At 64.4% G+C, this 115,343-nt stretch carries 93 protein-coding genes, 3 tRNA genes and 2 pseudogenes (1 of these 98 cut by a window edge); 59 read left to right on the forward strand and 39 right to left on the reverse strand.

What is annotated here, in order from left to right:
- From HV796_RS06275 to ompR, 3 genes are all read right to left on the reverse strand, one after another.
- Positions 1 to 400, reverse strand: the 5' portion of a protein-coding gene (locus HV796_RS06275) for a peroxiredoxin (protein WP_175225609.1). 149 nt of this gene lie to the left of the window's left edge; the window shows 400 of its 549 coding nt (coding positions 1-400); it begins with the start codon at positions 398 to 400; its stop codon lies beyond the left edge, outside the window.
- Positions 401 to 708: 308 nt separating this feature from the next.
- A complete protein-coding gene (locus HV796_RS06280) occupies positions 709 to 2,058 on the reverse strand; it encodes an ATP-binding protein (protein WP_175225610.1) in 1,350 nt (449 codons plus the stop codon).
- A 43-nt stretch (positions 2,059 to 2,101) separates the two neighbouring features.
- Complete coding sequence (gene ompR, locus HV796_RS06285) at positions 2,102 to 2,836, reverse strand: osmolarity response regulator transcription factor OmpR (RefSeq protein WP_007585880.1); 735 nt, start codon at positions 2,834 to 2,836, stop codon at positions 2,102 to 2,104.
- Positions 2,837 to 3,064: 228 nt separating this feature from the next.
- On the opposite strand from ompR, the gene HV796_RS06290 reads away from it, so the two are divergent.
- A complete protein-coding gene (locus tag HV796_RS06290) occupies positions 3,065 to 3,400 on the forward strand; it encodes a hypothetical protein (RefSeq protein WP_175225611.1) in 336 nt (111 codons plus the stop codon).
- 56 nt (positions 3,401 to 3,456) lie between these two features.
- Positions 3,457 to 4,683 (forward strand): DUF1501 domain-containing protein, encoded by a 1,227-nt coding sequence (locus HV796_RS06295; RefSeq protein ID WP_175225612.1) that lies wholly within the window; start codon positions 3,457 to 3,459, stop codon positions 4,681 to 4,683.
- A gap of 82 nt (positions 4,684 to 4,765) precedes the next feature.
- Here HV796_RS06295 and hpnD read toward each other — a convergent pair whose 3' ends face one another.
- Positions 4,766 to 5,599, reverse strand: coding sequence for a presqualene diphosphate synthase HpnD (hpnD, locus tag HV796_RS06300; protein WP_175225613.1), 834 nt, complete (start codon positions 5,597 to 5,599; stop codon positions 4,766 to 4,768).
- A 298-nt stretch (positions 5,600 to 5,897) separates the two neighbouring features.
- Here hpnD and HV796_RS06305 point away from each other — a divergent pair.
- From HV796_RS06305 to HV796_RS06320, 4 genes are all read left to right on the forward strand, one after another.
- Positions 5,898 to 5,984: transfer RNA gene (locus HV796_RS06305), tRNA-Leu, on the forward strand.
- 8 nt (positions 5,985 to 5,992) lie between these two features.
- On the forward strand, positions 5,993 to 6,307 hold the full coding sequence (locus HV796_RS06310) for a hypothetical protein (RefSeq protein ID WP_175225614.1): 315 nt from the start codon (positions 5,993 to 5,995) through the stop codon (positions 6,305 to 6,307).
- Between the two features lie 238 nt (positions 6,308 to 6,545).
- Positions 6,546 to 7,343 (forward strand): class II aldolase/adducin family protein, encoded by a 798-nt coding sequence (locus tag HV796_RS06315; RefSeq protein ID WP_175225615.1) that lies wholly within the window; start codon positions 6,546 to 6,548, stop codon positions 7,341 to 7,343.
- Between the two features lie 6 nt (positions 7,344 to 7,349).
- On the forward strand, positions 7,350 to 8,342 hold the full coding sequence (locus HV796_RS06320; RefSeq protein WP_175225616.1) for a 2-dehydropantoate 2-reductase: 993 nt from the start codon (positions 7,350 to 7,352) through the stop codon (positions 8,340 to 8,342).
- Positions 8,343 to 8,495: 153 nt separating this feature from the next.
- On the opposite strand, the gene HV796_RS06325 is transcribed toward HV796_RS06320, so the two are convergent.
- Together HV796_RS06325 and HV796_RS06330 are read right to left on the reverse strand one after the other, a co-directional pair.
- Positions 8,496 to 8,951 carry a MarR family winged helix-turn-helix transcriptional regulator gene (locus HV796_RS06325; RefSeq protein WP_175225617.1) on the reverse strand — a complete coding sequence of 152 codons (456 nt, stop codon included), beginning with the start codon at positions 8,949 to 8,951 and terminating at the stop codon, positions 8,496 to 8,498.
- A 64-nt stretch (positions 8,952 to 9,015) separates the two neighbouring features.
- Positions 9,016 to 10,170: a glycerate kinase gene (locus HV796_RS06330; protein ID WP_175225618.1), complete on the reverse strand. Its 1,155-nt coding sequence runs from the start codon at positions 10,168 to 10,170 to the stop codon at positions 9,016 to 9,018.
- A gap of 512 nt (positions 10,171 to 10,682) precedes the next feature.
- Between HV796_RS06330 and tig the strand changes: the two genes are divergently transcribed.
- From tig to HV796_RS06370, 8 genes are all read left to right on the forward strand, one after another.
- Positions 10,683 to 12,032: a trigger factor gene (tig, locus tag HV796_RS06335; RefSeq protein ID WP_175225619.1), complete on the forward strand. Its 1,350-nt coding sequence runs from the start codon at positions 10,683 to 10,685 to the stop codon at positions 12,030 to 12,032.
- A gap of 152 nt (positions 12,033 to 12,184) precedes the next feature.
- Complete coding sequence (gene clpP / locus HV796_RS06340) at positions 12,185 to 12,856, forward strand: ATP-dependent Clp endopeptidase proteolytic subunit ClpP (protein WP_175225620.1); 672 nt, start codon at positions 12,185 to 12,187, stop codon at positions 12,854 to 12,856.
- A 202-nt stretch (positions 12,857 to 13,058) separates the two neighbouring features.
- Entirely contained in the window at positions 13,059 to 14,330 is a 1,272-nt protein-coding gene (gene clpX, locus HV796_RS06345) for an ATP-dependent Clp protease ATP-binding subunit ClpX (protein WP_175225621.1), read from the forward strand.
- A 185-nt stretch (positions 14,331 to 14,515) separates the two neighbouring features.
- The gene (gene lon, locus HV796_RS06350) at positions 14,516 to 16,939 is read left to right on the forward strand and encodes an endopeptidase La (RefSeq protein ID WP_175225622.1); all 2,424 of its coding nucleotides are present in this window, start codon (positions 14,516 to 14,518) and stop codon (positions 16,937 to 16,939) included.
- 346 nt (positions 16,940 to 17,285) lie between these two features.
- Positions 17,286 to 17,558 (forward strand): HU family DNA-binding protein, encoded by a 273-nt coding sequence (locus tag HV796_RS06355; RefSeq protein ID WP_175225623.1) that lies wholly within the window; start codon positions 17,286 to 17,288, stop codon positions 17,556 to 17,558.
- Between the two features lie 122 nt (positions 17,559 to 17,680).
- Positions 17,681 to 17,756: transfer RNA gene (locus tag HV796_RS06360), tRNA-Val, on the forward strand.
- A gap of 26 nt (positions 17,757 to 17,782) precedes the next feature.
- A tRNA-Asp gene (locus tag HV796_RS06365) sits at positions 17,783 to 17,859 on the forward strand.
- A 234-nt stretch (positions 17,860 to 18,093) separates the two neighbouring features.
- Positions 18,094 to 20,031, forward strand: coding sequence for a SurA N-terminal domain-containing protein (locus tag HV796_RS06370; RefSeq protein WP_175225624.1), 1,938 nt, complete (start codon positions 18,094 to 18,096; stop codon positions 20,029 to 20,031).
- 148 nt (positions 20,032 to 20,179) lie between these two features.
- On the opposite strand, the gene HV796_RS06375 is transcribed toward HV796_RS06370, so the two are convergent.
- Both HV796_RS06375 and HV796_RS06380 read right to left on the reverse strand, forming a co-directional pair.
- Positions 20,180 to 20,524: a hypothetical protein gene (locus HV796_RS06375; RefSeq protein ID WP_175225625.1), complete on the reverse strand. Its 345-nt coding sequence runs from the start codon at positions 20,522 to 20,524 to the stop codon at positions 20,180 to 20,182.
- A gap of 118 nt (positions 20,525 to 20,642) precedes the next feature.
- Positions 20,643 to 21,356, reverse strand: a complete 714-nt coding sequence (locus tag HV796_RS06380; protein WP_175225626.1) for an arylesterase — start codon at positions 21,354 to 21,356, stop codon at positions 20,643 to 20,645.
- On the opposite strand from HV796_RS06380, the gene HV796_RS06385 reads away from it, so the two are divergent.
- Positions 21,355 to 22,041, forward strand: coding sequence for an ABC transporter ATP-binding protein (locus HV796_RS06385; protein WP_175225627.1), 687 nt, complete (start codon positions 21,355 to 21,357; stop codon positions 22,039 to 22,041). The two genes, HV796_RS06380 and HV796_RS06385, sit on opposite strands and share 2 nt — an antisense overlap.
- A gap of 151 nt (positions 22,042 to 22,192) precedes the next feature.
- Here the strand turns inward: HV796_RS06385 and pgi are convergent, their stop codons facing one another.
- On the reverse strand, positions 22,193 to 23,815 hold the full coding sequence (gene pgi, locus HV796_RS06390) for a glucose-6-phosphate isomerase (protein WP_175225628.1): 1,623 nt from the start codon (positions 23,813 to 23,815) through the stop codon (positions 22,193 to 22,195).
- A 248-nt stretch (positions 23,816 to 24,063) separates the two neighbouring features.
- On the opposite strand from pgi, the gene HV796_RS06395 reads away from it, so the two are divergent.
- Entirely contained in the window at positions 24,064 to 24,924 is an 861-nt protein-coding gene (locus HV796_RS06395; RefSeq protein ID WP_175225629.1) for a CPBP family intramembrane glutamic endopeptidase, read from the forward strand.
- Positions 24,925 to 24,942: 18 nt separating this feature from the next.
- On the opposite strand, the gene HV796_RS06400 is transcribed toward HV796_RS06395, so the two are convergent.
- The gene (locus HV796_RS06400) at positions 24,943 to 26,613 is read right to left on the reverse strand and encodes an NAD(P)H-hydrate dehydratase (protein ID WP_175225630.1); all 1,671 of its coding nucleotides are present in this window, start codon (positions 26,611 to 26,613) and stop codon (positions 24,943 to 24,945) included.
- Positions 26,614 to 26,932: 319 nt separating this feature from the next.
- Complete coding sequence (locus HV796_RS06405; protein ID WP_175225631.1) at positions 26,933 to 28,234, reverse strand: FAD-dependent oxidoreductase; 1,302 nt, start codon at positions 28,232 to 28,234, stop codon at positions 26,933 to 26,935.
- A 371-nt stretch (positions 28,235 to 28,605) separates the two neighbouring features.
- Between HV796_RS06405 and purL the strand changes: the two genes are divergently transcribed.
- Complete coding sequence (gene purL, locus HV796_RS06410) at positions 28,606 to 32,703, forward strand: phosphoribosylformylglycinamidine synthase (protein ID WP_175225632.1); 4,098 nt, start codon at positions 28,606 to 28,608, stop codon at positions 32,701 to 32,703.
- A gap of 183 nt (positions 32,704 to 32,886) precedes the next feature.
- Here purL and HV796_RS06415 read toward each other — a convergent pair whose 3' ends face one another.
- From HV796_RS06415 to HV796_RS06445, 7 genes are all read right to left on the reverse strand, one after another.
- Positions 32,887 to 34,251, reverse strand: a complete 1,365-nt coding sequence (locus HV796_RS06415; RefSeq protein WP_175225790.1) for a virulence factor family protein — start codon at positions 34,249 to 34,251, stop codon at positions 32,887 to 32,889.
- A gap of 83 nt (positions 34,252 to 34,334) precedes the next feature.
- Complete coding sequence (gene mprF / locus HV796_RS06420) at positions 34,335 to 36,950, reverse strand: bifunctional lysylphosphatidylglycerol flippase/synthetase MprF (RefSeq protein WP_175225633.1); 2,616 nt, start codon at positions 36,948 to 36,950, stop codon at positions 34,335 to 34,337.
- 424 nt (positions 36,951 to 37,374) lie between these two features.
- Positions 37,375 to 38,157 (reverse strand): peptidylprolyl isomerase, encoded by a 783-nt coding sequence (locus tag HV796_RS06425; protein ID WP_175225634.1) that lies wholly within the window; start codon positions 38,155 to 38,157, stop codon positions 37,375 to 37,377.
- Positions 38,158 to 38,345: 188 nt separating this feature from the next.
- Entirely contained in the window at positions 38,346 to 38,660 is a 315-nt protein-coding gene (locus HV796_RS06430) for a BolA family protein (protein WP_175225635.1), read from the reverse strand.
- Between the two features lies 1 nt (position 38,661).
- Positions 38,662 to 39,192 (reverse strand): septation protein A, encoded by a 531-nt coding sequence (locus tag HV796_RS06435; protein WP_175225636.1) that lies wholly within the window; start codon positions 39,190 to 39,192, stop codon positions 38,662 to 38,664.
- 177 nt (positions 39,193 to 39,369) lie between these two features.
- Positions 39,370 to 39,789 (reverse strand): peptide-methionine (R)-S-oxide reductase MsrB, encoded by a 420-nt coding sequence (msrB, locus tag HV796_RS06440; protein ID WP_175225637.1) that lies wholly within the window; start codon positions 39,787 to 39,789, stop codon positions 39,370 to 39,372.
- A gap of 172 nt (positions 39,790 to 39,961) precedes the next feature.
- Positions 39,962 to 41,533, reverse strand: coding sequence for a protein adenylyltransferase SelO (locus HV796_RS06445; RefSeq protein ID WP_175225638.1), 1,572 nt, complete (start codon positions 41,531 to 41,533; stop codon positions 39,962 to 39,964).
- 160 nt (positions 41,534 to 41,693) lie between these two features.
- Here HV796_RS06445 and HV796_RS06450 point away from each other — a divergent pair, with 160 nt between their 5' ends.
- The 4 genes from HV796_RS06450 to HV796_RS06465 all read left to right on the forward strand — a co-directional run bounded on the left by HV796_RS06450 (position 41,694) and on the right by HV796_RS06465 (position 47,504).
- The gene (locus HV796_RS06450; protein ID WP_175225639.1) at positions 41,694 to 43,427 is read left to right on the forward strand and encodes a 3-(methylthio)propionyl-CoA ligase; all 1,734 of its coding nucleotides are present in this window, start codon (positions 41,694 to 41,696) and stop codon (positions 43,425 to 43,427) included.
- A 222-nt stretch (positions 43,428 to 43,649) separates the two neighbouring features.
- Positions 43,650 to 45,734 (forward strand): 3-hydroxyacyl-CoA dehydrogenase NAD-binding domain-containing protein, encoded by a 2,085-nt coding sequence (locus tag HV796_RS06455; RefSeq protein WP_175225640.1) that lies wholly within the window; start codon positions 43,650 to 43,652, stop codon positions 45,732 to 45,734.
- Between the two features lie 38 nt (positions 45,735 to 45,772).
- Positions 45,773 to 46,423 carry a bifunctional nicotinamidase/pyrazinamidase gene (gene pncA / locus HV796_RS06460; RefSeq protein WP_377693488.1) on the forward strand — a complete coding sequence of 217 codons (651 nt, stop codon included), beginning with the start codon at positions 45,773 to 45,775 and terminating at the stop codon, positions 46,421 to 46,423.
- 187 nt (positions 46,424 to 46,610) lie between these two features.
- Positions 46,611 to 47,504: a DMT family transporter gene (locus HV796_RS06465; protein WP_175225641.1), complete on the forward strand. Its 894-nt coding sequence runs from the start codon at positions 46,611 to 46,613 to the stop codon at positions 47,502 to 47,504.
- Between the two features lies 1 nt (position 47,505).
- Here HV796_RS06465 and HV796_RS06470 read toward each other — a convergent pair whose 3' ends face one another.
- On the reverse strand, positions 47,506 to 48,018 hold the full coding sequence (locus HV796_RS06470) for an LEA/WHy family protein (protein WP_175225642.1): 513 nt from the start codon (positions 48,016 to 48,018) through the stop codon (positions 47,506 to 47,508).
- Positions 48,019 to 48,235: 217 nt separating this feature from the next.
- Complete coding sequence (locus HV796_RS06475) at positions 48,236 to 48,529, reverse strand: GYD domain-containing protein (protein WP_175225643.1); 294 nt, start codon at positions 48,527 to 48,529, stop codon at positions 48,236 to 48,238.
- A 459-nt stretch (positions 48,530 to 48,988) separates the two neighbouring features.
- On the opposite strand from HV796_RS06475, the gene HV796_RS06480 reads away from it, so the two are divergent.
- The 5 genes from HV796_RS06480 (at position 48,989) to HV796_RS06500 (ending at position 52,968) form a co-directional block, all read left to right on the forward strand.
- On the forward strand, positions 48,989 to 49,291 hold the full coding sequence (locus HV796_RS06480) for a Dabb family protein (RefSeq protein WP_175225644.1): 303 nt from the start codon (positions 48,989 to 48,991) through the stop codon (positions 49,289 to 49,291).
- Positions 49,292 to 49,300: 9 nt separating this feature from the next.
- The gene (locus HV796_RS06485) at positions 49,301 to 49,798 is read left to right on the forward strand and encodes a PaaI family thioesterase (RefSeq protein WP_175225645.1); all 498 of its coding nucleotides are present in this window, start codon (positions 49,301 to 49,303) and stop codon (positions 49,796 to 49,798) included.
- Between the two features lie 101 nt (positions 49,799 to 49,899).
- The gene (locus HV796_RS06490) at positions 49,900 to 50,898 is read left to right on the forward strand and encodes an NADP-dependent oxidoreductase (RefSeq protein ID WP_175225646.1); all 999 of its coding nucleotides are present in this window, start codon (positions 49,900 to 49,902) and stop codon (positions 50,896 to 50,898) included.
- Positions 50,899 to 50,960: 62 nt separating this feature from the next.
- Positions 50,961 to 51,818 (forward strand): SDR family oxidoreductase, encoded by an 858-nt coding sequence (locus HV796_RS06495; protein ID WP_175225647.1) that lies wholly within the window; start codon positions 50,961 to 50,963, stop codon positions 51,816 to 51,818.
- 190 nt (positions 51,819 to 52,008) lie between these two features.
- Positions 52,009 to 52,968 carry an alpha/beta hydrolase gene (locus HV796_RS06500; RefSeq protein ID WP_175225648.1) on the forward strand — a complete coding sequence of 320 codons (960 nt, stop codon included), beginning with the start codon at positions 52,009 to 52,011 and terminating at the stop codon, positions 52,966 to 52,968.
- A gap of 34 nt (positions 52,969 to 53,002) precedes the next feature.
- Here the strand turns inward: HV796_RS06500 and HV796_RS06505 are convergent, their stop codons facing one another.
- Both HV796_RS06505 and ygfZ read right to left on the reverse strand, forming a co-directional pair.
- On the reverse strand, positions 53,003 to 53,818 hold the full coding sequence (locus HV796_RS06505) for an NRDE family protein (RefSeq protein ID WP_175225649.1): 816 nt from the start codon (positions 53,816 to 53,818) through the stop codon (positions 53,003 to 53,005).
- A gap of 328 nt (positions 53,819 to 54,146) precedes the next feature.
- A complete protein-coding gene (gene ygfZ / locus HV796_RS06510) occupies positions 54,147 to 55,202 on the reverse strand; it encodes a CAF17-like 4Fe-4S cluster assembly/insertion protein YgfZ (RefSeq protein ID WP_175225650.1) in 1,056 nt (351 codons plus the stop codon).
- A 228-nt stretch (positions 55,203 to 55,430) separates the two neighbouring features.
- Here ygfZ and mltG point away from each other — a divergent pair, with 228 nt between their 5' ends.
- From mltG to HV796_RS06565, 11 genes are all read left to right on the forward strand, one after another.
- Positions 55,431 to 56,441, forward strand: coding sequence for an endolytic transglycosylase MltG (gene mltG / locus HV796_RS06515; RefSeq protein ID WP_175225651.1), 1,011 nt, complete (start codon positions 55,431 to 55,433; stop codon positions 56,439 to 56,441).
- Positions 56,441 to 57,061: a dTMP kinase gene (gene tmk, locus HV796_RS06520; protein ID WP_175225652.1), complete on the forward strand. Its 621-nt coding sequence runs from the start codon at positions 56,441 to 56,443 to the stop codon at positions 57,059 to 57,061. Before mltG ends, tmk begins: the two co-directional genes overlap by 1 nt.
- Positions 57,062 to 57,072: 11 nt before the next feature.
- Positions 57,073 to 58,122 (forward strand): DNA polymerase III subunit delta', encoded by a 1,050-nt coding sequence (locus HV796_RS06525; protein WP_175225653.1) that lies wholly within the window; start codon positions 57,073 to 57,075, stop codon positions 58,120 to 58,122.
- Between the two features lie 132 nt (positions 58,123 to 58,254).
- Positions 58,255 to 58,755: a GNAT family N-acetyltransferase gene (locus HV796_RS06530; protein ID WP_175225654.1), complete on the forward strand. Its 501-nt coding sequence runs from the start codon at positions 58,255 to 58,257 to the stop codon at positions 58,753 to 58,755.
- Positions 58,756 to 58,821: 66 nt separating this feature from the next.
- Complete coding sequence (locus HV796_RS06535) at positions 58,822 to 59,613, forward strand: TatD family hydrolase (protein WP_175225655.1); 792 nt, start codon at positions 58,822 to 58,824, stop codon at positions 59,611 to 59,613.
- A 61-nt stretch (positions 59,614 to 59,674) separates the two neighbouring features.
- Complete coding sequence (locus tag HV796_RS06540; protein WP_175225656.1) at positions 59,675 to 60,442, forward strand: ankyrin repeat domain-containing protein; 768 nt, start codon at positions 59,675 to 59,677, stop codon at positions 60,440 to 60,442.
- A gap of 66 nt (positions 60,443 to 60,508) precedes the next feature.
- A complete protein-coding gene (locus HV796_RS06545; RefSeq protein WP_175225657.1) occupies positions 60,509 to 60,865 on the forward strand; it encodes a Rap1a/Tai family immunity protein in 357 nt (118 codons plus the stop codon).
- A gap of 479 nt (positions 60,866 to 61,344) precedes the next feature.
- Positions 61,345 to 62,565 carry a mechanosensitive ion channel family protein gene (locus HV796_RS06550; RefSeq protein WP_175225658.1) on the forward strand — a complete coding sequence of 407 codons (1,221 nt, stop codon included), beginning with the start codon at positions 61,345 to 61,347 and terminating at the stop codon, positions 62,563 to 62,565.
- Positions 62,566 to 62,587: 22 nt separating this feature from the next.
- Positions 62,588 to 64,003: an alpha,alpha-trehalose-phosphate synthase (UDP-forming) gene (gene otsA, locus HV796_RS06555; protein ID WP_175225659.1), complete on the forward strand. Its 1,416-nt coding sequence runs from the start codon at positions 62,588 to 62,590 to the stop codon at positions 64,001 to 64,003.
- A gap of 16 nt (positions 64,004 to 64,019) precedes the next feature.
- Positions 64,020 to 65,183 (forward strand): AAA family ATPase, encoded by a 1,164-nt coding sequence (locus tag HV796_RS06560; protein WP_175225660.1) that lies wholly within the window; start codon positions 64,020 to 64,022, stop codon positions 65,181 to 65,183.
- 333 nt (positions 65,184 to 65,516) lie between these two features.
- Positions 65,517 to 66,587, forward strand: coding sequence for a glycosyltransferase family 4 protein (locus tag HV796_RS06565; RefSeq protein WP_175225661.1), 1,071 nt, complete (start codon positions 65,517 to 65,519; stop codon positions 66,585 to 66,587).
- Positions 66,588 to 66,735: 148 nt separating this feature from the next.
- Here HV796_RS06565 and HV796_RS06570 read toward each other — a convergent pair whose 3' ends face one another.
- The 5 genes and pseudogenes from HV796_RS06570 to HV796_RS06590 form a co-directional block, all read right to left on the reverse strand.
- Complete coding sequence (locus tag HV796_RS06570; RefSeq protein ID WP_175225662.1) at positions 66,736 to 67,320, reverse strand: hypothetical protein; 585 nt, start codon at positions 67,318 to 67,320, stop codon at positions 66,736 to 66,738.
- A 107-nt stretch (positions 67,321 to 67,427) separates the two neighbouring features.
- Positions 67,428 to 67,613: pseudogene (locus tag HV796_RS06575) on the reverse strand (transposase); the annotation flags it as partial.
- 254 nt (positions 67,614 to 67,867) lie between these two features.
- Positions 67,868 to 68,455: a BPSL1445 family SYLF domain-containing lipoprotein gene (locus tag HV796_RS06580; RefSeq protein WP_175225663.1), complete on the reverse strand. Its 588-nt coding sequence runs from the start codon at positions 68,453 to 68,455 to the stop codon at positions 67,868 to 67,870.
- Between the two features lie 389 nt (positions 68,456 to 68,844).
- Positions 68,845 to 69,324 (reverse strand): hypothetical protein, encoded by a 480-nt coding sequence (locus tag HV796_RS06585; RefSeq protein WP_175225664.1) that lies wholly within the window; start codon positions 69,322 to 69,324, stop codon positions 68,845 to 68,847.
- 418 nt (positions 69,325 to 69,742) lie between these two features.
- On the reverse strand, positions 69,743 to 70,039 hold the full coding sequence (locus HV796_RS06590) for a PsiF family protein (RefSeq protein WP_175225665.1): 297 nt from the start codon (positions 70,037 to 70,039) through the stop codon (positions 69,743 to 69,745).
- A 182-nt stretch (positions 70,040 to 70,221) separates the two neighbouring features.
- Here HV796_RS06590 and HV796_RS06595 point away from each other — a divergent pair.
- Positions 70,222 to 70,470 (forward strand): annotated as a pseudogene (locus HV796_RS06595) (YciI-like protein); the annotation flags it as partial.
- Positions 70,471 to 70,995: 525 nt separating this feature from the next.
- Complete coding sequence (locus tag HV796_RS06600; protein ID WP_175225666.1) at positions 70,996 to 72,348, forward strand: transposase; 1,353 nt, start codon at positions 70,996 to 70,998, stop codon at positions 72,346 to 72,348.
- Between the two features lie 236 nt (positions 72,349 to 72,584).
- On the opposite strand, the gene HV796_RS06605 is transcribed toward HV796_RS06600, so the two are convergent.
- Positions 72,585 to 74,117: a mannose-1-phosphate guanylyltransferase/mannose-6-phosphate isomerase gene (locus HV796_RS06605; RefSeq protein WP_175225667.1), complete on the reverse strand. Its 1,533-nt coding sequence runs from the start codon at positions 74,115 to 74,117 to the stop codon at positions 72,585 to 72,587.
- 547 nt (positions 74,118 to 74,664) lie between these two features.
- Between HV796_RS06605 and HV796_RS06610 the strand changes: the two genes are divergently transcribed.
- The 10 genes from HV796_RS06610 to HV796_RS06655 all read left to right on the forward strand — a co-directional run bounded on the left by HV796_RS06610 (position 74,665) and on the right by HV796_RS06655 (position 88,119).
- Positions 74,665 to 76,089: an undecaprenyl-phosphate glucose phosphotransferase gene (locus tag HV796_RS06610; RefSeq protein WP_175225668.1), complete on the forward strand. Its 1,425-nt coding sequence runs from the start codon at positions 74,665 to 74,667 to the stop codon at positions 76,087 to 76,089.
- A gap of 142 nt (positions 76,090 to 76,231) precedes the next feature.
- The gene (locus HV796_RS06615) at positions 76,232 to 77,650 is read left to right on the forward strand and encodes a UDP-glucose dehydrogenase family protein (RefSeq protein WP_175225669.1); all 1,419 of its coding nucleotides are present in this window, start codon (positions 76,232 to 76,234) and stop codon (positions 77,648 to 77,650) included.
- Between the two features lie 125 nt (positions 77,651 to 77,775).
- Positions 77,776 to 78,219 (forward strand): low molecular weight protein-tyrosine-phosphatase, encoded by a 444-nt coding sequence (locus HV796_RS06620; protein WP_175225670.1) that lies wholly within the window; start codon positions 77,776 to 77,778, stop codon positions 78,217 to 78,219.
- Complete coding sequence (locus tag HV796_RS06625) at positions 78,213 to 79,391, forward strand: polysaccharide biosynthesis/export family protein (RefSeq protein WP_175225671.1); 1,179 nt, start codon at positions 78,213 to 78,215, stop codon at positions 79,389 to 79,391. Before HV796_RS06620 ends, HV796_RS06625 begins: the two co-directional genes overlap by 7 nt.
- 289 nt (positions 79,392 to 79,680) lie before the next feature.
- Positions 79,681 to 81,912 (forward strand): polysaccharide biosynthesis tyrosine autokinase, encoded by a 2,232-nt coding sequence (locus tag HV796_RS06630; RefSeq protein WP_377693477.1) that lies wholly within the window; start codon positions 79,681 to 79,683, stop codon positions 81,910 to 81,912.
- Positions 81,913 to 81,954: 42 nt separating this feature from the next.
- Positions 81,955 to 82,875 (forward strand): glycosyltransferase family 2 protein, encoded by a 921-nt coding sequence (locus HV796_RS06635; RefSeq protein ID WP_175225672.1) that lies wholly within the window; start codon positions 81,955 to 81,957, stop codon positions 82,873 to 82,875.
- Between the two features lie 126 nt (positions 82,876 to 83,001).
- Positions 83,002 to 84,141, forward strand: a complete 1,140-nt coding sequence (locus HV796_RS06640) for a glycosyltransferase (protein ID WP_175225673.1) — start codon at positions 83,002 to 83,004, stop codon at positions 84,139 to 84,141.
- A 3-nt stretch (positions 84,142 to 84,144) separates the two neighbouring features.
- Positions 84,145 to 85,611 carry a glucose-6-phosphate isomerase gene (locus tag HV796_RS06645; RefSeq protein ID WP_175225674.1) on the forward strand — a complete coding sequence of 489 codons (1,467 nt, stop codon included), beginning with the start codon at positions 84,145 to 84,147 and terminating at the stop codon, positions 85,609 to 85,611.
- The gene (locus HV796_RS06650) at positions 85,608 to 86,831 is read left to right on the forward strand and encodes a glycosyltransferase family 4 protein (RefSeq protein WP_175225675.1); all 1,224 of its coding nucleotides are present in this window, start codon (positions 85,608 to 85,610) and stop codon (positions 86,829 to 86,831) included. The genes HV796_RS06645 and HV796_RS06650 overlap by 4 nt, the downstream gene beginning before the upstream one ends.
- A gap of 115 nt (positions 86,832 to 86,946) precedes the next feature.
- Positions 86,947 to 88,119, forward strand: a complete 1,173-nt coding sequence (locus HV796_RS06655) for a glycosyltransferase family 4 protein (protein ID WP_175225676.1) — start codon at positions 86,947 to 86,949, stop codon at positions 88,117 to 88,119.
- Positions 88,120 to 88,182: 63 nt separating this feature from the next.
- Here the strand turns inward: HV796_RS06655 and gmd are convergent, their stop codons facing one another.
- The gene (gene gmd, locus HV796_RS06660; RefSeq protein ID WP_175225677.1) at positions 88,183 to 89,226 is read right to left on the reverse strand and encodes a GDP-mannose 4,6-dehydratase; all 1,044 of its coding nucleotides are present in this window, start codon (positions 89,224 to 89,226) and stop codon (positions 88,183 to 88,185) included.
- A 55-nt stretch (positions 89,227 to 89,281) separates the two neighbouring features.
- Positions 89,282 to 90,013, reverse strand: coding sequence for an SGNH/GDSL hydrolase family protein (locus HV796_RS06665; protein WP_175225678.1), 732 nt, complete (start codon positions 90,011 to 90,013; stop codon positions 89,282 to 89,284).
- A gap of 303 nt (positions 90,014 to 90,316) precedes the next feature.
- Between HV796_RS06665 and HV796_RS06670 the strand changes: the two genes are divergently transcribed.
- The 4 genes from HV796_RS06670 (at position 90,317) to HV796_RS06685 (ending at position 97,136) form a co-directional block, all read left to right on the forward strand.
- Entirely contained in the window at positions 90,317 to 90,475 is a 159-nt protein-coding gene (locus HV796_RS06670) for a hypothetical protein (RefSeq protein ID WP_175225679.1), read from the forward strand.
- Between the two features lie 211 nt (positions 90,476 to 90,686).
- The gene (locus tag HV796_RS06675; protein WP_377693473.1) at positions 90,687 to 92,912 is read left to right on the forward strand and encodes an NHL repeat-containing protein; all 2,226 of its coding nucleotides are present in this window, start codon (positions 90,687 to 90,689) and stop codon (positions 92,910 to 92,912) included.
- Positions 92,913 to 93,123: 211 nt separating this feature from the next.
- On the forward strand, positions 93,124 to 94,602 hold the full coding sequence (locus HV796_RS06680; protein ID WP_175225681.1) for an oligosaccharide flippase family protein: 1,479 nt from the start codon (positions 93,124 to 93,126) through the stop codon (positions 94,600 to 94,602).
- On the forward strand, positions 94,599 to 97,136 hold the full coding sequence (locus tag HV796_RS06685; protein ID WP_175225682.1) for a glycosyltransferase family 4 protein: 2,538 nt from the start codon (positions 94,599 to 94,601) through the stop codon (positions 97,134 to 97,136). Before HV796_RS06680 ends, HV796_RS06685 begins: the two co-directional genes overlap by 4 nt.
- Positions 97,137 to 97,288: 152 nt before the next feature.
- Here the strand turns inward: HV796_RS06685 and HV796_RS06690 are convergent, their stop codons facing one another.
- Entirely contained in the window at positions 97,289 to 98,500 is a 1,212-nt protein-coding gene (locus tag HV796_RS06690) for an acyltransferase family protein (RefSeq protein WP_175225683.1), read from the reverse strand.
- Positions 98,501 to 98,853: 353 nt separating this feature from the next.
- Positions 98,854 to 99,102 carry a hypothetical protein gene (locus HV796_RS06695; RefSeq protein ID WP_175225684.1) on the reverse strand — a complete coding sequence of 83 codons (249 nt, stop codon included), beginning with the start codon at positions 99,100 to 99,102 and terminating at the stop codon, positions 98,854 to 98,856.
- A 127-nt stretch (positions 99,103 to 99,229) separates the two neighbouring features.
- Here HV796_RS06695 and galU point away from each other — a divergent pair, with 127 nt between their 5' ends.
- On the forward strand, positions 99,230 to 100,123 hold the full coding sequence (gene galU, locus HV796_RS06700; RefSeq protein ID WP_175225685.1) for a UTP--glucose-1-phosphate uridylyltransferase GalU: 894 nt from the start codon (positions 99,230 to 99,232) through the stop codon (positions 100,121 to 100,123).
- A gap of 286 nt (positions 100,124 to 100,409) precedes the next feature.
- Here galU and HV796_RS06705 read toward each other — a convergent pair whose 3' ends face one another.
- Positions 100,410 to 101,555, reverse strand: coding sequence for a glycosyltransferase family 4 protein (locus tag HV796_RS06705; protein WP_175225686.1), 1,146 nt, complete (start codon positions 101,553 to 101,555; stop codon positions 100,410 to 100,412).
- Positions 101,556 to 101,857: 302 nt separating this feature from the next.
- Between HV796_RS06705 and HV796_RS06710 the strand changes: the two genes are divergently transcribed.
- Positions 101,858 to 102,811, forward strand: a complete 954-nt coding sequence (locus HV796_RS06710) for a glycosyltransferase family 2 protein (protein ID WP_175225687.1) — start codon at positions 101,858 to 101,860, stop codon at positions 102,809 to 102,811.
- Positions 102,812 to 102,916: 105 nt separating this feature from the next.
- Here HV796_RS06710 and HV796_RS06715 read toward each other — a convergent pair whose 3' ends face one another.
- Positions 102,917 to 103,576 carry a phosphoribosyltransferase gene (locus tag HV796_RS06715; RefSeq protein ID WP_175225688.1) on the reverse strand — a complete coding sequence of 220 codons (660 nt, stop codon included), beginning with the start codon at positions 103,574 to 103,576 and terminating at the stop codon, positions 102,917 to 102,919.
- A 546-nt stretch (positions 103,577 to 104,122) separates the two neighbouring features.
- On the opposite strand from HV796_RS06715, the gene HV796_RS06720 reads away from it, so the two are divergent.
- Complete coding sequence (locus HV796_RS06720; RefSeq protein ID WP_246355721.1) at positions 104,123 to 104,389, forward strand: DUF6723 family protein; 267 nt, start codon at positions 104,123 to 104,125, stop codon at positions 104,387 to 104,389.
- A 19-nt stretch (positions 104,390 to 104,408) separates the two neighbouring features.
- On the opposite strand, the gene HV796_RS06725 is transcribed toward HV796_RS06720, so the two are convergent.
- Entirely contained in the window at positions 104,409 to 105,785 is a 1,377-nt protein-coding gene (locus HV796_RS06725) for a cation:proton antiporter (RefSeq protein WP_175225690.1), read from the reverse strand.
- Positions 105,786 to 106,119: 334 nt separating this feature from the next.
- On the opposite strand from HV796_RS06725, the gene HV796_RS06730 reads away from it, so the two are divergent.
- Positions 106,120 to 108,144: a hybrid sensor histidine kinase/response regulator gene (locus tag HV796_RS06730; protein ID WP_175225794.1), complete on the forward strand. Its 2,025-nt coding sequence runs from the start codon at positions 106,120 to 106,122 to the stop codon at positions 108,142 to 108,144.
- A 67-nt stretch (positions 108,145 to 108,211) separates the two neighbouring features.
- Here HV796_RS06730 and HV796_RS06735 read toward each other — a convergent pair whose 3' ends face one another.
- The gene (locus tag HV796_RS06735) at positions 108,212 to 109,111 is read right to left on the reverse strand and encodes a heme-binding protein (RefSeq protein WP_175225691.1); all 900 of its coding nucleotides are present in this window, start codon (positions 109,109 to 109,111) and stop codon (positions 108,212 to 108,214) included.
- Positions 109,112 to 109,470: 359 nt separating this feature from the next.
- Between HV796_RS06735 and HV796_RS06740 the strand changes: the two genes are divergently transcribed.
- Entirely contained in the window at positions 109,471 to 109,929 is a 459-nt protein-coding gene (locus HV796_RS06740; RefSeq protein ID WP_175225692.1) for an MEKHLA domain-containing protein, read from the forward strand.
- 26 nt (positions 109,930 to 109,955) lie between these two features.
- On the opposite strand, the gene HV796_RS06745 is transcribed toward HV796_RS06740, so the two are convergent.
- Positions 109,956 to 110,486 carry an Lrp/AsnC family transcriptional regulator gene (locus HV796_RS06745; RefSeq protein ID WP_175225693.1) on the reverse strand — a complete coding sequence of 177 codons (531 nt, stop codon included), beginning with the start codon at positions 110,484 to 110,486 and terminating at the stop codon, positions 109,956 to 109,958.
- A 149-nt stretch (positions 110,487 to 110,635) separates the two neighbouring features.
- Here HV796_RS06745 and mdeB point away from each other — a divergent pair, with 149 nt between their 5' ends.
- Positions 110,636 to 113,485, forward strand: a complete 2,850-nt coding sequence (mdeB, locus tag HV796_RS06750) for an alpha-ketoglutarate dehydrogenase (RefSeq protein WP_246355722.1) — start codon at positions 110,636 to 110,638, stop codon at positions 113,483 to 113,485.
- A gap of 161 nt (positions 113,486 to 113,646) precedes the next feature.
- Here mdeB and HV796_RS06755 read toward each other — a convergent pair whose 3' ends face one another.
- Together HV796_RS06755 and HV796_RS06760 are read right to left on the reverse strand one after the other, a co-directional pair.
- Entirely contained in the window at positions 113,647 to 114,366 is a 720-nt protein-coding gene (locus HV796_RS06755) for a J domain-containing protein (protein ID WP_175225694.1), read from the reverse strand.
- A 239-nt stretch (positions 114,367 to 114,605) separates the two neighbouring features.
- The gene (locus HV796_RS06760) at positions 114,606 to 115,193 is read right to left on the reverse strand and encodes a hypothetical protein (RefSeq protein ID WP_175225695.1); all 588 of its coding nucleotides are present in this window, start codon (positions 115,191 to 115,193) and stop codon (positions 114,606 to 114,608) included.
- Between the last annotated feature and the right edge of the window lie 150 nt (positions 115,194 to 115,343).

The raw sequence follows: 115,343 nt of genomic DNA on the forward strand, positions 1-115,343 counted from the left end.
CGAACGTCGCACGCAGGGCCACGCCCGCTTCCTTGTCGCGCACGCCGAGCTGGTCGATCAGCTCGCCCTTGACGTCGCCGAACGCATAGTGGTTCAGCTTGTCGAGGTCCTTGTGCTCACGGCGCCATGCGAGCTTGACGAACTCGTTGTCGACGCTGCCGCCGAGCAGAACGGCGTCACGCTCTGCGAAATCTTTCGCGAGCTTGCCGAATTCGACGATTTCCGTCGGGCAAACGAACGTGAAGTCCTTCGGATAGAAGTAAATGATTTTCCACTTGCCCGGGAACGACTGTTCGGTGATTTCTTCGAACGCCGACACGCCGTTTTCTTCGTGGTTGTTAAAGCCAGGCTTCGCAGCGGTGACGGTGAAAGCTTCGAGTTTATCGCCGACGGTTTTCATGCAGACACTCCTATGTAAAAAGTGGCAAACAGGGTTTTTCAAAACGGGGTTGCTGAGCACGCGGCAACCGCCAGAACAATCTGATCAAGCACCTTGCTCACGGGAGGAGCGGTTCGATGCGGTGCACAAACACTATAACTCTATTGCTATTAATGGGCAATAGTTTTTCACTAATAAGACGGATAGATTTTCTTCAAGGCGGCGATAGCGAACGACCGAGCGATTGTTTCGGTTTCGTCCGAAGTAATCTTGCCCTTAAAGGGGACAAAGCAGGTTGTTGTGCGATCCGAGCGGGCTGTTGGGCTCGTTCAACCGCTCTTGGCGAGCGGAAACTCGATCGTCACCTCGAGGCCCGGACCCGGTGTCCGGTTGCGCAGCCGCAGTGCGCCGCGATAACGGCCGACCAGCCGCTGCACGATCGCCATCCCGAGGCCGGTGCCGTTCGCTTGCGTCCGTGCTGTATTGACACGGTAAAACGGTCGTGTGACAAGCGCGAGTTGGTCCTCGGGAATGCCCGGGCCTTCATCGACCACGGACAGCTCGACGCGCGAATGCGACACGCGTGTCTCGAGAATCACGTGTGGAATGCCGTCGGTTTCGCTCAAACCGTATTTGCGCGCGTTCTCGATCAGGTTGCCGACCACGCGCCGGATATCGGTTTCGTCGGCTTCGATCACCGCGGACGGCGCGAGGCGCGTAATCAGCCGGATGCCGTCTTCGGTCGACATCCGCGCAGCCAGTTCGCCGGCGATCACCGACAGGTCGACCGGCTCGGGCATGCGCTGCACCGGCCGCGCGTAGTCGAGGAAGCGTCCGATGATCATGTCCATCTGCTCGATGTCGTCGATCATCGCGTCCTTGGTGGTCTGGTCGGACGGACTCATCTCGGTCTCGAGTCTCAAGCGGGCAAGCGGTGTGCGCAGGTCGTGCGAGATGCCGGCGAGCATCAGCGCGCGGTCCGCTTCGAGCTGTTCGAGGTCGCGCACCATCTGATTGAAGCTTCGATTGGTTTCGGCCGCGACGCCGAGACCCCGCTCGGGCAGTTGCTCCGGCGATTGTCCGGAGCCGACCTTGCGCGCGGCCATCGCGAGGCGCGCGAACGGCCGGTTCACCAGGCTCGTGATGAACGCGGCGCCGAATAGCGATAGCGCGAGTGCGAACACGCCCCAGCCGGCCCATTGCAGGCCGGTGACGTTATCGAGCTGATCGCGGTCGAGCGCGACCCAGTAATCGTCGTCGTCAATCTTGAAGCTGATCCAGACGCCCGGAATGTCGTTGACCGACTGCGCGATGATCGTGTCATCGCCAAGGCGCCCGCGGATGTCGTGTTCGATCAGCCGGTTCAGCGATTCGTCCGGCTGCAGCTTGTATTTATCGGTGGTTTCGCGCGGGTACACGCGCACGCCTTCGTTGCTCTCGAGATCCTGCAGCAGCGCGCGCCGCAGGTCGGGATCGGAGTAAAGCAGGGCGGTGCGCGTGAGCTTCACGATCGCGACCAGCTGAAGCGCGACGCGTTGCGCGCGCGGTTCGCGCTCGATCACGCGGAAGCTCTGGAACCATGCGGCGAGACTGACCGCGATCAACAGCGCGATCAGCAGAAACGTCCGCCAGAAGAGGCCGCCGAACGCGAGCGTCAGGAGGCGCCGGTCGATCCGCATGCGGCCTTCTTATCGAAGAAGTGACACCACGCAGTGAACCAATTCAGGCTGCGCCGTCAGGAATGAACACGTATCCGAGACCCCAGACGGTCTGGATGAAGCGGGGACTGCCGGGATCGGGTTCAATCAGCTTGCGCAGGCGCGAGATCTGCACATCGAGGCTGCGATCGAAAACTTCGTATTCGCGGCCGCGCGCCAGTTCCATCAGCTTTTCGCGCGACAGCGGTTGGCGGGGATGGCGCGCGAAGACCTTCAACACCGAAAACTCGCCGGTGGTGAGCGGGATTTCCTGACCGGCCTTCGTCAGCGTGCGCGTGGCCAGATTCAACGCGAATTCGCCGAATTCGAACACTTCGGATGTTTCGGACGGCGCGCCCGGCAACTCCGATGGCGACTGGCGGCGCAGCACCGCATGAATGCGCGCGACCAGCTCGCGTGGGTTGAACGGCTTCGGCAGGTAGTCGTCGGCGCCCATTTCAAGGCCGACGATGCGGTCGACGTCTTCGCCCTTCGCGGTCAACATGATGATGGGCGTGCGGTCATTGCTGCCGCGCAGCCGCCGGCAAATGGAGAGTCCGTCCTCTCCCGGCAACATCAGGTCAAGCACCAGTAGATCGAAACGCTCGCGAACCCAAAGCTTGTTCATCGACGGGGCGTTTTCGGCGACGTAGACGTTAAAGCCTTGTTCGCCGAGATAGCGGCGCAACAGGTCGCGCAGGCGCGGATCGTCGTCGACGACGAGGATTTTCGAAGGGTTTTTGGTTTCCATGGTCGGCATCTTAGCGCGATTAGAAAGGGGAACGCGTTTGCGGCATTTCTCGCGTAACAGTCAGTTACAAAATTTACCCGGGCTGTGGCACGGCGTAAAGCGGGCGCGCTTACACTCCTTTACTGTTTGCGCCAGTTCGGTAGATACTTCACTAGACCAAAACTCTCGCGCCCGGTTTTTGCCGGAATCACCATACGCTTTTGAGGTAGCCGGTTGCAGCGTCACGAAGGGAACAAGATGAAGGGAGGGGTGTGGCCGAACGTGCGCCTGAGCGTGATTGCGCTGGCAGCAGCGAGCACGTTTGCGGCCGCGTTGAGCCCGCCCGCGCTGGCCGACCCTCCCCCCCCTGCCGACCGCGCCGTTCCTCCTCATCCCTCTTCTCATCCTCATATCCGGGCGCCTCGCACGCCACGCAAACCGCCTGTCGACACACCGGCTTCCGATGCGATCGTGCGCACGGCGGTGCCGCCGGATCTCGATCAGCGCCGCCGTGACGGACATATGACGCCCGAGGAGCGGCGGTTGTTAAGGCAGCATATCGAAGACGCGGTACGTGAGTTGTACAAGCGCTAGACACGCACGTGAAGCGGGGCATACGACCCTGCGCCGACAACGGAGCGAGACACAGCATGAAGCGACGCGTGTTTCTGTCGACCGCGGCCGCCGCCGGTGCGGCGCTTTCGGCGCTGCCGCTTGCGTCATTCGCCTCCGCACGGGCAGGTGCGGCAGGCTTCGCGCAAAGCGACTGCCGCTTTGAGGATCGCGTTGCTGTGCCGGCTGTCCTCGGCCGAACCTTCGGTCGCAAACAGCTGATCCTTGTCGAGCTCAAAGGCGGCAATGACGGCTTGAACACCGTCGTGCCGTTTGCCGATCCGCTTTACTACCGGTTGCGTCCACGTCTTGCCATCGGCCGCGATGCGGTGCTGCCGCTCGACGAGCGCATCGCGTTGCATCCGGCGCTGCGTCCGCTGATGCCGCTTTGGCAAAGCGGCCAACTGGCGATCGTGCAAGGGCTCGGCTATCCGCAATTCAATCTGTCGCATTTCCGCGCAATGGAAATATGGGACACCGGGTCCGACGCGCACCGGTATCTGCGCGACGGGTGGGTTACACGGGCGCTCGCACGCGCGCATGCGTCTTCGCCCGCGCCCGCTCGCGCGCTGGCCGACGCGCTGCGCGTCGACGGTCCCGTCGACGGTCTCGTGATCGACAGCGCGGAGCCGGGGCCGCTGACCGGCGTCGCATGCCGTGTCGCGACTTTGATGCGGTCGTCGGCTGGCGCCGGCGCGAACGGGTTCGCCGTCGCGCAACCGCTGAGTGCGCGGTTTCCGGTGGACGCATTCGGCACATCGCTGCGCACGGCGACGTACGCCATCGCGGCGGGGCTGCGGCAAGGCGACCCGGGCGTCACCCGGTCCGAACCCGGTACAGCGGTCATCCGTGTCACGCTGAACGGTTTCGACACGCATGCAAACCAGCGCGAGCGCCACACGATGCTGCTGGCGCAACTCGCGCAGGGCCTCGAGGCGTTGCATGCCGCACTGCGGGAACTCGGGCGATGGGATGACACGTTAATTGTCACGTATTCGGAATTCGGCCGGCGGGCGCGTGAAAACGATAGCGGCGGCACCGATCACGGCAGCAGCGCACCGCACTTCGTCATCGGCGGCAGGGTGCGCGGCGGTCTCTACGGCGCGCCGCCGACATTCTCGCAACTCGATGGCAACGGCAATCTGCCGATGGCGGTCGATTTCAGGCGTCTGTATGCGACCGTGCTGGCCGCGTGGTGGGGATGCGATGCGGTAGCGGTGGTGCTCGAGCGGCACTTTGACCCGCTACCGTTGCTGCGTGCGTGACCGAAAGAACCGGGCATCGCGTTTCGCGTGCAAACGTATCGAGATGAGCCTGCGCAACGGGCTGTCGTTTTACGGCGTCGGCTTAGCGGCGTCGCGCGGCGCGCCACGCGACCCATAGCTTGCGAATCGGTGTGAGGGCGATGCGCTGGTGCAGCACGTGGTAACCGTCGCGTTCGATTTCGTCGAGTAGCGCAAGCGCAAGCGCGGCCAACGCGCGCAGCGTGCGTTGCGTGCGGCGCTCCGCGCCCGGCAACGCGGCCAGTGCGGCATCGATCGCATCGCGCGCGCGCGTTGTCTGAAAGCGCATCAGGTCGGTGAACGCGCTGGTGTAGCGGCGGTTGATCAGATCCGCGGCGGTCACGTTGAAACGTTGCATCTCATCGATCGGGATGTAGATGCGGCCATGACGCGCATCGTTGCCGAGCTCGACGACGAACTGCGCGAGCATCAGCGCCTGGCCAAGCGGTGCCGCCCAGCTTGCTGCCGCTTGAGGGTCTTTCGCGGTGGCGCGCGCGACCACCGACGCGAACGTGCCCCCGACGCTATCGACATAGCGGCGCAGATTCGGATAGTCGAGGTAGCGTGCCTGATCGAGGTCCATCTCGAAGCCGGCCAGCAGCGTCTGCAGGGCCGGATACTCGATGCGCGCGTCCGGCCAGTGCGCGGCGAGCGCCTTCGAGACCGGGTGCGATGGCTCGCCCGCCGCGAGCGCGGCGGCTTCCTTCTGCCACCATGCAAGTTTGGTACGGCCGATGGTCGGATCGCTGGTCTCCTTGACCGTTTCTTCGAATTCGCGCCGCAGCGCGAACAGCGCGGTGAGCAGCGGTTGTCGCGCCACGGGCGCTTGCCGAAGCGCATAGTAGATGCTCGACCCGGCGGGCGCCGCTTTTTGCTGGCAATAGTCGTCGAAATTCACGGCGTGCGGGAGTGGCGTATCGGGTGACCGGCGTGTTGATCGGGAGGCGCATGCGAGGCGCTGCGTCGCTTCTTGCGGCGAGTCAAAAATTGTAGCATTGCATTCGTCACCCAGTTGCAGACAAGCGCATGCCGATCGGGTAGAATCTCGCGCTCACGCTTTCGACCACGCTGTGTCGGTAACACGGTGGATCGGTCGGCACGCGGCGCCGCACGCGCTGACACGCTCACGCAAAGTAACGAATCAACGCGCAGCATGGTGGGTGCGGCGGCAGACATCGGGCGCCACGCGCCCGGCGGCGAGGATGGCGAAATTGGTAGACGCACCAGGTTTAGGTCCTGACGCCCGCAAGGGTGTGCGGGTTCGAGTCCCGCTCCTCGCACCATCGAAGTGATGTCCGAAGTGATGTCATCTGCAGCCCTGCTGGCGTACGCGTCGAGCAGGGCTTTTTATTGCGTTGAGCGCATTGTTCAGCCGTGCTTTTTGCGTGTTGCACCGGTTGCATACACCCATCGCGTACAACAGAAATCGCGCAAACAAAAAACCCCGCATGACGCGGGGTTGCATCGCGAGCCACGTGGCCAATCAATGGCAGCGACGTTCCCAATGATGATGCACGTGCACTTTGTGGCACACATGGTGATGGTCATCGGCGAACGCGGACGACATGCTGCCCAATCCAGCCGCGACTGCAACCAGCGCCAGTAAAACCTTCTTCATTCTGAATCCTCGAAAAATCAATTAAGCGGAAGGGACCGGCATGCTAACAAGGCCATATTACGATTTGCTGAAAATGGGCATGGTGTGCCACGCGAGTCAACGCCCAACTCCGCTTTTTCGTTGCGCGCGCAACCAGCTTGTCCTATGCTGCGCTGACCATCACTGAGCCTGCGCCGCAGCCTGCCGGGCTGCGACGGCGCGCGCCGCAACGAAGGAGACCACCGCGATGTCCACCGCCGATGTTCGGCCATACGCAACGCCCACTACCCAGACGATGACCCAAGGCGACACCGGGAACGATGCGGAACGTGCATTGCGCATCGAACTCGCGGGCGTCTATCGTGTCTTCGCGATGCTAGGCTGGACCGAACTCATCTATAACCACATCACCACGCGGATACCCGGAGCGCACACGCACTTTCTGATCAATCCATTCGGACTGCACTACACGGAAGTCACCGCGTCGAATCTCGTGAAGGTCGACGTCGAAGGGAACGTGGTGGGAGCGTCTTCCTACCCGGTGAATCCGGCGGGCCTCGTCGTGCATGCCGCCATTCATCGCGCGTTGCCGGACGCGCACTGTGTGATGCATACGCATACCACGGCGGGTCTCGCGGTCGCGTGTTCGCAGGTGGGGCTCGAGACGACGAACTTCTATTCGGCGCAACTCCAAGGCATGGTCGCGTACCACGAATTTGAAGGCGTTACCGTTCATGCCGACGAAGGCCCGCGCGTCGTTGCCGATCTCGGCGACAAGCGGTTGATGATTTTGCGCAATCACGGGCTGCTGTCGATCGGTTCGACGATCGCCGTAGCGTTCGTGAGACTATGGACACTCAACCGCGCATGTGAAGTGCAACTCGCGACAGCGGCGCTTGGCGCGCCGCGCCGGATTCCCGACGATGTCGCCGCGCGCAGCACGCGTGATGCGCTGCAGTTCGATCCGCGCCACGGCGCAGGCGCTGATGTCCTGCGCGCGTTGCTGCGACAGGTCGACCGGATCGATCCGTCATACAAGGAGTGACGCGCGATGAACCCAGCTTCGCGGCCCGTGCGCATGGTCGTCGTCGGCGCTGGCGCGATTGGCGGCCTGATCGCGGCGGCGGCGGTGCGCGCCGGTCATACGGTGAGCGTACTGGCGCGCGGCAAGACGCTCGATGCGTTGCGCACGGACGGGCTGAAGGTGATCGACGATGCGCACGAGTCGGTGGTGCGCGTGAACGCGTCCGATGAGCCGGGCGCGTTGGGTGTGCAGGACTGCGTGGTGATCGCGCTGAAGGCACAGACATTGCCTGCGATAGCTGCAAGCCTGCAGCCGATGATCGGTCCTGACACGGTGATCGTCGCCGCGATGAACGGTTTGCCGTGGTGGTTCCCGCACGGGTTTGCCGGCCCGCTCGCGGGTCAGCACATCGAGGCGATCGATCCCGGCGGCCGTGTGTCGGCGGCGTTGCCGCCGGCGCGCTCGATCGGCTGCGTCGTGCACTTGTCGTCTTCGACCGATCGGCCCGGCGTCGTGCGGCGCGGGCGCGGCAATCAACTGATCGTCGGCGCGCCGGGCGCCGAGCTGGCCGCGCAGGCCGAAGCGTTCGCGGGGGCGATGCGTGCGGGCGGCTTCGACGTCGTGTTATCCGATGCGATTCGCACCGAAATCTGGGCGAAGCTGTGGGGCAACATGAACATGAACCCACTGAGCGCGCTGACCGGTTCGAGCGCGGACCGCCTGCTCGATGATCCACTGACTCACGCGCTCGTGCTGCGGATGATGGAGGAGGCCGCGGCGATCGGCGCGCGGCTCGGATTGTCGACCGGCAAGAGCCCGTCCGAACGGGTCGCGGTCACGCGCAAACTCGGCGCGTTCAAGACGTCGATGCTGCAGGACTTCGAAGCGGGGCGGCCGCTCGAGGTCGAGCCCATTCTCGGGGTATTTCCGGAGTTGGGTCGCAAGCTGAATGTGCCGACGCCGTTCTGTGATGCGGTGCTCGGGTTACTACGGCAGCGGGCGGCTAACAGTGGGCTTTGAATGATGTGATGGCGCGGACGCTGCGTAGCCGCGGGTGACCCGCACCCCGCGGCGGATGAGATGGAGTTCGTTGTAACGGCAACGATTTCTTCAGATCACGAGCCTGACCTGACGCCGGGCACCGGGCACCGCCCACCGAACGTTGTGCAGGTTCTACTGTGCGTCGCGCTCGATTGCCGCGTCGATCACCTTGTCGAGCGCCGCGCCCAATGCCGCCTTCTCACGCTCGTCGAGACAATCGAACAGATCGCTATTCCACTTGCGCGCAATCGGCATGACCTTGCGATACAACACGCGTCCTTCGGTGGTCAGCGAAACGAGCACGACCCGTCCGTCGTCGTCGCTGGCTTCGCGCTGCACGAGCCCTTGCTTGATTAACGCTTCGGCCGCGCGGCTTGCCTGACTTTTGTCGAGGTTTGCATGGCGCGCGAGGTCCATGATCGAAAATGGTCCGAATGACCCAACCGATGCAATCACGCGTGCTTCAGGCAACGTCACACCAAGCTTCTCCAGATATCGTTCACTGATACCGCGCTCGGAGAGTTTGTTGAGTATGTGCAGACGATACGTCAGAAACTGTTCGAGTCCGGCTTTATCGGAGGCCTTCATGGTCTTCCTGTTGTGAGTGAATGCGGTCGTGGCGCTGTGATTGTTGCCGCATCCGCTTCGCGGGTCAACGCATGTGTTGAATGGCGTATCGCAGACGCGTCAACTGTTCGGCTTCGTTTGCGAGCAGGCGGGCTGCGTCACGAATCGCGGTTTCAAGCGTGATGGGTCCGGGCGCAGGCGAAAAGCAGCCACTGAAGTGCTCCGTGAGGCGAGGCAGTGCCGCCGGGTCGACCGCGCCCGACAGCAGCGTGGCAGGCACACCTGCGGCACGCGCATGCCGGCACGCGATGAAGGGCGCCTTGCCGTGCAGCGTTTGCACGTCCGAACGGCCTTCGCCGGTGATGAGCCAGTCCGCGCCCTGCAGTGCTTCGTCGAGACCGATTTGCCGCGCGACCACTTCGGCGCCCGGTTCGAACTGCGCGCCGAGCATATGCAGCGCGAAGCCGAGCCCGCCTGCCGCGCCCGCGCCTGGCAAGTCGCGCGCGGTGCGCGCGAGCGCCGGCTCGAGCAGATCGGCGAAGCGGGCGAGTGCCGCGTCGATTGCAATGATCTGGTCCGGCTTCACGCCTTTCTGCGGACCGAACACCGCGGTTGCGCCATGCTCGCCGGCGAGCGGATTGTCGACGTCCGACATCCCGATGAACGATGCGTCGACAACGCGCTTATCGAGTTGCGACACATCGACGCGCGCGGCGCGCGCGAGCTGCTCCGGCGTCGGTTCGAGTTCGCGTCCCTGCGCGTCGAAAATCTTCAGGCCGAGGCCGACCAACAGGCCGGCGCCGCCATCGTTCGTGCTGCTGCCGCCAAGTGCGACGTAGAAGCGCCGCACGCCTTCGTCGAGCAGCGCGCGAATCGCCTCGCCCATCCCGCGCGTGCTGCGCTCTTCGACCGCGACACCCATGCCGACCGGGTCCGTGATACCGACCACTTCGGCGGTCTCGAGGATCGCGCCGCCATCGCCGATCAGGCCCGTGGCCGCTTCGCGCGAAGGGCCCGCCGCGCCGCGCACGGTCAGCGTGCGGCGCTCGCCGCCGCGCGAGAGCATCGCATCGAGCGTGCCTTCGCCGCCATCGGCCATCGGACAGATGCGAACGATCGCGTCGGCGCGTGCGCGTCGAATGCCGGCGGCGATTGCCTGCGCAACTTCTTCGGCGCCAAGCGAGCCTTTGAATGAATCGGGAGCGATGACGACGACAGGCGCGGACGACGGATTGGGCATGATGTCTCTTGATGATTGGTGTGGTGTGGCCAGAGTGCGTGCGGGCATGGCTTTGACGACCGCCTGACCGACCGCGTTCGCTAGCTTATCAGCATGGCGCACGCGACTGAATATGCCGGATGGCATAGCACGCATCGATGCGCGAATACATACAGCGCGTAGCGATGGCGGACATTTCGCGAAGCTTGCGCAAGCTGTTCGCGGGATTGCATACCGGCTGCGCAAAGCGCCCGGTGTCGATGTGAAACCGGCGCAAAAGCCGCGCGAAACCGGCGCCGGGTGCGATGATGTCGGCTTGAACGCCGATTCGCGGTGGACCGCGTGAATAGTTTGCTAAAATATTGGGCTCTCTGACCCAAACTGCGCCTGCGGCACGAGACATGCGATCGGCGAGACCGAGGAGCGACGCCGAAGCGGCACGCGATCGTTGAGACTGTCAGCAATTGAGACGTCGGCAGAAGGCGCAGAAAAGATAACTGATTCGCTCGAATAATTTTAGGACGATTGAAGCCATGGCTAACGTTGTTGAGAACCTCGGCAAGCTCGAACGCCGCGTGACGATTTCCCTGCCGAAGGATGCCGTGCAGAAAGAAGTGGATTCGCGCATCCGTCAACTGGCGAAGAACGTGCGCATGCCCGGCTTCCGTCCGGGCAAGGTGCCGCTCAAGATGGTCACTCAGCAGTATGCAGGCCAGGTGGAAGCCGAAGTGCTGAGCGACAAGGTCGGCAAGGAGTTCTTCGACATCAGCCGCACGGAAAACCTGCGGGTCGCCGGCCAGCCGAGCTTCAGCCCGAAGATCGATGCGCAGGAAGGCGCCTACGCGTTCGACGCGACCTTCGAGGTCTACCCGGAGGTGAAGCTGGGCGACGTCGCGACCGCCGAAATCGAGCGAACCACGACCACGATCAGCGACGCTGAAATCGACCGCACGCTGGACATCCTGCGCAAGCAGCGCGTGCACTACCACGCTCGCGGCGAAGCCGGCGCGCATGGCGACGGCGGCGTCGACACGGCGGCCAAGGACGGCGATCGCGTGACGGTCGACTTCGTCGGCAAGATCGACGGTGAAGTGTTCCAGGGCGGCAGCGCGGAAGATTTCGCTTTTGTGCTCGGCGAAGGCCGGATGCTGCCGGAGTTCGAAAAGGCGTCGCTCGGCCTGAAGGTCGGCGACGCGCGCGAATTCGATCTCAAGTTCCCGGACGACTATCACGGCAAGGACGTCGCCGGCAAGACCGCGCAGTTCACGGTCACGATGAAGAAGATCGAATGGCCGCATCTGCCCGAGATCGACGGTGAATTCGCGAAGTCGCTCGGCATCGAAGACGGCGATCTGGCAAAGATGCGCAACGAGATCAAGGACAACCTCGAGCGCGAAGCGAAGCGCCGCACGCAGGCCGTGGTGAAGAACCAGGTGATGGACGCGCTGTTGAAAATCTCGGAACTGGATGTGCCGAAGGCGCTCGTCGAGCAGGACCAGCAGCGTCTCGTCGAAATGGCGCGCCAGGACCTCGTGCAGCGTGGTGTGCCGAATGCGCAGAATGCGCCGATTCCCGGCGAAATGTTCAAGGATCAGGCAGAGCGTCGCGTGAAGCTCGGCCTCGTGCTCGCCGAGCTCGTGAAGGCGAACGAGCTGCAGGCGAAGCCTGAGCAGATTCGCGCCGAAGTCGACGAATTTGCCAAGAGCTACGAAGACCCGAAGGAAGTCGTCCGCTGGTATTATTCGAACCAGCAGCGCCTCGCGGAGATGGAAGCGTTCGTTGTCGAATCGAACGTTGTCGATTTCGTGCTCAGCAAGGCGAAGGTGACGGACAAGGAAGTGAGCTTCGAAGAGCTGGCAAGCGCAACAGCGCAACAGGCTTAAGCGTTGCTGCTACGGCGTGCCGGTCGTCGGAGCGACGGCCGCACGCCGTTTTTGCATGTGCTGCGCGGAAGACTCATCGGCGCGGTACTTGAATACGCGTTGTCCCGCACTCAACTGTCCAGTATGACTATTTCCAGACAAGGATCCATTGCATGACCTTCCGCGCTCAAATGCTGGACACGCTGACCTCCCAGACGCTGACCACCCAGTCGAGGGATCGGGATCTCGAAGCGCAGGCGCTTGGCCTTGTGCCGATCGTCGTGGAGACGAGCGGTCGCGGTGAGCGGTCGTACGACATTTACTCGCGCCTGCTGAAAGAGCGCGTGGTGTTCCTGGTCGGCGAAGTGAACGATCAGACTGCGAACCTCGTGATTGCGCAGTTGTTGTTCCTCGAGAGTGAAAACCCGGATAAGGACATCAGCTTTTACATCAACAGCCCGGGCGGTTCGGTGTCGGCCGGGATGGCCATCTACGACACGATGCAATTCATCAAGCCGGACGTCTCGACGCTCTGCATGGGTCTTGCCGCCAGCATGGGCGCATTCCTGCTGGCCGCCGGCGCGAAGGGCAAGCGCTTCGCATTGCCCAATGCGCGCGTAATGATCCACCAGCCGCTTGGCGGCGCGCGCGGCCAGGCGTCGGACATCGAAATCCAGGCCCGTGAAATCCTGTATTTGAAGGAACGGCTGAATCAACTACTGTCCCATCACACGGGTCAGCCGGTCGATCGCATCCAGCGCGACACGGACCGCGACAATTTCATGTCCGGTGACGACGCGCAAGCGTACGGCCTCGTTGACCAGGTGCTGCACAAGCGTCCTTGAGTGGTACGCGGGCGTCGCTGATCCGGCGCGTTTTTCCTGTAAATGGGGAAAGAGCGCCGGGTAAAAACGTTGTGAAATAATAAGACCCGTCTGATCGCCTGCGGCAAACGCCGTCAGCTTCTGCACAATCGTCCGCGTCGAGGTTGGGGGCGCGGCAAACGGCGTATCATGTTACTCGGAGTGTCCGGAGGCTCACATATCTATGGCGGACAAAAAAGGTTCAAACAGCGAAAAGCTGTTGTATTGCTCGTTTTGCGGCAAAAGTCAGCACGAGGTCAAAAAGCTGATCGCCGGGCCGTCGGTATTCATCTGCGATGAATGTATCGACCTGTGCAACGAGATCATCCGCGATGAGGCGGCGGGTGCGGGGCTTGAAACCGGCATGTCGAAGTCCGATTTGCCGAGCCCGCAAGAAATCCGCGAAATTCTCGATCAGTACGTTATCGGCCAGGAACGCGCGAAGAAAATTCTCGCGGTGGCCGTCTACAACCACTACAAGCGTCTGAAGCATCTCGACAAGAAGGACGAGATCGAGCTTTCAAAAAGCAACATCCTGCTGATTGGCCCGACCGGTTCGGGCAAGACGCTGCTCGCCCAGACGCTTGCGCGCCTGCTCAATGTGCCGTTCGTGATTGCGGACGCAACCACGCTGACCGAAGCCGGCTACGTGGGCGAAGACGTCGAGAACATCATCCAGAAGCTGCTGCAAAACTGCAACTACGAGGTCGACAAGGCGCAGCGCGGCATCGTTTATATCGACGAGATCGACAAAATCAGCCGCAAGTCGGACAACCCGTCGATTACCCGCGACGTGTCGGGCGAGGGCGTCCAGCAGGCGCTGCTGAAGCTCGTCGAGGGCACGATGGCGTCGGTGCCTCCGCAAGGGGGGCGTAAGCACCCGAACCAGGATTTCATCCAGGTTGATACGACGAACATCCTTTTTATCTGCGGCGGTGCGTTCGATGGCCTGGAAAAGGTGATCGTCGACCGCACCGAAAAGACCGGTATCGGCTTTGGCGCCAGCGTGAAGAGCAAGCAGGACCGGGACGCCGGCGAGGTGTTGCGCGATGTCGAGCCGGAAGACCTGATTAAATTCGGGTTGATTCCCGAATTGATCGGTCGTTTGCCGGTCGTCGCCACACTCGGCAAGCTCGACGAAGCGGCATTGATGAAAATTCTGGTCGAACCGAAGAATGCGCTCGTCAAGCAATACCATAAGCTGTTCAGCATGGAGCGCGTCGAACTGGAAATCCGGCCACCGGCGCTGCAAGCCGTCGCCCGCAAGGCGATCCGCCGCAAGACGGGCGCCCGCGGACTGCGTTCGATTCTGGAACAGGCGCTGCTCGACGTGATGTATGAATTGCCGACGATGAAAGGCGTTAGCAAGGTCATCATCGACGACAACGTGATCGAGGGCGACGGTAAGCCGCTGTTGATCTACGAAGACGCACCGAAGGTAGCGGGTTCGAATTGATCGGCGCTTCCCGATTTTTGAGAAAAGGCCGTTCATGGCGACGTGAACGGCTTTTTTCGTTTATCTTGTGATCAGGATGGACTGTTTCTTGGTGTCACTGAACTTTTCTCCACACGCGTAGGCTTGCAATCCTTTCTCGCGGCCTTAATTACCGAACGAACTGATTCCACTCATGGGGAAATGAAATGTCAGGAACCCAACTCCTCCCGCCGGAACGCGTCACGCTCCCGCTGCTCCCGCTGCGAGACGTGGTCGTTTTCCCGCACATGGTGATTCCGCTCTTCGTGGGGCGTCCAAAGTCGATCAAAGCGCTGGAAGCGGCGATGGAAGGCGGCAAGCACATCATGCTTGTCGCACAGAAGACAGCGGCCAAGGACGAGCCGACCGAAAAAGATATGTACGAGGTCGGTTGCGTCGCCAACATCCTGCAAATGCTCAAGCTGCCCGACGGCACGGTGAAGGTGCTGGTCGAAGGGCTGCAGCGCGCGAAGACCTTGTCGATCGAAGAACAGGAAACACAGTTCTCGTGCGAAGTCATGCCGCTCGAACCCGATCATGCGGATAGCGCGGAAACTGAAGCGCTGCGCCGCGCGATCGTGTCGCAGTTCGATCAATATGTGAAGCTGAACAAGAAGATCCCGCCGGAAATTTTGACATCGCTGTCGGGCATCGACGAAGCGGGCCGGCTCGCGGACACGATCGCCGCGCATCTGCCGCTCAAGCTTGACCAGAAGCAGCACATTCTCGAGATGTTCCCTGTCATCGAGCGTCTCGAACATCTGCTCGCGCAGCTCGAGGCGGAAATCGACATCCTGCAGGTCGAAAAGCGCATCCGCGGACGCGTGAAGCGTCAGATGGAGAAGAGCCAGCGCGAGTACTACCTGAACGAGCAGGTCAAGGCAATCCAGAAGGAACTGGGCGAAGGCGAAGAGGGCGCGGATCTCGAAGAACTCGAGAAGCGCATCACGGCCGCACGCATGCCCAAGGAAGCCAAGAAGAAGGCGGATGCCGAGCTCAAGAAGCTCAAGCTGATGTCGCCGATGTCGGCGGAAGCGACCGTCGTGCGCAACTACATCGACACGCTGATCGGCTTGCCGTGGCGCAAGAAGAGCAAGGTCAACAACGACCTGACGAACGCGGAGCGCGTGCTCGACGAAGACCACTTCGGCCTTGAGAAGGTCAAGGAACGGATTCTCGAGTACCTCGCGGTCCAGCAACGCGTGGACAAGGTGAAAGCGCCGATTCTGTGCCTCGTCGGGCCTCCGGGTGTCGGCAAGACGTCGCTCGGGCAGTCGATTGCGCGCGCAACGAATCGCAAGTTCGTGCGTATGGCGCTGGGCGGCGTGCGCGACGAGGCCGAGATTCGCGGCCACCGTCGCACGTATATCGGTTCGATGCCGGGCAAGATCCTGCAGAGCCTGACCAAGGTTGGCGTGCGCAATCCGCTGTTCCTGCTCGACGAAGTCGACAAGATGGGCATGGATTTCCGCGGTGATCCGTCGTCGGCGTTGCTCGAAGTGCTCGATCCGGAGCAGAACCATACGTTCGCCGATCACTACGTCGAAGTCGATTTCGACCTGTCGGACGTGATGTTCGTCGCGACGTCGAACTCGCTGAACATCCCGCCGCCGCTGCTGGACCGGATGGAAGTGATCCGTCTGTCCGGCTACACGGAAGACGAGAAAGTCAGCATCGCGCAGCGTTACCTGCTGCCCAAGCAGAAGAAGAACAACGGTCTGCGTACGGGCGAGATCGACGTTGCGGAGCAGGCGATTCGCGACATCATTCGCTACTACACGCGTGAAGCGGGCGTGCGCTCGCTTGAGCGTGAAGTGTCGAAGATCTGCCGCAAGGTCGTGAAGATGCTGCTGCTGAAGAAGGCGGAAGGCGCGGTGACCGTGGATGGCAGCAACCTCGATATGTTCCTCGGCGTGCGCAAGTACGACTTCGGTCTGGCTGCGAAGGACAACCAGATCGGCCAGGTCACGGGCCTCGCGTGGACGGAAGTCGGCGGCGATCTGTTGACGATCGAAGCGGCGGTGATGCCAGGCAAGGGCAATGTGATTCGCACCGGTTCGCTCGGCGACGTGATGAAGGAATCGGTCGAAGCGGCCCGTTCGGTGGTGCGCTCGCGTTCGCGGCGTCTGGGCATCAAGGACGAAGCGTTCGACAAGCAGGACATCCACATCCACGTGCCGGAAGGCGCGACGCCGAAGGACGGTCCGTCCGCCGGTATCGCGATGACGACCGCGCTCGTGTCGGTGCTCACGGGTATTCCGGTGCGCGCGGATGTCGCGATGACGGGTGAAATCACGTTGCGCGGCGAAGTGCTCCCGATCGGCGGCCTGAAGGAGAAGCTGCTGGCGGCGCACCGCGGCGGCATCAAGCTGGTGCTGATTCCTGAAGAGAACGTCAAGGATCTGACCGAGATCCCGGACAACGTGAAGAACGCAATCGAAATCGTGCCGGTCCGCTGGATCGACAAGGTGCTCGAACTTGCGCTCGAGCGTGCGCCGTCACCGCTGCCTGAGGAAGAACCGAAGCCGGCGACGCCGGTGGGCGAAGCGGCGAAGGAGTCGGGCACGGCGACCGAAGTGGTGAAGCACTAAATCGTCGGTCGGCTCCCAGGCAGGTAACTGCCAAACCGGCAAAACCCGCAGCGAAGGCTGCGGGTTTTTTATTTCCGCTTACAGGCAGCGCACTGGCGCGGCCATCGTTCGACACGCTGCGCTGTCGCGGCGCTCGGCCAGTTTAGTTGTGCGCGCATCGACCCATTTCGCAAAATTTTGTCATGAAAACCGTGTAAAAAACCGCCTGGAATTGGGCGCAACCCCTGTTGACATGGCGGTTTCGGCTCATTCTAATTGCATGGCGCGGCATTTTTGCCGGGCCGCTTTATAACCGAGCGCTTGCAAGCGCTCTCACGATTGCCCAACAACATTCTCGGGGGCTGGAATGAATAAAACGGAATTGATCGACCACATCGCAGAACAAGCCGATATTTCCAAAGCTGCGGCAGGACGCGCGCTCGACGCGGTGATTGCTGGCGTCAAAGGTACGTTGAAGAAGGGTGGGTCGGTCACGCTGGTCGGTTTCGGCACGTTTGCGGTCGGCAAGCGCACCGCGCGCACGGGCCGCAACCCGCGCACAGGCGCCGCGATCAAGATCAAGGCAGCCAAGGTGCCGAAATTCAGGCCTGGCAAAGCTCTGAAGGATGCGTTAAACTAACGGGCTCGCCGGTTGGGGTGAAGGCTTTTGAAGGAAGCGAAGACGAATCTGCGCTTCTTCGAGAAGAACGAGAAGGGTTTCATCGAGGTCTCACTCAGCCGGTAGCGGATGCATCACGGAACGGGTGCTTAGCTCAGTTGGTAGAGCGGCGCCCTTACAAGGCGTAGGTCGGGAGTTCGAGCCTCTCAGCACCCACCAGTTTCGGGCTCCGCGAGTATGAACAAGGAGTGGTAGTTCAGTCGGTTAGAATACCGGCCTGTCACGCCGGGGGTCGCGGGTTCGAGTCCCGTCCACTCCGCCAGCATCCTAGTAAGGCGAACTGCGAGGCGAACTCCGGTTCGCCTTTTTTGTTGCCCACTGTTGTACTATCGGGCGTTCTGAATTTTCGGCACCTGCGCATGGGTGTCTGCGTATCGGCGTCTTTGTATCGGCGCCTGCGTATTGGTACCTGCGTGTGGGCACCAGCGTCTGCTAGCCGGTTTGGCGCCCCCGTTCCTGCAACCTTGTCCTCTGGACCGTTTTTGCGCTTGAAAGCATGCTCGATTTTTTCCGCAATCACCAACGTCTGATGATGTTCATGCTCGTCCTGGTCATCCTGCCGGGCTTGGGCTTCGTGGGCATTCAGGGCTTCCGCGGGTTCTTTGACGAAAGCGCGAACGTCGCGAGCGTCAATGGGCACAAGATAACCCGCGCCGAATACGACAACTCGATGCGCATGCAACTGGATCGCGCGCGCCAGATGCTCGGCAACCAGTTCGACATGAAGTTGTTCGACACGCCGGAGCGCCGCAAGGACATGCTCGACGGCCTGATCCAGCAGCGCGTGCTCGCTGACGAAACGCAGCGTCTGCATTTGACCGTGTCCGACGATGCGCTGCGCCGCGCGCTGATGGCCGACCCGGTGATCGCGTCGCTGAGAAAGCCCGATGGTTCGATCGATCTGGACCGCTACAAGCAGTTGCTCGCGATGCAAGGCCTCACGCCCGACCAGTATCAGGAGCAGGTGCGCTACGGGATGGCGTTGCAAGAGCTGCCTGCGGCAATCCAGAGCACCGCGTTCGTGCCGAAGGCACTTGCACAGCATCTGACCGAACTCGCCGAGCAGCAGCGTGAAGTGCAGGGCCTCGCATTCCGTGCGCAGGACTACGCATCGAAAGTGCAGCCGACCGATGCGCAACTGCAGGCGTACTACGACGTGCATAAGAACGGCTTCGCGACGCCTGCGACGGCGACGATTCAATACGTCGTGCTGTCGCCGGCCACGCTCGCCGCATCAGTGACCCCGACGGACGCCGAACTCCAGAAGTACTACCAGGACAATATCGCGCACTACCGCACCGAAGGCGAAGTGCGCGCCAGCCACATCCTGATTTCGGCGCCGAAGGATGCCAGTGCGGCCGACAAGGAGAAAGCGAAGCAGAAGGCGGAGGAGATCCTTGCGCAAGTGAAGGCGCATCCGGATCAGTTCGCCGCGATTGCGCAAAAGGAATCGCAGGATCCGGGCTCGGCATCGAAAGGCGGCGACCTCGGGTACTTCACACGCGGGATGATCGCCGGCGGCCAGGCATTCGACGATGCGGTGTTCAGCCTGAAGAAGGATGAGATCAGCAACATCGTGCAGACCGATTTCGGCTATCACATCATCAAGGTAACCGACGTCAAGCCGGCGGTGACGAAGCCGTTCGACGAGGTCAAACAGGCGATCGAAAAGGACGTGCAGGCCCAGCAGGCCGCGAAGGCGTTTAGCGACGATTCGGATGGCTTCACGTCGATCGTTTATGAACAGGCAAAGGGTCTGCAGCCGGCCGCGGACAAGTACAAGCTGCAGGTTCAGACGGCCACCGTCACTGAGCACCCGAATCCCGCGCTGCCAGCGGATAGCCCATTGAACAATCCGAAGTTCCTTGCCGCGGTGTTCGCCAGCGATTCAGTGAAGGACCGCAACAACACGCAGGCGATCGACGTCGGCAACAACACGCTGATTTCCGCGCACGTGACCGATTACAAGCCGGCCGCCGTGCCTGCGCTCGACACAATCAAGGACGCGGTGCGGCAAAAGGTGATCGCGCAACAATCGGCGGAACTTGCGCGCAAGGATGGCGCGGCGAAGCTTGAGGAGTTGCAGAAGTCGAAATCGACCGCGGGTTTTTCGTCGGCCCTGAAGGTGTCGCGCAACGATGCGCAAGGCCTGCCATCCGCCGCATTGAGTGCAATTTACAAGGTCGATGCGCAGAAATTGCCGGCCTACGTGGGCGTCGATCTGGGTAACGATGGGTACGCAATTTATCGCGTGAACGCGATCGTACCGTCCGCGCCGGTCGATGCGCGGCGTCTTGCGGCCGCTCAGCAGCAGATCGCGCAGGTCGATGCGCAGGCGCAGATGCAGGCGTATCTGGATGCGTTGCGTTCGCGTTCGAAGGTGAAGCTATACGGCAACCTCGATAGCACGCAAACGTCCAGCGACGGTGAATAACGCATAAGGTTAGACATCCTCGCCAACGAAAACCAATAAGAACCAACGAAAAGCCCCGCATCTGCGGGGCTTTTCGTTTGACGCGCGAGCGTCACAGACGGTTGAAAAGAAACAGTTGAAAAGAAATGCGCGTGACAGGCGTGACAGGCTACAGGCAGCCGCTGATATCGGCCGTCGCGTCCGCGCCTGTGCCGCCGGTCCCTGGGCGGAAACCGACCCACGTTCCCGAGCCCTGATACGACGGACGCACGACCGCAGCTGCGCCGCCAGGCGGTTGCTGACCCGGCACATACACGTCCATCGATCGATCCCAGGCCAGCGTGTTCTGCGACACGACCTGTTGTTGCGACTTGTCGGCCCATTTCTGCGCGATGCATTTGCCGACGGTTGCGGGAGGTTGCTGGCTCGTTCCAACCGACTGCACGCCAGCAGGCGGTTGAGCGGCACAAGCGGAGATCGCCACAGTCAAAGCGATAAGAGGTAAGTGTTTCACGTCATCTCCTTCATAGTCGCTTACAGAGAGAGCCGGTTTGCGGGGCCGGCGATAGTGTCAGATAGACCTCATCCGGGCACGTTCCCCCATCTTAGGAAACAAGATGTTAGCGTGCTGTTCACCGCGTCGAAGTTGTGTGTAAGAGCGGCTTGAGCACGGGCCACACGTTGTCGAGTAGCACGGGCTGTGCCTGCTGGGTCGGATGGTTCTGATCGGACTGAAACATCTCGGGTTTGTCCGCGATGCCGGCGAGCAGAAACGGTACGAGCGGCACGTGCAGTTCTTTGGACAACGTCTCATACATGCCGTGGAACTTTTGTGTGTAGTCCGGGCCGTAATTAGGCGGAACGTACATTCCGATCAGCATGACCTTCGCATGCGCCTGCTGCGCCTGTTCGACGATCGTGCGCAGGTTGTCCTCGGTGGTCGACAGCGGTACGCCGCGCAGCGCGTCGTTGGCGCCCAGTTCGACGATCACAATCGATGGCTTCAGCCGTTCGAGCAGCACCGGCAGGCGCGCGCGGCCGCCGCTCGTGGTGTCGCCGCTAATGCTTGCGTTCGCAACGCTATAATCGAGCCGCTGATCGGACAGGCGCTGGCGCATCAGCTGGACCCAGCCGGTATCGCGAGGCAGGCCGTACTCGGCGGACAGGCTATCGCCGAGCACAACGATCACAGGTTTGGCCGCAGCAGCGGGCGCGGCGTTCACCGGTACAGTGGCCGCCGCGTCGGCGCGCGTGGCGAAGGCCGCCGCCAACGCGACGGGCGTCAAGGTGGCGGCGATCAACGCGGCCCGCAACAATGTGCGCACTTTCAACCTACGCGTCACCATGCAAAAGAAAACCGATCCAGTCATCGAAGTGCGGGGATTGTCGAAGAAGGTTAAGGACGCGACAGGCGAGCTGACGATACTCGACAACATCGACCTGTCGATCGAAGCAAGCAGCCGAGTCGCGATTGTCGGCGCTTCGGGGTCGGGCAAGTCTACGCTGCTTGGCTTGCTCGCGGGATTGGACAGTGCGACTTCGGGCTCGGTTCGACTGCTCGGCCGCGAGTTGTCGGAACTCGATGAAGACGGGCGTGCCGCGTTGCGCAGCGGTTCGGTAGGCTTCGTGTTCCAGTCGTTCCAGTTGATGCCGCATCTGACTGCGCTCGAGAATGTCACGCTGCCGCTCGAGTTGCGCGGCGGCATGGCGGCGCGCGATATCGTCGCGCGGGGGCGCACGCTACTGACGCAGGTCGGGCTCGGCGAGCGGATGCGTCACTATCCGAAGCTGCTGTCGGGCGGCGAGCAGCAGCGCGTCGCGCTGGCGCGCGCATTTGTCACCCATCCGGCGATCCTGTTCGCCGACGAGCCGACGGGCAGTCTCGATGCGGCCACGGGCCACGCGGTGATCGACCTGATGTTCGAGATGAACCGCGCGAACGGCGCGACACTCGTGCTGGTCACACACGATATCGAGCTAGCGCGCCGCTGTGACACGACCGTCACGATCGAAGCGGGGCGTCTAGTCTGACCACCACGCGTTCGCGAAAAGCGTCACGAGCAAAACGCACGCAAAACGGGCACAAAAAAAGCGCACAAAAAAATAGCGCATAAAAAAGCGGGCCGTTGAAGTTCCAGGCCCGCTGTGTTCCAAAGCGGTTGCAATCGACAACCGCCACGCGTCACTTCTTCAATGCTGCTCGCGCCCGCGCGATCAACGCGGACGTCGACGAATCATGCTTGCCTGCGTCGGCGCTTGCCGCCGTCAGGTCGGCCTCGACGACCTTGCCGAGAATCTTGCCCAGCTCGACGCCCCACTGATCGAACGAATTGATGTCCCATACGGTGCCCTGCGTGAGCACCTTATGCTCGTAAAGCGCGATCAGCGCGCCCAGCGAGCGGGCCGTCAGCGCATCGACGAGCAGGGTCGTGGTCGGACGGTTGCCGGGGAACACGATGTGCGGCACGAGCTCCGGCTTGTTGGGACCGGCGACCTTCTTGGCTTCTTCGACGGTGCGGCCGAGCATCAGCGCCTCGCTTTGCGCAAAGCAGTTCGCGAGCAGTTTCGGATGATGGTTCGCGAGCGGATGCTCGGGCGTGAGCACCGCGACGAAGTCGATCGGTACGATCGTCGGGCCCTGATGCAGCATCTGGAAGAATGCGTGCTGGCCGTTCGTGCCCGGTTCGCCCCATGTCACCGCGGAGGTCGCGTATTCGACCATCGTGCCGTCCAGACGCGCCTGCTTCCCGTTACTTTCCATCTCGAGCTGTTGCAGGTACGACGGCAGGAAATGCAGCGCTTCCGAGTACGGCGCGACGAGGTAGCTCTGCGAGCCGAAGAAGTTGCGATACCAGATGCCGATCATGCCGAGCAGCACCGGCAGGTTGCGCTCGAGCGGCGCGGTACGGAAGTGCTGGTCCATTTCATTCGCGCCGGCGAGCAGCTCGTCGAAATGCGCGGGTCCGATCGAGATCATGATCGACAGGCCGACCGCGGACCACAGCGAGTAGCGGCCGCCGACCCAGTCCCACATTTCGAAGACGTTCTCCTTCGCGATGCCGAACTTGACGACCTCGGCCGGGTTCGCGGACACACCGACAAAATGCTTCGCCAGCGCGTTTTCCGGGCAGCCGTTCTGCAGGAACCAATCGCGCATCGAATGCGCATTGGTCATCGTCTCAAGCGTTGTAAACGTTTTCGATACGACGATCGTCAACGTCTCTTCCGGGTCGATCTGTTCGAGCACGCGATACAGATCCGCACCGTCGACGTTCGACACGAAATGCGCGGAGATATCGGGCGACGCGATGTGCTTTAACGCATGCACGACCATCTTCGGCCCGAGGTCCGAGCCGCCGATGCCGATATTGACGATATGCCGGATCCGCTTGCCGGTGTAACCGGTCCACTTGCCGTCGCGCACCTGCATCGCAAACGCGGCCATCTTCTTGCGCTCGGCTTGCACCTGCGCGTGGAACGGCGCCTTCGGATCGGTCGCGCGCAGTGCGGTATGCAGCACCGCGCGGCCTTCCGTCGGATTGACGATCTCGCCGGCGAACATCGCGTCGCGGCGCTTTTCGACGCCCGCTTCGCGCGCGAGCTGAACGAGCAGCTTCAGCGTTTCGTCGGTAATGCGATTCTTCGAAAAATCGGCCGCGAGGCCGCCACCCGAGTAAGTGAAGCGTTCGGCGCGAGTGGGGGCGGGGTCGTTCTCGGGGGCGAACCAGTCGCGCAGGCGCGCATCGCGAATCTGATCGTAATGTGCTTGCAGCGAGGTCCAGGCGGGGAAAGTGATCTTGGTCATAACCGTCCGTCAAACGAAGAGGCACGAAAGGAGGGCGGCGCAACCGCAGCGCCGTCGGGCAACGCAGTCATTCAGTATAGCGGCCGCCGCTGCCGGCAGTCAGGGAGGCCGCCGCAACCCCAGATACCGGGACGCTTCGCCGGATGCCGGGTTCAGCACGCGATACGCAACGATACGGTATTGTCCCGCTTGACCGATTTGTTCAGATCAAATGCCCGATGCCGGGGCGCTCTCTTCGCGGGGATTCGATGTTCGTCTTGTGCTGGGCCGCCATTTTTCTTGCCGTACCTGTGACGTGGCTGACCGAGCGGCGCGCAATCGCCGTGGCGCTACTGGTGATCGGCTACGGCGCGGCGCTCGTTGACGGGAGGCTCGGCGCGGCGGCGCTCGCCGCGATCGTCGTGCTGCTGGCGCTGGCGTACGCGGTGTTGCCGCCACGCCCGCCTGCCGTGCGACGCGCCGCGCACGCCGTGTTTATCGTGCTCGGCGTAGCGCTGATCCTGCACGGGGTGCCGGGCTTTCATAACCCGCGCGTGATTCATGCGGAGCGCTTCACCCCCGATGCGCTGCCGTTCTCGATGTACCTGAACCTCGACAAGCCGCTCGTCGCGTTCTGGCTGCTGCTGATCTTCCGCTGGGTGCGCGGGCCGCAGAATGTGACCATGACGCTGGTCGCCGGGATCGGCGGGTGGCTGCTGACCGCGGTGGTGTGCCTGGGCGCCGCGGTGGCGCTGCGGCTAGTCGTCTGGGAGCCGAAGTGGCCAACGGATGCATGGCTTTTTCTGCTCAACAATCTGCTGCTGGTTTCCTTTGTCGAGGAAGCGTTCTTTCGCGGCTATTTGCAGGGCGGCATGACGCGCCTGCTTGATGGCCACCGATTCGGCAAGACGATCGCGATCGTCGTGGCCGCCGTGCTGTTCGGCCTGATGCATCTGCCGGGCGGCGGCGGGTTGTGGGTCGTGTTCGGCGCGGTCGCTGGGCTGGGCTACGGGCTCGCATACCGCTTTGGTGGCCTCACGGCTTCGGTGCTGGCGCATTTCGCGCTGAACGTGACGCACTTTCTGCTGTTTACGTATCCCATGCTGCAGCCGGGTACGCACGCCGTGTGATGCGCGTGCCCCTTCCCGTTACCCCTGGGCAGCGTAGAACAGCCGGTTCATCAGTTTGCGCACCATCGGCGCGAGTTCACCCGCGGTGCAGCCGGCCGGACCATCGCCGCGCGCGGTCAGCGCGTCCGCGGCGAGCCCGTGCAGATACACCCCCGCAAGCGCTGCCTCGTAGCGCGGCAGACCCTGTGCGAGCAGCGCACCGATGATGCCGCCGAGCACGTCGCCCGTGCCGCCGGTCGCGAGTGCCGCGTTGCCGGTCGGATTGACGGCGACACGGCCGTCCGGTGCGGCGATTACTGTTCCAGCGCCTTTCAGCACGACGATGCTTGCCAGGCGGCGCGTAAGCGCGCGCGCGGCAGCGAGCCGGTCGCGCTGCACTGCCGGCGCGTCGATGCCGAGCAGGCGCGCGGCTTCGAGCGGATGCGGCGTGACGATCGCGGGGTCTTGCGCCTGAGCGCCACGCGCCGCGAGCGCCGCCGCCAGCGCCGGGTCGCGCGCAAGCAGGTTCAGCGCGTCCGCGTCGAACAGTTTCGGTACATCGAGTGACAGCACGTCGTGCAGTACGCGCGTCGCGCGCTCACGGTGCCCCATCCCGCAGCCGATCGACAGCGCATCCATGCTGTCGAGCGGCAGATCGTCGAGCGCATGCAGCATCAGTTCGGGGTGAGGCGGATCGTAGGCGGGCCCGCCTTCGCCGAGCAACGCGACATGCACCTTGCCTGCGCCGGTATGGAGCGCCGCGCGTGCCGCGAGTATCGGCGCACCGCACATGCCGGTATCGCCGCCGACGACCGCAAGGCTGCCGAACGTGCCCTTATGCGTCGCGAAATCGCGCGCCGGAAAATGCGCGGCGAACAGAGCCGGCGCGTTCAGCACGGCGCCAGCGACGTGGCCGCTCGCATCGAGGCCGAGCGGTGCGACCGTCAGCGCGCCCGCGAGATCGCGGCCCGCGCCCATGAAGAGACCCGGCTTCGCACCGATGAACGTGACCGTGCAGGTCGCGCGAACCGCGACGCCACCGTCGACCACATTGCCGGTATCGCTATCGAGGCCACTCGGCACATCGAGCGCGAGCACACGCCCGCGCGCGGCGGGCGCGCCGGGTAGCGCATAGGGCGCCGCGGCCCGCAGCACCTCCGCGTGGCCGCGCGTGCCGATGGCGCGCGCCGTGAGCCGCTCGGCGAGTTCGGCGAACACGCCTTCGAGCGGTCGGGCGAGGCCGATGCCGAACATCCCGTCGACCAGCCAGCCATAGCCGTCGAACGACGCAGGCGGCGTCTGCGAAATCGCGACGCCGGCCGCGCGTGCTTCGGCGAGCGCCCAGCGCGCATCGTCAGGCTTCACTTCGACCGGCATGCACACTTCGACCGCAACGCCTGCCCGCTGCAACTCAGCGGCGACGACGAGCGCATCGCCGCCGTTGTTGCCGGGACCGGCAATCAGCAGCACCGGGTGAGCGGCATCGACCGAACCGTCGTGTGCAATCTGTTCGATCAGCAGGCGGGCGGCCGCGGCGCCCGCGCGCGCCATCAGCGTGTGCGGCGACAGCGCGGCGGCGGCCTGTGTTTCGAGCGCGCGCAGTTCGGCGGCGCTGAAAAGCGGCAGCGGCCGGTCATGCGGATTGACGAGCATCGGCGCGGCGGCGGGCGAAGAACCCGACGAGGACGCGGAAAACGGAGTGGCGGTCATGGCGGGTTCGAAGACGGGAAGAAGGTAAAGGGTAACGGGTAGCGCGGTAGCGCGTCGCTGAGGCGACACGTTGCAAGGAACCCGTCGCGGGCGCGACGACCTTCATGGTAGGCGGCAACGCGGATGCCTGCACCAGCGGCATGCAGGCGATGCCTGGCGCATAGCGACGGTATGGCGGTGGCACGGTGATGGCATCGCGACTGCACAGCGAAGTTATCGCGGTGGCATCGCGCCGAAAGCCCGGTGGCACAGCCGCTCGAACGAGCGCGCGCAAAGCCGTTCGAATGACGCCCGCAACGCCGCCCGCGCGCCGTCCCCGTCAGCGCCGGAACCGCTCCGGCCCAAGCGCGGCGACCGTCTCCGGCGGTACATCGGGGGCGCGGCCGGACATCATGTCGGCGATCAGCTTGCCCGATCCGCATGCGAGTCCCCAGCCGACCGGCCCATGCCCGAGATTGACGAAAAGCCGCGGATGCAGTGCATTGCCGGTCGCCGGCATGCCGTCCGGCGACAGCAGCTTGATGCCTTCCCATGGCAATGCCTGTGAGATGCGCGCCGCGCCCGGCACCCAGTCGTGCGTGGCCTGCCCGAGCAGCGCGAGCGCTTCTTTCGTCAATGGCTCGCCCAGCGGCTTGTCGGTTTCGCGCGCGCTTTGCAGGACCGCGCCGCCGGCAATCCGCAGCCGATGGTTGCTGCGCGTGATCGTGATGCGTTTGATCGCGTCGATCACCGCCGTATGCGGTGCGAATTCTTCACGCGCGATCGGCGCGACGAGGTTGTGCAGCCGCAACGGATGCAGCGGCAACTGCAGGCCGACGCGCTCGAGCAACGGCAGACTGCCGATACCCGCCGCGACCACAATCGCATCCGCGCCGATCACGTCCACTTCGCGCGAACGGACCGGGTCGCCGGGCCGCGGCGCGAGCTCGACCGCCGCGCGCTGGCTGTCGAGGCGAATCGCGGTGACTTCGCGGCCGAAATGGAATTGCACGCCGCCTTGCGCATCGAGTGTCTGCTTGATGAGCTTCGCGAAGAGCGGGCAGTTCGCCGTGCGTTCATCGCGAAACAGCACGCCGCCCGCGAACGGCGGGTCGGCCGGTATGGAATGCTCGAACGCGACGCACTCGTTTGGCGTCAGCACGTGGTGCGGCACCTCGAACTGGCGCAGCAGCTCGAACGCCGGCTTGATCTGCTCCCATTCCTGCGGGGTGCGCACCAGATACAGTTGCCCATTCGACTGCTCGAAATCGAGACCGAAGCGCGCCTCGATATCGGCGAGCGCATCGCGGGCCGATTCGATCAGCGGCCGCAGCCGCGCATATTGCTGCGCGAACGCGTCGGGCGCCTGCCATGCGGACAGGCGTTTGACGAACTCGCGCGCCGCGCCGTTGAAGCCGGTCTTGCGGATGATCCCGCTTTTCGCGGCCTGCCGGTGCTGCATGAAGGTGGGGCCGAACCAGACGTCGAGCGGCGTGGGCAGCACGGTGCCGCCGTGGCCGTAGGTCGCGCCTTGCGCGACGGTCGCGTGCCGCTCGACCACGCACACCCGGTGGCCGGCCGCGCGCAGCTGGTAGGCGGTGGCGACGCCGACTATCCCGCCGCCGATGACAATGACATCCATATTGTGTTTCGTGTTACCGGCAGGACGCGAGCCGTCCGCGGTCCCCGTATGCGTGGCGTGTACGGCGCGGCTGGCAGGTGACACCGCACCGGTCTGATGAAAGGCCGAATGATAGCAGTCAAACGGGGGACGCCGCACCTGCCGAACGGGCGGCAACAGGCTCACCGAACCGGAGCCGCCGTTCGTGCGGCAGCCTGCATCAGCCCTGAACGGCCGCCCGAACCCACCAGCATGGCGTCGGTTCGACAAGCCTTCCGGGTTATAATCTCGGACTTCGCTTCGCCCCAACGTCGCCTGTGATGCGCGATCCACGAACCACCGGGATCGACACCCGCGGGCGCTCCGACGTACCGTCACGCAACGTCAAGTCCATGGCCCACTTCTCGTGTTTTCCCGGCGCTTCGGCCCTCTCTGATTTCCGTCAAACCCGCCTGCTGGATACGCTCACGCGCATCGACGCCACCATTGTCGGCGTGCGCGGTCAGTATCTGCACTTCGTCAATGCGCAGAGGCCGCTCACCGGCGAAGACAGCGCAAAGATCGACGCGCTGATGCATTACGGCGATCCGTTTGACGCGGGCAGCGAGCGGGGCGCCACCGAGACGTTTCTGGTCGTGCCGCGTTTCGGCACCGTATCGCCATGGGCGAGCAAGGCCACCGATATCGCGCATCACTGCGGCCTCACGCAGGTGCGCCGGATCGAGCGCGGCATCGAATACACAGTGGTGATGAAAAGCGGTTTGCTGGGCGGCAAGAAGGCGTTGTCCGATACCGCGCGCGCAGCCGTGGCCGCCGCGCTGCATGACCGGATGACGGAAAGCGTCGCGCCGTCGCGCGACCACGCGATGCATCTGTTCGACGAGCTGCCGGCGCGGCCGCTGCTGACCGTCGACACACTCGGTCATGGCCGGCAAGCGCTGCAGCAGGCCAACACCGAACTGGGTCTCGCGCTCGCGGACGATGAAATCGACTATCTGGTCGACGCGTTCACGAAGCTCGGCCGCAATCCGACCGACGTCGAACTGATGATGTTCGCGCAGGCGAACAGCGAGCACTGCCGCCACAAGATCTTCAACGCGCAATGGACGATCGACGGCGACGCGCAGGACATGTCGCTGTTCGCGATGATCCGCAATACCGAGAAGCTCAATCCGCAGGGAACGATCGTCGCGTACTCGGACAACTCGGCGATCATGCGGGGCGCGCCGGCGGAACGCTGGTTCCCGCGCTCAGCGCAGCGCGATGGCGAGCTCGCTGAGCACTACGGGCGTCATGTCGAGCTCACGCATACGCTGATGAAGGTCGAGACGCATAACCACCCGACCGCGATCTCGCCATTCCCGGGCGCGGCGACCGGTGCGGGCGGCGAAATCCGCGACGAGGGCGCAACCGGCCGCGGCGCGCGGCCGAAAGCCGGTCTGACGGGCTTCACGGTGTCGAACCTGGAACTGCCGGACGCGCGCGAAGCATGGGAAAACGCGCGTGACGCCGCGCAGCCGGTCGCCCACCGCAACAGCGCGGACCTACACGGTACAGAGAGCGGATACGGCCGTCCGGACCGCATCGCGTCGCCGTTGCAGATCATGATCGACGGTCCGCTCGGCGGTGCGGCGTTCAACAACGAATTCGGCCGCCCGAACCTCGGCGGTTACTTCCGCGCGTACGAGCAGAACGTCACCGGGCGTGTGCGCGGCTACCACAAGCCGATCATGATCGCGGGCGGCATCGGCAATATCTCGGATACGCATACGCACAAACACGATCTGCCGGAAGGGTCGCTGCTGATTCAACTGGGCGGCCCCGGCATGCGCATTGGCATGGGCGGCGGCGCGGCCAGTTCGATGGCGACCGGCACGAACACCGCGGAGCTCGACTTCGATTCCGTTCAGCGCGGCAACCCGGAAATCGAGCGGCGCGCGCAGGAAGTGATCAATGCATGCTGGCAGCTGGGCGAGCGCAATCCGATCCTGAGCATTCACGATGTCGGCGCCGGCGGGCTGTCGAATGCGTTTCCGGAACTCGTGGACGGCGCGGACAAGGGCGCGCATTTCGAATTGCGCAAGGTGCCGCTCGAAGAGAGCGGGCTGTCGCCGCGAGAGATCTGGTCGAACGAAGCGCAGGAGCGTTACGTGCTCGCGATCGCGCCAGCCGATCTTCCGAAGTTCGAAGCGATTTGCGAACGCGAGCGCTGCCCGTTCGCGGTGGTCGGTACCGCCACCGTCGCACGCCAGCTGAAGCTGATCGATGCCGAAGAGCGCGACGCCAACGCGCATCAGCCGGTCGATATGCCGATGGACGTGCTGCTCGGCAAGGCGCCGCGCATGCATCGCGATGTGAAGCGCGAGTCGGTCGCGTTGCCGCCGGTGGAACTGACGCATGTGTCGCTGACGGAAGTCGCGACCAGCGTGCTGCGTCATCCGACCGTCGCGAGCAAGTCGTTTCTGATCACGATCGGCGACCGTTCGGTCGGCGGCACGACGGTGCGCGACCAGATGGTCGGCCCGTGGCAGGTGCCCGTCGCCGATTGCGCGATCACGACGATGGACTACGCGGGCTTTCACGGCGAAGCGATGACGATGGCCGAGCGCACGCCGCTTGCCGTGATTGACGCACCCGCGTCGGGCCGCATGGCGGTCGGCGAAGCGGTGACGAACATCGCCGCCGCGCCGATTGCGTCACTCGACAAGCTGAAGCTGTCGGCGAACTGGATGGCGGCTTGCGGCAGCCCCGGTGAAGATGCGGCGCTGTACGACACGGTCAAGGCGATCGGCATGGCCCTGTGTCCGGCGCTTGGCATCGGCATTCCGGTCGGCAAGGATTCGCTGTCGATGCGCACAAAATGGCAGGACAACGGCGTCGCGAAGGAAGTGGTCGCGCCGGTGTCGCTGATCATCTCGGCGTTCGCGCCGGTCGACGATGTGCGCAAGCATCTGACGCCGCAACTGCGCGTGATCGACGATGCCGGCCACGCGCTCGACACGGTGCTGATCGCAATCGATCTCGGCCGCGGCAAGCACCGGATGGGCGGCAGCATACTCGCGCAGGTCACGCAGCAGGTCGGCGATTGCGTGCCGGACGTCGACGATCCACAAGACCTGAAGCATTTCTTCGAGGCGATCCAGACATTGAACGGCGCGGGCAAGCTGCTCGCGTATCACGATCGCTCGGACGGCGGCCTGTGGGCGACGGTGTGCGAAATGGCGTTCGCCGGGCACGTCGGCGTGTCGCTGAACGTCGACATGCTGACGCTCGATCCGAACCACGAGTTCGACTACGGCGATGCGAAAGACTGGGCGAAGCAGACCAGCGGCCGGCGCGAAGACCGCACGCTGCGCGCGCTCTTTAGCGAAGAACTGGGCGCGGTCGTGCAGGTGCTGGCGAGCGAGCGCGACGCGGTGCTCGCGACGCTGCGGGAATATGGCCTGTCCGCGTGCTCGCATGTGATCGGCAAGCCGAACGAGCGCGATACGCTCGAAATCTATCGCGACGCGAAGAAGATTTACGACGCGCCGCGCATCGAGTTGCAGCGCGCGTGGAGCGAGGTGAGCTGGCGCATCGCGCGCCTGCGCGACAATCCGGCGTGCGCGGACGCCGAATACGATGCACTGCTTGACGCGGCCGATCCGGGTATCGCGCCGCAATTGAGCTTCGACCTGTCGGAAGACGTCGCTGCGCCGTTCATCGGCAAGGGCGCGCGGCCGCGCGTGGCGATTCTGCGCGAGCAGGGCGTCAATTCGCACCTTGAAACCGCGTATGCATTCGACCGCGCGGGCTTCGACGCACACGACGTGCATATGAGCGATCTGCTCGCGGGCCGCGCGTCGCTCGCCGACTTCGCGGGCGCGGTGGCCTGCGGCGGCTTCTCGTACGGCGATGTGCTCGGCGCCGGCGAGGGCTGGGCGAAGACGATCCGCTTCAACGCGCAACTGGCCGACATGTTCGCCGCGTTCTTCGATCGCAAGGACACGTTTGCGCTGGGCATCTGCAACGGCTGCCAGATGATGAGCAGCCTCGCGTCGATGATTCCGGGCGCCGATGCATGGCCGAAGTTCACGCGCAACAAGTCGGAGAAATTCGAAGCGCGGTTCTCGCTGGTCGAAGTGCAGGCGTCGCCGTCGATCTTCTTTGCCGGTATGGAAGGCTCGCGCATTCCGGTTGCGGTGGCGCACGGCGAAGGCTTTGCGGACTTCTCGCAGCAAGGCGACGCGTCGCGCGTCGCGGTGGCGATGCGTTTCGTCGATCATCGCGGCCAGCCGACCGCGCAGTATCCGTTCAACCCGAACGGATCGCCGCACGGCATCACGTCGGTGACGACACCGGATGGCCGCTTTACGGTGTTGATGCCACATACCGAGCGCGTGCATCGCACCGTGCAGATGAGCTGGGCGCCAGCGCAATGGTCGTCGGCGAACGGCGACGGCAGTCCGTGGATGCGTGTGTTTCAGAACGCGCGTCGCTGGCTGGGCTAAGCGCGGCGGGTGGGACGTGCCCGGACGGCCGGGCGCGTCGCGCGGGCGGCGTGTAACCACAAGCAGACGGTGCGTTTCGCGCGGTGCCGCCGCCGCTACGCGAACCGCGTCACGCGACGTGGTGCACTAGCCGCGCAAGCGCGCCCGCGCGCCGTCGATCCACTCGCGGTTTATGTCACGACGCTAGCCGCGCACCGCAATCTGCTTGTTCCAGCTCTCCACGATGTGCCTGGCCAGCTCATCGTAGTGTCCGCCGAAATGATGGTCTCCCGGCGTACGCACCAGCTCGATGCCTGTCTTCGTTAGCGACGGGCACAGCGTATCCGTCTCTCCCTCGCCATACACGCACTGGACGATAGCCGGTGGTAGTTTCGCCAGCTCGGGTTTCACCGGCAGCGCGTGATGGCTTGCCGGCATGCCGAGCCAACCGGTCACGCGAATCTGAAAATCGGCATCAGGCGCAAAGCCGAGCAGCGACACGAACGAGACTTTCGCGCGCAATGCGTCCGGTAGCCGGTTGTACGCGAACGGCATCACGTCCGCGCCGAACGAGTACCCGACGAGTGCAATGTCACGCGCATGCCAGCGCGAGCCATAGGTCTCGAGCACGCGCGCGAGATCGTGGCTCGTCTGCGCGGGCGTCTTCTCGCTCCAGAAGTAGCGCAGCGCATCCCACCCGACCACCGAAACCCCTTGTCTTTGCAACGATTCGGCAATCGTCTTGTCGAGATCGCGCCAGCCCCCGTCGCCCGAGATCACGATCGCGAGCTTGTCCGTCGGCTGCGCCGCGGGCAATTCGATCAGCGGCAGATCGGACACGTCTTCCTCGTGTGATGGGTCGGCACGCAGATACGGCGCGGTGAGCGCGGCGAGACGCGCCGCCTGGGTCATCCCGGCAGCAAACGTGCGGCGGGTGACGTTCGCGTGCGATTGCGCAGCTGCGGTCGATGACGCACCGCCGCCGTGCTCCGCGCTCGTTACGCCCTGCGCGAGAAAACCCGGCAGACCGGTGCCGCGGCTCAGAGCCGGATCGGCCGGGCACGGCGCAAAGCGCGCGTCGAGTGTCCCGCTCGCATCGAGCGAGACCGCGCCGGCAATCGTATTCGCCGGCGCCTGCGCGAGCGTGCGCTCGGCGAGCAGCGCGCCCGTGCCGGTACCGGCCATGATCGGCGAGAAATAGCGGCCTGATTGCACCTGGCGCTCCAGCTGGTGCCCGATTGCCTCGGCATCGCTGTACAGGTTGTGGCAGCTTTCGTGTGGCGCGGTCGCGAGCTTCGTCGCGTACCGCGTCGTATCCACGCCGACGACGAGCGCACCGTCGTGGGCGAGCGCATCGGCTGCCTGCTGGTCGGACGGCGTCCAGGCGCTTGCATCGGAGAACAGCACGATAAACCCGCGCATATCGCCGGCGGGCTTCGTTACAGTGACGTTGCCATAACGGCCGCCCGCCACCGACGTGATGGTTTCCGCGTGCGCAGGCGTGACCAGCGGTCCGAATGGCGCGACCGCAAACAACACGGAAAGTGTGACAAGTGCGGCGGCGTACATACCGCGCGTGACGCAGCCCGCGCTCGCGCCGCGCATCATCTTCATGGGGCGGCCACGCACCGAGTGGATCAGGACGGCAAGCTTCATGAGCGCGCGCCTCCCGCGAGCCGCGAAAGATCCGCGAGTGTGAGGAACACGCTCATCGATCCCGATGCCGCCAGATAGCGCGGCTCCCAGCGCGGCTGGAACTTGTCCTTGAAGCCGCGCAGCCCGCGGAAGTTGTAGAACCAGCCGCCGAAGCGCCACGCGAGTGCTGCGCCGCGATGCCACGGCGACGCGAGCGGTGTGGGGCGCATTCCCGACAGCGGCGCAACGCCAAGACTCAGCGAGCGGAAGCCCGCGCTTTTCAGATGCAGCGCAAGCTGCGTGAACAGATATTCCATTGCATAGGGCGAAGCGCCCGGCAGATGACGCATGACGCCAACCGTCGCTTCGGTATTGAGGTCCGTGGTCATGAAGGTGACAAACGCAAGCGGCTTGCCGTGCTGGCTCAACAGCATCACCGATTGCGCGGCGAGATAACTGGCCGTGAAGGCCGCCACCGAAAAGCTCTTCTCGCGCGTGACGCGGCTCGCCAGCCACGCGTCGGAGATCTCGCGCAACACGGCCAGCGTGTCCGGAATGCGCGCGGGTTCGATCACTTCGATCGAGAAGCCGTCGCGTTCGCCGCGCTTGAGCGCGTAGCGAAGATGCGCGCGATGCGAGCCTTTCAGCTCGAACGCGGGCAGCGCGATATGCGCTTCCTCGCCGAGCTTCATCAGCGTGAGCCCGGCGTCCAGATAAAGCGGCAGCGCGTCCGCGCGCACCTGATAGAACGCGGCGCGGCCGCCATGCGCGTGCGCCAGCGCGACGAAACGCTGGATGAGCGCAGGCCATTCGCTGCGCGGACCGACGGGGTCGTGCAGCGCCGCCCAAGTGCGTCCCCGCTTCGCGTACATCAGGAACGCGTTGCGCGACTCGGAGAACAGGAAGCTCTTGTCGCCCATCATCGCGAGCACCGCGTCGCTGCGTTCCTGCGCGCGCACGACGCCGGCGGCTTCGATCAGGTCCGCTTCGGCGGGTTTTTCGAAGCGGCCGGCGGCCGGGCGCAGCAACTGCCAGCACGCCAGCGCCGCGGCAAACAGGCTCGCACCGAGCGTCGCGCGCAGCGCGCGCGGCGCGCGTTCGTCGAACGCGAATTGCCACCACAGATGATGCGAGTACTCGACGTCGCGGAACGCGAATAGAAATATCCATACCGCGAGCGCGATCACCATGCCGACCGATGTGAGCCAGCCGGGCGTGAAGCGCTCCGCGAACAGCGACGAATGGCGGTTAAAGCGCTCGCGCGTCGCGACCAGCAGCACGATCAGTACGCACAGCACGCCCGTTTCGACGAACGCGAGTCCCTTCGCCAGCGACAAACCCAGGTTGAGCGCGGCGATGATCAGCGCGAGCCACCACGCGGCGTCCAGACGCCTGAGCAGTCCGCGCGCGACGAATAACAGCAGCACACCGAACAGGCTCGCCAGCATCTGCGAGCTTTCCATCACCCAAAGCGGCAACACCGTTTGCAGGATCGCGATGCGCTTCGCAAACGCGGGCGTCGCCCCCGAAATCACGAGCATGCTGCCCACCACGAAGGTACAGATCGCGAGAAACAGCGGCGCAAGCTGCGACACGCTCTGTGCGCCGCGCTGCGCCAGCGCGGACGCGCGTGCCGCTTGCTGCGCGCGTCCCTCGAATACGGCAAGCACGCCCGCGGACAGCACGAGCGGCACGCCGAAATAGATCGCGCGATAGGCGAGCAGCGCGGCGAGCATCTGCGGCGTCGGCACGCTGCCGCCGAGCACGTAGACCATCGCCGCCTCGAACACGCCGACGCCGCCCGGCGTGTGCCCGATCAAGCCGAGCAGCATCGCGGCCGCGTACACCGTCACGAACTGGCCGAAGCCGACATGCGCGCTGGCGTGCGGCAGCAGCGTCCACAATGCGATGCCCGCGGCCACGACGTCCGCGACCGCCAGTGCGAGCTGGGCGACAAGATCGCGACGCGCGGGCACGGTGAACGCGAATGCGTGGCGTGGGGTCAACTGCACGCGTCGGGAGGTCGAAGGGCAAGCCGCGATCAGTAGTGCAAAACCGGCCAGCACGGTGGCGCCGATCGTGCGTAGCGTTTCCGGCGCGAGCCCGATCATCCCGGCCAGCGTTCCGGCGTGGGTCAGCGTGCCGGCCGCTGTCATCAGCGCGAGTGCGAGCGCGAGCGTGACGCTGGTGAACACCGTCATCTGGCCGACCTGCACCGGCGTGACGCCGGCGGCGCCATAGACCCGGCAGCGGACCGCGCCGCCGGTCAGCGCGCCGAAACCGGTCGCGTTGCCGAGCGCCGAGCCGACCGTCGCGCCCACCCAAAGCGGCGTGCGCGGCACGCTTGCGCCGACGTAGCGCAGTCCGACCGCATCGCGCCCGACGAGCGCGACGTAGCTTGCCGCAGTGGCGCCGAGCGCGCCGGCCCATTCGGCGGCGGACAGATGGCACAACTGGACGACGACCGACCGGTAGTCGACGGTTCGCGACAGGTGCTGGAAAACGATCAGCAGAAGCGCGCAGACCCCGAGCGCGCAGGCGGGAACGACGCACCGGCGCCCGTGCTGCGCGCCGGGCAGGCGCCTCACGCGCGCGAGAACGCGGTCGAGGCCGGATGAAACTGTGTCAGCCATGGATCGAGAAAATGGGGATCCGTGCCGTGTCGGTGCAGCCTCAACCTCGAGGCGGTGTCGCCGCAACGACACGGTGAATCATTTACAGCATTTTTATAGTCATGGGCGCGGGCCGATCGCATCGTTTGCCGTTAGACGTTACGCAGCGGGCGCGTCACCGGTCCATGTGTGCAAATATTGAGTAAAGAGGCAAACGGCTATAACGGCCGACTGGTTGACCAGCTTTAGAAAATTGTTTGGTTTTGTTTGAAATATGTAAGATTTACCGTCAGGTCGCGGCGCGAAGCGTTTTGGACGAGGGCGGCAACCACGCACCAAATAAAAAACCCACGCACCGAGGTGCGTGGGTTTTTCGTTTCTCCGGCCTGAGCGACGTGAACAGCCCGACTCAGCCGACATACCGCCGCGGCAAAACCTGCGCGCGTTATTGAATCTTCGCGTTTTTGCGCAGATTTTCCTCGAACGCCTGCAGCTTCTCCTGCTGCATCTGCTGAACGATCTGCGCCTTGACCTGGTCCAGCGGCGGCGGCGGCGTTTCGCGCACGTCGTCGACACGGATGATGTGCCAGCCGAACTGCGTGTGCACCGGTGTATCGGTCATCTGGCCTTTCTGCAGCTTCTCGGCCGCATCCGCGAATTCCGGTACATAGGCCTTCGGATCCGACCAGTCGAGGTCGCCGCCGTTCTTGGCCGAGCCCGGGTCTTTCGAATATTGCTTCGCGAGGTCTTCGAAGCTCGCGCCGCCCTTGATCTTCGCGATCAGATCCTTGGCCTGCTGTTCGTTGTCGACGAGGATATGGTGCAGGTGATATTCCTTGCCGCCGCCCGCTTCCTTGACCAGTTCGTCATACTTCGCCTTCACTTCCGCGTCGGTCGGCTGGTTGTTCTTCACGAAATCTTCGATCAGCGCGCGCAGCACGACCGTCTGCTGCGCGACCGCGACTTGCGCCTTGACGTCCGGCCGCGCCGGCAGGCCGCGGCGAATCGCTTCCTGCATCAGGATCTCGCGATTGATCAGCTCTTCGCGCACCGCCTGCTCGAGATGCGGCGAATCCTGTTGACCTTGTGCCACCAGTTGCTGAACCAGCGCATCGGCGCGTGCTTTCGGAATCGGCGTGCCGTTCACGACGGCGATGTTCTGCGCAAACGCGGGCGCCGCGGCGCACGCGGCCAGCAAGACCCAGTAGCGGGTGTTTTTCAAGGTCATTGGAGGTTCCTAACGTGTAACGGGGGCTGACGTAACTGAGGCTAAGGTAATGGGGCGATTGTCATGGGCCGTAACCGCGGCCAATTGGATCAAACTGGATCGACTCGGAGATTTATCTGCGTGACTGATTGGTGCGTGACTGATTTGCGTGATTTCTGCGAGCCAACCCGCGACGCTCAGGCAGCGGCCTAAGTGGGCATCTGCCTGAATTCTTCCGGCGTGTAAGCTGTGATTGCGAGTGCGTGGATGCCGCGCTGCATGGCGTCGGCCAGCGCATCATACACCATGCGATGTCGCGCGACCCGCGGCTTGCCCGCGAACGCGGCGGCGACGATCGTCACGCTGTAATGGCCGCCCGCGGCCGCGCCGGCGTGCCCCGCATGCTGCGCGCTATCGTCGCGTACCGAGATCGATTCGACCGGCGCAAGCGCGGCGCGAACGCGCGCTTCGATTAACGCAATGCGCTCGGCGGGCGTGGCATGGAGGAAAGCGTCGGCGCTCATGTCATTCTTCTTTCATATACTTCGCAAGCCACAGGCTCTGTCCGACGATAAAGACGAGCAGGCATCCGGTCGCGCCGAACAGCTTGAAGTTCACCCATGCGTCGGTCGAGAAGTGGTATGCGACGATCAGGTTGAGAATACCGAGCAGCACAAAGAACACCGCCCAGACGATATTGAGGTGCCCCCAGATCCGATGCGGCAGCGTGATCTGCTTGCCCATCATCGCTTCGATCAGGTTCTTGCTGAACGCGAATTGCGACACGATCAGCACGACCGAAAATGCCCAGTAGAGCACGGTGGGCTTCCATTTGATGAAGGTGTCGTTGTGCAGGACGAGCGTCGCGCCGCCGAACACGGTGACCACCCCGAGACTGACCCACAGCATCGGGTCGACTTTGCGATGACGGAACGCGACCCACGCAATCTGCACGAGCGTTGCACCGATCGCCACCGCGGTCGCGGTGAAAATGCCCCAGATCTTGAACGCAATAAAGAACAGGATGATCGGGAACAGATCGAACAGAAATTTCATTGTCAGGTCGGGAATCCGGAGAGTAAATCGCACATTGTGCGCGCGTCGCCGAGCGGGTTGCAGGATGGGCCTGGCAGGAATTCGCCGATGTGTCGCGGCGGCGGCTGAGCCGCCCGGTGAGCCGCCCGGTGAGCCGGTGCGCCGTTCAGCCGCCGCTTCAATCCTGCATCGGCCGGGTTACTTGGGGTCGAATTGTAACGCAGCCGAATTGATGCAGTAGCGCAGGCCGGTCGGCGCCGGACCATCCTCGAACACGTGGCCCAGATGCGCGCCGCAATGCTTGCAGCGCACCTCGATGCGCAGCATGCCGTGCGAGCGGTCAGTGAGCTCTTCGATCACTTCGCCGTTGATCGGCTTGAAGTAGCTCGGCCAGCCGCAGCCCGCGTCGAACTTCGTATCCGATTCGAACAACGGCGTGCCGCAACCGACGCAATCGTAGATGCCGCGATCCCAATGGTCCCAGTAGCGGCCGGTGAACGGACGCTCGGTCGCCGCGTGGCGGGTCACCTGGTACTCGGTCTCGGACAATTGCTTGCGCCATTCGACGTCGTCTTTCTGGACGGCGTACGGGGTGGTCTTCGGGTCGTCTGAGTTCATGGTTTCGTCCTGGGAAGAAAGTGGGTCGGGCAAGCTGCGTCGCGCGTCGCGCGGCGGCAGGATGATGTCGTGCCAGCCGCGGCAAAGTGACAGACACGCAAGCGCGCAGCGACAGCGGCGCCGGGACGGCCACCCCCGCGACGCGCCGCAGTGCCCCCGCGCAGCACGGCGCTCACGACGAACAGCTGACTTCCAGCGCGGTCGCCCAGTCGGGCGGCAGCGCCGCATACACGGCATGCTCGGGCTGTTCGTCGAACGGCCGGCGCAGCACGGCCGCGAGCCGTTCCACTTCAGTGAAGTCCTGTTCTTTCGCGTGCTGGATGGCCGTTTCCGCGAGGTGATTGCGAAGCACGAATCTGGGGTTCACACGATTCATTGCAAGCGCACGCGACGCATCGTCGCGCGCCTCGTGTGACAGCCGTGCGCGGTAGTCGTTCGCCCACGCGTCGAATGCGGCGCGATCGAGAAACAGGTCGCGCACCGCCGCGTCGCCGCGGGCATCGTGCTTCGACATCTGCGCGAGATGGCGGAACGTCAGCGTGAAATCCGCGCGGTTCGCATGCATGATCTCGAACAGTCTGTTCGCGAGCGCGTCGTCGCCGTCGCGCGCGCTTTCGAGGCCCAGCTTCGCGCGCATGCGGCCTTCGAGCGCCGGCGCGAAACGCGTCTTGAACCCTTCGAGCACGTGTTGCGCGTCTTCGACCGCGCGCTCGCTGCGTTTGCTTTCCTCATACCGCGCACCGAACAGCGGCAGCAGCCCTTGGGCGAGGCAGAACAGGTTCCAGTACGCGATCTGCGGCTGCATCCGGTATGCGTAGCGGCCCTGCGCGTCCGAATGGTTGCAGATGTGATTCGCGTCGAAGCCGTCGATAAAGCCGAACGGGCCATAGTCGATCGTCAGGCCGAGGATCGACATGTTGTCGGTGTTCATCACGCCGTGGCAGAAGCCGACCGCCTGCCATTGCGCGACCAGGTCCGCGGTCGACAGCACGGCTTCGTGCAGCAGCGCGAGATACGGGTCGTCCGCGTCCTTGCAGGCCGGATAGAAACGTTCGATCACGTGGTCGGCCAGCGCGCGCAGTTCATCGACGCGGTCGTGCGAGTAGAAGTGCTCGAAATGCCCGAAACGCACGAAGCTCGGCGACACGCGCGTGACGACCGCCGCCGTTTCCATTTCCTCGCGGCGCACCGGCTGGTCGGAGCCGATCACGCAGAGTGCGCGCGTGGTCGGAATGCCGAGGTGATGCATCGCCTCGGAACACAGAAACTCGCGAATCGACGAGCGCAGCACGGCGCGGCCGTCGCCCATCCGCGAGTACGGCGTGCGGCCGCTGCCTTTCAGTTGCAATTCGTAGCGCGCGCCGGCGTGCTCGACTTCGCCGAGACCGAGCGCGCGGCCGTCGCCGAGCTGACCCGCCCACACGCCAAACTGATGGCCGGAATACACCGATGCGTAAGGCAACGCGTCGGCGGCCCATGCGCGCGTGGTATTGCCCGAGAAGTAGTCGGCGAAGCCCGGTTCGCTGGAGAGCGTCGCGGGAAAACCGAGCAGCGCAGCGGTTTGCGCCGAAAAGCCGACCACATACGGGGCGGGCAGCGGCGCCGCGGGCAAGCGGGTCAGAAAGGCGGAGCCGAGCTGCGCGAAGGCGCCGTCGCGGCGGCTCGCGATGGCCGCGGCGGCGGCATTGAGCGGGCCGGATGCAGCGGCGGCGGGAGATTCGGCGGTGCCTGGTGAAAACGTCATATTGAGCGCCTCTTTAATAGCCGATATTGTAAATCCGCGTGTCTGACGCTGCTCGCCGCGTATTTGTCCGGCATCGACCGGCATGCGCCGCCGCGGCACGGGAACGGAAACTGCGGCCACCGCAGGCGACAATCATCAAGACAACAAAAGGGATAGGCCCATGACGGCGCCGCTGCAAGGTCAGATGATGGATGTGCCGCTCACGGTATCCGCGCTGCTGACGCACGCGGCGCGCTTCTACGGCTCGGTTGAGATCGTGTCGCGGCGCATCGAAGGCGATCTGCATCGCTATACGTACCGGGACTGCGAGCGGCGCGCAAAACAGCTTGCGCAAGCGCTGCTCGGGCTCGATGTGCAGCCGGGCGAGCGGATCGCGACGCTCGCGTGGAACGGCTACCGGCACCTCGAAGCCTACTACGGCACGACCGGCATCGGCGCGGTTTGCCACACGATCAATCCGCGACTCTTTCCGGATCAGATCGTGTTCATCATCAACGATGCGCAAGACAGCTATGTGCTGTTCGACACGCCATTCGCGCCGCTGGTCGATATGCTGGCGCCGCAATGCCCGCATGTGCGCGGCTGGATCGCACTGACCGACGACGCGCATCGGCCCGACATGCGCACGCCGGTGTTGAGCTACGAAACGCTGCTCGCGCCGCACGATGGCGCGTTCGACTGGCCGCGCATCGACGAGCGCAGTGCGTCATATCTTTGCTACACGTCCGGCACGACGGGCCATCCGAAAGGCGCGCTGTACTCGCATCGATCGACGATGCTGCATGCTTACGGGGCTGCGTTGCCGAATGCGTTGGCGCTGTCCGCGCGCGACGTCGTGCTGCCCGTCGTGCCGATGTTTCATGTGAACGCGTGGGGCATTCCGCATGCGGCGCCGCTCGCGGGCGCGAAACTGGTGTTGCCTGGCAAGGATCTCGACGGCCGCTCGCTGCACGAGTTGATGGAAGCGGAACGCGTCACGTTTTCGGCGGGTGTGCCGACCGTCTACCTCGGGCTGCTCGCGCATATGAAGGAAACCGGCGCGCGTTTTTCGTCGCTCGAGCGCACGGTGATCGGCGGCTCCGCGTGTCCGCCCGCGATGCTTCGCACGTTCGAGGACGACTACCGCGTCGAGGTGATCCACGCATGGGGCATGACCGAGATGTCGCCGCTCGGCACGCTGGTGAAGCTCACGAGCGAAGAGGCGCAGCGCCCGCCTCTCGTACGGCGCGCGCTGCGCGAGAAGCAGGGCCGCGCCGTCTTCAGCGTCGATATGAAGATCGTCGGCGACGACGGTCAGGAACTGCCATGGGACGGCGTCGCGTTCGGCGATCTGCATGTGCGCGGCCCCTGTGTGATCGATCGCTACTACGGCGCCGATACGTCGCCGCTGATCGACGGCTGGTTTCCGACTGGCGACGTCGCGACGCTCGACCCCGATGGCTTTTTGCACATCACCGATCGCAGCAAGGATGTGATCAAGTCCGGCGGTGAATGGATCAGCTCGATCGATGTCGAGAACATCGCGATCGCGCACCCGGCGGTGGCTGAAGCCGCGTGTGTCGCGGTGGCGCACCCGCGCTGGACCGAACGGCCGCTGCTCGTCGTCGTGAAGCGCCCGCACGCCGACGTGACGCGCGATGAACTGCTCGCGTTCTATACGGATAAAGTCGTCAGATGGTGGATTCCGGATGACGTCGTGTTCGTCGACGAACTGCCGCATACGGCGACCGGCAAACTGCAGAAGCTGAAGCTGCGCGAGCAGTATCGCCACCATCGGCTACCGTCGGCGCTGGCCGCTGACGATTGCCCGTTAGCCGATTCGACCGCGGATGCCGATGCGCGCGCTGCCGGACCGGTGCACGAGGGCATCCCCGCGCGGCGCTCGCGGCGCTGATGTCGCTCGGGTGCGTCCGAATTGGACGATCGTTCTTATCTGTGTATTCTGCATGCTCGTTAAAAGCGTTCGGCGGCACTCGCGGACAATGACAGAAGCGTTCGGCCGAAGCCGTGTCGCGCGCGGCGCGCACGCACTGCGCCGCTTCAACAGATACGCAGCTTCCCCGGATACGCAGCTTCCGCGGATACGCAGCTTCGCCGGACCAATGGAGGCATGCAGATGGCAGTCGACTACACGACGCACGACGGGGTGGCCGTCATCACACTGAATAACCCGCCGGTGAACGGTCTTGGCCATTCGATGCGGGCCGGGATCGTCGACGCGCTCGAGCGCGCGCAGCAGGACCCGGCGCTGACTGCGATCGTGTTGAACGGGGCCGGCAAGGTGTTCTGCGGCGGCGCCGACATCACCGAGTTCAACACGCCGAAAGCGACGCAGCAGCCGATGCTGGGCGCCGTCATTCAGGCGCTCGAACGCAGCGCGAAGCCGGTCGTCGCGGCACTGCATGGCGTCGCGATGGGCGGTGGCCTCGAACTCGCGCTCGGCGCGCACTACCGGGTCGCCGCTCGCGGCACGCAGATCGCGCTGCCGGAGGTGAAGCTCGGCATTCTGCCCGGCGCGGGCGGCACGCAGCGATTGCCGCGCGCGCTCGGGTTGCGGGCCGCGCTCGACATGATCGTGTCGGGCACGCCGGCGATGTCCGAGACGCTCGCCGGGACTGCGCTATTCGACAAGGTGGTCGACGGCGATGGGCTGCAGGCCGCGCTGGCGTTTGCGCGGGAAGTGGGCGCGCGGCCCGGAGCGCACCCGCGGCTGCGCGAGCGCGCGATCGACGCGCCGGATGCGGCGATGTGCATCGAGTCCGCGCGTCGTCAGATCGCCGAAACCGCGCAACACTTTCCCGCGCCACGTCGATGTATCGATGCAATCGAAGCCGGCGTGCTTCATGGATTCGATAAGGGGCTCGCGTTCGAGCGCGAATGCTTCGTCGCGCTCGTGCAGTCGCCGGAAAGCCGCGCGCTGCGTCACGCGTTTTTCGGTGAACGCGCGGCGAGCAAGATCGCCGATGTGCCGTCCGACACGCCGACCCGCGCGATCGCGCAGATTGCGGTAATCGGCGCGGGCACGATGGGCGGTGGCATCGCGATGAGCTTTGTCAATGCCGGCTTGCCCGTCACGCTGGTCGACACCGGCGAAGAGGCGCTCGAGCGTGGTCTCGAGACGATCCGGAAAAACTACGACGCGTCGGTGAAGAAAGGCAAGCTGAGCGCGCAAGTGGCCGAGGAACGGCTGGCGCGGATTCATCCGTCGGTGTCGTACGCCAGTCTGAAACACGCGGACCTGATCGTCGAAGCGGTATTCGAGGATCTCGACGTGAAGGAGCAGGTGTTTCGCCGTATCGATCGGCTGGCGAAGCCCGGCGCGATACTCGCGTCGAATACGTCGACGCTCGACTTGAACCGGATCGCTGCGTCCACGCAGCGTCCGCAGGACGTGGTCGGCCTGCATTTCTTCAGTCCGGCGCACGTGATGAAGCTGCTCGAGGTCGTGCGCGGCGCGCAAACCGCGAAGGATGTGCTCGCGACCGTGATGAAGCTTGCCAGGAAGATCGGCAAGACCGCGGTGGTCGCGGGCGTCTGCGACGGCTTTATCGGCAACCGGATGATCGAGCAGTACATCCGCCAGTCGCTGTTTATGATCGAAGAGGGCGCGCTGCCCGCGCAGGTCGATCATGCGATCGAGGCATTCGGTTTCGCGATGGGGCCGTTCCGGATGAGCGATCTTGCCGGCAACGATATCGGCTGGGCGATCCGCAAACGACGTTATCGCGAGCATCCGGAGCAGCGCTATCCGAAGGTGGCCGACCGGCTGTGCGAGATGGGCCGCTTTGGGCAGAAGACCGGCGGCGGCTGGTATCACTATAAGGCCGGCGAGCGGAGCGCCTATCCGTCGAAGCTCGTCGACGACATGATCGTCGCGCATGCGCAAGCAGCGGGAATCCGGCGCCGCGCGCTGAGCGACGATGAAATCGTCGAGCGGCTCGTGTTCGCGCTCGTCAACGAAGGCGCGAAGATTCTCGACGAAGGGATCGCGGCGAAAGCGTCCGATATCGACATGGTCTATCTGACGGGATACGGCTTTCCGCTGTGGCGGGGCGGCCCGATGCTATACGCGGACACGGTTGGTCTGGCCGAGGTCGAGCGCGCCGTTCGCCGCTACGCGGCGCAGCCGAACGGCGACGCGTGGGAGATCGCGCCGGGCCTGGTCGAGCGTGCCGCGCAAGGTCGGCGTTTCAACGGATAGTGCTCCGGTGACTTCAACAGCGAATACGAGGTAAGGCGATGACAGCGCAATCGAAGCGCGAGATCAGGCAAGTCGAGGACGTGCTGCTGGTGATCGACGTGCAAAACGACTTTATGCCCGGCGGCGCGCTCGCGGTCGCGCGCGCGGATGAGGTGATACCGCTCACGAACCGGCTCGCGTGCCGGTTCACCCACGTCGTGCTGACACAGGACTGGCATCCGCGCTCGCATATCTCGTTCGCCGCGAATCACGCGGGCCGCAAGCCGTTCGAGTTCATGACGCTGCCGTATGGCGAGCAGGTGCTGTGGCCGGTGCATTGCGTGCAGGACACGCCGGGCGCCGCGTTTCATCGCGATCTCGACATACCGCATGCACGCGCGGTGATACGCAAAGGGCATCATGAGCACGTCGACAGCTATTCGGCGTTCGTCGAAGCAGACCATACGACACCGACCGGCCTGACCGGCTATTTGCGTGACACCGGTGTCAAGCGTGTGTGGTGCTGCGGGCTCGCGACCGACTTTTGCGTGGCGTGGTCGTCGCTCGATGCGCGCGCGGCCGGGTTCGAGGTCGCGGTGATCGAAGACGCGACCCGCGCGATCGACCTGAACGGCTCGCTCGAGGCGGCGTGGCGCGAGATGACCGCCGCCGGTGTCAAGCGCGTGCGTGCGGCGGATCTGTTGGGTTAGCGGCGTCGCGTTCCGGTTGGTGGGGCGAAGGTTCTGATGCACACGACATATCGCTGCTTCACCATACCTGCACTCCGTGCATTGACAAGCTTGCGCGTGCACGGACATGCGCGACGCTTTGCCTTGACGGAGCGCGTGGGGTCCCGCATGATCAGCGGCCCTATGCATCTATTTTCTTCGCGCGCCCATGTCCGTTTCAGTCGCCCGTCCGCATGTCATCAGTTCGCGCAGCATCGTGCAGATTCTGCTCGCGATGTTCTGCTTCGCACTGGTCGACGCGCTCGCGAAATCGGTCGCGCTGCAGTATCCGGCCAATGTGCTGACGTTCTTCCGCATGCTGTTCGGCCTCGCACCGGCGCTCGCGATGTGTATGCACGGCACGCCATTGCGCGAGCGGCTGAAAACACTGAACCTGCGTAGGCAGACGCTGCGGGCACTCACGCTGCTCGTCACACTCGGGCTGTTCTTCGCCGGGCTGCCGTATGTGCCGTTGTCCGAAGCCGTGGCGATCCTGTACTCGGAATCGCTATTTGTGATCGTGCTCGCGCCGCTGCTGCTGAAAGAAGCGCTGCGGCGCCGCGATGCGGCCGCGGCCGCGATCGGTTTTATCGGCGTGCTGCTGATCGTGCGGCCGAGCGGCAGTCATGCATGGCTGGGTCCACTGCTGCTAATCCTGAGCGCGATCACCGGTGCGTTGTCGATCATCCAGATCAAACACTTCAAGCCGACTGAAGATTCGAGCGTCGCGGTGCTGTACTTCACGTTGATCGGCACGCTCGTGAGCGGGTTGTCGCTGCCGTTCCTGTGGCGCACGCCGACGCTCGATGCGCTCGCGCTGATGGCGCTGATCGGCATGCTCGCGGGCACCGGGCAGATCCTGATGACGATCGCGTTCCGGGACGCCAGCGCCAGCGCGCTCGCGCCGTACAACTACACGAGCATTGTCTGGGCGACCCTGTTCGGCTATCTCGCGTGGGGCGAAACGATCGGGCTGGTATCGGTGGCCGGCATCGCGCTGGTGATCGGCAGCTCGATCGCGGTCGCGTTGCGCGGCAAGACGGTTGAAGTACCGCCGGCGTGAGTCATGAATCCGTGCCGGTATTCGGGAACGGGATCGGCAGCGAGCCTTGATCGATAAACCGTGTGCTGCCGCTCACGCCGGTGCCGGCGAGCCGGCCACGCAGCACGTACTCGACCTGCCCGTGTTGCGAGCGATCGATGAATGTGAACATCTGCTGGAGCGCGGTCAGCGCGGAGACGGTCACCGGTACGCTGATGATCGCTTCGCCGAATGCCGGCACGCTGCCGGACGCGGGACTCACACCGGATGCGAATGCCTTGCCGTTCAGTTCCAGATCGACGGAAATACCGCTGTAGTCGACCGGTGCGCTGTTCGGATTCTGGATGCGCAGTTTCAGATTGAAGCGCACTTCCATTCCCTGGCTATCGAGCGGCTCGAGGCCCGCGACGTTCACGCGCAACGGGTCCTGACCGAACCATCCGGCGCAGCCGCCTAATGAGCCCAACGGGCCGGCGACGGCAAACATGACAACAACGAAGCGTACGAAGCAGCGGACGACACGATCGGAGAACATGGCCGGCACCTCGACAGGAGCGGGGGGGTGCGGGCCATTGTACCGGGGTGGCCAGACTAAAGCGCTGCCGTATGCGCGGGTCCGCACGCGCGCGGCATCCGCTCGCCGCTGCCGGCTCGAGCGCCGGCAGCCATCGGACCGACGACTGATCGGCAACGCGAACATTGCCGCTTAACCCGCCGTCCCGGCAGCGGCCGCCGCCGCATCGGCCGCGGCCTTACTTGAGGCCGCTGAGGATACGCTCCATCTCGTCTTCACCGAACGCGCGCAGCGTCGAGCTGCGCACGTTGCCCTGCAGACCGAGCGCGAGCCCGACACGGGTGGCGGTTTCGTCATCCGGGCAGTCCATTGAAACCACGAGGTCATAGGCGCCCAGTGTCCATTTGAGCGCGCCAAGCGTCGCGCCGAGTCCCTGTGCGACTTCGCGGAACGCGTGCGCGCGCTTGACGGTGTCCTTGACGGACCGGATGCCCTGATCGGTCCAGTTGATCAGCATGATGTAAGTAGCCATATTGCCCTCGCAAAGTAGGGTGGCGAATTACTACCGTGCGCGAACGGCCGCGGCGAGCATGGATGAGCGCGCGAACGCGTTCCCGCTGATGCATGGCCTGCTTCGATAAAACAGACGCTGCAACAGATACAAGCGGGCGCACGGGCCTGATGACGCCACGCGGTCTGCGGGTCGCGCGCAGACCGGCAGCGTGTTCGATGCGTAATGGCGCGGACAACGACGGGATGAGGGGATGCAGAAAGTATAGGAAACGTTGCGCTTGCCATTGCCGGTCGGTTTGCCGCCGAGCGTCTGTTTTTTCCGGCGGGGTGCGCGCGCGGCACGGGCTCGCATTGCGAACGGCCGTGCGCGTCTGCCGCATCGCAATGAACAGAGCGGGTTATTATTTCGCGATGCGCGGGCGCCGCGGCGCGAGCGCCCGGCATCGATCGACAACGACATATCGACAAGGAGCAGACCGTGATTCGTCACATCGTGATGTGGAAGCTGAAGGAACAGGCCGAGGGCGCGACGCGCGCGGAAAACGCGGTGCAGCTGAAGGAAAAGCTCGAAGGCTGCCGCTCGATCGTTCCCGGCATCCTGCATCTCGAAGTCGGGCTCGCGAAGCCCGGTCTCGAATCCACGTACGACGTCGTGCTGGTCTCCGATTTCACCGACAAGGCCACGCTCGACGCTTACCAGATCCACCCGACGCACGAAGCGCTGAAAGCGTTTGTCGGCAAGGTGCGCGAGTCGCGCGAATGCGTCGATTACGAAGTGTGATGACCTGTGATGACTGAATCGCAACACACGACGGCGCGCGGCGCCGTCGCAGCGCCGCCGGCGATCGAAAGTCCGTTCGTTGATCATCTCGGTGTGCGCGTGCTCGCTGCCGCGGACGGCACGAGCGAAGTCGTGCTGCCGCTCGCGCCCGATCACCTGAATACATGGAACGTCGCGCACGGCGGCGTCACGATGACGCTCGCCGATGTCGCGCTGGCGATGGCCGCGCGCAGTCTGGCCGCGGACGGCGTCGGCGTGGTCACCGTCGAAATGAAGGTGAATTTCATGCAGCCGGGGCGCGGCGAATTGCGCGCGACCGGCCGCGTGTTGCACCGCTCGACGACGATGGCCTACTGTGAAGGCGAGATTCGCGACACCGAGGGCCACTTTGTCGCGAAGGCGCTCGGCACGTTCAAGTACATGCGGCGGCTCGCGGTGGGCCGCGACGTCGTGCAGCAGCGGCAGCGCACCGATCCATCGGCGAAACCCGGGCCGAGCGACGGCTGACCCATGCCGATACGCAGCAGGATCGCATAGCGCGGTTGCTTCGCCGCCGGGCCTTTGCCGCACCGTGCACACAAGCCGATAACCTGAAGCAGGAGACAGCGATGACCGCGATCAACCGTCAGATTCTGCTCGTGTCGCGCCCGCAAGGCGCGGCGAGCGTCGACAACTTCCGTCTTGTCGAAACCCCGCTTGCACCGCTCGCCGACGGCCAGTTCCGCGTGCGCAACCACTATCTGTCGCTCGATCCGTATATGCGTGGCCGGATGAGCGACAGCAAGTCGTACGCGAAGCCGCAGCCGCTCGATGAGGTGATGATCGGCGGCGCGGTGGGCGAGGTCGTCGAGTCGAAGCATCGGTCATTCGCGGTCGGCGACAAGGTGGTCGGCGTGTTCGGCTGGCAGGAATACGGCACGTCGGACGGCTACGGCGTGACGAAGATCGACGATGCGCGCGTGCCGCTCTCCGCGTACCTCGGCGTGGTTGGCATGCCCGGCGTGACCGCGTGGTATGGGTTGAACCGGATCATCGCGCCGCAGGCGGGCGAGACGATCGTCGTCAGCGCGGCGAGCGGCGCGGTCGGCAGCGTGGTCGGGCAACTCGCGAAGCTGGCCGGGTGCCGCGCGGTCGGCATCGCGGGCGGACCGGAAAAATGCCGGTATGCGGTCGAGACGCTCGGCTTCGATGCGTGCGTCGACTACAAGGCGGGCCGGCTGCACGAAGACCTCGACAGCGCGACGCCGAACGGCGTCGACGGCTGCTTCGAAAATGTCGGCGGCGCGGTCTTCGATACGACGCTTGCACGGATGAATGCGCACGGCCGCGTGGCGGTGTGCGGGATGATCTCGCGCTACGACGCGAAGCCTGTCCCGCTCACGCAGGTTGGTGTGATCCTCACGCAGCGGCTGGTGCTGCAGGGCTTTGTCGTCTATGAACACCTCGACATATGGCCCGATGCGCTGAAGCAGCTTGGCGAACTCGTCGCGCAACAGAAGCTGCATTACCGGGAAACGGTGGCGCTTGGGCTCGACGCCGCGCCGCAGGCGTTTGTCGGCATGCTCAACGGACAAAACTTCGGCAAGCAGATCGTCAAGCTGATCTGAGCGTCTGGCCCGGCGGCTTCGCCGGGCACGGGCCGCGCGTATGCCGGTTGGCGGGAGTCTCGATGTTCGAATTTGCAGGAAAGGTCGCGGTGATCACCGGCGCGGCGAGCGGCTTTGGCCGCGCGTTCGCCGACAAGGGCGCGGCGCTCGGCATGAAGCTCGTGCTGGCCGATATCGACGAAGCGGCGCTGGTGCGCGCGGTCGGCGAACTGCGCGCGGTGGGCGCCGATGCGATCGGCGTGCGCACCGACGTGGCGTGCGGCGAGGAGGTCGAAGCACTCGCCCAGGCGGCGCTCGACGCGTTCGGCCGCGTGCATCTGCTGTTCAACAACGCGGGCGTCGGCGCGCTCGGCTATCTGTGGGAATGCTCGGCGAACGACTGGTCGTGGGTGTTAGGCGTCAACGTGATGGGCGTTGCGCACGGCGTGCGCGTGTTTACACCGATCATGCTGCGGCAGAACGAGCCTGCGCATATCGTCAATACCGCATCGGTCGCGGGGCTGCTGTCGCCGTCCGCGATGGGCATCTATAACGCGTCGAAGCATGCGGTGGTGTCGCTGACCGAGACGCTCTATCACGATCTGCGCCAGACGGGCGCGCCGGTCGGCTGCTCGCTGCTGTGTCCCGCGTACGCGCCGACCGGCATTGCCGACTCCGAGCGGGCACGTCCCGCCGGGCTGTACAATGCCGCGCCACCGAGCGAATCGCGCCGCGCCGCGGACCGGCAACTGCAGCGCGCGGTGCAGTCGGGCAGAAAGAGCGCGGCCGACATCGCGGCGCTCACATTCGACGCGGTGCGCGATGGGCGTTTCTACATCATCACGCATTCGGCCATTCTCGAAGCGGTGAAGCTGCGTCATGCGGATATCGAAGAGCGCCGCTTGCCGACCGATCCGATGTCGCTCAGGCGCGACGCGTAGATCGCGTCAGCTGCGGGTCGGGCGCTTGCCTTCGCGCGAGTATCGGCGTCAAAAGTTCGCATGATGGATAAGCTGCCTGCGCGCAGCGGTACGGCGCCTGGCGCGCATGGCATCGGTACTGTCGGGCTCTGTGGCATCATCGGTCGCCGGAATGACCCTGGAACAGAGCGCAGAGAGCGCCTGAAGCACGATGCCGTTGAACCCGAAGATCGAGCAGATTCTCGAGATGATCGAGCGCGCGAAGCGCCCCCCGTACCACGAACTCACCGCGCAGCAGGCGCGCGCTTCGTATGAAAAGAGCGCGCCGATCCTTGAGATTGCGAGTGCGCCGATGTTCTCGGTTGAAGACCTCGCGGTGCCGGTGCGCGATGGCTCGACGATCCGCACGCGGCTCTATCAGCCAGTCGAACCGCATTGGGCGCAACCTGTGCCGGCGCTCGTCTATTTTCATGGCGGCGGTTTTACGGTCGGCAGCGTCGCGACGCACGACGCGCTGTGCCGGATGTTTGCCCGCGACGCGCAGTGCGCGGTGCTATCGGTCGACTATCGGCTCGCGCCCGAGCACAAGTTTCCGACCGCGGTCGACGACGCGTTCGACGCGTTCAGCTGGTTGCACACGAATGCCGCCGCTTACGCGATCGACGTGTCGCGCATCGCGCTCGGCGGCGACAGCGCAGGCGGTACGCTGGCAACCGTCTGCGCGGTGCTCGCACGCGATGCGGGCTTGCCGGTCGCGTTGCAACTGCTGATCTACCCGGGCACGACGAGCCATCAGCAGACCGAATCGCATGCGCGGCTGGCCGACGGTTTTCTGCTGTCGGCGACGACGATCCAATGGTTCTTCACACAATATCTGCGCGATGTGGACGACCGCTGCGACTGGCGCTTCGCGCCGCTCGACGGCACACGCGGCGCGCCCGCTTTCGGCGGCGTCGCGCCGGCGTGGATCGCAATCGCTGAATATGATCCGCTGAGCGACGAGGGCGCCGCCTACGCGGACAAACTGCGCGCCGCGGGCAACGCGGTCACGCTAGAACGCTACGATGGGATGATCCACGAGTTCTTCAAGATGGGCGGCTACGTGCCCGGGGTCGCGCACGCGCATGCCGACGCGGCGGCGGCGTTACGGGCGGCGTTCGGTATCGGGTGAAGGACGAGCGGCGCGTGCACCGCTGCGTCGCCGTTCACGATTCGATATCGAATGCGAAGCTGCGTTCGTAGTCGCCGGGCCGCTTGATCCGATGCGAGCCGTTATCGTCGCTGCGTTCGGTGGTTTGCACAGAGAAACGTTCACCGTGCGCGAGCACGCGCAGCGCGGTCGTGCCGCGCGTTCCGTATTCGGGCATTTCGATAAACGGCGCGGACAGCGCGCGTTCGAACTCGAGCGAGACGCCGGTGGCCGGCAATTCGTCGTCGCGGGCGACGCGCGTGTCACGCATCATGTCGATCAGACCAGCGAGTGGCGCTACCGGATTGTCCTCCAGCGCGTCGGCCAGCGTCGCACGTTTACTGACGAGCTTCGGCCACGGCGTATCGAGCACCGCGTTCGAGATGCCGTGTGTGCCTTCAGCGAGCAGCGCTGGCGCCTGCGGTGAGCAGTTGCAGTACCACGCGAGTTCGCGCCGCGCCCAGTCTCCGACCAGTAGATTGAAGCCGTTGTACAGGTCGCCGCTTTGCGCGACCTCGTGCAGGTAGTCGAGCGGCGTCGCGCCCGGTTCGCGCATCAGCCAGTGGCTGACGAGCGTGCCGCGGGTCGGCGCATCGGGACGTACCGCATGGGGCGCGCGATAGTTGGTCAGCGCGGCGAAGCGGCCGTCGCGCGTCATGCCGAGCCATGTGCCGCCGCCCGTCAGATCGCGACCGGCGAGCAGCGCCGGCGTGTCCTCCCACCAATGCATCGGCTCCGCGGTGCGGCGCAGGTACTCATCGCGGTTCGCCGCCAGTGTGAAGAGCGGGCCGTCGGTTGCGGCGGGCCGCCAGTCGAAGACAATCAGGCACATCGTGTGAAGTCGCCCGTAGGGGTTGTAAGGTAAGCCGCTGTCGCGGCCTGGGCGGTCGCGGCCACGGCCGTACTGTGCAGGTGATGGCCGTTGCCGCGTATTCAACCCTGCATCGGGCATGCGTGCAACTGGTGTGCTGATTGATGTGCTAACTGAGGCGCGACAGAGGTGTCAAACAGAGGTGTCAAACCGACCTGCCAAACAGAGGTGTCGAGCGGGGTGACAGTTAGATGCTTGACATGGGTGTCAACAGAAGCGCAACTGCACCGCCGCGCGCACACATCGACGCGGGCGGCGGCAGAAGGGCGGAGCGGCCAGACCCAGCGTCTCAGGCGTCGGTCGGCAGTGCGTACGGCAACGGCAGGAACGTGAGCGCCGGCCCGTCGGCTGCGCCGAGTCGCACCGTGCCGGCCTCGAGTGCCGCGAGCTTCATTTCGACCAGCATATCGACGCCACCGTCCGGCGCCGCGGCCGCGTTGACGACCATGCCGCACGGCTGGCCCGCGTCATCGGCGTGAAAGAGTTCGCTGCCCGGCAGCACGGTCTCAGGCTCGCCCGCGACATTCGCGAGCGCGGTGCGCCGCTTGATCGTGCCGCGATACTGGCTGCGCGCTACCACTTCCTGGCCCGGGTAGCAGCCCTTGCGGAAGTTGACGCCGCCCAGCACGTCGAAGTTGATCATCTGCGGTACGAACTGCTCAACCACGCGCTGCGTGATGCGCGGTTCACCCGCGCGGATGTCGAGCCAGTCCCAAACGGCGGCCGACGCGCGCTCAAGCTTCGCATCGAGCGCGGGCAGCCGCGCTTCGACCTCCGTCTTCGGCCCGACCCACAGGTAGCGCAGGCGACCAGCCGCATCCGGCACGCGGATCAGCGACCCGGCGGGGCCGTCGACCTTCACGTGCACGCCATCCGGCAATGCGTCGAACACGCGCGACAGCGCGTCGCGCACATCGCCGGCGAAACCGACCGCGGCGAGCGCGCCGCTCGCATCGGCGAGCTTCGCCTTCGCGCGCAACACGAACATCGACAGGCGTTTCTGCACGGTCGTCTGCAAATCCTGCGACACGAGCAGGCGGATGGTTTCGCCCGTACGCCACGTGAGGAACGACGCGAGCAGACGACCCTTCGCCGTGCAGTAGCCGGCGAGGCGCGCGCTCGCCGCGTCGAGATGCTGGGTGTCGTTGGTGAGCTGGCTGTGCAGAAAGGTCGCGGCATCGTCGCCGGTCACGTCGATCACGCCGAATTGCGTGAGCGGCATATACGCGCCGCGCGTGAGCGCCGCGTCGAACTCATCGCGCGCCGGCCTCGGCAACGCAGCGAGCGGCGCCGCTGCCGCCAGTGGCGCGCGTGCCGGTGCGCCGGCCGGCGGGGTGGTAGGCATGGTGGCGGGCGCGCTGGGCGCCGACCCTGATATAACGCTGGAAATGGGGGCCTGTGAGCCCGTGACGGGGTGCGTGCTCGTGTGCTCGTCGGCGTGAACCGCGCGGGCTGCGGAGGCGGATGCGAAATCGTGGGGTGCGTTCATGGAGGCGGAAATCCGGTAGGCCCTGCATGACTTAGGGTAAGGCAACCAGCTATTATATGGGTCTTCACCTGAGCCTTGTCCCGCATGACCCTTTTGAAGAAATGTTTCCTGGCCGGCGCGGCGCTCGTCGTGCTGGCCGCGGCGGCTTCCTTTGGCGGATATCACTGGGCCACCACGCCGATCAACCTGGCTACTCCCCAACTGGACGTCACGATCAAGCCGCACAGCAGTCTGCGCAGCGTCACCGCGCAGCTGAACCGCGGCGGTGTGCCGGTCGAGCCGGAACTGTTCGTGCTGATGGCGCGCGCGCTCGGGCTGCAGGCGGAACTGAAGTCGGGCAATTATGAATTCAGGAGCGGCGTGACGCCGTATGACGTTCTGCAGAAAATCGCGCGCGGCGATGTGAACGAATACGTGGCAACCGTGATCGAAGGCTGGACCTTCAAGCGGATGCGTGCGGAACTGGACGCGAATCCGGCATTGCGGCATGAATCCGCGGGACTGTCCGACGCGGACCTGCTGAAGGCGATCGGCGTGCCGCCCACGCCGACCGGCAACGCGGAGGGCCTCTTTTTCCCGGACACCTATCTATTCGACAAGGACACGAGCGACCTCGACGTCTATCGTCGCGCGTACCGGCTGATGAAACTGCGGATCGACGAAGCGTGGGCGACCCGCGCGCCGGGGTTGCCCTACCAGACGCCATACGAGGCGCTGACGATGGCGTCGATCATCGAGAAGGAAACCGGCAAGGCGTCGGACCGGCCGATGGTGGCCGGCGTATTTGCGAACCGGCTGCGCGTCGGTATGCCGCTGCAGACCGATCCGACGGTGATCTACGGAATGGGCGACAGTTACACGGGCCATTTGCGCAAGCGCGACCTGCTGACGGACACTCCTTACAATACCTATACGAGGATGGGATTGCCGCCGACGCCGATCGCGCTGCCAGGTGTCGCGTCGCTGCAAGCGGCATTGAATCCGGCGCAGACGAACGCGCTGTACTTCGTGTCGCGTGGCGACGGCAGCAGCATTTTTTCAGACACACTCGGCGATCATAACAAGGCCGTCGACAAATACATTCGAGGGCAATGATGGCGCGCGGCAAATTCATCACATTCGAGGGCATCGACGGCGCGGGCAAGACCACGCACCTCGGCTGGTTCCGGCAACGGCTCGAGGCGAAAGTCGCGCCGGGCGGCCGCTCGGTCGTGGTTACGCGCGAGCCGGGCGGTACGCCGCTTGGCGAATCGCTGCGCGAGATCCTGCTGCACCAGGCCATGGATCTGGAAACCGAAGCGTTGCTGATGTTCGCGGCACGTCGCGAACACCTCGCGCAGGTGATCGAGCCGGCGCTCGCGCGCGGCGACTGGGTGCTCTCCGACCGCTTCAGCGATGCGACTTTCGCGTACCAGGGCGGCGGGCGCGGGCTGCCGCGCGACAAGCTCGAAGCGCTCGAGCGCTGGGTGCAGGGCGGGTTCCAGCCGGATCTGACCGTGCTGTTCGACGTGCCGCCGGACACCGCAAGCGCGCGGCGCGGCGCGGCCCGTGCGCCGGACCGTTTCGAAGGCGAGTCGGATGCATTTTTTGCGCGCACGCGCGCGGAATATCTGCGGCGCGCGGAAGAGGCGCCCTACCGGTTTGTGATCATCGATTCAACGCTGAGCATGCCGTATATTCAGAAGAAACTTGAAGATATAATCGCAAGTATTTGAATTAAAAAGAAATGATCTATCCTTGGCAAACCGACGAATGGAGCCGGCTGCAGCAGTTGCGCGGTGCGTGGCCACATGCGCTGCTGCTGCATGGCCAGGCGGGCATCGGCAAGCTTCATTTTGCGCAGCATGTCGCGCAGGGCCTGCTGTGCGAGGCGCGGCAGGCCGACGGCCAGCCGTGCGGTCAATGCGCGGCCTGTCACTGGTTCGTGCAAGGCAATCACCCGGACTACCGGATCGTGCTGCCGGAAGCGCTGGCGGCCGAAGCGGGCTTCGCGGCAGCGGGCGCCGACGAGAAAGCCGACAAGGCGGCGGACAAGGCCGATGCGGACGACAGCAAAAAGACCCGCGCGCCGAGCAAGGAAATCCGTATCGAACAGGTGCGCGCGCTGCTGGACTTCTGCGGGGTCGGCTCGCACCGCGGCGGGGTGCGCGTGGTCGTGCTGTATCCGGCCGAGGCGCTCAATGTCGCGGCGGCGAACGCGCTGTTGAAAACGCTCGAGGAGCCACCGGCGGGCGTGGTGTTCCTGATGGTGTCCGCGCGCATCGACCGGTTGCTGCCGACGATCATCAGCCGTTGCCGCCAGTGGCCGCTGGCGACGCCCGCGCCCGACGTCGCGGCCGCGTGGCTGACCGCGCAAGACGTCGACGACGCCCGCGCGTTGCTTGCCGAAGCGGGCGGCGCGCCGCTCGCGGCTCTGGCGCTCGCGCGCGACGACAGCCGCGCGCTGCGTGACTGGACGCTGCAGCAGCTCGCGGCGGGCCGCGACTGCGATGCGTTTGCTTGCGGCGAGACGCTGCAAAAGCTGCCGGTGCCGCTCGTGCTCGGCTGGTTGCAGCGCTGGATGTACGATCTGCTCGCGCAGCGCACGGCCGGCATGCCGCGTTATTTTCCGGAAGCGACGGCCGCGCTCGCGCGCTGCGCCGCGCAGGCGGATGCGGGCGCATTCGCCCGGTTCATGAAGAGCGTCACGCGGCAGCGCGCGGTCGAGAACCATCCGTTGAACGCGCGGCTTGTCTTTGAAGAGCTGTTTCTTGGCTATCGCGACCTGTTCGCGTAGCGGCTGGGGAGCCCACTTGGGGGGGCGCCCGCCTGCGCGATAGATGGCGGCGCGCGTAGGGCAGGCTGCCCGCGCGCAGCCCGACCGATGCCTGCGCGCTTTTACAATACCGATCGACCGCTGTATCGAACCATGACGCTTTCCTACCGCGACGCCACGCCCGACGATCTGCCCGCGATCGTCGCGATCTATAACTCGACGGTGCCGTCGCGGCAGGCGACCGCGGACCTCGAACCGGTCAGCGTCGCCAGCCGCCGCGCGTGGTTCGACGCGCACGGGCCGCAACGCCGGCCGCTATGGGTGGTCGAAGAAGGCGGCGAGGTGATCGCGTGGCTCAGTTTTTCGGACTTTTACGGCCGCCCGGCATACGGACGCACCGCCGAAATCAGCATCTATCTGGACCCGGGCGCGCGCGGCAAAGGCCTCGGCACGGCGCTGCTCGAAGCGGCGCTCGAGGCCGCGCCGGGGCTTGGCATCGATACGCTGCTCGGCTTCGTGTTTGGCCATAACGAATCGAGCCTGCGGCTTTTCCGCCGCTTCGGATTCGCCGATTGGGGCGTGCTGCCGCGCGTGGCCGTGCTCGACGGCATCGAACGGGACCTGGTGATTGTCGGGCGGCGCTTGTGTCCATAGCTGAGGCCCGCTTCACCGCTTTCCCGCTGGTTTGCTGAGCGTAGGTGTCTTAAATCAGGATTTGCCATGTTTGTCGATTCACATTGCCATATCAACTTCGAAGGACTCGCCGAGCGCCTGCCACAGGTGCTCGATAATATGCGCGAGCATGCGGTGACGCATGCGCTGTGCGTGTCGGTCGATCTGGAAACGCTGCCGTCGGTGCTCGACATCGCCGAGCGGCACGAGAACGTCTACGCATCGGTCGGTGTGCATCCGGACCACGAGGACGCGCGCGAGCCGACCGTGGCCCAGCTGGCCGAGCTGGCCGCGCATCCGAAGGTGATCGCGATCGGCGAGACGGGGCTCGACTATTACCGGCTCGAAGGCCGCTCGATTGCCGACATGGAATGGCAGCGCGAGCGCTTTCGCACGCATATCCGTGCCGCGCACGCCACGCGCAAGCCGCTGATCATCCATACGCGCGCGGCCGCGGACGACACGCTGCGCATCATGGCCGAGGAACGCGCCGGCGAACCCGGCGGCGTGATGCATTGCTTCACCGAACCGTGGCCGATCGCCGAGCAGGCGCTCGCGCAAAATTTCTACATTTCGCTATCGGGTATCGTCACGTTCAAGAGTGCGACCGACGTGCAGGACGTCGCGCGCCGCGTGCCGCTCGATCGTCTGCTGATCGAAACCGACTCGCCGTACCTCGCGCCCGTGCCATATCGGGGCAAGCCTAATGAACCTGCGTACGTAAGTTATGTCGGACGCTTCATCGCGCAGCAGCGCGACATGCCGGATACGGAACTGGCCGCGGCGACGACGCGCAACTTCTTCCGCCTGTTCGGCCTTCAGGCGCCCGCTGACGCATGACGGTTGGCTTGAAGTTTTTGCCTTGATATCAACAAGCTACTAGATATTATTAAAGTTAAATATGCAGAACTATTTTGCTGATCTCCGAATCCGTGGACTGCGTCGCCGCGCCGCTCTGGCCGCCGCGCGCACGGTACTGGCCGGTGCGGTCGCCGGCGCGGCACTGCTCACGCTGCTTGCGCAGCCCGCGGCCGCGGCCGCGGACAACACGGTGATCAAGGCCGTCAAGTTCGACGATGTGGCGGAAATCAAAAAGCAGCTGGCCAATGGCATCGACCCGAACATGACCGACGACTACGGCTTCCCGCTGCTCGTGCTGGCCGCGCGTGAAAAATCGGACAAGGTCGCGGCGGTGCTGCTCGACAACCCGAAGACGAACATCGAGATTGTCGACAAGGCTGGCGAAAATGCGATGATGATGGCGGCGCTCAACGGCGACGTCCCACTTGTCAATCTGCTGATTTCAAAGGGCGCCGAGGTGAACCGGAAGGGCTGGACGCCGCTGCACTACGCGGCGACAAACGGGCATGACGACGTCATCAAGGTGCTGCTCGATCACTCCGCGTATATCGACGCCGGTTCGCCGAACGGCACGACGCCGCTGATGATGGCCGCGCGCGGCGGCCATCTGTCGACGGTCAAGCTGCTGCTCGACAGCGGTGCGGACCTGAACGTGAAGAACCAGTTGGGCCTCACCGCGCTCGACTTCGCGAAGCAGTACAAGGAGCCGGACGTCGTCGAAGGGCTAACCGCGCGGTTGCAGCAGATGCAAAAGCAGGGGGCGCCCGCCGGCGGTGCTGCGCCGACGCCGCAAAACAGTGCAAAATAGCAGACCGGCGCGGGAAGCCGTTATCGCCGGGAAAAATCTGCATCGCTTATACCTCGAAGGAACATCATGCTGCGGGTTCTGATTTGCGCCAGCGTGCTTGCCGTCCCGCTGTCGGCGCACGCGTTTACGGGGGGCGACCTCAACAAGCTGTGCACGAAGACCGATATCGCGTCGCGAAGCGCATGCGGCGCCTATATCGAAGGCGCGGCCGACGGGGTATTCAACACGATCGACGCGATCGGCGGCACCACGGGCCCGCGTGTCGGGCAATACTTCTGCCTGCCGCCGGACGCCCGTTCGCAGCAGTTGACCGATGCGGTACGCAAATACATCGCGGAAAATCCGAATGCGGCGAGCTTCAACGCGAGCACCGCGGTATCGCTGGGGCTCGGCAAGGCATTTCCGTGCAGAGGGTCGAACTGACTGACCGACCGCTTGAGCGCGACGTAGCCGGCTGGCCGCCTGCGCGAACGGCTTGTGCGCAGCGGGCCAAAACGCGGTACCGGGGCGATACTCCTGGTGATGCCCAGTCATGTCTGGTAGTGTCCAGTCGTGTCCGCGGATGGCGGCCGCGCGTGTCGCGGCACCGCTGTATTTCTTCTGAAGGTCCCTGTCAGGCACGGGCACGAGCGCTGCTTTGCTTGACGCGCCTGGCAATCACACCACGCGCGCGCACGATGCGCGCAGTCCGCCACTCGCTGGCCGGCCGTCGGCCCGGCTGCGCATCGCGCGCTGGCTGATCGATTCGCGTTGTTCGGCCCGTCGTTCGGCCGTCGTTCGGGCCCATTGATCAGGCTACGCGCAATGCGAACCGATGCGCTGAACGACGCATCGAACAGAACGGGTGGCTCCGGCATGGGCCGCTCTCCTGCTCCGTAACCTTCACGAGGAAACAGACGTTGATGTTGACGTTCGACGATCTCAGCCGCATTGCCGCGGCGCCGCTTCATTCGTGGCTCGGCACGTTGGTCGTGTCCGCCTGCCTCGTGGCTGTCGCGATCGGCGCGCATGGGTTCGGCAAGCGCATACTGCTGCGCGTCGCCCGCCCGTATCCGCTTCTGACGGTCGTGCTGCGCCATATCGGCCGACCCGCGCAGCTCGTGATGACGATCATCGCGCTCGAGATCGTCTGGTGGGAGGCGCCGGATTCGCTGCCGCTGATTGTCGGGCTCAGAGATGTCGCGGCATTTGCGCTGATCGCGGCGATCACGTGGCTGTCGGTGCGTACCGCGGCCGCAATCGGCGAGGCGATCATCGCCGCCCATCCGCTCGATACTGCCGATAACCTGCACGCGCGTCGCATTCACACGCAGGCGCGCGTGCTCGCGCGCTCGGTGATGGTGGTGATCGTGATCGTCGGTATCGGCGCCGCGCTGATGACGTTCCCGAATGTCCGGCAGATCGGCGCGAGCCTGCTTGCGTCGGCCGGCGTCGCCGGTCTGGTCGCCGGTATTGCCGCGCGGCCGGTGCTCGGCAACCTGATCGCGGGCTTGCAGATTGCATTGTCTCAGCCGATCCGGCTCGACGACGTCGTCGTGATCCAGGGCGAGTGGGGACGCATCGAGGAAATCACGGGCACCTACGTGTCGGTGCGACTGTGGGACCAGCGCCGCCTGATTGTGCCGTTGCAGTGGTTCATCGAGAATCCGTTTCAGAACTGGACGCGCAGCAATGCGCAAATCATCGGCAGCGTGTTTATGTTCGTCGATTACCGGATGCCGCTCGCGCCGCTGCGCGACGAGCTCGCGCGCCTCGTCGAGACGGCGCCTGAATGGGACGGCCGCGTGCAGGTGCTGCAGGTTACCGATGCGACCGATCGCGCGATGCAGTTGCGCGTGCTGGTGAGCTCGGGCGATTCGGGGCTGAACTGGGATTTGCGCTGCCGGGTTCGCGAAGGGCTCGTCAGTTTCGTGCAGCAGCACTACCCGCAATACCTGCCGCGCTCGCGGGCCGATCTGGCGGCGAACTGGGACGCAAACGGCGCGGGCGATATGCCGACCCGCGAGCCGCTTGACTGGATGCCGAAGGCGGCGCCCGCGCCGGCGTCAAGCACCGCCGCGAATACCGAGGCCGATCCGGTCGCGGGACGCGGCACGGACGCGGGCACGGGCACGGGCACATGAACAGACAGAGGAGGGCAACAGCATGGGGCGACTGATCGTCGTGTCGAATCGCGTCGCGACGCCGACCGAAACCAGGGGGTCGGCCGGCGGACTCGCGGTCGGCTTGTTCGGCGCGCTGAAGGATACCGGCGGCGTCTGGTTCGGATGGAGCGGCGATGTCGTCAGCGAAACGGTCGCGAATGCAGGGCCGACGCTCGAGCAGGATGGTGCCGTGACGTTCGCGACGGTGGGCCTGACGCGCAAGGACTACGACCAGTACTACCGGGGCTTTTCGAATGCGACGCTGTGGCCGGTGTTCCACTATCGCAACGACCTCGCGCGCTATGAGCGCGACGAATACGCGGGCTACCGGCGCGTGAACGCGTGGCTGGCGCACAAGCTGGTCAAGCTGCTTGAGCCCGACGACATCATCTGGGCGCACGATTACCACCTGATTCCGTTCGCCGAAGCGCTGCGCGCCGAAGGCCTGACAAACCGCATCGGCTTCTTTCTGCATATCCCGTTTCCATCGCCGCAGATCGTGATCAACATCCCGCCGCACGAAGAGCTGGTCAAATCGATGTGCTGCTACGACCTGCTGGGCTTCCAGACCGACACCGACCAGCTCGCGTTTCACGACTACATCGAGCGCCATGCGCGCGGCACCGTGAAGGCGGACGGCCATGTCGAAGCATTCGGCCGCACGCTGCGCACGGGCGTCTACCGGATCGGCGTGTTCCCGGACGAGATCGCCGAACAGGCCAAACGCTATGAGAGCCGGCAACACGTGATGGACCTGAAGCAAAGCCTCGAAGGCCGCAAGCTGATCATGAGCGTCGATCGGCTCGACTATTCGAAGGGGCTTGTCGAACGCTTCCGCGCGTTCGAGCAACTGCTCGAACGCTCGCCCGAATGGCGCGGCAACGTGACGCTCGTGCAGATCGCACCGCCCACCCGCGCCGACGTATCGACTTATCAGCAGATCCGTCAGGACCTCGAATATGAAGCAGGACGCATCAACGGCCGTTACTCGGGCCTAGATTACACGCCGATCCGCTACCTGAACCAGCGCTACGACCGCTGGAAACTGATGTCGCTGTTCCGCGAGTCGCAGATCGGTTTTGTCACGCCGCTGCATGACGGGATGAACCTCGTCGCCAAGGAATACGTCGCTGCGCAGAACCCCGACGATCCGGGCGTGCTGGTGCTGTCGATGTTCGCGGGTGCCGCGGCCGAACTGAGCGGCGCGCTGATCGTGAACCCGCACGATTCGCTAGGCATGTGCGAGGCGTTGCAGCGCGCGCTGTCGATGCCGCTCGACGAGCGCAAGCGGCGCCACGAAATCAACATGGACGCGCTGCGCAAGAACGACCTCGGCGTGTGGCGCGATACGTATCTGCGCGACCTGCGCAGCGTGCCGCTTGCCGGCGCGGCGTCCGCTAGCGGACCGTCGGTCTGAGCGGCGCCAGTCGGCTGTGCTGACGACCCTCGCGATCGCCCATTACCGTTCGCTGCGCGACCTGATCGTGCCGCTTGCCGGGCTCAATGTGGTGACCGGTCCGAACGGCAGCGGCAAGTCGAACGTGTACCGCGCGCTGCGGCTGCTCGCCGCGACGGCCCGCGGCGGCGTGATACCGTCGCTCGCGCGTGAAGGCGGCCTGCCGTCGACGTTATGGGCCGGCCCCGAACGCTTTTCGCGCGCGATGCTCGCGGGGGAAGCGCCGGTGCAAGGCACACGCCGCCATGAACCGGTGAACCTGCGTCTCGGCTTTGCGGGCGATGACTTTGGCTATGCGATCGACCTCGGCCTGCCGATTCCGGGCCCGACGCAGTTCAGCCTCGACCCGGTGATCAAGCGCGAGTGCATCTGGAGCGGGCCGCTGTGGCGGCCGGCGGCGCTGCTTGTCGACCGGCACGGCGCGTCGCTGCGCACACGCGCGGACGATGGCGACTGGCAGACCGTCCCGCAGACCATCGCGAGCTTCGACAGCATGATGACCGAGTTCGCCGATCCTCACGGCGCGCCGGAAATGCTGGCGGTGCGCGAGCAGATCCGTTCGTGGCGCTTCTACGACTACTTCCGGACCGACGCCGGCGCGCCCGCGCGCGTGCCGCAAATCGGCACGCATACGCCGGTGCTCGCCGACGACGGCGCCGATCTCGCCGCCGCGCTGCAGACGATCCGCGAGATCGGCTCGCCGCGCGCGCTCGACGATGCGGTGAGCGACGCGTTTCCCGGCGCGCGGATCGACATCGCGAACCGCGACGGTCGCTTCGAAGTGACGATGCAGCAGCAAGGCCTGCTGCGGCCGCTCAAGGCAGCGGAACTGTCGGACGGTACGCTGCGCTATCTGCTGCTGATTGCCGCGTTGCTGACGCCGCGCCCACCCGCGCTGCTGGTGCTGAACGAACCGGAAACGAGCCTGCATCCGGACCTGCTGCCGGCACTCGGACGGTTGATCGCGCAAGCATCGACACATTCGCAGGTGCTGGTGGTGTCGCATGCGGCGCGGCTGATTGCGTCGCTCGAGCGTGACAGCGGCAGCCAGTCGCTGGTGCTCGAGAAGGAACTCGGGGCGACCCGCATCGCGGGTGCCGACGAACTCGACCTGCCGGCCTGGAAATGGCCGACGCGCTAGGCAGGGGCACCGCGCGAGCGTGCCGCGCACATCACGCGATATACCGGCAAGCGGGGGAGTACGCAGGCTGCCGCGTGTTCGTGAGCGAATGTTTCCCGTTTGTAACAGCGCGCTGCAAGTGCAATAGACGCGGTTTTTTTCGGTAACCCAGGCAATAATCGAGTCACGTATGCCAAACGACAGCACACGACAGAGCAATGAGCCATTGCGCATGGGTTCACGCGCAGGCGGTTGTTGACCTGAGGTTCATGCCTGAGGTTCATGCCTGAGGTTCATGCCGATTGCCGGCAAGCTCGACGCGCTGGCATACTCGCTTGCCACTACGGAGACGTCATGAGAATTGCGCAGATCGCCCCTTTGACCGAGTCGGTACCGCCGAAACTTTACGGCGGCACGGAGCGGGTCGTGTCGTATATCACTGAGGCGCTGGTCGATCTCGGCCACGATGTCACGCTGTTTGCCAGCGGCGATTCGGTCACGAGCGCGAAGCTCGAAGCGGTGTGGCCGCGTGCGCTGCGCCTCGATCCGGGCATCCGCGACCGCGTCGCGCCGCATATGTTGCTGATGGAACTGGTGCGCCGCCAGGCGGACCAGTTCGACGTGCTGCATTTCCATATGGATTACTACTCGTTTTCGGTGTTCAAGCGCCAGGAAACGCCGTTCGTGACGACGCTGCACGGCCGTCTCGATCTGCCCGAGCAGCAGCCGGTGTTTGACACCTTCAACACCGCGCCGGTCATTTCGATCTCGAACGCGCAGCGCCAGCCTTTGCCGCAGGCGCGCTGGCTCACGACCGTCTATCACGGGCTGCCCGAAGCGCTTTATACGCCGCAACCGGTCGAGCAGAAGTACCTCGCGTTTCTCGGCCGCATTTCGCCGGAGAAACGCGTCGATACGGCGATTCGCATTGCGGGCCGCTGCGGGATGCCAATCCGTATCGCGGCGAAAGTCGACGCGGCCGACCGCGAATACTTCGAGCGCGATATCCGGCCGCTGTTCGATCTGCCGTATGTCGAATACATCGGTGAAATCGCCGACGACCAGAAGGCCGACTTTCTGTCCGGTGCGCATGCGCTCCTGTTCCCGATCGATTGGCCGGAGCCGTTTGGTCTCGTGATGATCGAGGCGATGGCATGCGGCACGCCGGTGATCGCGTTCAATCGCGGTGCGGTGCCCGAGGTCCTCGACGATGGCGTATCCGGCTATATCGTCGAAGACGAGATCGGCGCGGTCGCGGCGGTGAACCGGCTGAACAAGCTACCGCGACAGCGCGTGCGGCAGCGTTTCGAAGAGCGTTTCACGTCGCACCGGATGGCGCAGCAATACGTCGATGCGTATCAGTCGGTGATCCGTGCGCAGAAGCGTGCGCGCTTCAAGGTGATCGACACGTCGACGAGTCAGTGACAATGCCGCAAGCGGGCTTGTGAGACGAGGGATGCGCCAATCGTTCGGCAAAGCGCATCCGTTGCTAACAGGCAGTGAACCGAAAAAGTTGAGATCCAGTTGAGATCCAGTTGAGATCCGTTAGCGAGCCTTTCGGGGCTCGGCGCTGTTAATTAGAAGGGAGCCGCAGGATCTCGTTTGCATCGGCGCGTATCCACACAAGCGAGTGATTGACATCGTTCACCGCGACGTCGCCATCGCGGCCGGGTAGTAGTGAAATTTGCGCCAGTTGGTCGCCGGTCTTGTCTTGCACACGGATGTCACCGAAACGGCCCGGTCGATCGGACTGTATTTTCAACGCTCCTGAATCAGAAGCAATCGTCTGGTTTCGTGGAAGCGGTTCGAACGTCGATCTGTATTGCAGATGCCCCGAATATCCCGGGTAAGGTAGATAACGCTCTTCTCCAGTCTGCTCATAGAGTCTGCCGTCGTTGCCGCGGAAGATCGGACCGATCTGCCGGGACTGCGTATGAACAACAGGCGCTCCTCCGTTGGAGAACGACACGGAGGCCTGTTCGCTACCGTGACGAGCGCGAATGCTGATTGTCCCGGTCCCGGAGTGATATCCGTCAACACGGGCCGTGACCAGGGCGCCCGAGTCCGACTGCACGGACCTGACGCCCGTTTCCGGGTGGGGCGAATCGTTTTGGCTCGGCTGACCAGCCGACTGCGGCGACGCGTTCGAGACGTTCATATGAAGCTCCCCAGTTCATGAAATGAGACTTCATTCTGAAGAGGCCACCTGTACTCAGGTAACGACGGCGTATCACCTGCAACGGCAGGAGATAGCTGAAACCGCTAATGTCGCCGGATCAACAGGCTGCGCAGCCAGGCGCCCAGACGATCGGTGCGTCGTTGGACCTGCGGCATGAGAACGCGCGCACATTGCACCGGTAGTCGCCTCAAATTCTTATCGCCGCGCTTGCTGATGCTCAGCAGTGTCGGCTTGCCGCCCGTGCTGTATTGGCGTGGGAATGGCCCAGCAGCGTGAACAACTGGCGGCGCGTCAGCTTCTTGCGGAACACCGGAAGCAAGGCTTGCCGAGATCGATTCCGATCAACGAGATGGTGTCCGTGACGATCTCCCAAAAAGGACACAGCCCGATCAGCGTAAGCCGATCGGGCTGTGTCGGTCAGGCTGACCATCTCAGTAAGCCCCACGTCCGCAAAGACGTGGGCTATTCCTTGTCCGGTATCGCGCGCAGCGACCCGCCAGAGACGGTACGCGAGTTCGCCGGGTGCTCAGATCTTCAGCCGGGTGACCTTCGTACCGGCGAGCGACACATCGGCCATCAAACCCGCATTGGTCAGCACGAACACCTCGACGGGCGCGGTCGCCGTGGTCGAGTCGACCACACCGTTTGCACCGACCTTCACCAGGGCGACCGACGCATCGGCGCCGACCGACCAGCCATCCGCTGAGCGGAACCGGTCGAGCGCGTCCTGCGTCATGAACAGGAAAATGAGCGCCTTCGACTGCGCGCCTGCCTGCAGACCGAACGAACCCGATATGGTGCTGTAGTAGCCGACCGAGCTGCCGTCGACGCGCAGCGCGCCTTCGCCGTACTGCCCGCCGATCACAAAGCCAACCTGGATCACCGACGGGAACACCAGCACGCCGCGCGCTTTCCCGACCAGTTCGCGCGAACCGCTGACGGTGCTGAAGAGCCGCGACATCGTGCCGTCAACGGACGCGTCGATCGACTGCCGCTTCGACATATCGGTCGCGGCAGATTCTCCAGACTTCCCGGTGGTGGTGCAGCCTGCCAGTGCAAGACTTCCGAAAGCGAGCGCGGCGCTACTTTTTAGAATGAAGTTTCGTCTTTGCATCGTTTTTCTCCATCGTGGTTCCGGGGATGCAGCCTCAGGTCACGCGGGTTGCCGTTTAGTTATAACACACGGATGCACAAAGAGCGTCTTTTACCGGCAACCCGCAGCGCCTTGTGTGATGGGCGTTTCCGGGCAAATCACGGGGCATGAGGGTAAATCTGACCTGGCGCTGCGTGCGGACAAAGGCGTTGCTTCGCGAAGGTTCGCACGGTGCCTGGCTCGCGCGGCACGCGCTTTGCACTGATCATTTGAGCGCGATCGGTCGATTCGCATAACGGTTATTTTTACTGAGTACGCACCCCGGACGCAGTCGAATCGAAATGATGCTGAAAGTGTTGCGGCGACGCATCAATCGTCGCGCGCGATGCGCGCTCGGTCGATGTTTCAGTTCAGTGATTCGCCTGGCGCTTGGCTGAACTCTGCGCGGCGTCCGACGCGGCGTGCTGCACCGGCGGCCGGCGCAGCGCACGCCGGATGCCGCCGATCAGTGTGCCGATCACGAAGAGCGTCGCCGCCGGCACGACCCAGTAGCCGACGAACGCATGCCACAGGTAGGACGCGAGCGTTCTGCGGCGCAGCTTGTATTCATCGATCGCGTCTTGCTGGCGCGGCGCATTCGCGGCGAGCACATCAGCGGGACAGCCCGCCGCGCGTGCATCGTCGGGCGTGCCGCGGCAACGGGCCGGAGCGCCCGCGGCGCGTTGCGCATCGGTGAACTGCCAGCTCGTCAGCGCGTTGTTCAGGTCGACCCTGTTATAGGCCATCTCCTCCTGAATTTCGCGTACCGCGACGATCCCCACCGGCACCGACCAGAAAATGATCGCGACGAGCCAGCGACGCAGCCAGCGATTCTTGTGTCTCCCAACCATTCTTGCCTCCGTGCATGCGCTTTGGCATCAACGACAAGCGGGCGGCCCTTGGTGGTGTGTCGATTGTCTTTTGTATGGCGCGGTGGGGCCGTCTGTGCCGCCATCATAGAAGAAAACGGGTCGGGCGCAACTCGCCGATACGAGAGGGGGCGGTATGCGTCGCGCGCCACGTGAGGTAGCGGGCGCGGCAGGGAAATGCTTGATGACGCAACGAGCATCACAGTCGGCATCGACAATGCAAGGCGGCGACGAACCGCCTTGCATCGTTAAACCGTTCGCCCAATGCCCACCCAGGTTATTCAGACATGCTGCATGAGCGCCTCGCGGCTAAGCACAGGCGCTCGTGCGCAGCCGATTGCGAATGCAATGCAATGCAATGCAACTGCGTTCAAACAAACGCCAAACAAACGCCAACGCGTTAGCCCTTGTTGCTGAGGCAGGTCTTCATGAATGCCTTGCGGTCGTCGCCTTTCTTGTCGCCCGCTTGTGCGTTGCAGGCCTTCATTTTCTCCTGTTGCGTCATCGGCGCCGACGCGGCCATGGCCGACGATGCGGACAGACAGCTCTTCATAAACGCCTTGCGGTCGTCGCCTTTCTTGTCGCCGGCCTGTTTATTGCACATCGTCATTTTGTTTTGCTGGCTGTTGTCGGCAAATGCAGGGGCCGCGAGTAGTCCGCCGAGCACGAGTGCGGCGATTGCGGATTGGATCTTCATGGGAGACTCCATCGGTGGTTAGCGTTATTCGTCATGGTTCGATCCGGGGCCAACGCGTCCGGCCCGTCTGCAGCACCATCGTATTGAATGGTAATTGTCAGAACGGGCTAATGGGGGCGACGGTTGACGGTTATCCATGCCGGTGGGGCAGGTGTTTCCCTGGGTATGCGTAAGGCGCCGCGCGCGGCGAGTTTCGCGCCGCGCATCTGAAGCTCGCGTGGGAGTCGGTTGCGCGCGGTGAACTGCAATTGGGCGGCGCGCTCGCGGAGCCGGTCGATCTCGCGGTGCTGCGGTTCAGCGGCGCGTCGCAGCAGGCGGCTGAAGCGTTCGCGAACGCCGATCTCGACGTGCGGGCAGGACTCGTCAAACGATGGCGTGTGCGTGCGTGGACCACCGTGGTCGGTGAACACGCGGCGACGCCGGTGCGCTAAACGCGGTTTAGCGCTAGCGATCGGCGCGTGGCCTTTCGTTTAAGCAACCATGAGCGTATGAATCACGCAACGCGCGCGATCTGAATGGGTTACAAAACAGGTTGTGCGGCAGATCGCGATACGCTTTGCATAAGCGAATTGCAAAAGGCCGAGAGAATGCGTCAAGCGACCACGAAGCGCGTATTCGCTGCAACAGAATGCACGACGTTTATGTGACAAACGGGACCGAAACAATCCTGCGAACAGGACAAGTTTGTTTCTATCCGTAACACTTGCCCGCATCACATTCACGCAAACCCTGGTAATGGTATGCTTCGTGCACAAATTCTCCCATGCATGAGTGAGACCACGTTTCGTGCGCGCTAATTGGGAAAACACGCACTGACGCTGTGCGACGTCGTGCGGTTTCTTCGCAATCCGGCCGGAACGGAAAACATATTGTGCAACCGGGGGCGCTTACACGAACCACCAGAAGTTCGTGACTGCCCAAAGCCGCGGCCTGGCCTGGCCCGCGTGGAGAAATTCATGTTTTTCGATGAGCTAAGCAATGACGAATGGGCACGGTTATCCGCGCTCGTTTCCGATGAGCCAGCCGTCCGCTTGAATCGCCGTGGACGGCCGCGCGCCGAACCACGCATCGTGGCCAATGCCGTGCTGTGGATCATGACTACCGGCGAACCGTGGTCGAAACTGCCTGGGCGCTATCCGTCCGGTCCGACCTGCCGTCGCCGTTTCGAAGAATGGCAAGCCAACGGAACGCTGCTCGAAATGGTTCGTCTGCTGTCCGAGACGGGCCGCACGTTCGCGTATATTCCTGAGCCCACACCGCCTGCCGCTGCGAGGCCGGCGCCGGAAGTCGAGCCGCCGAAGACGCGCGACGACGCGGTGCGAGGCGTGTTCTGGAAGAGCCCTGAGTCGTGGCAGACCACGTCGGGCGCATCGGGTGTCACGAACGGCTGGCGCCCGCTTGGCGCGATGGCCGACATCACGCGGCAACTGGCGGGCACGGTCGACGCGGAGCCGGTCACGAACGAGATCGTGCCGACCGCGCATGCCGATTTCGCCGGCGGCGATGCCGAAGCCGGCGCGCTCGAAGCGAGCGCCGCCAGCGTCACGCAGGCGCATCCGCAACATGATGCGGCTGACGACGAATACAACGCGCTCTACGACGGTCATCAACATGGCGCCGCATTTGCGCCCAACGACCACACTTCGGACGCCGCTTCCGCGCGCGACCGCCAGCATGACCAGGAGGACTTTCACGCGCCGTTGTGGATGAATCTCGCGATGCCCGGCGGCGCGCAGTTCGCCGACGAACGCGGCTATGTGATCTACGTCGTCGCGGAGCAGGTCGCGAGTTCCCTGTACCGCGCGTGGGCGGAGATCATGAAAGACGGCCGGCGCGTCGAGCGTTCCGGGCTGATCGGCCCGCGTTTCGACGAAGCGGAAGCGGCACGCCGCTTCGCGCTCGAATGGGCGATCGAATGGATCGATCGCGAATGCGGCGTCACGGCGGCACACGTGCTCGGCGAGCAGGGTGGCGCGGCCGTGGCGGAGCGTGCGCAGGTCGCTCAGCACAAGGCCGCTCAGCACAAAGCCGTGCAGACCCAGCCGACGGCGCGGTCAGTGCCCGCGCATGCGGCGGCGCCGGTCACGCGTCCGATGCCGGAGTCGGCCGCAGCGAAGAACGCGTTGCCGGCCACGGGCAACCGCAATGGCAATGGAGCCGCGCCATCGTCGGCCGCGGCGTCGTACCCGCAGCATGCAAACGCACACCGTCTGCAATTGCGCCGATATCCGGGCGATAACAGCGCCGCCGCCGACAAGACGACGGACCGCTTCCCGCCGACGCGCAAATTCCTTTCGCACGTGCGCTGAACGCGCACGTGAGCACGCGCCGCATCGGCGAAGAAGCGCCGCCAGCGCGACTGCTGCAAACAACCTGTGAGAGAACCGCGGCAGAAGCGCTGCGATAACGATTCCGCGCCGTCAGTCCTGATCGGACTGCGGCGCGGTGTCAATCGAACGTCGAGCGGTGAAACAGGAGAGCAGGGAACGCCGGTGCAGCGATACCGGCGCGCAAACACCGGCGGCGAGCGCCGCCGGCCGTGCGTTCAACGGCGGCCGTACGTATCGTCGAAGCGGACGATATCGTCTTCGCCGAGATACGAACCCGACTGCACCTCGATAATTTCAAGCGGCATCTTGCCCGGGTTCTCGAGCCGGTGCGTGACACCGAGCGGGATATACGCCGATTCGTTTTCCGACACGATAAATCGCTCTTCGCCGCGCGTGACGAGCGCGGTGCCGCGCACCACGATCCAATGCTCGGCGCGATGGTGGTGCATCTGCAGCGACAGCTGCGCACCCGGCTTCACGACGATGCGCTTCACCTGGAAGCGCTCGCCGGTATCGACCGAGTCGTAGTGGCCCCACGGACGATGCACCTTGCGATGGTTGGTCGCCTCGGTGCCACGCTCGCTGCGAATGCGGCTGACCACCTTCTTCACGTCCTGCACACGTGACTTGTTCGCCACCAGAATCGCGTCGTCCGTTTCGACGACGACGAGATCCTGCGTACCGACACAGGCGATCAACCGGCCTTCCGAATGCGCGAACGTCGATTCGGCGCCTTCGAAGATCACGCGGCCACGGCCGACGTTTTCGGCGGCGTCCTTCGGCAGGATCTGCCAGATCGCATCCCACGAGCCGACGTCGGACCAGCCGGCCGCCAGCGGCACAACCACGCCGCTCGCGACGGACGTATCGCTGCCCAGTTGCTCCATCACCGCATAGTCAATCGAGTTCGACGGGCAATTGGCGAACGCATCGCGCTGCAGCCGGAAGAAGTCGCCATCCGCGCTGCCGCCTGCGTAAGCGGCGGCGCTCGCATCGTGAATCGCCGGATGGAAGTGCTTGATCGCCTTCAGCCAGGTCGACGCGCGCATGATGAAGATGCCGCTGTTCCAGAAGTATTCCTGCGATTCGACGTAGCGTTGCGCCAGTTCCAGATGCGGCTTCTCGACGAAGCGATCAAGCCGGCGCGCGCCGCCGACGCTTTCGCCGCTCGTCGCGGACATCGGTCCGCCGACGCGGATATAGCCGTAGCCTGTTTCCGCACGCGTGGGCACGATGCCCATCGTCACGATATGGCCGGCCGCCGCGTATTGCACACCGGCCGCGACGGCCGCGTGAAAGCTGGCGAGATCGGCGACCGCGTGATCCGCAGGCATCACGACCATGATGCCGTCCTCGTCGTGCGCGCTTACCGACAACGCGGCGGCGGTCAGTGCCGGCGCCGTGTCGCGGCCGACCGGCTCGAGCATCAGGCGGCTCGCCTTGCCGGTTACGCGCAACTGTTCGGCCGTCGTAAAGCGATGGTCTTCGTTGCATACCACCACGAGCTGATCGGCAACCGGATAGCCCGCGTCGAGCGCCTCGAGGCGCCGGGTCGTCGACTGCAATAGCGAGTCTTCGCCTAGCAAGCCGATCAGTTGCTTCGGATGCTGTTCGCGCGACATCGGCCATAGCCGGGTGCCGGAGCCTCCCGCCAGAATCACAGGCTGGATCTTGAGCTTGACGGAGAGCGGCGCGGCAAACTCGGGCCGGGATTGGACGGCGGTCGACGCCGTGCCGAGAACACTCATGGTTGACTCCTCGAACGGGGATGAGTGGTTCGAGTTTTAACACGTCGTAATTACTCAATAAAAGAATGCGTAAATAGATGAGATTTTTTCTGAAATTTCCGCCCGCGGAATTGAGATAGATTTAAGTCAACCGCACTCAAAAAATTCAAATAAATATGAGCATTGCGAAATAGCGGGATTCAGCTCGCCGCGAATCCCGGATGCATGAATACAACAGAGCCCGGAGGGGCGATGAAAGTAGTGTAAGAAAAGTGGCGGAGTCCAGCCGGATTGCGCTGGAAACGTGTTGCCAAGTGCAGAAAAAAGGTAACTATTGCAACATAAATTCAGAAAAAAATGGGCAATCGTTACCGATACAAATTGTTATTTTTAGAAGCTTGCGGCGCGAATTTTAATGCCTCTTTATTCATACCAGTACGAGGGTATTCACCTAATTCGCCAGAGCTTTCCCGCGCGAATAACTAACAGCCGCCGGATTGGATGACGTCGTGGCCAACAGGGTTGACCACGACGGCCCGAATCAGTTTGATCAACGAGGTGCAGCAGCATGCTGAGCGTTCTATCGAGAATCATCGACATCGCGATGGTCGCCTTGGGCGCCATGATCGCGGCCGCCGTGCACGTCGGGCACTTCACGTGGCTTGACGACATGCAAAGCATTTCGCTGACGTTCGACAGCCTGCTGGTCGTCGTGTTTTTTCCGGCGCTCGGCATCTATCAGTCGTGGCGCGGCAAGTCGCTGTATGACCTGCTGTGGCGCGTGTCGTGCGGCTGGCTGATGGTCGAACTGACCGGCATCCTGATGAGCTTCAGCCTGCACCGCGCGGAACTGCTGTCGCGCCTGTGGCTTGGTTATTGGGCGGTGGCGAGCGTGGTACTGCTGATCGTCACGAAGGCGGTCGTGCATACGGTGCTGAGGGGTTTGCGTCGCGAGGGCTTCAATCAGAAAGCGGTGGCGATCGTCGGCAGTGTGCCGTACGGCAAGTTTCTGATCGAGCAGATGAGGAGCCGTCCGGACGCGGGCTTCAAGCCGCTGGTCGTCTATACCGAAGATGGGGCGCGCAACCGCCGGGCGGACGATCCGCTCGACGACCCTCAGGCGCTCGAACTCGAGCCGCACGACGTCGAAGGCGTGCCGGTCGAGCGGGACTTCGCGACGCTCGTGCAGACGATGCGTCGCGACGCGGTGCGCGAATTGTGGATGGCGTTGCCGATGTCGAAGGAACGCACGATTCATCGCTTCGTCACCGAGTTCCGCAACGATTTCGTGAACATCCGGTTCATTCCGGACGTCAGGAGCCTGACGCTCTTCAATCAGCCGATGGTCGATCTGCTCGGCGTGCCGGCGATCAACCTCGCGGCGTCGCCGATCACCGATCTGCGCGTGCTGCCCAAGCGCGTGTTCGACCGCCTGTTCGCGCTGGCCGCATTGACCGCGCTGTCGCCGCTGATGCTCGTGATCGCCGTGCTGGTGAAGCTGTCGTCGCCGGGGCCGGTGTTTTTCCGGCAGAAACGCAAGGGCATCGACGGCAACCAGTTCGAGATCTACAAGTTTCGCTCGATGAAGATGCACAAGGAGGAAACCGGCAAGGTAACCCAGGCGACGCGGCGCGACCCGCGCATCACACCGGTCGGCGCGTTCCTGCGCCGCACGAGCCTCGATGAACTGCCGCAGTTCATTAATGTGCTCAAGGGCGAGATGTCGGTCGTCGGACCCCGCCCGCACGCACTCGAGCACGACGACATCTATAAGGACCTGGTGCGCGGCTACATGCATCGCTACCGGATCAAACCGGGCATCACCGGTTGGGCGCAGATCAACGGTTACCGCGGCGAAACCGACCGCATCGAAAAGATGATGGGACGCGTGAAGCTCGATCTGTACTACATGCAGCACTGGACCTTCTGGCTTGACATGAAGATCGTCGTGCTGACCTTCTGGAAGGGCTTCGTCGGCAGCAATGCATATTGAAGGCACAGCGCAACGCGCAGCGCAACACCGCCGCGCCGCGCATTCGCGTTGACGCAGCGAACCCCTTCATTTTGCATTCGATCTGTATTCGCTTTTGTTTGTCGAACTCCAGTTGACCACTCAATCTTTCGAGGTGTGATTCATGAACGTGACGATCATTGGAACCGGATACGTAGGCCTCGTGACAGGCGCGTGTCTTGCCGACATCGGCAACGACGTCTTCTGTCTCGATGTCGATCAGCGCAAGATCGATGTGCTGAACGACGGCGGTGTGCCGATCCATGAGCCGGGCCTGCTGGAAATCATCGCGCGCAACCGCAAGGCGGGGCGCCTGAAGTTCTCGACCGATGTCGCGGCGTCGGTCGCGCACGGCGACATCCAGTTCATCGCAGTCGGCACGCCGCCGGATGAAGACGGTTCCGCGGATCTGCAATACGTACTCGCCGCCGCGCGCAACATCGGCAAGCATATGGACGGCTTCAAGGTGATCGTCGACAAGTCGACGGTGCCGGTCGGCACCGCGCGCCGCGTGGCGGCGGCAGTGTCCGCGGAGCTTGCCGCGCGCGGCCTGAAGCAGATGTTCTCGGTGGTGTCGAACCCCGAGTTTCTGAAGGAAGGCGCCGCGGTCGAAGATTTCACGCGTCCGGACCGGATCGTGATCGGCTGCGATGAGGACGTGCCCGGCGAAAAAGCGCGCGAAATGATGAAGCGCCTCTATGCGCCGTTTAACCGCAATCGCGAGCGCACGTTGTACATGGATGTCGGCTCGGCCGAGTTCACCAAGTACGCGGCGAACGCGATGCTCGCGACGCGCATTTCGTTCATGAATGAGCTCGCGAACCTCGCCGACCGCGTCGGCGCCGATATCGAAGCGGTGCGCCGCGGGATCGGCTCCGACCCGCGCATCGGCTACGACTTCCTGTACGCCGGCTGCGGCTACGGCGGCTCATGCTTCCCGAAGGACGTGCAGGCGCTGATTCGGATCGGCAATGAGCACAGCCACGGCCTGCGCATTCTCGAAGCCGTTGAAGCGGTCAACGACGAGCAGAAGAAGATTCTCGCGAACAAGATCGTCGAGCGTCTCGGCGGCGACCTGGCGGGCCGCACCTTCGCGGTATGGGGCCTTGCCTTCAAGCCGAACACCGACGATATGCGCGAAGCGCCGAGCCGTCCGCTGATCGCGGAGCTGCTGGCGCGCGGCGCGAAGGTGAAAGCGTACGATCCGGTCGCGATGGACGAAGCGAGGCGTGTGCTCGCGCTCGATCTCGAGAACATGCCGAAGCGTCATGCACGGCTGTCGTTCGTGGAGGAGGAGATGGAAGCCGCGCGTGACGCCGACGCGCTCGTCATCCTCACCGAGTGGAAGGTGTTCAAGAGCCCGGACTTCGACAGCCTGAAATCGCATCTGAAGACGCCGGTGATTTTCGACGGACGCAACCTGTACGAGCCGGAGTCGATGCGCGAACTCGGCATCGAGTATCACGCGATCGGCCGGCAGCACGCGCAGCAGGATGCAACGGTGCGCGATGCATCAAAGGCGATGGCCAGCGCGCCGCTTTGAAAAGCATTGCGCACGCGGCCTGCTTGCAGGCCGCTGACAGGTCGTTTTGACAACCCGCTTGAGAACTTCACCCGCAATTACACAGAGAACCGCCAAACCGAAAAACGCCATCCACGGATATCGCCATGTTCGCCAATGTCCTGATCGTGTGCCACGCCAACGTCTGTCGGTCGCCCGCGGCCGAGATGCTGTTCAAGGTCCACCAGCACAGCCACTCGGGCGCGCAGATTGCTTTTCACTCCGCCGGTATCCGCGCGGTCGACGGTGACGGGATGGATCCGGTAATGCGGCGCCTGCTCGCGGAGCGCGGCGTAACGGCGGGTGAGCATCAGGCACGGCGCCTGAACAGGCAGATGGTGCGTGATGCGGACCTGGTGCTCGTGACCGAGCAGCGCCAGGTGAAGGATGTCGAAGCGCTGGACCCGGCCGCACGTGGCAAGGTCCATGCGCTTGGCAAATGGGAGGGGTCTGACGTGGTCGACCCGTACGGAGGCGAAGAGCGGGAATACCGCGAAAGCCTGGTGCTGATCGAACATCTGGTCATGGGATGGCTCAATAAAATATGCTGAAGCGAAATATCACTTGTCTGTTTCTCGTCGCGCTGACGGTTTTTCTGTCGGCCTGTGCGGTTGCGCCCGGGTATCACCTCGACACGTCGCGCCTGAATGACCCGGGACCGACCGGTCCGCAGCCGACCTATGACGTCAAGACGATCGACGCGCAGCTGATCGTCGAGCAGGCGAAGTTCGCCGCCGCGATGGCGCAGCCGCCGCTGCCACCGTCGCGCTATGACCGCGGCAACTACGTCTATCACGTCCAGCCGCAGGACATTCTCGGCATCACCGTGTGGAATCACCCGGAACTGACGACGCAGAGCGGCACGACGCTGTCGACCGGCGGCAATACGACGCAGACGATCGCGAGCACGCTGCAGCAGCCGTATACGACCGCGCTGCCCGGCCAGGCCGACCCGTTCGGTCAGACGGTGACACCCGACGGCACGATCTTTTTCCCGTTCGTCGGGCGTATTCGCGCGGCCGGCAAGACCACGTCGCAAATCCGTGACGAACTCTCGGTCGCGCTCGTGCCGTACATCAAGAATCCGCAAGTCGACGTACGCGTGCTCGCGTATCGCAGCCAGATGGTCGACGTGACCGGCGACGTGAAGACCCCCGGGCCGCTCGCGATCAGCGATGTGCCGTTGAATCTGTCCGATGCGATCGCCCGCTCGGGCGGCACGAACCCCGACTCGGACCTGCAGCGCGTGCGTCTGACACGCGACAAGAAGCTCTACATCCTGAACGCGGATGCGATGCTCGATCGCGGCGACACCTCGCAAAACGTGCTGCTGCAGCCAGGCGACGTGATCAACGTGCCCGACCGCACCGATAGCCGCATCTTCGTGATGGGCGAGGTGAAGACGCCGTCCACGATGAACATGCTGAAGGGCCGCTTCACGATCGCCGATGCGTTGACCGGCGCGGGCGGCATTCTCGACACCGATGCGAACCCGCGGCAGATCTTCGTGATGCGCGGCATGCGCGACAACCCGACCTCGCCGGAGATTTTCCGGCTCGACCTGACGCAGCCCGATGCGGTGATGCTGACCTCGCAGTTCCAGCTTCAGCCGCTTGACGTGGTGTACGTGGGCACGGCGGTCGGCGCGACGTTCAACCGCATGATCCAGCAGATTCTGCCGACCCTGCAGTCCGTGTTCTTCATCAAGGAGCTGACGAACTGATGCCGCGTTCCGGCCGCCGTTGCAGCGTCGCGGGTTTGCCGCGACGGCGCGCCGCGGCGGCCGCTTGAAGCGCCGCGCAAGCCAAGGGAATCAGGAAGGGAAGCGAACCGGACGGTGGCGGAATGTCGGTCCGTCTCCGTTCCGCTTTCGTCCTGCTTTTGCCTTGATTGACTGCTGCTGAATCGCCGGCGGCCGGGTAGGGCAGCAACCGTGCTGCGACCCGTGCTGTCCCTGAAACCGCAGTAAGCCTGAAACGCCGTAAGGCACCCGAACCAACGGGGATCGAACCGTGAGTACTCAAGTCAACACGCATCTGGCCATCCAGGGCCGCACCGAGGAAGAGGACGTCGTCCTCGGCCAGCTGATCCAGACGATCATCGACGACATCTGGTGGCTGATCGCGGTCGCCGCGACGATCATCGCGATAGCGGGCGTGTACTGCTACATTGCGAAGCCGATCTATTCGGCCGATGCGCATGTGCGCGTCGAGCAGCAGGACAACACGTCGCAGGCGCTCACGCAAAACCAGACCGGTGCGCCGATCTCGACCGGTGCCGGCGGGGCGGCCTCGCTGCCGACCGACGCCGAGATCGAGATCATCAAAAGCCGCGGCGTGCTGGGGCCGGTCGTGCAGCAGATGAAGCTGAACTTCTCGGTTGCGCCGAAGACGTTCCCGTTTCTCGGCCGCCTCGCGGCTCGCTTGCACAAGTCCGACGATCTCGCGAAGCCGTGGTTCGGCCTGAAGTCGTATGCATGGGGAGGTGAGCAGGCCACCGTCGACTCAATCGAAGTGACGCCTGGGCTCGAAGGCAAGCCGCTGACGATGACCGCGCTCGGCGATAGCCAGTACGAACTGCACGCGCCGGACGGTCAACTGCTGTTGCGCGGCCAGGTCGGCCAGACCGCGCAGGGCGGCGGCGTGACGCTGCTCGTCGACAAGCTGGTCGCGCGGACGGGTACGCAGTTCACCGTGACGCGCTTCAATGACCTCGATGCGATCGCCGGCTTCCAGTCGGCGGTCAAGGTGACCGAGCAGGGCAAGCAGACCGGCGTGATCGAGATTTCGCTCGAAAGCGGCGATCCGGATCAGGCCGCGGCGATTGCGAACGCGGTCGCGCAGTCGTACCTGAACGAGCACATCCAGACCAAGCAGGCCGACGCGAGCCGGATGCTCGACTTCCTGAAGAGCGAGGAACCGCGCCTGAAGTCCGACCTCGAGAACGCCGAAGCGGCGCTGACCGCATACCAGAGCAAGTCCGGTTCGATCAATGCATCGGATGAAGCGACCATCTACCTGAACGGCGCAGTCGAGTACCAGAAGCAGATCGCGTCGCTGAAGATGCAGATCGCGTCGTTGCAGCAGACCTATGCGGACGATCACCCGATCATCAAGGCGGCGCGCCAGCAGATGGCCGAACTGCAGGCGCAGGAGGCGAGCTATTCGGCGCGCTTCCGCGATTTGCCGGCGACCGAAGTGCGCGCGGTGCAGCTGCAACGCGATGCGAAGGTCGCGGAAGACATCTACGTGCTGCTGCTCAACCGCGTGCAGGAGCTGTCGGTGCAGCGCGCCGGCACGGGCGGCAACGTGCATATCGTCGACGCGGCGCTGCGCCCGGGCGAGCCCGTCAAGCCGAAGAAATTCCTGATCCTGTCGGCGGCGACGATCCTCGGCCTGATCGCCGGCATCGGCCTCGTGCTGGTCCGCCGCAACATGTTCAAGGGCATCGACGATCCGGAACACGTCGAGCGCATCTTCCACCTGCCGGTATACGGGCTCGTGCCGCTGTCGGCCGAGCAGGCGGTGCTCGAAAACCAGGTGGTGCGCGGCGCGGCGCGCGAGCGCCAGGTGCTCGCGAACGCAAAGCCGAAGGATGTCTGCATCGAAGCGCTGCGCAGCCTGCGCACGTCGATCCAGTTCACGCTGATGGACGCGCGCAACCGCATCATCATGCTGACCGGCCCGATGCCGGCGGTCGGCAAGAGCTTCCTGACCGTCAACCTCGCGGTGCTGCTCGCGCACTCGGGCAAACGCGTGCTGATGATCGACGGCGACATGCGGCGCGGTTCGCTCGAACGGCACCTGGGCGGCCCGCAGGCGAACGGCCTGTCCGAGCTGCTGTCCGGGCAGATCTCGCTCGAAGAAGCGATCCGCCCGAGCGACACGCCGGGGCTGTTCTTCATCTCGTGCGGCGTGCGTCCGCCGAACCCGTCGGAACTGCTGATGTCGCCGCGTCTGCCGCAGTATCTGGACGCGCTGCAAAAGCGCTACGACGTCGTGCTGATCGATACGCCGCCGGTGCTGGCGGTGACCGACGCATCGATTATCGGCGGCTACGCGGGCTCGACGTTCTTCGTCGTGCGCTCGGGCATGCATACCGAAAACGAGATCAGCGATTCGCTCAAGCGGCTAAGTGTGGCCGGCGTGCATGTGCAAGGCGCGATTTTCAACGCGATGCCGACCCGCGCGCGCGGCGGTTACGACCGCAGCTACGCGGCCGTGCAGGAATATCTGAGCAACTGATGGGACGAACGACAACGGCTTGAGCCTGTAGGGAGTGCCTCGATGAAAATAACGGTACTGGTTCCGACCTTTCGTCGTCCGGACGATCTGACGCGCTGCCTTGCCGCGCTCGAGCGGCAGCGGCGCACACCGGACGAAGTCGTGGTGGTCGCGCGTCCCGACGACGAGCTGACTCACGCGTGCCTGCGCGCGCATCTAGCCGCGCGCCGCCTGCCGCTAACCATTGCGCCGGTCGATCTGCCGGGGCAGGTGGCTGCGCTCAATCGCGGCCTCGATGCGGCGAGCGGCGACGTGATCGCGATCACCGATGACGACGCGGCGCCGCACGCCGACTGGGTCCAGCGCATCGAAGCGCATTTCGCCGCGGACCCGCAACTGGGAGCGCTCGGCGGGCGCGACTGGGTGCATCAGAAGGGCGGCGTGCTGAGCGGCTCGCGGGAGCGGGTCGGCAAGCTGACGCCGTCGGGCAAGATGATCGGCAACCATCATCTCGGCGTCGGCGGCGCGCGCGAGGTGGACATGCTGAAAGGCGCGAACATGAGCTACCGGCGCGCGGCGGTGCGCACCCTGCGTTTCGACACGCGGCTGCGCGGTGCGGGCGCCCAGGTGCACAACGACATGGCGTTCAGCATGAGCGTGAAGAAGGCGGGCTGGAAGCTCGTCTACGACCCGCGCGTCGCGGTCGATCATTTCCCCGCCGAGCGTCACGACGATGACCGCCGCGACGCACAGTCGCTGACCGCGGCACGCAACGCCGCGTACAACCTGCATCTGATCCTGCGCGCGCATTTGCCGCCGCTGCGCCGCGAGACCGCGTGGTGGTGGTACGCGATGGTCGGCACGCGCGTGTATCCGGGTTTCGCGCATGCGGTGCTCGCGGTCGTGTCGCGCAAGCGTGCGCAGCTTTCACGCTGGAAAGCGGTGCGCACCGGCGCGCGCGAAGCACGCCGCGCGCTGTTGTGAAGCGGCGGCGCCGCTTCGTGTTTTGCATTGCGTTTTCGCATCACGTTTTCGTCGTACTGCCTTGTGCCGATGATCACGATGCCCCGCGCGATGTGCCATTGACCTCGCAGACCGGAGTGCCCCTGCATGAGCATCAACGTCAACGTCCATCTGTTTTACGGCGCGGACCCGCGCACCTATCGCAAGGGCGACAACATCGGCTGTCTGTACGGCTATCACCACGCGCAGTCCGACGAGTTTCATCTGACGTACTCGGAGGACGCCCGCGAAAGCAGGCCGGTGAAGCTCGTGCGCCGCGCATTGAAGGCACTGATCGGCTTCGACATGATTCACACCTGGCGCAATCGCGAGCAGATTCTGCGCTCGGACGTCATCTGGACCCACACGGAACAGGAACATCTGGCGGTCGCGCTGCTGCTGTTGCTGCATGACTACCGGTTTCGTGACCGCGTGCGGCCGCTGCTGCTCGCGCAAAGCATCTGGCTGTTCGACAAATGGTCCGACTACGGGGTGCTGCGGCGCTGGCTGTACCGCAAGCTGATCGCGCGCGCGGACGTGCTGACCACGCACTCGACCCTGAACGCGGCGCTCTGCCAGCGCTACTTGCAGCGCGATGCGATCAAGGTGTGCTACGGCCTGAATACCGGCGACTTCCCGGTGCGCCAGCCGGATGCCTGGGAGCCGCATACGCCGCTGCGCATCGCGGCGATCGGCAACGACCGCGACCGCGACTGGCGCACGCTGATCGAAGCGTTCGGCAACGACGCGCGTTTCGAGGTGCGGCTCGCGACGCGGCGGCGCGTGCCAGTGTCGTTGCGCGCGCCGAACGTCGAGATCGCGTCGGCGTCGGGCATCGAGAAGCAGCGCCAGCTGTATGAGTGGGCCGATCTGATGGTCGTGCCGCTGCGGCCCAACTCGCACGCCTCCGGTCTCACGGTGACGCTCGAGGCCGCGGCGGTCGGCAAGCCGATGGTGGTGTCCGACGTCGGCGGCCTGACGGAATACTTTTCGGCCAGCGCGGCAAGCTATGTGCCGCCGTTCGACCCGCAGGCGCTGCGCGAGGCGGCCGAGCGTCTGGTCGCGGCGCCGGACGACGCGCTGCGCCAGGCGCGCGCCGCGGCGGCCGAACTGCTGTCGCGTGATTTCACGACACGACACTTCGCGCTGCAGCACGTGCGGATTACGCGCGACCTGCTACAGCGCCGCGGGCGTGAGTCGGAGCGCGGCATGCCCGCGGACGGCGTCGGCCACCGCGGAGGGGCGTAGGCGATGGCGTCGCTTCTGCACGCGGGCGCGACGAGCGCGCGCGGACTGGTCAGCGGGGACAAAACCGAGTGGATGCCGCCGGCGCTGCTGTGGCTGATCACGGCGGTGCTGATCCTCGGCCACCAGGGCACGGCGCTGACCTACGGTTTTCCGCTGCTCTCGGTGCTGGTCGGCGCGTGGCTGTACTTCAGGAGTCCGGCGCGTTACGTCGGCTTCGTGTGGTGGCTGTGGTTCCTGAGCCCGGAGGTGCGGCGTCTCGCCGACTGGTCGAAGGGCTCGTACACGCCGACCAGCCTGATCCAGATCGCGCCGCTCGCGGTCACGATGCTGTGCGGCTTCTCGCTGGTGCGCTTCTACCCGATCCTCGCGCAGCGGCGCGGCCTGCCGGTGCTGCTGATCCTGTTCGGACTCGCGTATGGGCTGCTGATCGGCATCGTGTCGTCCGGGCCGCTCGCCGCGCTGTACGACCTCGCGAACTGGCTGTATCCGATCCTGATCGGCTTTCACATCATGGTGAACACGCGCGACTACCCGGCGTTTCGCGAAACGATCATCAACACGTTCATCTGGGGCATGCTGGCGATGGGGCTGTACGGCGTCGTGCAGTTCTTCATCATGCCGGCGTGGGATGTGCTGTGGATGGTCGGCGCGCAGATGAGCTCGCAAGGCGACCCGGTGCCGCAGGGCGTGCGCGTGTTCAGCACGATGAATTCGTCGGGGCCGTTCGCGCTGGCGATGCTGGGCTCGATGGTGTTCGTGCTCGCCGCGCAGCACAAGGTGCGCTGGATTGCCGGCGGGTTCGGCTTCATTTCGTTTGCGTTGAGTCTCGTGCGTTCGACGTGGGGCGGATGGGTGATCGCGCTGATCATGCTGCTCGTCAAATCGAACAACAAGGTGCGCTTTCGCATTATCGCGAGCGGCGTGCTGCTGGTCGGACTGTGCGTGCCGCTGCTCGCGATCGGACCGGTGGCCGACCGCATGCAGACGCGTCTGCAGACCCTCACGAACCTCAACGACGACCAGAGCTATCAGGCCCGCAACCAGTTCTACGCAAGCTTTGCGAAGACTGCATTTACCGACGTGGCCGGCGAAGGCATGGGCGCAACCGGCACGTCGACCAAGCTGTCGAGCGGCAACGAAGGCCAGCTCGGCCAGTACGGCAACTTCGACAGCGGCGTGATGAACGTCCCGTTCGTGCTCGGCTGGCCCGGCACCCTGCTTTATCTGCTGGGTATCGGCTGGCTCGTGATGCGCGCGGTATTCGCTTCGTTCAAGCTTGGCGACGACAAGTTCGTCGCGTCATGCCTGTCACTCGCGCTCGCGATTCTCGCGATGATCGTGTTCACGAACACGCTCGTCGGCACAGGCGGCGCACTGCTTTTCATGAGTCTGTTTTCGATCCTCTCCGCGGCGCACTACGAAAAACAGCGCCGCCGCTCGAAGGTCGTCTTCCACGGAGAATCTGATTGAGAGTCGCGATTGTCACGCACGTCGTGCGCCATAACGACGGACAGGGCCGCGTCAACCACGAGATCGCGCGCGCCGCGCTCGCCGAGGGCATTGCGGTTACGCTGGTGGCGTCCCAGGTGGCGCCGGAGCTGCTCGAGCATCCGCTGGTGCGCTGGGTGCCGATGAAAATCGGCCGATGGTGGCCGACCAATCTGTTGCGCCAGCAAGTGTTCGCGATCCGGAGCGCGCTGTGGCTGCGCGCGCATCGCGGCGAATTCGACGTGCTGCATGTGAATGGCTTTATCACATGGGCGTCCGCCGACGTCAACACCGCGCACTTCGTGCATAGCGGCTGGTTTGCGAGCCGGTACTATCCGTTCGCCATGACCAAGGGGCTGTGGTCCGGCTATCAGTACGTGTACACGCGCCTGAACGCGCTGCTCGAGCGCTGGGCATACCGGCGCTCACGCGTGATCACCGCGGTATCGCAGAAGGTCGCGGCCGAGATTCGCGCGATCGGCCTGACGCCGCGCAACCGCCTCGACGTGATTTACAACGGCGTCGATACGCGCGGCTTCGCCGCGGCGAGCGGCGATCGCGCGAAGTTCAAGCTGCCGCCGGACGCGTTCCTGCTGCTGTTCGTCGGCGACCTGCGCACACCGCGCAAAAATCTCGGCACCGTGCTGCGTGCGCTCAAGCACCTGCCGCATCAGGTGCAGATCGCGGTCGCGGGTGATCTGCGGGGCAGCCCGTACCCGGAAGAGGCGCGTGCGCTCGGCATTGCCGATCGCGTGCATTTTCTCGGGCTGGTGAAGGAAATGCCGGTGCTGATGCATTCGGCCGACGTGTTCGTCTTTCCGTCGCGCTACGAGGCGATGAGCCTCGTGCTGCTCGAAGCGATGGCGGCAGGGCTGCCGATCGTCACCGCGCGCACCGCGGGCGGCGCCGAGATCATCACGCCTGAATGCGGCGTCGTGCTCGACGACCCGGACGATCCGCGCGCGCTGGCCGAGGTGGTCGGGCGTCTCGCCGGAAACGACGGGATGCGGCGGGCGATGGGGGCGGCGGCCGGCGAACTCGCGACCGGTTTCGGCTGGGCGCGCATGGCTGCGCAGTACATCGCGCTGTACCGGCAGATCGCCGGGCTGTGCGGGGACCGCAACCGCAACGCGGCGAGCGATGCCGATGCGGTCACGGCGAATTTGCTGAGCACGCCGCCGCGCGGCGCCGACGGCGCATGAAGCACACGACGATCTCCACACGCAACCGCCGCGCGGCGGCCTCGCGCTGTGCGCCGGGAACCGCCCGGCGCCAGCCGATGCAAGCCGGCGCGGCTTCACACCAACAGGAATGACCATGACAAGCTCCACACCGTCGATCAAATCGCTGCAGATCGGCATGCACTGGTTTCCCGAGCGCGCGGGCGGTCTCGACCGCATGTACTACTCGCTGATCGGCGCGCTGCCGGGCGCGGGGGTGGCCGTGCGCGGCGTGGTGGCCGGTTCGCCGCAAGTCGCCGCCGACACGAACGGCGCAATCCACGGTTTCGGCCCGGCCGCGCAATCGCTGCCGCTGCGCCTGATGGCCGCGCGCCGCGCGCTGCGCCGCGAAATTCAGACGCAGCGGCCCGACGTGATCTCGTCGCATTTCGCGCTCTATACCTTTCCGGGCCTCGACGTTACGCGCGGCATTCCGCAGGTGTCGCATTTCCAGGGGCCGTGGGCCGACGAGAGTCACGTCGAAGGCGCCGACTCGTTCGGTCAGCGTGCGAAGCGCTACCTTGAACAGACGGTCTACGCGCGTTCGTCGCGACTGATCGTTCTATCCGACGCATTCGGCAAGATCCTGACGTCGCGCTACGGGATTCCGCCGGAGCGCATCCGTGTCGTGCCGGGCTGCGTCAATGTCGACCAGTTCGATCTGCCAATGACACAAAACGACGCGCGTCGGAAGCTGCAATTACCGCTTGGCCGGCCGCTCGTGCTCGCGGTGCGGCGTCTGGTGCGCCGCATGGGCCTCGAGGACCTGATCGACGCGGTGAAGATCGTCAAGCGCCGCAATCCGGAAGTGCTGCTGCTGATCGCCGGCAAGGGGCATCTGGAAAGCGAATTGCAAACGCGTATCGACGAAGCGGATCTCGCCGACAACGTGAAGCTGCTCGGCTTCGTGCCCGACCAGCATCTGGCGACGCTGTACCGCGCGGCGACTATCAGCGTCGTGCCGACGGTTGCGCTCGAGGGCTTCGGTCTCATCACCGTCGAATCGCTCGCGTCCGGCACGCCGGTGCTGGTGACGCCGGTGGGCGGCCTGCCGGAAGCGGTCGCCGGGCTGTCGCAGGATCTGGTGCTGCCGTCGACGGGCGCGGATGCGATCGCGGACGGCCTTGCCCACGCGCTCGACGGTTCGCTGAAGCTGCCGGATGCGCACGCATGCCGCGCGTACGCACGCGCGCACTTCGACAATCCGGTGATCGCAAGGCGCGTGGCGGCCGTGTATGGCGAGGCGATTGCGACCGGCCCCTTGCATTGAACGGCCGAACGGCCGGATGGCGGCGCCCGCTCGCGGGCGCCGCGGGTCAGCGTGTACCGTGCGTCAGAACGTTTCGTGAATCTGGTTGCGTGCGATATCCGCGCCGACCATCATCTGGCACAACTGCTCGAGCGACGTCTGCGGCTCCCAGCCCAGCTTCGCCTTCGCTTTGTCCGCGCAGCCGATCAGCAGATCGACCTCGGCCGGCCGGTAGAACTTCGGGTTGATGCGCACCAGGATGCGTCCGGTCGCGATGTCGATGCCGGTCTCGCCCTGGCCCTTGCCCGACCATTCGAGCTGAACGCCGGCGGCCGCGAAGGCCATCTTCACGAAGTCGCGCACGGTCTCGGTGCGGTTGGTCGCGAGCACGAACGTGTCGGGCTCGTCGGCTTGCAGCATCCGGTACATCCCGTCGACGTACTCGAGTGCGAAGCCCCAGTCGCGCTTCGCGTCGAGATTGCCGAGCTCGAGCACGTCCGCCTTGCCGAGGTGGATTTTCGCCACCGTGTCGGTGATCTTGCGCGTGACGAATTCGCGGCCGCGCAGCGGCGACTCGTGATTGAACAGAATGCCGCTGGTCGCGAAGATGCCGTACGACTCGCGATAGTTGATCGTGCTCCAGTGCGCGAACAGCTTCGCGACACCATACGGGCTGCGCGGATAGAACGGCGTGCTCTCGCGCTGCGGCACGGCCTGCACCATGCCGAACATTTCGGAGGTCGACGCTTGGTAAAAGCGCATCTTCGGGTTCACGATGCGGATGCCTTCGAGCAGATTCAGCGCGCCGACGCCGGTCACTTGCGCGGTGGTGGCCGGCTGGTCGAATGACACGCCGACGAAGCTTTGCGCGGCGAGGTTGTACAGCTCGTCGGCCTGCGTCGATTCGAGCAGGCGCAGTGTCGAGCCGAGATCGGTCAGGTCGTGCTCGACGAGTTGCAGATTCGGATGGTCGAGCACGCCGAGCTCCTCCATGCGCCAGAAGTTCACGGAGCTGGTGCGGCGGTAGGTGCCGGTCACCTGGTAGCCCTTGCCGAGCAGGAGCCTCGTCAGGTAGGCGCCGTCCTGGCCGGATACACCGGTAATGATGGCTTTGCGTTGGGTTGTCATCGGTTGCCTTTCTGGTTGCCTGAAAACCGGGTATGCATGAGCGCCGCGTGCGCGCTCACGACGCTTGCTCGAGCAGTTGCCGTACGAGCGGATCGAGCACGTCGAATGCTTCGCGTGCCTTGAGCCGGTACAGCTCGGGTTTGGGATGTTCGCCGTCGGACATCATCGCGCGCCAGTTGGGCAGGCCCTTGATATACGCGTACTGGTCGACCAGCGGCACCTGCTGCTGCGCGGCCACGCGGCGCGTCACGTCGACTAGCACGGCAAGCTTCGCATCGAGCGCGCGATCGGGCAGCGGGTTCGACGTTTCGAGCACCGGCAGCTTGCCGGCCGCGCGCGCCGCCTGCACGAGGTCCGTTTCCGCGCGATAGAACTGGTCGGGCGTCTGGTTGAACACCGCGTCGTTGATGCCATAGTTGAACATCACGATTTGCGCATGCGACTGCGCGACGCGCGTTTTCCATGGCGCGCAGCGAGGGCGGCACACGCCGTCGCGCAACTGATACGCCATCGCGCCGGGCACGCCGAGATTGGTCACGCTCACCCGTTCGCCGAGGTCCGCGCGCAACGCGTCCTGCAGCCACGTGACGGCGTTTTGTGCGCGCGGCGCGCAATGGCCGTTGGTGCATGAGATGCCGCGTGTCGTCGAGTCGCCGTAGGCCTCGATCAAGACTTCGCCGGCGGATGCGGCGCTCGCGCGCGGCGCGCTGCCGGCGATCACGCAGGCGACGAGCGCCGCGCCCAGCAGAACGCCGGCCGCGGCGCGCAGGGCGAGTGCGCGCGTCATCGCGGCGGTTCCTCCGGGTTGCGTGGTAAGGACAATGAAATGGCGGTCATCGTGTGGTCGTCGAGCACATGCTATCGAAAGGCTTGCAGCCGAGGCCAAACCGGCCACTCATTCTAGAAAGAGAAAATGGCTTAAAAAAATGGAAGGAAAACGATTAACGATCGTCACTGCGAATTGATCGATGCGTGTGCGCAACAGTGCCGATATATCGCGCGGCGGGCCATTTGACGTGCGATTTCCATGGGTCGGTAAGATATACGGACAGATCGGGCGGATGCGGAAAATAGGGATAACGAAATTCGCGTGATTCGCACTTATACCCGGGAATTCAATATTCTTTACGCCGTGCTTTGGCGTTTATTTCGGGCTGGCGGCGCGCTGAATTATTTTGAATTTTTTGGATTTTTTTTCCGGCGAGCCTTTCCGTTTAACCTCAATTACGACGGTCGCACCGGGACGTGATGCGCAAATGTGGTGTAAGCGGCGCGCGGCTCTTCTTGCAGCCCGATGCACGCTCATGCGGCCTCGCGGCTTCGACAGCAGCCACAAGCACAGCCTTAGGCGCCGTCGCGGTTTCACCGCTGGTTTCAGCGCTTCCAATGCGCCAACGTTCACTCATGCTACCCGGCGCGGCGCTGAAAAACCCTCGCCGAGGTCGACTGGAGAAGTGCTTTTGATCCGATCCCTGTTTGCCGGTGCGCTCTGTGCGTGTGTGTCGTTCATCACGATTGCGGGCGCCGCAGCGCAAACACCGTCGGGTGGTACGCCGTTGAACGCGCAGACCTCGTGGATCGGCAACACCTTCGGCTTCGGCGACGGCAAATGGACGCAGATCAACATCACCGCGATCGCGGTCGCGCCGGATGGCAAGGTCTATACAGACGCGCCGTGGGACGAGAGCGGCGCTGAATCGGGCGTCTATCAGGACGGCAAGATGCTCGGCTACGCAAACGGCACCCATGGCTGGGGCAATGGCGGCGGCAACGCGGTGGCGATTAACCATCGTTATGCGTTTATCGCGGTGTCGGTGTGGACCGAAAAGGATCACCTGGTCGGCAAAGGCATCTGGCCGGAGAAGGGGCATAAGTGGTACGGCGTCACGCGGCGCGCGCTGGACGACCCGCAACGCACGGCGCCGTTCCAGCCGGTCGCGAACGCGGCGGATCCACGCGCGCGGCTGGCGGCAAGCTTGCTGATCGTGAGCGATGTGCCGGCCAGTAGCCACAACGAAGTCACGGGTCTCGCCGCGAGCGATTCAGTGCTCTACGTGGCGACCGCGGCGCTCGATCGCGTCGATGTTTACGATGCTGAATCGATGCAGCGCAAAGGCTCGTTCAACGCGCACCAGCCCGGTCATCTCGCGCTCGCACCGGACGGCTCGCTCTGGGTGCTGACCGATACGCTCAGCGGCAAAGCGCAGCTCGTGCACTACTCGGCGAGTGGCCAGAAGCTCGACGACACCTTGCCTCTGCCGCCGGACAGCGTGCCGGCGGACGTCAGCGTCGACGCGCAAGGGCGCGTGCTGATCGCGGACAACGGACCGCGCCAGCAGGTGCTGTTCTTCAGCAAGCAGAACGGCCGCTATGCGGCATCCGGCACGCTCGGCGAGCGCGGCGGCATTTTCGCGGGCGTGGCCGGGCGGCCCGGTCCGCAGCGCTTCAACGGATTGACCGGCGTCGGCGTCGATGCGCGCGGCAATATCTATGTGTCGACCAACGGTATCGGCCCGACTTTCGCGCCGCCCGGCACCGGCTTCGGCGCCGCGCTCGGCGCGGGTCTCGGCGCGACGCTCGAAAGCTATACGCCGGACGGCAAACGGCGCTGGCTCGTCGAGGGGCTGCTGTTTGTCGATGGCGCATGGATCGACCCGGCGCGACCGAACAGCGTCTATACCGGCAACAAGCGCTTCGAACTCGATCTGTCGAAGCCGGCTGGGCAGCAGTGGACCTACGTCGGCTTCCTGTCGAACCGCTTCAAATACCCGGAGGATCCGGTCTTTCACGTCGACCAGTGGCCGGGCATGCCGATCGCGCGGCAGGTAAAAGGACATACGTTCCTGTACCTGACCGACATGTACGCGGATCACCTGAAAATCTACCGCTTCGATGCGGCACGCGATGGCGAGACGGCGATTCCATCCGGTTATATCGCCGGGCGCGCGCTGCGCGACCCGAGCGCGATTCCCAACGCGCCGGCGGGCGGCGACTGGATCTGGCGCGATGCGAACGGCGACGGCCGCTTCGACGCCGACGAATTCACCCGCAATACGACCGGCAAGCGGCTGATCGGCGGCTGGGGCTGGTGGGTCGATACCGGCGGCGACATCTGGCATACGGTCAGTTCGAAGGGCATCTATCGCTTCCGCGTCGGCGGCCTCGACAAGCAGGGCAACCCGATCTATGCGTACGACGACATGCAGACGTATCCGGTGCCGGCGCCGTTCAATGACGCGCACCGCGCGGTCTACGACGCGTCGACCGATTCGCTGTATGTGACGGGCTACACGGATGACGCACCGTCTCAGCCCCAGCAATGGAAGGAAGTCGGCCGCGTGCTGGTGCGCTACGACAAGTGGTCGAGCGGCAAGCCCGAGGCGCGCTACACGATCAAGCTGCCGTGGGACACGAATGCGAAGCCGATCCTGACGATTATCGGCTTGACCGTCGAAGGGAACTACATCTTCGCGGTCGAGCCCTCAGGCGTCGTGCATGTGCTGGACAAGGACCGCGGCAACGAGATCGGCGTGATCCGGCCCGGGCCGGAAGTGGGCCGCGCATCGGGCTGGATCGATGTCGCGAACGGCATCAGCGCGGCGCGGCGCAGCGACGGCGAGTATCTGATTTTTGTTGAGGAAGATGCGCGCGGCAAGGTGATGATGTACCGCTGGAAACCGGCGTGAGCGTGCGTTGCGGATCGCCATTCGCGTGCCGTGGTCGGGCCGATTTTTTTCGCACTGCACAAAGCGCGCAGCGGCGATTTTTTACGTGCGACGATGGGTGTGCTCATCTGCACGACTCATCCGGCACGGATTGCGCGGAGCCGGCCGCGCTTGTGACGTTTTCACGGCGCCTGCGCGGCGCGCGCCGAACGACTTGACGCGAAGGTAACGGATGGACAAAGGCATCCTGAAGAACGTAGGGATCAATTTCATCGGGCTCATCTTGCCCACGTTCATCTCCCTCGTCACCGTGCCGTCGTATATCAAGGCGCTCGGCGTGGAGCGGTACGGCGTGGTGGCGCTCGTGTGGGTGCTGATCGGCTACTTCGGCTTTCTCGATCTCGGCATGAGCATGGCCGCGCAGAATCAGATCTCGAAGGCGCGCGCGTCCGAGGATAAGGAAGCGTGCACACGGGTGTTCTGGAGCGCCACATGGCTCAATCTGGCGACCGGTGTGGCCGGTGGGCTTGTGATCTATTTCGGCACTTTCCTGTACACGTCGTACTTCTCGGGCGTGTCGCCGGCCTTGCAGCACGAGGTGGTTCACGCATTGCCGTGGCTCGCGATGGCGATTCCGATTGCGAATGTGTCATGGGTGTTTGCCGGCGCGATTAGCGGTGCGGAAAAGTTCGGCAGCTACAACACGAACCAGACGATCGGCACCTTTCTGTTCCAGTTGCTGCCGCTCTTTGCCGCGTGGTGGATCGGTCCGACCCTGCCGAACGTGCTGGCGGCCGCGGTGGCCGCGCGCACGATCGCTGCGCTGATGCTGGCCCGTTCGGCGCTGAAGGTGCTCGATATCCGCACGATCCTGCCGCCGCGGTTCGGCGTCGCCAAGGGACTGTTCAGCTTCGGTGGCTGGATGTTCGTCTCCTCCACGATGCAACTGATCGGCGATTCGGCCGACCGCGTGCTGGTCGGCTCCGCGCTCGGCGCGCGGTTCGTCACGTATTACTCGGTGCCGCAGAACCTCGTCTGGCGCCTGGGTATCCTGCCGAGCGCGATGATGCGCACGCTCTTTCCGCGCTTTTCCGCGTTGAAACGCGAGAGTGCGGACCTGGTGATGCGCCAGTCGCTCGAGTTTCTGAACGGCGTGTTCACGCCGATCATGCTGACCGCGATGCTGGTGCTCGGTCCGTTCCTGCATCTGTGGGTCGGCCCTGAAGTCGCGAGCGCGGGTACGCCGGTCGGGCGCATTCTGATCATCTTCGTGTGGCTGACGGGACAGTCGAATCTCGCGCGCATCCTGATCCAGGCGCAAGCGCAGCCGGCGCTCGCCGCGCGCGTGAGCCTGATCGAAACGCCGTTGTTCGCGGCGGTGATCTGGGGCGCGGTGCATTACTTCGGGCTGACCGGCGCGGCGGTCGCGGTGGTCGCGCGCGGCCTGTTCGACTACTTCGTGCTGCTCTGGCTGTCGCGCATTCACGCGCGGCAGATTGTGCTCGACATGTCCGCGCATCTGGCCTTCCTCGTCGCGACGCTATGGCTGTCGACGATTGCGACGACCCTTCCACAGGTGGCCGTGGCGGTCGTGCTGGTGGTCGGCGCGAACGTCGCCTGGTCGCTGACGATGACGCCGGCACTGCGCGAGCTGGCACGCGCAGTGCTCGGCAGGCTTGCGAGACTGTATTCAGGGAAAGGCGCCTCATGAATCACGACATCGCAGAAGACACGTTGCTGTCACCCGCACCGGGCACACTTGCGTCATCCACTGCGTCGAGCCCGCCGGCCGGCGGGCTCGCGCTCGACGTGCCGTCGATGGTGACGCCGCGCCGCGCGAAGCCGCGCGCGGCGCATGGCGCGCAGACGGTGCGCGTGGCCATCGTGCACGACTGGCTCGTCACGTACGCGGGCGCGGAGCGTGTGCTCGAGCAGATCATCGCGTGCTTTCCAGACGCGGACCTGTTTGCGCTGGTCGATTTTCTCGACGACCGCAGCTTCATTCGCGGCAAGCCGGTGAAGACCACGTTCATCCAGAAGCTGCCGAAAGCGAAAACGAAGTACCGCTCGTATTTGCCGCTGATGCCGCTGGCGATCGAGCAGTTCGACCTGTCCGCGTACGACGTCGTGATTTCGAGCAGTCACGCGGTCGCCAAGGGCGTGCTGACCGGTCCGGACCAGGTGCACGTGAGCTATGTGCATTCGCCGATCCGCTATGCGTGGGACTTGCAGCATCAATACCTGACCGAATCGAAGCTGACGCGCGGGCCGAAATCCGCGCTGGCGCGCGTGATCCTGCATTACATCCGCAACTGGGACGTGCGCACGTCGAATTCGGTCGACTCGTTCGTCTCGAACTCGGCCTTCATTGCGCGGCGTATCAGGAAGGTCTATCAGCGCGATGCGAACGTGATCAACCCGCCGGTCGATGTCGAAGCGTTCGCGCTGCAGGAGCAGAAGGAAGACTTCTATCTGACCGCCTCGCGGATGGTGCCGTACAAGAAGATCGACCTGATCGTTGAAGCGTTCGCGAAAATGCCCGGGCGGCGCCTGGTCGTGATCGGCGACGGGCCCGAGATGGAGAAAATCCGCGCGAAGGCGGCGCCGAATGTGGAGATCATGGGCTATCAACCGTTCGCGGTGTTGCGCGACCGGATGCGCCGCGCGAAGGCGTTCGTGTTCGCCGCCGAAGAGGACTTCGGCATTTCGGTGGTCGAAGCGCAGGCGTGCGGCACGCCGGTGATTGCGTACGGCAAGGGCGGCGCGCTCGAAACGGTGCGCGACCTGTCGGACTCGCGGCCGACGGGCATTTTCTTCGGCGAGCAGACGGTCGATGCGCTGATCGCGGCAGTCGACAACTTTGCCGCGCAGCCCGGCCGCTTCGTCGCCGCGGATTGCCGCGCGAATGCCGAGCGTTTTTCGGCGGCGCTGTTTCGCGAGCGCTTTTTCGCGCACGTGTGCGCAATGGTGCCGGCGCTGCAAGGGGCGACGTTGCCGCCGTACGATCCGCCGCACCAAGGCGCGGCAGTGAATCCGGGTTCGTCGCTGCGCGTGCTCGCGGTGGACCAGAGCGGCGTGCTCGGTGGCGCGGAGTTGTCGCTGCTCGAAATCGTCAAGGCGCTGCGTGCACGGATGGACGTGGTGCTGTTCGACGACGGACCATTTCGCGTGGCGCTTGATCTAGCGGACGTGCCGGTTACAGTGCTTGATGCGGGCGCGACACGTGACATGCGCAAACAGGGCAGCGCGCCACCGCTTGGCCGCGCGCTGAAAAGCGTGGGGTCGCTGGTGCGCGCGACCGCTGCGCGGGCGCGCAACAACGATGTGATCTACGCGAATACGCAGCGCGCGATGGTGATCGGCGTGCTGGCCGGCAAGCTCGCGCGCAAGCCGGTGGTCTGGCATTTGCGCGATATCGTGAGCGCCGAGCATTTCGGCCGCCGGCAGTTGCAGGTGATCAAATGGTGCGCGCGTTTCGGGCTGGCCCATGTGATCGCGAACTCGGGCGCTTCGGCGCGTGCGTTCACCGAGCTGACGAAGTTTGACGACGCGAGGGTCGACGTGGTGTTCAACGGCATTTCGAGCGCGCCGTTCGATGCGCTGCGCGACACGCCTCAAAGCGCGCTGCGCGCGCGGCTGAATCTGCCGGGCGACGCGTTCCTGGTCGGTTCGTTCAGTCGTCTTGCGCGCTGGAAGGGGCAGCATCTGCTGCTCGAAGCGGCCGTGCTGAATCCGCGGATGCATGCGGTGCTGGTCGGCTCGGCGCTGTTCGGCGAGGACGCATACGAGGCGGAGCTGCGTTCGTTCGTCGCACAGCACGGCTTGACTGAACGCGTGCATTTTCTCGGCTTTCAGCACGATATCGCGGCCTGCATGGGCGCGATGGACGTGGTCGCGCATACGTCGATCACGCCGGAGCCGTTCGGGCGTGTGATCGTCGAAGCGATGCTGGCGCGGCGGCCGGTGGTCGCGGCGCGCGCGGGCGGCGTGACCGAGATTGTCCGCCACGGCGAGAACGGCATGCTCTGCGAGCCGGGCGACGCGCATGCGCTCGCCGATACGCTCGCCGAATTAAACGCGAACCGGACGCTGCGCGATCAGCTCGTGGTGCGCGGATACCAGACGGCCACCGAAACGTTCGGCACCGCCGCGTATGTCGAGGGGGTCGAACGGATTCTGAAGCGGGTGGGAACGGGTGGGGCAGGAAAGGCGCTAGAAGCGAAGGCGGTTAGAAGCGCGGGTTGAAACGGTTGGGGCCGGTTGGATTGGACAGGCCGGCTGCGTAAAAACGCGGGAGTGGGTGTGTCGCCTGTGCGGATCGTCGCGCACGTGGCCATCAACGCTTCATGCGCGTCAACCCGTCGCGCGCGCAGGGTACGGTCGACGTGCCGCCGCACTCAAGCCACACGCGCGGCCGGTCCCTCAGCCCGCGCGCGCGACTTCGGCTTGAAGCTGGCCGACCACTTCATCGCGGGCAGTTCGACGAGCCGGTAGAACACATATGCCGCCGCAATCGCGATGCACATGTAGCCGAACGACGGCCAGATCGACAACTGCAGCGCGGACCGGTAGAACAGCGACGACAGCAGCACGAAGATCGGCAGGTGAATCAGGTATAGCGAGAAGCTGAAGTCGCCGAAACGGGATAGCAGCCGCATCGGCGCCGACTCGACCGGGCGGTTGCGCTTGAGTGCCTGGTGCAGGTAGCACGCGAAGCCGAGCGCCCACAGCTGGAACGCGAGGAACTGGCCGGCGTAAAAGGCGCCGCAGCCCGCCAGCGTGAACAGCGCCGCGAGCCCGTACCAGACGAGCGACGAGCGGGGCCGCCGCGCGCCTGTCGCGCCCGCCTGCGCTTCGGCGATCCATGCGCCGAGCGTCCACGAGAACCAGTAGGACGGGAAGAACTGGATGTCGTGCCGCTCGAGCACGAGCGCCGAGGCGAGATTGATCAGCGCGACCGCAATGAGGATCGTATTCATGCCGAAGCGGCGCCGCAGCGCGAACAGCAGCGGATAGACCGCGTAGAACTGCACTTCGAGCGACAGCGTCCACAGCGCGCCGTTCGACCCATACGTATAGCCTGCGACGCCTTGCAGCGAGAACAGGTTGACGAGGAACGGCACGAGGCCGATATCGCGCACCTTATGGCTGACGGGCAGCAGATGCAGGCTGATCGAATCGAGCGCAAGCGTGAGCAGCAGGGCGGCGAGCAGCACCGGATAGATGCGCGCGAAGCGGCGCATCCAGAAATTGCCCGCGTCGAGCCGATAGTTCGGGTCGCGCGCGAGCCGGAATGCCGCGCCGCGATGGATGCAGTAACCGCTGATCACAAAAAACATCGGCACACCCGCGGAACCCCACGCGACCGGAAACGTCGCATAGGCAACCAGCGAGTTCAAGCTGAACGATGTGCCCACCGTGTGGTGAAAGCTTTGCATGCCTACCCATACCACCTGGCGGCAATGGAAGTAAGCAACCAGCAAGGCGGCAAAGCCGCGCATCGCGTCGATGACATGTTCCTTGCCGGCGCTCGCCGCATGCGCGTCGCTGGCAGGCGACGCGGAGAAGGACAGCGATGTCGTGGCGGCGTTCAGAACGGTGTCGCTCATGCGGCCCTCGTAAAACGGCATGCCGGCGTGATCGCACGACAGGTAAATGAAAGCAGTATGCGCATACCCGCGTGCGCGGCGGGGCGAGTTCGTATGCTAATGCACCAAGGTTGAAATAAAAGGGATAAAAAATGCTCGGGAAAAGCGCCACGGAATGGTGCAAGTCGGGCCGTCACACAAGTGTCAAAAATTAAATATTTCGGGTAAATACCATTCGCGTTTTCCATTAGTTTTATTGTGCTAAATTGATCTGCAGCAAATTCTTGACGAGGGGGTTGGCAATGAGTGTGCATCTGCTTGCTGGCGTAGTCGTCCTGTTGGTGCTGGTTGCGGTGTCGGCGTACCGCGAGGCTTTACGAAACGAGCCGCTCGGCCGTTTCCGGATCAATCCCGGAAAGCTGCCGCAAATGGACGAAACCGAAGAGTCCGCGCTTCAATAATTTCCGATAGGCCGCCGGCATCCAGCAATATTTACATAATTGCTGGATGCCGGCGGTTGTGTATCCGGTAAGGAAATGGCATTCACGTGCTATACGAATGGCTCCGGTAAAACTGTGAAGGCCACTCGGCGAAATTAGCGGTTCTTTAATCGGAAATTTCATTATTTTTCCGCTAGTCTTTTTGCACACGCAGATTCGCCGATCAAAGGACGTGCCTTTGGAGCCCCGAGGGGAGTCGCCTTGGGGATCGGCGGTTGTAGATATCATCAACCGAGTGGGAATGCATACCATGCTGAAAGTCACCAAAGCCGTGTTTCCCGTGGCGGGTCTCGGCACGCGCTTCTTGCCTGCCACCAAGGCGAGTCCAAAAGAGATGCTGCCAATCGTCGATAAGCCGCTGATTCAATACGCGGTTGAAGAGGCCATCGAAGCCGGCATCACCGAAATGATCTTTGTCACGGGCCGCAGTAAGCGGGCGATTGAAGATCACTTCGACAAGTCGTATGAGATCGAGGCCGAGCTGGAAGCGCGCGGCAAGGAAAAGCTGCTCGAACTGGTGCGCGGCATCAAACCGGCGAACGTCGACTGCTTTTACGTGCGTCAGGCGGAAGCCTTGGGCCTCGGTCACGCGGTGCTGTGCGCGGAAAAGCTGGTCGGCGACAGCCCGTTTGCGGTGATTCTCGCGGACGACCTGCTGCATAGCGAGAAGCCTGTGATGAAGCAGCTGGTCAATGTATTCAACCACTATCACAGCTCGGTGGTCGGCGTCGAAACGATCGCGCGCGAAGACAGCCGTTCGTACGGCGTGGTCGAAGGACGCGAGTGGGAAGAAGACGTGATCAAACTGTCGGGCATCGTCGAAAAGCCGGCGCCGGAAGTCGCGCCGTCGAACCTTGGCGTCGTGGGCCGCTACGTGTTGATGCCGACCATCTTCCGGCATATCCGCGCGCTAAAGCCGGGCGCGGGCGGTGAACTGCAACTGACCGATGCGCTCGAATCGCTGCTGACCGAAGAGCAGGTGCTTGCGTATCGCTACTTCGGTACGCGTTTTGATTGCGGCAGCAAGCTCGGTTACCTGAAGGCAACCGTCGAATTCGCGCTGCGCCATCCGGAGGTGCGCGCGGAGTTCGAAGACTATCTGCAAAGCTTTCTGCCCGCGCATCTCACGGCCGCGGCCGCGTGAGCGATTGCCGATGGCGACGCTGCTGTTGCTTCGCACTCATCTGGCCGTGCTCGGCCGGGTGAGTCACCGGGTCGCACGCGGCCGGCGCCGCAAGGCGCGCATGCGTGTCGCGCACGCGCGGCGGCGAGCGTCGTTTAGATAATCTGACGGCGCCGGCGACATCGTGCCGTTGATTCGACGCGCCAGTTTGAACGCTCGCGACTGAAACAGCCTGGGTCGTATCGGCATCGGGTGCCGGCCTGCGGGCCGGCCGCGCCCGATACCGATACATGCATAGGCAGGCCGGTCAGGACTCTACGAGAACACGTTGCGCGTCGTTGTGCGTTGCGCCTACGGCACGAAACGTATCAAACACCCGGCTCGTATTGGTTCTCGCGTTGAATTCCCGCATGGCCTTTTCGTAGCTTGCGATGCGCATTCGCGCGCGCAGCGCGGGGTCGTCGATCAACGCGCCCAGATATTGACGCAAGGCCTGGCGGTCGCCCGGTGCGATCAGGAAACCGTTGACGTCATGGTCGATCATTTCCGGAATGCCGCCGACCTGGCTGCCGATCAGCGCAAGTCCGGACGCGGCGGCCTCCTGGAAGACCAGGCCCAACGCTTCGGCGCGGCTCGTCATCACGAAGACCTCGGACTCCTGATACAACCGGTGCCACTCCGGCGTATAAGCCGCGACGCCCCGATGGACGAATACCGATTCGCCCGAAGGCACAGAGGAATCGTTTGTCATCAGATGAAGCTCGGCTTTATGTGCAAAGTGTTCGGCAAATACGGCGATCAGATCGTCGCCGCCTTTCCGATAAAACTCGTTACCGACGAACAGAATTTTCGGCTTGTTCGCGGGTAGGAATTGCGGCTGATGGAAGGCTTCCTTCAATACGCCGGGCGTGATGACCGACAGCCGTTCGGGCGCCACGCCAAACTCACGGATAACGGAGTCGCGGGCCCACTGCGAAAAAGCGATGATATGCGCCGCTTGCTCGAATACGTTGCGCTCCATCAGTACGTTCGGGCGATACGTCCACTCGGGACCGGAATTGTGCTCGCGCATCAGCTGGAACGCCGTCATGTCGATCGTGATGACGGTCGGAATGGACTTCATCAGGCTCACGCTTCCGAATGCCGCGGTTTGCGTATGGAAGTGCAGCACGTCGTAGTTCTTTGCGTGGGTCTTTTTTCGCGCGAGCAGGTAGCTCATATTCCCGGTGGCCCACTCGGCTCGCGCGCGTCTGAAGTCCAGGTTTCGCCGGTTCAGCCTGGGTATGCGGAACTCGGCAAGCTTGCGCACCACTTTCGTCAATGCCGAGCGCTCGTCGTCGACCCAATAGGAGTCGACGTGAAGATCCGTTTCATGGCCCGAATTATCGCGAATCAGTTTCGCGTATGTCTTATGACCGACGGATCGCATCTGAATAGACAATACTTCAGTCATGACCGTATCCATATAAAGTTCGCTGGCAATCCAATGGGTCGATGGGCTGATGGGCCAATGCGTCAGTGGCCCATGATGGCCAATGCGTTGCGCTCGCGGAAGCGCCGCGCCGGCCGGCGCGGCGGCAATGTCAGACCAGCATGAATTATGAAAGAAAGAAAACCGCCGATAAAGAAAATAAATAAAATATTCGCGCTCTGATTGACGTTTTTGCGGGTGTCGAATCATACTCGGGCATCATTGATCCATAAAGCAAGAACGCAGGAAGCCTGACAATGCCGACTCCGCACACGGATCCCGTCATGACTGCACCAGTGAAGGTCTCGATTTGCCTGCCGACTTACCAGCGGCCCGATCTGATCGGGCAATCGCTCGACTCATGTCTCGCGCAAACGCATACGAACATCGAGGTGCTGATCGGCGACGACTCCACAGACGATCGCACGCGGTCGCTGATCGAAGCGCGCTACGCGGCCGATCCGCGCGTCCGCTATGTCAAAAACACACCTTCGCTCGGTCAGGCGCGCAATGTCGAGAGCCTCTTCGCGCGCGCGACCGGCGACAGGATTCTGCTGATCCACGACGACGACTTCCTTGTCGGGAACGCGGTCGAACGGATGCTTTCGGCCTGGCCTGCGCATCCGGACGTTCAGGTCGCGTTCGGCGACCAGTACGTGACCGATTCGCGTGGCACCGTGCTTCCCGCCGCAAGCGAGCATCTGAATCGCGCCTATCACCGCACACGCGACGTGGCCGGACTGCAAAAGCAGCCGGGGCGAACCGGGCTGGTCCAGATGTTCCCGAATAACGGCTGGATGGCCGATGCGGATCTCGTCAAGCGCATCGGCTACCGGGAGCAGAACGGCGTCGCCTGCGATTACGTGTTCGGCACCGAGATTTGCCTCGCGGCGAAAGGCGTGTACTACCTGAACGAGTACGTGTCGTACAACCGCCAGACCGAGGTGTCGATCACGACGTCGACGCGCGCGTCGACGAGCGCTTCGACGCTCGTGGCCTACAACTTCCTCCGGGCGCTTGAGCTGCCGCCGCAGCTCGAACCGGCGCGCCGGCTTGCGTTGCGGCGCATGGTTCCGATCGTCGTGTCGATTTACGCGCGAAATCATGCGCCGCTCGAGAGCCTCAAGCTCGCGCTTTCGCATCTGTCCGCGTACAACTATGGCTTCAGCCGGCGGCTCTATTTCCACCTGCTGATCATGGCGAAGTCGTTGCTGACGGCACGCACAAGCGCGCTGTGAGTAACGGCGCGGCGTTCAGCGCTTACCCGGCGAAGCGCCGTATCGCACTGCAACCCGGCCGGGCGTGCGGCCGATGCTGGACAGCCGTGTCATTGAAACCACACGTTATATCGTGCCGCGCGGGCCGGCCTGCGCGAGCAGCGCGCGCACGTCGTCATCGGTGGTCTCGCTGAAGTCGGCGTAAAACTGGCCGACCGCATGGAAGTTCGCCGGCGTCAGTGCGCAGACGAATTCGTCGACGTCTTCTTCGAGCGTTTTTGCCGCGCCGGGCGGCGCGACCGGCAGCGCGGCGACGATTTTCGCGGGCTGGCGTGTGCGCAACGCGCGCACCGCCGCCTTCATCGACGCGCCGGTGGCCACGCCGTCGTCGACGACGATCGCGATACGGCGTTCGATTTCAACCGGCGCCCGATGCTGCGCGTGGTACGACTGTTCGCGCCGCTCGAGTTCGGCGCGCTCGCTCGCGAGAACGCGATCGAATGCGGCCTGCGGCAGGCCGATCTCGCGGACCAGTTCGTCGTCGATATAGAGCGCGCCGCCCGAGGCGATCGCGCCCATCGCAAGTTCCGGCTGCCACGGCACGCCGAGCTTGCGGACCACCAGCACGTCGAGCGGCGCGCCGAGCATGCGCGCGACCTCGAACCCGACCGGCACGCCACCGCGCGGCAGCGCGAGTACGACGACATCGCTGCGATGCGCATACGCGCCAAGCAGGCTGGCCAGCGCGCGGCCGGCCTCGGCGCGATCGGTAAAGGCACGCTCCATGATGTGGGCTCCCGTCGCTGGGAAGACCACCAGTGTGCCATGCGCGCGCGCGAATGGCGCGTTGCCGGCAGTGGTGCGAACCCCGCTTCGAATCCCCGCTTCGAATCCCCGCTTCGAATCCCCGCTTCGAATCCCCGCTTCGAATCCCCGCTTCGAATCCCCGCTTCGAAGGCCATTTCGAGGGCCGCTTCGAAGACGCGCGCCGCGCACTCGCACGACGGTCCCGTTGCGATCGCGCAGGCTCACCGGCGCGCCGGCCGGTCTGGCGACCCGGTGCAAACCTACGCGAGCGGTGTAATTTTTGGCGCGGCGCCTGCGCGCCGCGGCACGGCACGGCGCCGGTCCGCTTCCCGGAGGGATGGCGCCGCTCGAGTCGCAGGCATCCGGCGATCGCGCCGTGTTGTGTTGCGCATGCGTGCGCGGCCGCCGGCCGCATCGGTGCGACAGGCACATCGCTTGCGCGTTGATCGCAAAGCCCTTTCTGCCGGCAGGGGCACCGGCGTGGCGATCGAATGGATGCGGAGCGTCAATATGACGAGGCCTCGGATGATTTTTCCCAAGTCGCGCGATGCCACGACTTCACGTGCCGAATCGAAACAGGACTATGAAATCTACGCGACCTATCGCCGGACCACCGAAGGCGCATTTGTCGGTCTCCTGAAGGTCGTGCGCAAAACCGATGGGCGCCTGCTGTTTCCGTTTGCGGGCGCGCCGGATATCGGCCCGTTCGACAGCGGTCACGCGGCGCGCGAGGCCGCGCAGCGCTACGGCGAACGCGTGGTGGCCGCGGATCTGGAACATCCGGAGGCGTGAGCGGGACGACCCGCACCCGTCATTCGACAAGCGGCGCGTGCAGATAGCGGCGCAGCAGCAACGTCGCCGAGACCCCATGCAGCAACACCGAGCCGACGATCGCCGCCATCACGACCGCGAGCGCCGCATCCTGCGCGACGCGCTGCAGCCGTTCGATCGCAAACAGCAGGTAATAGAACGCGCCGACGCCGCGTATGCCGAGCCATCCGGCGAGGAGCCGCTGCGGCCAGGTCGCGTTTGAACCGGCCAGCGCCGCGAGCGTGCTGAGCGGGCGCACCACGAACAACAGCGCGAGCGTCGGCCAGATCGCGCGCCATTCGAGCAACTCGCGCCAATGCGCGGATACGACGCTGCCGATCAACAGCATCAGTACGAGTTCGACGCTTTGCTCGATCTCGACGGCAAACCCCATCATCGATTCGGCGACCATCGCATGCGCGAGTTCCGGCGTGCGCGCGGCCTTGTCGCGCTCGCCGTGCTCGACCTTATCGAGCACGGCGTTCGGCGCGGTGTGGCCGCCCGTCGCGCGCAGTTCCTGATGGCGCAGCGCGACGCCGGCGACGAATACGGCAACGAACGCATAACCGTGCAGCGACTGCGCGGCGCCGTAGCACGCGAACATCAGTCCGAGCGCAAGAAGCCCTTCGACCCCGAGCGCAACGTCGAAACGCAGCCGCAAGCGCGTGACGAGCGCGACCACCCCGGCGCCGAGTGACCAGCCGACCACCACTGCGCTGCCGATGCCCCAGACTAGCGAGCCCGCAAAGCCGGCGAGGCTGGCGAGATGCGCGCCGGTCGCGCCGTGCGTGCCGGCTATGTTGGCGACACCGGTCACGCCGTTCGTGCCGCCCACTTCGACCCCGCACAGCGCAAGCCCGAGCAGCATGAACGGCCACGCGGCGCCGTCGTTGCAGCCGCCCTCGCCGGACAGCGCGAAGCGCAGCGGCTCAGCGTCGCCGGCCGCGCGCGGGCGCAGTTCGTTGGCGAGCACCGGGTCGGTCGGCGCGAGCGCCGCCGCGACGATCAGCGCGAGTCCGGGCGCAAGGCCGAGCCCGTAGTGCGCGATCGCGGTCATCGCGGCGATCGTCAGCAGCATCGCGCCGACGCCCAGGCGCAACGGCAGCTGCCACAGCGGGTCGCGCAGCGGCACGCGCAAATGCATGCCGATCGCGAACAGCGAAATCACGAGCCCGGCTTCGGTGATCAGGCGCAGCACCTGCGCGCCGCTTGCGAGGTCCGGCATCAGCAGCCCGGTGCCCGCCGGCCCGAGCAGGAAGCCGACCACCAGATACACCATCGCGCCGGTCATCGGCAGATGCGCAATCAGTTTGCGCGCCAGCGCCATGGCGATCAGCAGGCCACCGATGATCAGATACCAGGTCGCTTCGACCGTCATAAGCGCGCGGAGCCTCGCGTGAAAAAGGGGAGATCGGCTGTCGGCAAACGATCGAGAGCGAGACCGATGCGCGACGGAGCAAAGCGTACGGATCACGAAGCAAGGGCCGTACCGCTGCATGTCGGCCGCGAGGCGCGACGGTGGGCTGGGCCTCGCGCACCCATCCGGTCGAGTGTGGCCAGCCAGGGAGAGAAGGGCGGCGGGGGCGGCCCGAGGCAAACAACAGACGAATGTGTCGTTTGCCTGAAACAGCGTTCGCATTAGTCGGATGCTGAACAGGCTGCGCATGGTATGTTCGGGCACCTGACGCATATCGCATGACACACGCTTGAACATGACAATCGCGCCCGAAACAGGGCCATATGTGGATCTGGCGGTACACATTCGCTTCAAGCGCTGGCGCATCACGCGCCGCTGGCTGCGCGCGGTCCGCTCCGATCCGTCGATCGAGCAGGCTGACCGGCTCACGAACCGGCAACTGATCGACCTGTTGCCGCAAATCTACGGGGAAATCTGCGCCGCGCTCACCGCGGTGCCGAATTCCGCCCTCAACGCGCGGATCGATTTCGACGCGCGCCAGTACGCGCGCAAGCGTTGGATGCACGGCTATCAGCTCGATGAGCTGTATCGCGAACTCGATCTGCTGCAGGTCAGCGTGCAGCAGGTGGTGCGCGAATACTTCGCCAATACGCTGTCGCCGCGCGCCGAACAGGCGGGCGCACATCAGATCATCGAGGGCTTTTTCAGCGCGACGATTCACGGTGCGATCCGCCAGTTGCTCGACGAGCAGAACCGGCGCATCAGTGCGTCGTTAAGCGAGCGCGACCGGGCGCTCGCGGCGCGCCAGGAAAGCGATGAACGTCTGCGCATCGCGGCCGGCGCGGCGGGGCTCGGCATCTTCGAATGGAACGCGGTCACGCGTTCGGGCGTCTGGGAAAACGCGCGGATGTACGAGATCACCGGGCAGCCGATCGACGCCGGGCCGCTGACCAACGAAGACTTCATGCGCGAGTTCATGCATCCGGACGATGGCGCCGCATACGTCGAGCGCTACATGGCGGATGAGGCCGCGCACCGGCCGTTCCATATGGTGTTTCGCGCGTTTCGCATCGGCGACCGTGCGCTGTGCGTGCTCGAAATGCACGGGCGTTTCCGCTACGACGCACATGGCGCGCTGCATTCGTTTGTCGGCACACTCGCCGACATCACCGAGCGCGCCAATGCGCAGGAGGCACTCAAGGAAGCGGATCGCCGCAAGGACGTGTTTCTCGCGACGCTCGCACATGAGTTGCGCAATCCGCTGGCGCCGATCCGCAATGCGGCGCACGTGCTCAAGGAGAGCAGCGCGAACCTGCCGTCGAAAGTGCGCTGGGTGCAGGCGGTGCTCGAACGGCAAAGCTACCACCTGTCGCATCTGATCGACGATCTGCTCGACGTGTCGCGCATCACGACCGGCCGCATCAACCTGAAGCGCGAAGTGCTCGACCTGCGCGACGCGATCGGGCGGGCGATGGAAATCAATGGACCGGCCGCCGAGCAGCGGCGGCACCGCGTTTTCCTCAATACGCTTGCCACGCCGATTCCGGTCGACGGCGACCGCACGCGGCTCACGCAGATTCTGTCGAACCTCGTTGACAACGCAATCAAGTACACCGACGACGGCGGCGAGATTCATATTCGCGCGGAAGTGGTGAACGGCCGCGCAAGGGTCGCGGTGAAGGACAGCGGCATCGGCGTGGCGGCCGCCGAGCTGCCCGCGCTGTTCGATCTGTTCATGCAGGCGACGCCGCCCGCCGGCCGCGCGCGCGACGGACTCGGCATCGGCCTGTTTGTCGCACGCAAGCTGGTCGACATGCACGGCGGCAGCATTTCGGTCGCGAGCGATGGAGTCGGTAAAGGCTGCGAGTTTTCGATCACGCTGCCGCTTGCGGTCGCGCCGGTGCAGACGCCATCGGATGCGTCGCTCGCGGACGAGCGGCGGGCCGGGAACGTGAAGCGCCTACGTATTCTGATTGTCGACGACAATCGCGACGCAGCCGAGTCGCTCGCGCTCGTCCTCGAGATGCACGACACACGCACCGCCGCGGATGGTCCGTCGGCGCTCGCGCTAGCCGAGCAGTTCGACCCCGACGTCGTGCTGCTCGATATCGCGCTGCCCGGTATGAGCGGCCATGAGATTGCGCGGCGTCTTGCAGCCCGCGCGCAGCGCGTGTGTCCTGTATTGATCGCGTTGACTGGTTTCAGCCAGCCCGAAGACTTCGCGCGTTCGCGCGAATCGGGCTTTGCGCATCACCTGGTCAAGCCGATGAGCCCCGATGTGCTGATTGAACTGATGCATACGATCGCTTGCACGCGGTAGGGGCAAGCGCAGGCGCACCGGCTTCGACGCGAGCGGCGCGCCAGCGACGCGTTGTGCGGCCGTTGCCTCATTGCCTGAAGAGCGTCGCGACTGAAATATGCGGCCAGTCGATACCCAGGAAGTTGAGCGTCACGGTCTGCGAATACTGCAGAACTTCGAATGAAGGCCCGTCATCCGGCTGCACGGTCTCGATCCAGAACGTTGCTTCGACGCTGGTGGCCGCTGCGTTGTTGCTGGTCGGGTTCTGCAGAAACGGAATGTTCAGCACGCCGCCCGCGTTCCTGCTCGACACGGTGATCACGGTGGTGCGTTTCAGATGGTCGCTGAAAGGCTTGATCGCATCGGAAAGCACGCCGTTCGGGTTCTTCACCGCGTCCTTGTTTGCGATGCGGGCCGGTAATACCGCGCTGGCAAGCGGTTCGAGGTATGCACTGCCCAGTGCCGCACCGGGAGGGTTGCGCTGCGGCGTCGAATCGAGCGTCGCGAAGGCGGGCTTGCCGTTCGGCGACAGGAACGCATTGCCCTGCGCGAGAATCGACGAGCCGTGCGGTATCGAACCTTGCCGGACCACCGATGCGTCTTCTTTCGGAATCTTGCTGGCCGGCACGTTGAGCCAGAAGCCGTTTTCGATGTGCAAAGGCTCGTGAGAATCCGCGTCGTTGATCCGCTGCAAATAGCGAAGACCGAAGATCGTGATGTCCGGTTGTCCATCGGCGGGGTTGCTTTGCAATTGCGAGCCCCGGTTCGGCACATGCGCGCCGATCGGCGTGAATTCGAGCGTCTCATGAGTCGCCGACAGCAGCGTGCGAAACGGCTTGTCGCCGGTACTGGGCGGTGTCGAATCGAAGTCGGGCAGCGAGATCAGATTGAAGCCGCTGCCGGACCAACGGCCGGCTAACGCGGCGAGCAGGCCGAGCTGCTCGACCTGTTCATGCAGTGAGGGACCGGGGCGGAAACGGGTGAGCATAAGCGTTCTCCACGAATGAGTATGGCGGCAGGCTGCGCGTGCGCGAGGCCGGAACCTGTCTGAGGTCCGCGCGTTGCATCGGCCAGCCTGACTTCTAAACATCCGTCGTTTGCGCTCTATTCCGCGTCCTTTGCCGCGCAGCGCCGACGCGGCGAACCATCGTGGTGCGCGCGCGGCGCTGCATCGGTCGCGACGCTACGCTAGTATTGAACCCGCGTGGCAACGCGGACCGTCGGTTATCCACCGCTTCGCCTGCCGCGAGTTCGCGCGATGCGCGATCGCTTCACGTGCTCGCGTTTTGCTGTCCGTGCGTTGCTGAGCGCGCTGCACTGCCTGCCAACCCGCCGCCCGACCATCCGATGAAGTCTCTCGCTCTCGATCCCGAATTCGCCGCACTGCTTGCCGGCAGCCATCTGCGCCTCGTCGGCACACCGCTTTTCGATCAGCCCATTCCCGCTACGGACGCTGCCCGCTGGCTCTATGAAGATGCGCCGTTCGTGCTGCTCGCGCACAACGGCGAAGCCGACCCGCGTTTCGTCTACGCGAACAGAACCGCGCAGCGCTGTTTCGAATACGACTGGGATGAGTTTGTTACGCTGCATTCGCGGCTCTCGGCCAAAGACCCGAACCGCGAAGAGCGTGCGCGTCTGCTCGACGACGTGCGTACCCAAGGCTATTCGACGGGCTATCGTGGGCTCCGCGTCGCGAGGTCCGGGCGGCGCTTCTTCATTGAGAAAGCCGTGGTGTGGAATCTGGTGGACCACGCGGGCGTGTACCACGGCCAGGCCGCCAGATTTGCGGACTGGACTGACGTCTGAGCGACGTCAGTCGCACGTGAGCGCGTCTACCATTCGGCTTCGTCGCTGCTGCCGTGCAGTGTGAGCCCGTTGGCCGGCAGCGGCAGCGCGGTCTTGTAGCGCACCTGCTTCAACGCAAAGCTCGAGCGGATGTTTGACACGCCTGGAATCTTTGTCAGATGGTCGAGGATAAAGCGTTCGAGCGCGTGGATGTCCGGCATCACGACCCGCAGCAGATAGTCCGCGTCGCCCGTCATCAGATAGCACTCCATCACCTCGGGGCGTGCGTTGATCGCATGCTCGAAGCGCCGCAGGCCGTCCTCGGCCTGTTTTTCCAGACTCACCTGAATAAACACGTTGATCTGCAAGCCCAGCACGTCGGGGTTCAGCAGCGTGACCTGCTGCTTGAACAGCCCGAGTTTGTCGAGTGCGCGAACGCGGTTGAAGCACGGCGTCGGCGACAGATTGACCGCGCGCGCCAGTTCCGAATTGGTGATGCGCGCATTCTGCTGGAGCTGATTCAGGATGCCGATATCGATCCGGTCGAGACGGCGGGAAGGGCGGGAAGGGGAGCTCATGGTGCAAACATTCCGGTTATCGCGCAAGTTCAGGAATAAATACACTACGCGAAATAGAATTTGCCAGCAAATGAGATGCACATTTTGCGAGGTCGTCACTACCATCTTCTTCATCCCCAATGAAGCGACGACACGACGTGGAGTGCGCGATGACTGATTTATCCAATGGCAGTATTCAACTGAGGCAGGTGCAAAACGACAAGATGGCGCTCGCGCTGAGCGGCGCGGATGCGGCACCGGGCGGGCGAGACGCGACCGGCACGGACATACCCGCGGACACACCCGCGATCCGTGCGGACAACGATCCGCAGGAAACGGTCGAATGGCTGGATGCGCTGGAGGGCGTGCTCACGCACGCCGGCAAGGACCGCGCGCAATTCCTGTTTGACCGTCTTGCCGAACATGCGCGTTTGCTCGGCATCCAGTCGGCGCGTACGCGCGTGACGCCCTACACGAACACGATCGCGCTCGAGCAGCAGGGCCGCTACCCGGGCAATCTCGAGCTCGAGGAAAAGCTCGCCGCCGCGTTGCGCTGGAACGCACTCGCGATGGTGGTGCGCGCCAACAAGGCGTATGGCGAGTTGGGCGGCCATATTGCGAGCTACGCGTCCGCAGCGGATCTTTTCGAAGTCGGCTTCAACCACTTTTTCCGGGCGGCGGCACCCGGCGCGGAAGCGGGCATCGGCGGCGACCTCGTGTACTTCCAGCCGCATTCCTCACCGGGCGTATACGCACGCGCGTTTCTCGAAGGCTTTCTCGACGAAGGACACTTGCGTCACTATCGCCGCGAAATTGCCGGTCCCGGACTGTGCTCGTATCCGCACCCGTGGCTGATGCCGGACTTCTGGCAGTTCCCAACCGGCTCGATGGGCATCGGTCCGATCAATTCGATTTACCAGGCGCGCTTCATGCGCTATCTGCAGAATCGCGGCCTCGCGCAGACCGAGGGGCGCACCGTCTGGGGCTTTTTCGGCGACGGCGAAATGGACGAGCCGGAGTCGATCGGCGCGCTGTCGCTGGCCGCGCGCGAGGGCCTCGACAATCTCGTGTTCGTGATCAACTGCAACCTGCAGCGGCTCGACGGACCCGTGCGCAGCAACGGCCGTATCGTCGACGAGCTTGAAGCGCAGTTCAACGGCGCGGGCTGGAACGTGATCAAGGTCCTGTGGGGCTCGGGCTGGGACGCGCTGTTTGCGCGCGACAAAACCGGCGCGTTGCTGCGCGCGTTCTCGCATACCGTGGACGGCCAGTTCCAGACCTTCTCCGCCAACGACGGCGCCTATAACCGCGCGCATTTCTTTGATCGGAATCCGGCGCTTGCGGCGCTGGTCGAGCAGATGAGCGATGACGACATCGCCAGCTTGCGGCGCGGCGGCCACGACGCGCGCAAGCTGTATGCAGCCTACGCGCAGGCGCGCCAGCATCGCGGTCAGCCGACCGTGATTCTGGCGAAAACGATGAAGGGCTTCGGCATGGGCACGGGAGGCCAGGGGCGGATGACCACGCATCAGCAGAAAAAGCTTGGCGTTGACGAACTGAAGGCGTTCCGCGACCGCTTCCGTTTGCCGCTTTCGGACGATGATGTCGAACAGCTGAAGTTCTACAAGCCCGCCGCCGATAGCCCTGAAATGCAGTACCTGCACGCGCGCCGCGCCGCGCTCGGCGGCTATCTGCCGCGCCGCCAGCGCAGCGCGACACGCGGGCTCGCGGTGCCGCCGCTGCCGCACTGGGCGCAGTTCGCACTCGACGCGAACGACCGCGAAATCTCGACGACGATGGCGTTGGTGCGGATGCTGACCGCCCTGCTGAAGGACCGCGAAATCGGGCAGCGCATCGTGCCGATCGTCGCCGACGAGGCGCGTACGTTCGGCATGGCGAACATGTTCCGCCAGGTCGGTATCTATTCGCCGCTCGGGCAGTTGTACGAGCCGGAAGACCTCGGCTCGATGCTGTACTACCGCGAGGACACGCGCGGGCAGATTCTCGAGGAAGGTATCTCGGAAGCGGGCGCGGTGTCGTCGTGGATTTCGGCGGCGACGTCGTACAGCGTGCACGATCTGCCGATGCTGCCGTTCTACATCTACTACTCGATGTTCGGTTTCCAGCGCGTCGGCGACCTGATCTGGGCGGCGGCCGATCAACGCGCGCGCGGTTTCCTGATCGGCGCGACGGCCGGCAAGACGACGCTTGGCGGCGAAGGCCTGCAGCATCAGGACGGCACCAGCCATCTCGCGGCGTCGACCATTCCGAACTGCCGCGCCTACGATCCGGCTTTCGCGTACGAAGTGGCCGCGATCGTCGATGCGGGGATGCGCGAGATGGTCGAGGAACAGCGCGACGTGTTCTATTACATGACGGTCACCAACGAGAACTACGCGCAGCCGTCGGTGATGGCCGGGGCTTTCGAGGCGCTGCGCGAGCCGATCCTGAAGGGAATCTACCGGTTGCCCGACGCTGCCCAGCCGCACAGCGCGCGCGTACAGCTGCTCGGCTCCGGCGCGATCCTGCGCGAAGCGATCGCCGCACAGCGGATGCTGGCCGACGACTGGCAAATCGAGGCCGCGGTGTGGAGCGTGACGAGCTTTACCGAATTGCAGCGCGACGGGATGGCCGCGGAGCGCGACGCGCGTCATGCCGGCGCATCGCCCGACTCCTCGGCAGACGTGCCGATACCGTACGTGACGCGCGCGCTTGGCGTGACACAGGGGCCGGTGATTGCCGCGACCGATTACGTACGCGCCGTGCCCGAACTGATTCGTGCGTACGTGCCGCGCCGCTATGTGACACTCGGCACGGACGGCTTCGGACGCAGCGACACGCGCAGCGCGTTGCGTGCGTTCTTCGAAGTGGATCGTGCGTCGATCGTGATCGCCGCGCTGAATGCCCTTGCTGATGATGGCGAAATTGATCGGGCCGTCGTACGCGATGCGATTGCGCGTTACCGGAGCGGCGATGCGAGCCGTGGCGATGCCACCCGGATGCCGCCATGGCAACGCTGAGCGGCCGTGCGCTCAAGCAGGCTCGTTGAGGTTTGACTGAGGGTTGACCGAGGGTTGACGACGTTTCGGGACGGTTGTCGACAAGCGGGACGGGCGGCCAGGCTGGCGCCCGTCCCGCGTTTCGTCATACGTTCAGGCTCGGGCACGCCCGGCGCGCGGTGTTACGAGCGTACGCCGAAGAAGCTGTGCCACAGCGTATCGAAGAAGCCGGCGGGTTTTTTGCCACGCGCCCCCGGTTTACCGCCGTTGCCGCGCGGCGTCACGGCCGCGGCCGCGGTCGTGCTGCGCGAGCGCGGCGCGGTTTTCCGGCGCACGCCGTTTGCATGCGCCGCGCCGGCGCGCGATTGATGCAGCGCCCAGACGCTGTCCGCGATGCGCGCCGCGAGGTGCGGCGGGCAATCGCGGCCGAGCAGCACGCCGAAAATCACGTCACGGCCATAGCCTTGCTCGACAAAGCGCATCGCGAACGTGACGCGCTCCGCGTATTGCGCGTCGGCTGCGGCGTCTTCGGCGCGCTGGCGCCGCGCCCGCTCCGATCTTTCGTGGTCGCGCTGCCGCTGCTGTTCCTGTTGCTGCTGGTGGTGCTGCTGCTGGTGGTGCTGCTGCTGGTGTTGCTGGTGCTGCCGTTCCTGATGGCGCTTATGCTGTGTCTGCCAGCGATGCATCTCACTCGCATAGACCGAGTCGTAGACCTTGCGCTTTTCCGGGTCGGACAGGATTTCGTACGCGTCCTTGATGTCGAGGAACGTTGTGCGCGCGGCTTCCTCGTTGCCGGCATTGCGGTCGGGGTGCCATTTCATTGCGGCTTTGCGATACGCACGCTTGATTTCGGCGGCGCTCGCGTCTTCCGCTACGCCTAGCTTCGTATAAAGGGTTGCCATGTCGGGTCGAGGCTCGAGACGGTTCAGGGCATCGTAGCATGGACGCCACGCTTGCCGCGTGGGCGAGCATACACGCCGCGACAGGAAAGGCAAATGGCCGTCGCGCGGGCAGCGGCCGTTGGGTGTCGGCGCATGGGTCGGCGCTTGCCGGACGGCCACGGGTCCGACCGCGCGCGTGCCGGGCCCGGATGTGCGGCACACGCGCGGTCGGATGCCTCGATATCCGTGCCGGGCGGCGATCAGACGGCTGGCTGCCGGGTGCCGCCGAGGAGGCCGCCGAACAGGCTCAGGAGCCCGGTCGGCATGATCGAAACGCTGGCGGCCGCGAACGAACCGCCTCCCGCCAGCGCGCCCGAGCGTGCCAGCTCGGCGCCGCTGGAGCGCCATGCCGCGCAGTCGTTTACGTGGTCGTAACTCCGGACGCTACTGTTCTCGTAGGAGCGGCCGTAACCCGACCCATGGTTTGCCCATCCGCCGTATTCACCGCGGCCGCCATAGCCGGCTCCCGATGCGTTTGAACTGACATGCGTCGTTTTTTGCGTGACGCTGCCGTCGCTGCCGACCCGCGTTTGCGTGGTGGTTTTTTCGAACGCGGCGCCACCGCGGTCATGGCGCGATGCCGAACCGCAGCGCGACGCCTGCGAGCTTTCGTGATGCGATGCGCACGCATGATGGCTGCCGCCTGCGCCTTGGGTCGCGCCCGCACCCGCGTTCGCGCCCGCACCCGCGTTCGCGCCCGCGCCGCCGAGGCCCCACGCATTCGCTTCGGCGCAAACGGCGCCGCCGATGTTGCCTTGCAGTAGACTCGCTATCGCTTGAATACACATAACTGTCGTTCCTCGTGGAGTGTTGATGCCAGATAACCCGTCTGGCCGGGATCGTTCGGCACGTGCGACCGCATGCGCCGGTCAATAAGGGTTTGTAGGGTGATTAGCCGTGCGCACAAGAACATGCGTCGGCGTCAGATCCATTGCCGG

This window comes from Paraburkholderia humisilvae, from assembly GCF_902859855.1.
Lineage (GTDB): Bacteria > Pseudomonadota > Gammaproteobacteria > Burkholderiales > Burkholderiaceae > Paraburkholderia > Paraburkholderia humisilvae.

Excerpts from the sequence above, each read along its gene's own strand:
- HV796_RS06280 (WP_175225610.1), bottom strand. The coding sequence starts at position 2,058 with ATGCGGATCGACCGGCGCCTCCTGACGCTCGCGTTCGGCGGCCTCTTC.
- ompR (WP_007585880.1), bottom strand. The coding sequence starts at position 2,836 with ATGCCGACCATGGAAACCAAAAACCCTTCGAAAATCCTCGTCGTCGAC.
- HV796_RS06290 (WP_175225611.1), top strand. The coding sequence starts at position 3,065 with ATGAAGGGAGGGGTGTGGCCGAACGTGCGCCTGAGCGTGATTGCGCTG.
- HV796_RS06295 (WP_175225612.1), top strand. The coding sequence starts at position 3,457 with ATGAAGCGACGCGTGTTTCTGTCGACCGCGGCCGCCGCCGGTGCGGCG.
- HV796_RS06310 (WP_175225614.1), top strand. The coding sequence starts at position 5,993 with ATGTCCGAAGTGATGTCATCTGCAGCCCTGCTGGCGTACGCGTCGAGC.
- HV796_RS06315 (WP_175225615.1), top strand. The coding sequence starts at position 6,546 with ATGTCCACCGCCGATGTTCGGCCATACGCAACGCCCACTACCCAGACG.
- HV796_RS06320 (WP_175225616.1), top strand. The coding sequence starts at position 7,350 with ATGAACCCAGCTTCGCGGCCCGTGCGCATGGTCGTCGTCGGCGCTGGC.
- HV796_RS06325 (WP_175225617.1), bottom strand. The coding sequence starts at position 8,951 with ATGAAGGCCTCCGATAAAGCCGGACTCGAACAGTTTCTGACGTATCGT.
- HV796_RS06330 (WP_175225618.1), bottom strand. The coding sequence starts at position 10,170 with ATGCCCAATCCGTCGTCCGCGCCTGTCGTCGTCATCGCTCCCGATTCA.
- tig (WP_175225619.1), top strand. The coding sequence starts at position 10,683 with ATGGCTAACGTTGTTGAGAACCTCGGCAAGCTCGAACGCCGCGTGACG.
- clpP (WP_175225620.1), top strand. The coding sequence starts at position 12,185 with ATGACCTTCCGCGCTCAAATGCTGGACACGCTGACCTCCCAGACGCTG.
- clpX (WP_175225621.1), top strand. The coding sequence starts at position 13,059 with ATGGCGGACAAAAAAGGTTCAAACAGCGAAAAGCTGTTGTATTGCTCG.
- lon (WP_175225622.1), top strand. The coding sequence starts at position 14,516 with ATGTCAGGAACCCAACTCCTCCCGCCGGAACGCGTCACGCTCCCGCTG.
- HV796_RS06355 (WP_175225623.1), top strand. The coding sequence starts at position 17,286 with ATGAATAAAACGGAATTGATCGACCACATCGCAGAACAAGCCGATATT.
- HV796_RS06370 (WP_175225624.1), top strand. The coding sequence starts at position 18,094 with ATGCTCGATTTTTTCCGCAATCACCAACGTCTGATGATGTTCATGCTC.
- HV796_RS06385 (WP_175225627.1), top strand. The coding sequence starts at position 21,355 with ATGCAAAAGAAAACCGATCCAGTCATCGAAGTGCGGGGATTGTCGAAG.
- HV796_RS06380 (WP_175225626.1), bottom strand. The coding sequence starts at position 21,356 with ATGGTGACGCGTAGGTTGAAAGTGCGCACATTGTTGCGGGCCGCGTTG.
- pgi (WP_175225628.1), bottom strand. The coding sequence starts at position 23,815 with ATGACCAAGATCACTTTCCCCGCCTGGACCTCGCTGCAAGCACATTAC.
- HV796_RS06395 (WP_175225629.1), top strand. The coding sequence starts at position 24,064 with ATGTTCGTCTTGTGCTGGGCCGCCATTTTTCTTGCCGTACCTGTGACG.
- HV796_RS06400 (WP_175225630.1), bottom strand. The coding sequence starts at position 26,613 with ATGACCGCCACTCCGTTTTCCGCGTCCTCGTCGGGTTCTTCGCCCGCC.
- HV796_RS06405 (WP_175225631.1), bottom strand. The coding sequence starts at position 28,234 with ATGGATGTCATTGTCATCGGCGGCGGGATAGTCGGCGTCGCCACCGCC.
- purL (WP_175225632.1), top strand. The coding sequence starts at position 28,606 with ATGGCCCACTTCTCGTGTTTTCCCGGCGCTTCGGCCCTCTCTGATTTC.
- HV796_RS06415 (WP_175225790.1), bottom strand. The coding sequence starts at position 34,251 with ATGTACGCCGCCGCACTTGTCACACTTTCCGTGTTGTTTGCGGTCGCG.
- mprF (WP_175225633.1), bottom strand. The coding sequence starts at position 36,950 with ATGGCTGACACAGTTTCATCCGGCCTCGACCGCGTTCTCGCGCGCGTG.
- HV796_RS06425 (WP_175225634.1), bottom strand. The coding sequence starts at position 38,157 with ATGACCTTGAAAAACACCCGCTACTGGGTCTTGCTGGCCGCGTGCGCC.
- HV796_RS06430 (WP_175225635.1), bottom strand. The coding sequence starts at position 38,660 with ATGAGCGCCGACGCTTTCCTCCATGCCACGCCCGCCGAGCGCATTGCG.
- HV796_RS06435 (WP_175225636.1), bottom strand. The coding sequence starts at position 39,192 with ATGAAATTTCTGTTCGATCTGTTCCCGATCATCCTGTTCTTTATTGCG.
- msrB (WP_175225637.1), bottom strand. The coding sequence starts at position 39,789 with ATGAACTCAGACGACCCGAAGACCACCCCGTACGCCGTCCAGAAAGAC.
- HV796_RS06445 (WP_175225638.1), bottom strand. The coding sequence starts at position 41,533 with ATGACGTTTTCACCAGGCACCGCCGAATCTCCCGCCGCCGCTGCATCC.
- HV796_RS06450 (WP_175225639.1), top strand. The coding sequence starts at position 41,694 with ATGACGGCGCCGCTGCAAGGTCAGATGATGGATGTGCCGCTCACGGTA.
- HV796_RS06455 (WP_175225640.1), top strand. The coding sequence starts at position 43,650 with ATGGCAGTCGACTACACGACGCACGACGGGGTGGCCGTCATCACACTG.
- pncA (WP_377693488.1), top strand. The coding sequence starts at position 45,773 with ATGACAGCGCAATCGAAGCGCGAGATCAGGCAAGTCGAGGACGTGCTG.
- HV796_RS06465 (WP_175225641.1), top strand. The coding sequence starts at position 46,611 with ATGTCCGTTTCAGTCGCCCGTCCGCATGTCATCAGTTCGCGCAGCATC.
- HV796_RS06470 (WP_175225642.1), bottom strand. The coding sequence starts at position 48,018 with ATGTTCTCCGATCGTGTCGTCCGCTGCTTCGTACGCTTCGTTGTTGTC.
- HV796_RS06475 (WP_175225643.1), bottom strand. The coding sequence starts at position 48,529 with ATGGCTACTTACATCATGCTGATCAACTGGACCGATCAGGGCATCCGG.
- HV796_RS06485 (WP_175225645.1), top strand. The coding sequence starts at position 49,301 with ATGACTGAATCGCAACACACGACGGCGCGCGGCGCCGTCGCAGCGCCG.
- HV796_RS06490 (WP_175225646.1), top strand. The coding sequence starts at position 49,900 with ATGACCGCGATCAACCGTCAGATTCTGCTCGTGTCGCGCCCGCAAGGC.
- HV796_RS06495 (WP_175225647.1), top strand. The coding sequence starts at position 50,961 with ATGTTCGAATTTGCAGGAAAGGTCGCGGTGATCACCGGCGCGGCGAGC.
- HV796_RS06500 (WP_175225648.1), top strand. The coding sequence starts at position 52,009 with ATGCCGTTGAACCCGAAGATCGAGCAGATTCTCGAGATGATCGAGCGC.
- HV796_RS06505 (WP_175225649.1), bottom strand. The coding sequence starts at position 53,818 with ATGTGCCTGATTGTCTTCGACTGGCGGCCCGCCGCAACCGACGGCCCG.
- ygfZ (WP_175225650.1), bottom strand. The coding sequence starts at position 55,202 with ATGCCTACCACCCCGCCGGCCGGCGCACCGGCACGCGCGCCACTGGCG.
- mltG (WP_175225651.1), top strand. The coding sequence starts at position 55,431 with ATGACCCTTTTGAAGAAATGTTTCCTGGCCGGCGCGGCGCTCGTCGTG.
- tmk (WP_175225652.1), top strand. The coding sequence starts at position 56,441 with ATGGCGCGCGGCAAATTCATCACATTCGAGGGCATCGACGGCGCGGGC.
- HV796_RS06525 (WP_175225653.1), top strand. The coding sequence starts at position 57,073 with ATGATCTATCCTTGGCAAACCGACGAATGGAGCCGGCTGCAGCAGTTG.
- HV796_RS06530 (WP_175225654.1), top strand. The coding sequence starts at position 58,255 with ATGACGCTTTCCTACCGCGACGCCACGCCCGACGATCTGCCCGCGATC.
- HV796_RS06535 (WP_175225655.1), top strand. The coding sequence starts at position 58,822 with ATGTTTGTCGATTCACATTGCCATATCAACTTCGAAGGACTCGCCGAG.
- HV796_RS06540 (WP_175225656.1), top strand. The coding sequence starts at position 59,675 with ATGCAGAACTATTTTGCTGATCTCCGAATCCGTGGACTGCGTCGCCGC.
- HV796_RS06545 (WP_175225657.1), top strand. The coding sequence starts at position 60,509 with ATGCTGCGGGTTCTGATTTGCGCCAGCGTGCTTGCCGTCCCGCTGTCG.
- HV796_RS06550 (WP_175225658.1), top strand. The coding sequence starts at position 61,345 with ATGTTGACGTTCGACGATCTCAGCCGCATTGCCGCGGCGCCGCTTCAT.
- otsA (WP_175225659.1), top strand. The coding sequence starts at position 62,588 with ATGGGGCGACTGATCGTCGTGTCGAATCGCGTCGCGACGCCGACCGAA.
- HV796_RS06565 (WP_175225661.1), top strand. The coding sequence starts at position 65,517 with ATGAGAATTGCGCAGATCGCCCCTTTGACCGAGTCGGTACCGCCGAAA.
- HV796_RS06570 (WP_175225662.1), bottom strand. The coding sequence starts at position 67,320 with ATGAACGTCTCGAACGCGTCGCCGCAGTCGGCTGGTCAGCCGAGCCAA.
- HV796_RS06580 (WP_175225663.1), bottom strand. The coding sequence starts at position 68,455 with ATGCAAAGACGAAACTTCATTCTAAAAAGTAGCGCCGCGCTCGCTTTC.
- HV796_RS06585 (WP_175225664.1), bottom strand. The coding sequence starts at position 69,324 with ATGGTTGGGAGACACAAGAATCGCTGGCTGCGTCGCTGGCTCGTCGCG.
- HV796_RS06590 (WP_175225665.1), bottom strand. The coding sequence starts at position 70,039 with ATGAAGATCCAATCCGCAATCGCCGCACTCGTGCTCGGCGGACTACTC.
- HV796_RS06600 (WP_175225666.1), top strand. The coding sequence starts at position 70,996 with ATGTTTTTCGATGAGCTAAGCAATGACGAATGGGCACGGTTATCCGCG.
- HV796_RS06605 (WP_175225667.1), bottom strand. The coding sequence starts at position 74,117 with ATGAGTGTTCTCGGCACGGCGTCGACCGCCGTCCAATCCCGGCCCGAG.
- HV796_RS06610 (WP_175225668.1), top strand. The coding sequence starts at position 74,665 with ATGCTGAGCGTTCTATCGAGAATCATCGACATCGCGATGGTCGCCTTG.
- HV796_RS06615 (WP_175225669.1), top strand. The coding sequence starts at position 76,232 with ATGAACGTGACGATCATTGGAACCGGATACGTAGGCCTCGTGACAGGC.
- HV796_RS06620 (WP_175225670.1), top strand. The coding sequence starts at position 77,776 with ATGTTCGCCAATGTCCTGATCGTGTGCCACGCCAACGTCTGTCGGTCG.
- HV796_RS06625 (WP_175225671.1), top strand. The coding sequence starts at position 78,213 with ATGCTGAAGCGAAATATCACTTGTCTGTTTCTCGTCGCGCTGACGGTT.
- HV796_RS06635 (WP_175225672.1), top strand. The coding sequence starts at position 81,955 with ATGAAAATAACGGTACTGGTTCCGACCTTTCGTCGTCCGGACGATCTG.
- HV796_RS06640 (WP_175225673.1), top strand. The coding sequence starts at position 83,002 with ATGAGCATCAACGTCAACGTCCATCTGTTTTACGGCGCGGACCCGCGC.
- HV796_RS06645 (WP_175225674.1), top strand. The coding sequence starts at position 84,145 with ATGGCGTCGCTTCTGCACGCGGGCGCGACGAGCGCGCGCGGACTGGTC.
- HV796_RS06655 (WP_175225676.1), top strand. The coding sequence starts at position 86,947 with ATGACAAGCTCCACACCGTCGATCAAATCGCTGCAGATCGGCATGCAC.
- gmd (WP_175225677.1), bottom strand. The coding sequence starts at position 89,226 with ATGACAACCCAACGCAAAGCCATCATTACCGGTGTATCCGGCCAGGAC.
- HV796_RS06665 (WP_175225678.1), bottom strand. The coding sequence starts at position 90,013 with ATGACGCGCGCACTCGCCCTGCGCGCCGCGGCCGGCGTTCTGCTGGGC.
- HV796_RS06680 (WP_175225681.1), top strand. The coding sequence starts at position 93,124 with ATGGACAAAGGCATCCTGAAGAACGTAGGGATCAATTTCATCGGGCTC.
- HV796_RS06685 (WP_175225682.1), top strand. The coding sequence starts at position 94,599 with ATGAATCACGACATCGCAGAAGACACGTTGCTGTCACCCGCACCGGGC.
- HV796_RS06690 (WP_175225683.1), bottom strand. The coding sequence starts at position 98,500 with ATGAGCGACACCGTTCTGAACGCCGCCACGACATCGCTGTCCTTCTCC.
- HV796_RS06695 (WP_175225684.1), bottom strand. The coding sequence starts at position 99,102 with ATGAAATTTCCGATTAAAGAACCGCTAATTTCGCCGAGTGGCCTTCAC.
- galU (WP_175225685.1), top strand. The coding sequence starts at position 99,230 with ATGCTGAAAGTCACCAAAGCCGTGTTTCCCGTGGCGGGTCTCGGCACG.
- HV796_RS06705 (WP_175225686.1), bottom strand. The coding sequence starts at position 101,555 with ATGACTGAAGTATTGTCTATTCAGATGCGATCCGTCGGTCATAAGACA.
- HV796_RS06710 (WP_175225687.1), top strand. The coding sequence starts at position 101,858 with ATGACTGCACCAGTGAAGGTCTCGATTTGCCTGCCGACTTACCAGCGG.
- HV796_RS06715 (WP_175225688.1), bottom strand. The coding sequence starts at position 103,576 with ATGGAGCGTGCCTTTACCGATCGCGCCGAGGCCGGCCGCGCGCTGGCC.
- HV796_RS06720 (WP_246355721.1), top strand. The coding sequence starts at position 104,123 with ATGATTTTTCCCAAGTCGCGCGATGCCACGACTTCACGTGCCGAATCG.
- HV796_RS06725 (WP_175225690.1), bottom strand. The coding sequence starts at position 105,785 with ATGACGGTCGAAGCGACCTGGTATCTGATCATCGGTGGCCTGCTGATC.
- HV796_RS06730 (WP_175225794.1), top strand. The coding sequence starts at position 106,120 with ATGACAATCGCGCCCGAAACAGGGCCATATGTGGATCTGGCGGTACAC.
- HV796_RS06735 (WP_175225691.1), bottom strand. The coding sequence starts at position 109,111 with ATGCTCACCCGTTTCCGCCCCGGTCCCTCACTGCATGAACAGGTCGAG.
- HV796_RS06740 (WP_175225692.1), top strand. The coding sequence starts at position 109,471 with ATGAAGTCTCTCGCTCTCGATCCCGAATTCGCCGCACTGCTTGCCGGC.
- HV796_RS06745 (WP_175225693.1), bottom strand. The coding sequence starts at position 110,486 with ATGAGCTCCCCTTCCCGCCCTTCCCGCCGTCTCGACCGGATCGATATC.
- mdeB (WP_246355722.1), top strand. The coding sequence starts at position 110,636 with ATGACTGATTTATCCAATGGCAGTATTCAACTGAGGCAGGTGCAAAAC.
- HV796_RS06755 (WP_175225694.1), bottom strand. The coding sequence starts at position 114,366 with ATGGCAACCCTTTATACGAAGCTAGGCGTAGCGGAAGACGCGAGCGCC.
- HV796_RS06760 (WP_175225695.1), bottom strand. The coding sequence starts at position 115,193 with ATGTGTATTCAAGCGATAGCGAGTCTACTGCAAGGCAACATCGGCGGC.